General features: G+C 64.4%; 104 protein-coding genes, 6 tRNA genes and 1 other RNA gene. 72 read left to right on the plus strand and 39 right to left on the minus strand.

The annotated features are described in order from the left end of the window. Nucleotides 1–176: 176 nt before the first annotated feature. Nucleotides 177–842, plus strand: a complete 666-nt coding sequence (locus HMPREF0307_RS01470) for a type 1 glutamine amidotransferase (RefSeq protein ID WP_066485647.1) — start codon at nt 177–179, stop codon at nt 840–842. Here the strand turns inward: HMPREF0307_RS01470 and HMPREF0307_RS01475 are convergent. Further along, nucleotides 822–1193, minus strand: a complete 372-nt coding sequence (locus tag HMPREF0307_RS01475) for an NUDIX hydrolase (RefSeq protein ID WP_066485652.1) — start codon at nt 1191–1193, stop codon at nt 822–824. The two genes, HMPREF0307_RS01470 and HMPREF0307_RS01475, sit on opposite strands and share 21 nt — an antisense overlap. Nucleotides 1194–1212: 19 nt before the next feature. Here HMPREF0307_RS01475 and HMPREF0307_RS01480 point away from each other — a divergent pair, with 19 nt between their 5' ends. Continuing rightward, nucleotides 1213–1500, plus strand: a complete 288-nt coding sequence (locus HMPREF0307_RS01480; protein WP_066486035.1) for a CHY zinc finger protein — start codon at nt 1213–1215, stop codon at nt 1498–1500. On the opposite strand, the gene HMPREF0307_RS01485 is transcribed toward HMPREF0307_RS01480, so the two are convergent. Beyond that, on the minus strand, nt 1497–2060 hold the full coding sequence (locus tag HMPREF0307_RS01485; RefSeq protein WP_231724990.1) for a hypothetical protein: 564 nt from the start codon (nt 2058–2060) through the stop codon (nt 1497–1499). The genes HMPREF0307_RS01480 and HMPREF0307_RS01485 overlap by 4 nt on opposite strands. A gap of 101 nt (nt 2061–2161) precedes the next feature. Continuing rightward, a complete protein-coding gene (locus tag HMPREF0307_RS01490; RefSeq protein WP_066485656.1) occupies nt 2162–3460 on the minus strand; it encodes a M20/M25/M40 family metallo-hydrolase in 1299 nt (432 codons plus the stop codon). Nucleotides 3461–3555: 95 nt separating this feature from the next. Here HMPREF0307_RS01490 and bioB point away from each other — a divergent pair, with 95 nt between their 5' ends. The 3 genes from bioB to HMPREF0307_RS01505 are packed head-to-tail and all read left to right on the plus strand — an operon-like array spanning nt 3556 to nt 5730. Beyond that, a complete protein-coding gene (bioB, locus tag HMPREF0307_RS01495; protein WP_066485667.1) occupies nt 3556–4536 on the plus strand; it encodes a biotin synthase BioB in 981 nt (326 codons plus the stop codon). Next, nucleotides 4536–4793, plus strand: a complete 258-nt coding sequence (locus HMPREF0307_RS01500) for a biotin synthase auxiliary protein BsaP (protein WP_066485678.1) — start codon at nt 4536–4538, stop codon at nt 4791–4793. Before bioB ends, HMPREF0307_RS01500 begins: the two co-directional genes overlap by 1 nt. A gap of 10 nt (nt 4794–4803) precedes the next feature. Next, a complete protein-coding gene (locus HMPREF0307_RS01505) occupies nt 4804–5730 on the plus strand; it encodes a Sir2 family NAD-dependent protein deacetylase (protein WP_066485683.1) in 927 nt (308 codons plus the stop codon). 18 nt (nt 5731–5748) lie between these two features. Here the strand turns inward: HMPREF0307_RS01505 and HMPREF0307_RS01510 are convergent, their stop codons facing one another. Further along, the gene (locus HMPREF0307_RS01510) at nt 5749–6270 is read right to left on the minus strand and encodes a hypothetical protein (protein ID WP_066485693.1); all 522 of its coding nucleotides are present in this window, start codon (nt 6268–6270) and stop codon (nt 5749–5751) included. 125 nt (nt 6271–6395) lie between these two features. Between HMPREF0307_RS01510 and HMPREF0307_RS01515 the strand changes: the two genes are divergently transcribed. The 5 genes from HMPREF0307_RS01515 to HMPREF0307_RS01535 are packed head-to-tail and all read left to right on the plus strand — an operon-like array spanning nt 6396 to nt 12252. Continuing rightward, a complete protein-coding gene (locus HMPREF0307_RS01515; RefSeq protein ID WP_066485703.1) occupies nt 6396–8246 on the plus strand; it encodes an HtaA domain-containing protein in 1851 nt (616 codons plus the stop codon). A 43-nt stretch (nt 8247–8289) separates the two neighbouring features. Continuing rightward, nucleotides 8290–9348, plus strand: coding sequence for a heme/hemin ABC transporter substrate-binding protein (locus HMPREF0307_RS01520; RefSeq protein ID WP_066485711.1), 1059 nt, complete (start codon nt 8290–8292; stop codon nt 9346–9348). After that, nucleotides 9329–10384 (plus strand): FecCD family ABC transporter permease, encoded by a 1056-nt coding sequence (locus HMPREF0307_RS01525; RefSeq protein ID WP_066485713.1) that lies wholly within the window; start codon nt 9329–9331, stop codon nt 10382–10384. Before HMPREF0307_RS01520 ends, HMPREF0307_RS01525 begins: the two co-directional genes overlap by 20 nt. Next, nucleotides 10384–11190, plus strand: coding sequence for a heme ABC transporter ATP-binding protein (locus tag HMPREF0307_RS01530; protein ID WP_066485716.1), 807 nt, complete (start codon nt 10384–10386; stop codon nt 11188–11190). The genes HMPREF0307_RS01525 and HMPREF0307_RS01530 overlap by 1 nt, the downstream gene beginning before the upstream one ends. A gap of 3 nt (nt 11191–11193) precedes the next feature. After that, on the plus strand, nt 11194–12252 hold the full coding sequence (locus HMPREF0307_RS01535; RefSeq protein WP_066485724.1) for an HtaA domain-containing protein: 1059 nt from the start codon (nt 11194–11196) through the stop codon (nt 12250–12252). A gap of 15 nt (nt 12253–12267) precedes the next feature. Here HMPREF0307_RS01535 and HMPREF0307_RS01540 read toward each other — a convergent pair whose 3' ends face one another. Next, on the minus strand, nt 12268–13428 hold the full coding sequence (locus tag HMPREF0307_RS01540) for an esterase/lipase family protein (RefSeq protein WP_066485733.1): 1161 nt from the start codon (nt 13426–13428) through the stop codon (nt 12268–12270). A 272-nt stretch (nt 13429–13700) separates the two neighbouring features. After that, nucleotides 13701–14120, minus strand: a complete 420-nt coding sequence (locus HMPREF0307_RS01545; protein WP_066485737.1) for an organic hydroperoxide resistance protein — start codon at nt 14118–14120, stop codon at nt 13701–13703. 85 nt (nt 14121–14205) lie between these two features. Between HMPREF0307_RS01545 and HMPREF0307_RS01550 the strand changes: the two genes are divergently transcribed. The 9 genes from HMPREF0307_RS01550 (at nt 14206) to HMPREF0307_RS01590 (ending at nt 22023) form a co-directional block, all read left to right on the plus strand. After that, on the plus strand, nt 14206–14661 hold the full coding sequence (locus tag HMPREF0307_RS01550) for a MarR family winged helix-turn-helix transcriptional regulator (RefSeq protein ID WP_066485739.1): 456 nt from the start codon (nt 14206–14208) through the stop codon (nt 14659–14661). A gap of 14 nt (nt 14662–14675) precedes the next feature. Next, nucleotides 14676–16067 carry an AMP nucleosidase gene (gene amn / locus HMPREF0307_RS01555; RefSeq protein WP_066485745.1) on the plus strand — a complete coding sequence of 464 codons (1392 nt, stop codon included), beginning with the start codon at nt 14676–14678 and terminating at the stop codon, nt 16065–16067. 56 nt (nt 16068–16123) lie between these two features. Then, the gene (locus tag HMPREF0307_RS01560; protein WP_066485748.1) at nt 16124–16639 is read left to right on the plus strand and encodes a phosphoribosyltransferase; all 516 of its coding nucleotides are present in this window, start codon (nt 16124–16126) and stop codon (nt 16637–16639) included. Between the two features lie 354 nt (nt 16640–16993). Continuing rightward, the gene (locus tag HMPREF0307_RS01565; RefSeq protein WP_066486039.1) at nt 16994–18403 is read left to right on the plus strand and encodes a SulP family inorganic anion transporter; all 1410 of its coding nucleotides are present in this window, start codon (nt 16994–16996) and stop codon (nt 18401–18403) included. Nucleotides 18404–18581: 178 nt separating this feature from the next. Next, nucleotides 18582–19244, plus strand: coding sequence for a biliverdin-producing heme oxygenase (locus HMPREF0307_RS01570; RefSeq protein ID WP_181734637.1), 663 nt, complete (start codon nt 18582–18584; stop codon nt 19242–19244). Between the two features lie 75 nt (nt 19245–19319). After that, complete coding sequence (locus HMPREF0307_RS01575) at nt 19320–20153, plus strand: HtaA domain-containing protein (RefSeq protein WP_231724992.1); 834 nt, start codon at nt 19320–19322, stop codon at nt 20151–20153. A 228-nt stretch (nt 20154–20381) separates the two neighbouring features. Continuing rightward, entirely contained in the window at nt 20382–20870 is a 489-nt protein-coding gene (locus HMPREF0307_RS01580; RefSeq protein WP_066485753.1) for a ferritin, read from the plus strand. 135 nt (nt 20871–21005) lie between these two features. After that, nucleotides 21006–21374, plus strand: a complete 369-nt coding sequence (locus HMPREF0307_RS01585) for a hypothetical protein (RefSeq protein ID WP_141629254.1) — start codon at nt 21006–21008, stop codon at nt 21372–21374. A 49-nt stretch (nt 21375–21423) separates the two neighbouring features. Then, nucleotides 21424–22023 (plus strand): HAD family hydrolase, encoded by a 600-nt coding sequence (locus HMPREF0307_RS01590; protein WP_066485755.1) that lies wholly within the window; start codon nt 21424–21426, stop codon nt 22021–22023. Here the strand turns inward: HMPREF0307_RS01590 and HMPREF0307_RS01595 are convergent. Further along, entirely contained in the window at nt 22020–23099 is a 1080-nt protein-coding gene (locus HMPREF0307_RS01595) for an ROK family protein (RefSeq protein ID WP_066485756.1), read from the minus strand. The two genes, HMPREF0307_RS01590 and HMPREF0307_RS01595, sit on opposite strands and share 4 nt — an antisense overlap. A 78-nt stretch (nt 23100–23177) precedes the next feature. Continuing rightward, nucleotides 23178–23882, minus strand: a complete 705-nt coding sequence (locus HMPREF0307_RS01600) for an NAD-dependent deacylase (protein WP_066485757.1) — start codon at nt 23880–23882, stop codon at nt 23178–23180. Nucleotides 23883–23900: 18 nt separating this feature from the next. Here HMPREF0307_RS01600 and HMPREF0307_RS01605 point away from each other — a divergent pair, with 18 nt between their 5' ends. Both HMPREF0307_RS01605 and HMPREF0307_RS01610 read left to right on the plus strand, forming a co-directional pair. Then, nucleotides 23901–24470: an LOG family protein gene (locus HMPREF0307_RS01605; RefSeq protein WP_066486051.1), complete on the plus strand. Its 570-nt coding sequence runs from the start codon at nt 23901–23903 to the stop codon at nt 24468–24470. 58 nt (nt 24471–24528) lie between these two features. Next, nucleotides 24529–26175, plus strand: coding sequence for a DUF885 domain-containing protein (locus HMPREF0307_RS01610; protein ID WP_066485763.1), 1647 nt, complete (start codon nt 24529–24531; stop codon nt 26173–26175). 61 nt (nt 26176–26236) lie between these two features. On the opposite strand, the gene HMPREF0307_RS01615 is transcribed toward HMPREF0307_RS01610, so the two are convergent. Then, a complete protein-coding gene (locus HMPREF0307_RS01615) occupies nt 26237–26602 on the minus strand; it encodes a DUF1304 domain-containing protein (protein WP_066485766.1) in 366 nt (121 codons plus the stop codon). Nucleotides 26603–26639: 37 nt separating this feature from the next. Continuing rightward, entirely contained in the window at nt 26640–27695 is a 1056-nt protein-coding gene (locus HMPREF0307_RS01620) for an AbrB family transcriptional regulator (RefSeq protein WP_231724994.1), read from the minus strand. Nucleotides 27696–27717: 22 nt separating this feature from the next. Between HMPREF0307_RS01620 and HMPREF0307_RS01625 the strand changes: the two genes are divergently transcribed. Further along, nucleotides 27718–28488 (plus strand): TSUP family transporter, encoded by a 771-nt coding sequence (locus HMPREF0307_RS01625; protein WP_066486057.1) that lies wholly within the window; start codon nt 27718–27720, stop codon nt 28486–28488. Between the two features lie 141 nt (nt 28489–28629). Here the strand turns inward: HMPREF0307_RS01625 and HMPREF0307_RS01630 are convergent, their stop codons facing one another. Then, a complete protein-coding gene (locus tag HMPREF0307_RS01630; protein WP_066485772.1) occupies nt 28630–30933 on the minus strand; it encodes an ATP-dependent RNA helicase in 2304 nt (767 codons plus the stop codon). Continuing rightward, a complete protein-coding gene (locus HMPREF0307_RS01635) occupies nt 30933–31577 on the minus strand; it encodes a sugar O-acetyltransferase (protein ID WP_231724995.1) in 645 nt (214 codons plus the stop codon). The genes HMPREF0307_RS01630 and HMPREF0307_RS01635 overlap by 1 nt, the downstream gene beginning before the upstream one ends. Nucleotides 31578–32033: 456 nt before the next feature. Between HMPREF0307_RS01635 and HMPREF0307_RS01640 the strand changes: the two genes are divergently transcribed. The 8 genes from HMPREF0307_RS01640 to HMPREF0307_RS01675 all read left to right on the plus strand — a co-directional run bounded on the left by HMPREF0307_RS01640 (nt 32034) and on the right by HMPREF0307_RS01675 (nt 36588). Continuing rightward, nucleotides 32034–32726 (plus strand): alpha-ketoglutarate-dependent dioxygenase AlkB family protein, encoded by a 693-nt coding sequence (locus tag HMPREF0307_RS01640; protein WP_066485782.1) that lies wholly within the window; start codon nt 32034–32036, stop codon nt 32724–32726. A 78-nt stretch (nt 32727–32804) separates the two neighbouring features. Next, nucleotides 32805–33527 (plus strand): SDR family oxidoreductase, encoded by a 723-nt coding sequence (locus HMPREF0307_RS01645; protein ID WP_066485791.1) that lies wholly within the window; start codon nt 32805–32807, stop codon nt 33525–33527. Beyond that, on the plus strand, nt 33527–33742 hold the full coding sequence (locus tag HMPREF0307_RS01650; protein WP_066485799.1) for a hypothetical protein: 216 nt from the start codon (nt 33527–33529) through the stop codon (nt 33740–33742). Before HMPREF0307_RS01645 ends, HMPREF0307_RS01650 begins: the two co-directional genes overlap by 1 nt. Further along, complete coding sequence (locus tag HMPREF0307_RS01655) at nt 33739–34068, plus strand: YbjQ family protein (protein ID WP_066485805.1); 330 nt, start codon at nt 33739–33741, stop codon at nt 34066–34068. The genes HMPREF0307_RS01650 and HMPREF0307_RS01655 overlap by 4 nt, the downstream gene beginning before the upstream one ends. 122 nt (nt 34069–34190) lie before the next feature. After that, a complete protein-coding gene (locus HMPREF0307_RS01660) occupies nt 34191–34478 on the plus strand; it encodes an RNA-binding S4 domain-containing protein (protein WP_066485813.1) in 288 nt (95 codons plus the stop codon). Beyond that, nucleotides 34478–35308: a VOC family protein gene (locus HMPREF0307_RS01665; protein ID WP_066485816.1), complete on the plus strand. Its 831-nt coding sequence runs from the start codon at nt 34478–34480 to the stop codon at nt 35306–35308. Before HMPREF0307_RS01660 ends, HMPREF0307_RS01665 begins: the two co-directional genes overlap by 1 nt. 88 nt (nt 35309–35396) lie before the next feature. Further along, on the plus strand, nt 35397–35690 hold the full coding sequence (locus HMPREF0307_RS01670) for an MGMT family protein (protein ID WP_231732360.1): 294 nt from the start codon (nt 35397–35399) through the stop codon (nt 35688–35690). A 10-nt stretch (nt 35691–35700) separates the two neighbouring features. Continuing rightward, on the plus strand, nt 35701–36588 hold the full coding sequence (locus HMPREF0307_RS01675) for a hypothetical protein (RefSeq protein ID WP_066485822.1): 888 nt from the start codon (nt 35701–35703) through the stop codon (nt 36586–36588). Here HMPREF0307_RS01675 and HMPREF0307_RS01680 read toward each other — a convergent pair. Genes HMPREF0307_RS01680 through HMPREF0307_RS01700 form a run of 5 tightly spaced genes read right to left on the minus strand, consistent with a single transcriptional unit; the run spans nt 36585 to nt 39932 of the window. Continuing rightward, nucleotides 36585–36836 (minus strand): hypothetical protein, encoded by a 252-nt coding sequence (locus HMPREF0307_RS01680; RefSeq protein ID WP_066485831.1) that lies wholly within the window; start codon nt 36834–36836, stop codon nt 36585–36587. The two genes, HMPREF0307_RS01675 and HMPREF0307_RS01680, sit on opposite strands and share 4 nt — an antisense overlap. 15 nt (nt 36837–36851) lie before the next feature. Beyond that, the gene (locus HMPREF0307_RS01685; RefSeq protein ID WP_082723176.1) at nt 36852–37724 is read right to left on the minus strand and encodes a shikimate 5-dehydrogenase; all 873 of its coding nucleotides are present in this window, start codon (nt 37722–37724) and stop codon (nt 36852–36854) included. 42 nt (nt 37725–37766) lie between these two features. Continuing rightward, on the minus strand, nt 37767–38483 hold the full coding sequence (gene budA / locus HMPREF0307_RS01690; RefSeq protein WP_066485834.1) for an acetolactate decarboxylase: 717 nt from the start codon (nt 38481–38483) through the stop codon (nt 37767–37769). Nucleotides 38484–38493: 10 nt separating this feature from the next. After that, entirely contained in the window at nt 38494–39339 is an 846-nt protein-coding gene (locus HMPREF0307_RS01695; RefSeq protein ID WP_066485836.1) for a PrsW family intramembrane metalloprotease, read from the minus strand. Continuing rightward, complete coding sequence (locus tag HMPREF0307_RS01700; RefSeq protein WP_066485838.1) at nt 39336–39932, minus strand: hypothetical protein; 597 nt, start codon at nt 39930–39932, stop codon at nt 39336–39338. Before HMPREF0307_RS01700 ends, HMPREF0307_RS01695 begins: the two co-directional genes overlap by 4 nt. Before the next feature lie 32 nt (nt 39933–39964). Between HMPREF0307_RS01700 and HMPREF0307_RS01705 the strand changes: the two genes are divergently transcribed. Together HMPREF0307_RS01705 and HMPREF0307_RS01710 are read left to right on the plus strand one after the other, a co-directional pair. Beyond that, complete coding sequence (locus HMPREF0307_RS01705) at nt 39965–41896, plus strand: M13 family metallopeptidase (RefSeq protein WP_066485840.1); 1932 nt, start codon at nt 39965–39967, stop codon at nt 41894–41896. Nucleotides 41897–42433: 537 nt separating this feature from the next. After that, the gene (locus tag HMPREF0307_RS01710; RefSeq protein WP_066485849.1) at nt 42434–43981 is read left to right on the plus strand and encodes a CotH kinase family protein; all 1548 of its coding nucleotides are present in this window, start codon (nt 42434–42436) and stop codon (nt 43979–43981) included. Here the strand turns inward: HMPREF0307_RS01710 and HMPREF0307_RS01715 are convergent. Then, a complete protein-coding gene (locus tag HMPREF0307_RS01715) occupies nt 43978–44511 on the minus strand; it encodes a CG0192 family protein (RefSeq protein WP_066485852.1) in 534 nt (177 codons plus the stop codon). The genes HMPREF0307_RS01710 and HMPREF0307_RS01715 overlap by 4 nt on opposite strands. Before the next feature lie 39 nt (nt 44512–44550). Here HMPREF0307_RS01715 and HMPREF0307_RS01720 point away from each other — a divergent pair, with 39 nt between their 5' ends. Beyond that, complete coding sequence (locus HMPREF0307_RS01720) at nt 44551–45417, plus strand: alpha/beta hydrolase (protein WP_066485855.1); 867 nt, start codon at nt 44551–44553, stop codon at nt 45415–45417. Between the two features lie 128 nt (nt 45418–45545). Here the strand turns inward: HMPREF0307_RS01720 and HMPREF0307_RS01725 are convergent, their stop codons facing one another. Genes HMPREF0307_RS01725 through HMPREF0307_RS01740 form a run of 4 tightly spaced genes read right to left on the minus strand, consistent with a single transcriptional unit; the run spans nt 45546 to nt 47936 of the window. Beyond that, nucleotides 45546–46004, minus strand: coding sequence for a GtrA family protein (locus tag HMPREF0307_RS01725; RefSeq protein ID WP_066485857.1), 459 nt, complete (start codon nt 46002–46004; stop codon nt 45546–45548). 15 nt (nt 46005–46019) lie between these two features. After that, nucleotides 46020–46508 carry a GtrA family protein gene (locus tag HMPREF0307_RS01730; protein WP_369799413.1) on the minus strand — a complete coding sequence of 163 codons (489 nt, stop codon included), beginning with the start codon at nt 46506–46508 and terminating at the stop codon, nt 46020–46022. Nucleotides 46509–46543: 35 nt separating this feature from the next. Further along, entirely contained in the window at nt 46544–47419 is an 876-nt protein-coding gene (locus tag HMPREF0307_RS01735) for a plasmid pRiA4b ORF-3 family protein (RefSeq protein WP_066485859.1), read from the minus strand. Between the two features lie 52 nt (nt 47420–47471). After that, a complete protein-coding gene (locus HMPREF0307_RS01740; RefSeq protein ID WP_066485861.1) occupies nt 47472–47936 on the minus strand; it encodes a hypothetical protein in 465 nt (154 codons plus the stop codon). 19 nt (nt 47937–47955) lie between these two features. Between HMPREF0307_RS01740 and HMPREF0307_RS01745 the strand changes: the two genes are divergently transcribed. The 6 genes from HMPREF0307_RS01745 to HMPREF0307_RS01770 all read left to right on the plus strand — a co-directional run bounded on the left by HMPREF0307_RS01745 (nt 47956) and on the right by HMPREF0307_RS01770 (nt 56383). Beyond that, a complete protein-coding gene (locus tag HMPREF0307_RS01745) occupies nt 47956–48234 on the plus strand; it encodes a hypothetical protein (protein ID WP_066485863.1) in 279 nt (92 codons plus the stop codon). Between the two features lie 123 nt (nt 48235–48357). Beyond that, entirely contained in the window at nt 48358–49773 is a 1416-nt protein-coding gene (locus tag HMPREF0307_RS01750; RefSeq protein ID WP_066485871.1) for an FAD-binding oxidoreductase, read from the plus strand. Between the two features lie 29 nt (nt 49774–49802). Beyond that, entirely contained in the window at nt 49803–50564 is a 762-nt protein-coding gene (locus tag HMPREF0307_RS01755) for a decaprenylphospho-beta-D-erythro-pentofuranosid-2-ulose 2-reductase (RefSeq protein WP_066485875.1), read from the plus strand. 98 nt (nt 50565–50662) lie between these two features. Then, nucleotides 50663–52654, plus strand: a complete 1992-nt coding sequence (locus HMPREF0307_RS01760) for a galactan 5-O-arabinofuranosyltransferase (RefSeq protein ID WP_369799414.1) — start codon at nt 50663–50665, stop codon at nt 52652–52654. 9 nt (nt 52655–52663) lie between these two features. Next, nucleotides 52664–52888, plus strand: coding sequence for a hypothetical protein (locus tag HMPREF0307_RS01765; protein ID WP_066485878.1), 225 nt, complete (start codon nt 52664–52666; stop codon nt 52886–52888). An 87-nt stretch (nt 52889–52975) separates the two neighbouring features. Further along, nucleotides 52976–56383, plus strand: coding sequence for an arabinosyltransferase domain-containing protein (locus HMPREF0307_RS01770; RefSeq protein ID WP_066486073.1), 3408 nt, complete (start codon nt 52976–52978; stop codon nt 56381–56383). 64 nt (nt 56384–56447) lie between these two features. Here the strand turns inward: HMPREF0307_RS01770 and HMPREF0307_RS01775 are convergent, their stop codons facing one another. The 5 genes from HMPREF0307_RS01775 to HMPREF0307_RS01795 all read right to left on the minus strand — a co-directional run bounded on the left by HMPREF0307_RS01775 (nt 56448) and on the right by HMPREF0307_RS01795 (nt 60437). Continuing rightward, a complete protein-coding gene (locus tag HMPREF0307_RS01775) occupies nt 56448–57371 on the minus strand; it encodes a galactofuranosyltransferase GlfT1 (protein ID WP_181734619.1) in 924 nt (307 codons plus the stop codon). Nucleotides 57372–57517: 146 nt separating this feature from the next. Continuing rightward, nucleotides 57518–57967 (minus strand): hypothetical protein, encoded by a 450-nt coding sequence (locus HMPREF0307_RS01780; RefSeq protein WP_066485883.1) that lies wholly within the window; start codon nt 57965–57967, stop codon nt 57518–57520. Nucleotides 57968–58078: 111 nt separating this feature from the next. Further along, nucleotides 58079–58462, minus strand: a complete 384-nt coding sequence (locus tag HMPREF0307_RS01785) for a hypothetical protein (protein WP_066485886.1) — start codon at nt 58460–58462, stop codon at nt 58079–58081. Between the two features lie 301 nt (nt 58463–58763). After that, entirely contained in the window at nt 58764–59576 is an 813-nt protein-coding gene (locus tag HMPREF0307_RS01790; protein ID WP_066485888.1) for a galactan export ABC transporter ATP-binding subunit Wzt/RfbE, read from the minus strand. A 12-nt stretch (nt 59577–59588) separates the two neighbouring features. After that, entirely contained in the window at nt 59589–60437 is an 849-nt protein-coding gene (locus HMPREF0307_RS01795; protein WP_231724999.1) for a galactan export ABC transporter permease subunit Wzm/RfbD, read from the minus strand. 173 nt (nt 60438–60610) lie between these two features. Between HMPREF0307_RS01795 and HMPREF0307_RS01800 the strand changes: the two genes are divergently transcribed. Further along, a complete protein-coding gene (locus HMPREF0307_RS01800) occupies nt 60611–61858 on the plus strand; it encodes an aminotransferase class V-fold PLP-dependent enzyme (protein ID WP_066485898.1) in 1248 nt (415 codons plus the stop codon). Nucleotides 61859–61869: 11 nt separating this feature from the next. On the opposite strand, the gene HMPREF0307_RS01805 is transcribed toward HMPREF0307_RS01800, so the two are convergent. Continuing rightward, a complete protein-coding gene (locus HMPREF0307_RS01805; RefSeq protein WP_066485900.1) occupies nt 61870–62832 on the minus strand; it encodes an NAD(P)H-quinone oxidoreductase in 963 nt (320 codons plus the stop codon). Nucleotides 62833–63262: 430 nt separating this feature from the next. Here HMPREF0307_RS01805 and HMPREF0307_RS01815 point away from each other — a divergent pair. The 4 genes from HMPREF0307_RS01815 to HMPREF0307_RS01830 all read left to right on the plus strand — a co-directional run bounded on the left by HMPREF0307_RS01815 (nt 63263) and on the right by HMPREF0307_RS01830 (nt 65051). Then, nucleotides 63263–63347: transfer RNA gene (locus HMPREF0307_RS01815), tRNA-Ser, on the plus strand. Between the two features lie 156 nt (nt 63348–63503). Then, a tRNA-Cys gene (locus HMPREF0307_RS01820) sits at nt 63504–63577 on the plus strand. 140 nt (nt 63578–63717) lie between these two features. Beyond that, nucleotides 63718–64107, plus strand: a complete 390-nt coding sequence (locus HMPREF0307_RS01825; protein WP_066485914.1) for an ArsR/SmtB family transcription factor — start codon at nt 63718–63720, stop codon at nt 64105–64107. Nucleotides 64108–64109: 2 nt separating this feature from the next. Continuing rightward, a complete protein-coding gene (locus tag HMPREF0307_RS01830) occupies nt 64110–65051 on the plus strand; it encodes a cation diffusion facilitator family transporter (RefSeq protein ID WP_066485922.1) in 942 nt (313 codons plus the stop codon). A 49-nt stretch (nt 65052–65100) separates the two neighbouring features. Here HMPREF0307_RS01830 and HMPREF0307_RS12800 read toward each other — a convergent pair whose 3' ends face one another. Genes HMPREF0307_RS12800 through glp form a run of 5 tightly spaced genes read right to left on the minus strand, consistent with a single transcriptional unit; the run spans nt 65101 to nt 68373 of the window. Further along, a complete protein-coding gene (locus HMPREF0307_RS12800) occupies nt 65101–65238 on the minus strand; it encodes a hypothetical protein (RefSeq protein WP_156435893.1) in 138 nt (45 codons plus the stop codon). Nucleotides 65239–65293: 55 nt separating this feature from the next. Then, on the minus strand, nt 65294–66295 hold the full coding sequence (locus HMPREF0307_RS01835) for a ThiF family adenylyltransferase (protein ID WP_066485925.1): 1002 nt from the start codon (nt 66293–66295) through the stop codon (nt 65294–65296). Then, the gene (locus HMPREF0307_RS01840) at nt 66292–66750 is read right to left on the minus strand and encodes a molybdenum cofactor biosynthesis protein MoaE (RefSeq protein ID WP_066485928.1); all 459 of its coding nucleotides are present in this window, start codon (nt 66748–66750) and stop codon (nt 66292–66294) included. The genes HMPREF0307_RS01835 and HMPREF0307_RS01840 overlap by 4 nt, the downstream gene beginning before the upstream one ends. Beyond that, nucleotides 66740–67210: a MogA/MoaB family molybdenum cofactor biosynthesis protein gene (locus HMPREF0307_RS01845; protein WP_066485932.1), complete on the minus strand. Its 471-nt coding sequence runs from the start codon at nt 67208–67210 to the stop codon at nt 66740–66742. The genes HMPREF0307_RS01840 and HMPREF0307_RS01845 overlap by 11 nt, the downstream gene beginning before the upstream one ends. Next, nucleotides 67210–68373 (minus strand): molybdopterin molybdotransferase MoeA, encoded by a 1164-nt coding sequence (gene glp / locus HMPREF0307_RS01850; protein ID WP_066485935.1) that lies wholly within the window; start codon nt 68371–68373, stop codon nt 67210–67212. The genes HMPREF0307_RS01845 and glp overlap by 1 nt, the downstream gene beginning before the upstream one ends. A gap of 107 nt (nt 68374–68480) precedes the next feature. Here glp and HMPREF0307_RS01855 point away from each other — a divergent pair, with 107 nt between their 5' ends. Then, on the plus strand, nt 68481–68738 hold the full coding sequence (locus HMPREF0307_RS01855) for a MoaD/ThiS family protein (protein WP_066485938.1): 258 nt from the start codon (nt 68481–68483) through the stop codon (nt 68736–68738). Here the strand turns inward: HMPREF0307_RS01855 and HMPREF0307_RS01860 are convergent. Genes HMPREF0307_RS01860 through HMPREF0307_RS01870 form a run of 3 tightly spaced genes read right to left on the minus strand, consistent with a single transcriptional unit; the run spans nt 68735 to nt 71942 of the window. Continuing rightward, complete coding sequence (locus HMPREF0307_RS01860; RefSeq protein WP_066485946.1) at nt 68735–69172, minus strand: phage holin family protein; 438 nt, start codon at nt 69170–69172, stop codon at nt 68735–68737. The genes HMPREF0307_RS01855 and HMPREF0307_RS01860 overlap by 4 nt on opposite strands. Before the next feature lie 51 nt (nt 69173–69223). Then, on the minus strand, nt 69224–70240 hold the full coding sequence (gene hisC, locus HMPREF0307_RS01865) for a histidinol-phosphate transaminase (RefSeq protein WP_066485951.1): 1017 nt from the start codon (nt 70238–70240) through the stop codon (nt 69224–69226). A gap of 34 nt (nt 70241–70274) precedes the next feature. Further along, entirely contained in the window at nt 70275–71942 is a 1668-nt protein-coding gene (locus HMPREF0307_RS01870) for an alpha-keto acid decarboxylase family protein (RefSeq protein ID WP_066485960.1), read from the minus strand. Nucleotides 71943–72080: 138 nt separating this feature from the next. Here HMPREF0307_RS01870 and HMPREF0307_RS01875 point away from each other — a divergent pair. From HMPREF0307_RS01875 to mgtE, 10 genes are all read left to right on the plus strand, one after another. Continuing rightward, nucleotides 72081–72172 (plus strand) — tRNA-Ser (locus HMPREF0307_RS01875). 165 nt (nt 72173–72337) lie between these two features. Continuing rightward, nucleotides 72338–73639, plus strand: a complete 1302-nt coding sequence (locus tag HMPREF0307_RS01880) for a TrkH family potassium uptake protein (protein ID WP_181734620.1) — start codon at nt 72338–72340, stop codon at nt 73637–73639. After that, nucleotides 73632–74309 (plus strand): potassium channel family protein, encoded by a 678-nt coding sequence (locus HMPREF0307_RS01885; protein ID WP_066485975.1) that lies wholly within the window; start codon nt 73632–73634, stop codon nt 74307–74309. The genes HMPREF0307_RS01880 and HMPREF0307_RS01885 overlap by 8 nt, the downstream gene beginning before the upstream one ends. Nucleotides 74310–74427: 118 nt before the next feature. Next, nucleotides 74428–74796, plus strand: coding sequence for a YidH family protein (locus HMPREF0307_RS01890; RefSeq protein WP_066485977.1), 369 nt, complete (start codon nt 74428–74430; stop codon nt 74794–74796). Further along, nucleotides 74789–75091: a DUF202 domain-containing protein gene (locus HMPREF0307_RS01895; protein ID WP_066485979.1), complete on the plus strand. Its 303-nt coding sequence runs from the start codon at nt 74789–74791 to the stop codon at nt 75089–75091. The genes HMPREF0307_RS01890 and HMPREF0307_RS01895 overlap by 8 nt, the downstream gene beginning before the upstream one ends. A gap of 9 nt (nt 75092–75100) precedes the next feature. Continuing rightward, nucleotides 75101–76174: a tartrate dehydrogenase gene (locus tag HMPREF0307_RS01900; RefSeq protein WP_066485981.1), complete on the plus strand. Its 1074-nt coding sequence runs from the start codon at nt 75101–75103 to the stop codon at nt 76172–76174. A gap of 120 nt (nt 76175–76294) precedes the next feature. Beyond that, nucleotides 76295–77869, plus strand: coding sequence for an SLC13 family permease (locus tag HMPREF0307_RS01905; RefSeq protein WP_066485984.1), 1575 nt, complete (start codon nt 76295–76297; stop codon nt 77867–77869). Between the two features lie 173 nt (nt 77870–78042). Then, nucleotides 78043–78115: transfer RNA gene (locus HMPREF0307_RS01910), tRNA-Arg, on the plus strand. 260 nt (nt 78116–78375) lie between these two features. Next, complete coding sequence (locus HMPREF0307_RS01915) at nt 78376–78564, plus strand: hypothetical protein (protein WP_066485986.1); 189 nt, start codon at nt 78376–78378, stop codon at nt 78562–78564. Nucleotides 78565–78621: 57 nt separating this feature from the next. Further along, complete coding sequence (mgtE, locus tag HMPREF0307_RS01920; protein WP_066485989.1) at nt 78622–79992, plus strand: magnesium transporter; 1371 nt, start codon at nt 78622–78624, stop codon at nt 79990–79992. A 10-nt stretch (nt 79993–80002) separates the two neighbouring features. Here mgtE and HMPREF0307_RS01925 read toward each other — a convergent pair whose 3' ends face one another. Beyond that, entirely contained in the window at nt 80003–81019 is a 1017-nt protein-coding gene (locus tag HMPREF0307_RS01925; protein ID WP_066485998.1) for a prephenate dehydrogenase, read from the minus strand. Nucleotides 81020–81057: 38 nt separating this feature from the next. Here HMPREF0307_RS01925 and HMPREF0307_RS01930 point away from each other — a divergent pair, with 38 nt between their 5' ends. From HMPREF0307_RS01930 to tgt, 6 genes are all read left to right on the plus strand, one after another. Further along, on the plus strand, nt 81058–81546 hold the full coding sequence (locus tag HMPREF0307_RS01930) for a tRNA adenosine deaminase-associated protein (RefSeq protein ID WP_066486001.1): 489 nt from the start codon (nt 81058–81060) through the stop codon (nt 81544–81546). A 73-nt stretch (nt 81547–81619) separates the two neighbouring features. Then, nucleotides 81620–82081, plus strand: coding sequence for a nucleoside deaminase (locus tag HMPREF0307_RS01935; RefSeq protein ID WP_066486076.1), 462 nt, complete (start codon nt 81620–81622; stop codon nt 82079–82081). A 35-nt stretch (nt 82082–82116) separates the two neighbouring features. Next, a complete protein-coding gene (locus tag HMPREF0307_RS01940; RefSeq protein WP_066486004.1) occupies nt 82117–82326 on the plus strand; it encodes a CsbD family protein in 210 nt (69 codons plus the stop codon). Nucleotides 82327–82409: 83 nt separating this feature from the next. Next, a tRNA-Ser gene (locus tag HMPREF0307_RS01945) sits at nt 82410–82497 on the plus strand. Between the two features lie 88 nt (nt 82498–82585). Then, nucleotides 82586–84985, plus strand: coding sequence for an MMPL family transporter (locus HMPREF0307_RS01950; RefSeq protein ID WP_066486007.1), 2400 nt, complete (start codon nt 82586–82588; stop codon nt 84983–84985). A gap of 182 nt (nt 84986–85167) precedes the next feature. Then, nucleotides 85168–86433, plus strand: coding sequence for a tRNA guanosine(34) transglycosylase Tgt (gene tgt, locus HMPREF0307_RS01955; RefSeq protein WP_066486088.1), 1266 nt, complete (start codon nt 85168–85170; stop codon nt 86431–86433). A gap of 42 nt (nt 86434–86475) precedes the next feature. On the opposite strand, the gene HMPREF0307_RS01960 is transcribed toward tgt, so the two are convergent. Next, nucleotides 86476–87186: a queuosine precursor transporter gene (locus tag HMPREF0307_RS01960; RefSeq protein WP_066486096.1), complete on the minus strand. Its 711-nt coding sequence runs from the start codon at nt 87184–87186 to the stop codon at nt 86476–86478. 62 nt (nt 87187–87248) lie between these two features. Between HMPREF0307_RS01960 and gluQRS the strand changes: the two genes are divergently transcribed. The 5 genes from gluQRS to HMPREF0307_RS01985 all read left to right on the plus strand — a co-directional run bounded on the left by gluQRS (nt 87249) and on the right by HMPREF0307_RS01985 (nt 91314). Beyond that, nucleotides 87249–88139: a tRNA glutamyl-Q(34) synthetase GluQRS gene (gluQRS, locus tag HMPREF0307_RS01965; protein WP_066486013.1), complete on the plus strand. Its 891-nt coding sequence runs from the start codon at nt 87249–87251 to the stop codon at nt 88137–88139. Nucleotides 88140–88214: 75 nt separating this feature from the next. Further along, complete coding sequence (locus HMPREF0307_RS01970; protein ID WP_066486016.1) at nt 88215–89777, plus strand: cation:proton antiporter; 1563 nt, start codon at nt 88215–88217, stop codon at nt 89775–89777. Between the two features lie 10 nt (nt 89778–89787). Next, nucleotides 89788–90159, plus strand: coding sequence for a hypothetical protein (locus HMPREF0307_RS01975; protein WP_066486018.1), 372 nt, complete (start codon nt 89788–89790; stop codon nt 90157–90159). A 33-nt stretch (nt 90160–90192) separates the two neighbouring features. Beyond that, nucleotides 90193–90420 (plus strand): hypothetical protein, encoded by a 228-nt coding sequence (locus HMPREF0307_RS01980; RefSeq protein WP_141681470.1) that lies wholly within the window; start codon nt 90193–90195, stop codon nt 90418–90420. A 63-nt stretch (nt 90421–90483) separates the two neighbouring features. Then, nucleotides 90484–91314: a Cof-type HAD-IIB family hydrolase gene (locus HMPREF0307_RS01985; RefSeq protein WP_066486023.1), complete on the plus strand. Its 831-nt coding sequence runs from the start codon at nt 90484–90486 to the stop codon at nt 91312–91314. Between the two features lie 41 nt (nt 91315–91355). Here the strand turns inward: HMPREF0307_RS01985 and HMPREF0307_RS01990 are convergent. Further along, nucleotides 91356–91444 (minus strand) — tRNA-Ser (locus HMPREF0307_RS01990). Between the two features lie 152 nt (nt 91445–91596). Between HMPREF0307_RS01990 and ffs the strand changes: the two genes are divergently transcribed. The 6 genes from ffs (at nt 91597) to HMPREF0307_RS02020 (ending at nt 97596) form a co-directional block, all read left to right on the plus strand. Beyond that, nucleotides 91597–91691, plus strand: an RNA gene (gene ffs, locus HMPREF0307_RS01995) — signal recognition particle sRNA small type. 74 nt (nt 91692–91765) lie between these two features. Further along, nucleotides 91766–93037, plus strand: a complete 1272-nt coding sequence (locus HMPREF0307_RS02000; RefSeq protein ID WP_066486026.1) for an aspartate aminotransferase type Ic — start codon at nt 91766–91768, stop codon at nt 93035–93037. Next, nucleotides 93038–93547: a suppressor of fused domain protein gene (locus tag HMPREF0307_RS02005; protein WP_068801402.1), complete on the plus strand. Its 510-nt coding sequence runs from the start codon at nt 93038–93040 to the stop codon at nt 93545–93547. It begins immediately after the preceding gene. A gap of 76 nt (nt 93548–93623) precedes the next feature. Then, entirely contained in the window at nt 93624–96449 is a 2826-nt protein-coding gene (locus HMPREF0307_RS02010; protein ID WP_066486028.1) for a DNA polymerase III subunit gamma and tau, read from the plus strand. Between the two features lie 47 nt (nt 96450–96496). Further along, a complete protein-coding gene (locus tag HMPREF0307_RS02015) occupies nt 96497–96874 on the plus strand; it encodes a YbaB/EbfC family nucleoid-associated protein (protein WP_066486030.1) in 378 nt (125 codons plus the stop codon). Nucleotides 96875–96936: 62 nt separating this feature from the next. After that, complete coding sequence (locus HMPREF0307_RS02020) at nt 96937–97596, plus strand: recombination mediator RecR (RefSeq protein ID WP_066486032.1); 660 nt, start codon at nt 96937–96939, stop codon at nt 97594–97596. Nucleotides 97597–97645 lie beyond the last annotated feature (49 nt).

The raw sequence follows: 97645 nt of genomic DNA on the forward strand, positions 1-97645 counted from the left end.
TCTACTCAAACGGAACAAAACCTGGGGCACTTCAAACGAGTGTTTAATCGAAAGCGTATACGCAACCCCAACACCCGCCAGGGGTAGTTGGGAGGGTTGAGTGAAAAGGGTGCAAGAACGCGTATTGGTCGGATAAAACGCGTGAGATTTCCCAGTACATCATCTAAATTGAGCGCATGATTACTGTGATTCAACCGGACCCTAAGGTGACCGTCGACCGCTTTGGTCAGTGGCTTAAAGCGGGCTTTCGGATTGTTGAACTCTTCCGGAATCCGGTCCCGAGGATGGAGGAGTGTGCAGGGGGCATCGTAGTGCTGGGCGGCACAATGAACGCCGTCGAAGGGCCGGAGTGGCTGCCGGCTTTGCGGCAGTTGCTCGTGGATGCGGTGGATAAAGAGATTCCAGTTCTCGGGATCTGTCTCGGACACCAGGTTCTCGCCACAGCCTTCGGCGGCGAGGTCGCGGTGGGGACGGCGGACGCCAAGGAGGACGGGCCGTACGAGATCCGTGTGAACGACGCGGGTCAGGCGGATCCGGTCCTGCGCGTGCTCGGAGAGAGCGCCATCATGCCGGAGTCACACAATGATGCAGTGACGGTACTTCCGCCGAATGCGCAGCTCCTTGCATCGTCATCCCGGTGCGAGGTTCAGGCCATGCGGATCGGCTCGGCGGTATCTGTGCAGTTTCACCCGGAGGCCTCGCCTGCGACGATGGCGCGGTGGGCGGAGATGTCCGGCTTGGATGGAGCAGAGATGCAGCGTCGCATGGAGCTTGCCGATGCCCCCATCCGAGCCGCTGGCCAGGCTATCGCCGCCGCATTCTCAGCGGAATGCGGCGCTTAGAGGGGCGAGCGGCACGTGCGGGTTGGCGTGATCGACCCAGGCGAGCTCAACGATTTCGGCGGCCGGCTGGGCAATGATCGGCCGCGGGTACTCAAAGAGGTGCGCGAGGACGGTGTAGCCCGGCTCATTGGAGGCGGGCGCGGTGCGGGCGCCGAGGGGGACCAGGTCGCGCCTGTCGAGGTAGACGGTGAGTTTTTCGGCGACTTCGCGCACGGCGGCATCGGCAGGCTTTTCGTGGGCTTCGGGCTTGCCGCCGGGGAACTGGAAGGCGGTGGTGCCGCGCTTGCGGACCTGAAGGATGCGGCCGCGGGAGTCGCGGAAGATAACGGCGCTGACCTCGATGATGGGCATGGAGGCTAGTCTAGATCTCATGGAAATTGTGGAAGCTATCGACGCCGAAGGGCGCTGTGCTCATTGGCACAGCGCCCTTGATGTGGTGGCGAATAAGTGCGCCACCTGCGACACGTGGTTTGCCTGCGCGTGGTGTCACCCGGCGGACCATGCGTTTGGGCAGATGCCCTTAGACGAACCCGCCGTCATGTGTGGAGTCTGCGGGCATCAGATGACGTTCCACGAGTACGGGACGGAATGTCCCTCCTGTGGTGCCCCGTTTAATCCCGGGTGCACAACCCATGCGGAGATGTACTTCCAGGTTTAGAAGGAGGACAGGTTGGCGAAGTCGCCGGCCTGGACCTTGGCGATGGCCGCCTGGATGAGCTGCGGGACGTTGGGAACGCGGACGGTGACGTTCGCGGCCGGGACCGGCACGTCGATGGTCGGCTGGCCGGCCTGGACGAACAGCGGGATGATGCGGGTGTTGTTCTGCGCCGGAGCCTGGTTGTTGTTTGCCGGGGCCGGGGTGTTCGACTGGTTGTTCGCCGGGGCCGGGGTAGTGGTGTTGTTCGTGGTGGTGTTGTTGGACTGCGTTCCGCCATTCGCCAGGTTGCAGCGGGCGATGGCCTCGTCGGCGCGGGAGATGGCGTTGCGGATCTGCGGGCCGCGGGAGTCGAAGGTGGCGACGGCGAGCGCCTGGCGCTTCTTGTTGTTGTAGTCCGTCGGGTTTGTGTAGTACTTCGCCGCCTGCTCACAGGAAATCTGGCCGGAAGGAACCTTGGCCAAGTAGTTATCGATGGCGTCAGCAGATGCTGCCGGAGCAGCGAGAGTGGCGGTCAGGCCGGCGGTGGCGGCGAACAGGGCAGCTTTACGTGCGATAGTCATGCGGGCCATTGTGTCACGAATGTGACGCATGTGAAAGACCTGTGTGAGCCCGTACGCTGGCCCTATTCGGCTTCACCTGGGGTTTGTGCGAACTTAGGAATTTACTGCCAGTTCCATTCGAGGAACTTTTCGGTGACGCGGGCGTATGCCTGGACGGTGAGCTCGAGGTCTTCCAAGTGCAGGCACTCGTCGTGGCTATGGAGCTCCGCGTTGGCGGTCGCAAGGTCGCGTTCTGGCGCGTGGAGGGCAAAACCGTAGCCCACGCCGCCCAGGCGGCGTGCGACGCGGAGATCGGAACCGCCGGTCGCGAGCGTGGGGACGACGTCCTTGCCGGGGAAGAACTCACCGACGGTCTCGACGAGGGTGTCCCACAGCGGGCCCGTGGTCGGGGAGACCGTGGCGTCCTCGTTGATGAGGTGCTCGATCTCTACGTCGATATCGCCGATGGCGTCGCGGAGCATCTCGTCGACCTCGTTCTGAGTTTGTCCCGGTAGCGGACGGATATCCATTTCCAGGTACGCATGCGAGGGCAGCACATTGATGGCGCCACCAGCGCGCAGCACCGTCTGGGAGATGGTCGTGTGCGAAAACGCATGCGCGAACGCGGAGAGGTTGCCGAACGGGGAGAAGTCGCCTGAGTCGATGAGCTTCTCGGACTCGGGGTCGAACTTAAACGACTCGCGGAAGCCCTGCCAGATGGGATCGTTGGCGATGGGCAGATTCGCTTCCGCGATGCGACGGGCGACCTCGCCAATCTTTACGATTGCGAAGTCCTTGTTGTACGGGGTTGAGCCGTGTCCCGCATCGCCGTGGACGTGGATGCGGCGCTGTGCCGCGCCCTTCTCGCCGACAATGACGGCGACGCCGCCCGGCAGGTGGCTGCCACCGGTCTCGGACAGGCAGTTCTTCCAGTTGATGGCGCCGGGGTTCTCGCGCTCGAACCAGCGCGCGCCCAGGCCGCCACGAGCCTCTTCGTCAGCGAGGGCGGCAAAGGTGAGGGTGCCGCCCGGGTTGCCGCGGCGGGCGACCTCACGGGTGACAGCGGCCATCGTTGCCGTGATGAAGAGCATGTCCACGGCGCCGCGGCCGTAGAGCTTGCCGTCTTCGATAACCGCCGCGAACGGATCCTTCGTCCACTTATCGGCGTCCACCGGCACGACGTCCGTGTGGCCGAGGAAGGTGAGCGGTTCCTTGTCCGGATCGCCCGGCACGGTGAATATAATGCTTGTGCGGTGGGGGTGCGGCTCGAAGCGTTGCACCTCGACACCGGAGCCGACGAAGAACCTCTCCAGTGAGTCCGCATTGCGGACCTCGAAGCCAGAATCCGCGGTCAGGTCGTTGACGCAGGCGTTGCGGATCAGTTCTTGGAGAAGTTCCAGGGTGTCGTCGTAAAGAGTCATGGCTCAATTGTAGGTTTGTGCCTTTATCGGGGGAATTTTGCGGAAAACGATCAGAAAATTGAACACCGTTCAGGAAAATTGTTTAGGGTATCCGCATGACTATTCTTGACACCGCGCGCGCGAAGGCCCTCGAGCAGGGCATCGGCCTCAACGAAGAAGAACTCCTGGAAATCCTCCAGGTCCCGGACGAGCAGCTCGAGGAGCTCGCCGATATCGCCCACCAGACCCGTCTGAAGTGGTGCGGTCCCGACGTCTCTGTCGAGGGCATCATCTCCATCAAGACCGGCGGCTGCCCCGAGGACTGCCACTTCTGCTCGCAGTCGGGCCTGTTCGAGTCGCCGGTGCGTGCGGCTCGTTTGAATATTCCTGAGCTCGTCGAGGCCGCCCAGAAGACCGCGAAGACCGGCGCCACCGAGTTCTGCATCGTCGCAGCCGTGAAGTCTCCGGATGATTCGCTGCTCAACCAGGTCGGCGAGGCGATTGCCGCCATCAACGACGCGGTCGACATTGAGATCTCGTGCTCGCTCGGCACGCTTACCCGCGAGCAGGCTCAGCGCCTTAAGGACATGGGTGCCCAGCGCTACAACCACAACCTGGAGACCTCCCGCTCCTTCTTCCCTCACGTTGTCACCACCCACACCTGGGAAGAGCGCAAGGAGACCCTCGACCACGTCCGCGCGGTGGGCATGGAAGTCTGCTCCGGCGGCATCATCGGCATGGGCGAGTCGCTCGCGCAGCGCGCCGAGTTTGCTGCGCAGCTCGCTGAAATCGAGCCCTTCGAGGTTCCGATGAACTTCCTCGACCCGCGCCCAGGCACCCCGTTTGCGGACCGTCCGCTTGTTCCCCTCGGCGAGGCACTGCGTGCGGTTGCAGCATTCCGCTTGGCGATGCCCTCTGCGACCTTGCGCTTCGCCGGCGGCCGCGAGCTCTCGCTGGGCGATGACGGCACGGAGAAGGGCCTGCTTGGTGGCATCAACGCGATCATCGCGGGTAACTATCTCACGACGCTTGGCCAGCAGATCGAGAAGGACGTGGACATGCTCCACCGCATCGACCTGCCGATTAAGGCGCTGTAATGCCTGAACAGTCTGCTCTAGCGGCGGCGGTGCTTGCCGGGGAGACTCCGGTCTTCCATCCCAATACCGGTGAGCCCTTCGCTGAGGTGACGCACCTTCACCCGGCCGCCGCGGCCGGCCTGGACGTGCCGCGCTACTGCCAGCTGTGCGGGCGCCGCATGGTCGTGCAGGTGCGCCCGGATGGCTGGAGCGCGCGGTGCTCCCGCCACGGCGAGCTGGATTCTGACTGGCTCTACGAGGAACACTTGCCAGCGTAAACTCGGCCGCATGGCTTTTGAAGATCCCGGCATTGCGCTTGCCCACCGCTCCGCGCTGCGGTCTATCCAGCGCGTGGTGAGCGAGACAACTGAGCCGACCCCGAACGCGGCGGAGCGGGTCGCTGAGCAACTGCGCGCCGGCGGGGTCATGGTCCTCACGGGAGCAGGCGTGTCGACGGATTCCGGTGTGCCGGACTATCGGGGACCGCATGGGTCGCTTGCCCGCCATACGCCGATGACGTATCAGGAATTCCGCTATGATTCCGCCGCGAGCCACCGCTATTGGGCGCGCTCCTTCGTGGGCTGGCGCGTTATGGACGCGGCGCGGCCGAATCGTACGCACTTCGCGCTCGTGGAACTCGAGCGCGCTGGATTGGTATCCGGCATCGTTACTCAAAACGTCGATGGCCTCCACAAGGAAGCGGGGACCGAGACGCTCATTCCACTCCACGGCGATATGGAACATGTCGTGTGTCTGAACTGCGGGTACGCAGAAGACCGTGGGGCCTTCGATGCCCGCCTTGCGGCTGCGAATCCCGGCTATCTCGAGCGCTGGGTCGTCCGCGCGGACCAAGTGAATCCGGACGGCGACGTCGCGCTGTCGCAGCAGGCGGTCGATGAGTTCGTGATGGCACCGTGCGTCCGCTGTGGTTCGGAGCTGCTGAAGCCGGACGTCGTCTACTTCGGCGAGCCGGTTCCGGCGGAGCGGCGGGACGCGGCGCGTGCGCTGCTTGCGGACTCGCGCTCGCTGCTTGTCGCCGGTTCGTCGCTCGCCGTGATGAGTGGCTATCGCTTCATGCTCGATGCGCTCAAGCAAGGCAAAGAGGTCGCCGTGGTGAACGGCGGGCCAGGGCGCGGCGACCCCAAGGCCACGACGCTGTGGCGCACGCAGGTCGCGCCGGCTTTTGATGAGCTACTGGATCTGCTTGATGTCTAAGGCTGGGGTACGGCAGGCCTAAAGCTTCTCGAAGTACATGACTGCGGTGTCGGTGTTTTTCTCTGGTGCCGGGGGATCGGTCTGCTTGCCTCGCCACAAGGGGCTGATGCCTGGCATGAACCAGGCGAGCAGGGCAACGAAAACCGCGATGACGATGGCGGCGGGAGTTGCATATTTGGACGGCACGAACCAGTATCCGGCCGCGCACAAGGCGATGATGACACAGACCCACAAGGGGACCAGGATGCCGAGGTTGAGCCGCCGCGTGGCGCGGTATTCGGCCCAGTCTTCGCCGGGGAAGCGAGTGCGCGCCTCGGAGCGAATCCGACGCGCAGTCTTGTGCTGTTGCAGCACCGAGGCGATGAGGGTGAAGGCCACGCCGGCGCCTGCAACGAGCATGTCTGCGGTGACGGCTCCATAAGCTGCAATCGCGAGCGCGAGAGACAGCGCAAGGCGCTCGGAGACGCTGAGAGGTAGCCCACGCGTGGGGTCTACGTCGGGATACAGATTTTTGAAGGCGCTGGTAGACGAGGGTGTCATGGCCGAATGAGGGTGTCCTTTATTGGGGGTGGCTTACCTAATTTAGGTTAGTGTAACCTATACAAAACCGCTTAGGTATGTATAGCCTAAATTCTGATTCTTTTTGTTCATCGCATCAATACTTCATGAGGACTTTCTCCGTGATTCTCCGTCGAATATTGGGCACTCTTGCTGCCAGTACCCTCATCGCACTCCCTTCGGTCGCGCTCAACGCTCCCGTAGCCTCGGCTGCCGGCACCTGCTCCTGGAATTGGGGCATTAAGCAGTCCTACCGAAGCTATATCCAAGGCCAAGTCGCCAAAGGCCAGTGGGAAACGGACGGCATTGGTTTTACCGGTTCCGAAACCGGCGCAGACGGTGCTTTTACCTTCACTCCGGGCAAGGCCTCTGTACAAGGCGATACCGTCACTGTTCCCTTCGGCGGCGTCATCCACTTCACTGGACACAACTACGGCGGCGACGATCTGTTGGATATGACGCTGACGGACTGGCAGATTCAGGCCTCCGGCAACCGGGCGGCGATCGTGGTGGATTACGTCTCTTATGAATCTGACATGGTGGATAAGTCCGCACGCGGCCCGCAGATTACCGGCGATAACGTGGTCATCGCGAGGATCGATCTAGATCAACCCGTCGACGCGTCCGTGCACACGCTCGACCTTTCCGGCGACGTCACGCTCACCGACGAAGGACACAAACTCTTTATCGCCTATGAGGCGGGACAGTCGATGGACCCCTCGTCAGGGACCGTGGCCACGGACGGCAGCTGCGGCGGGTCCTCTGACGGTACAGGCAGCGGTTCGAAGTCCTTGGGGACAATCTCGGGCACGTTTACCGGGCGCAATGCAGAAGCCATGGCGATTTTGAAGGAAACGAACGACACCATGAATGGCCTGACCACCTTCATGGGCAACACGGAGTCTTTCCTAGACCAGCTAGAATCCTTCCGTTCTCGCACGGAAGCCGCCACGGGTACGACCACCAGCACTACCACTAGCACCACGAGTGGTTCAGGCGCGTCGGGAGCCAGCACTTCGAGCGCCGCGAGCCCTTCGAGTGCTTCGGGTAGTACTTCGGGTACTTCCGGCACTATTGGTGCTACTGGAACCACAAGAACCGCGCGGCCACAGGACCCCGGGTCCGCGGCTAGTGGTGGGCAGTCAGAAACCTGCGTAGCCACGGGCGTGCAGGCTGCGACCGCCGAGTGGGGTGTCAAGAAGTCCTTCCAGTCGTATATCACCGGTTCCATCGCCAAGGGCTCCTGGACGCTCGACGGCGTAGGGTACGACAACTCGCGTTTTCAGTTCACGGGCACCGGCGGAGATGTGGATACTGCGGCGCAGTCAGGTTCCATCCGCTACGGCGGCGCTATGCATTTTACCGGCCACAACGGGGTCCTCGATCTCAATATCGCGAACCTGGAAGTCCGGTTCAACGGTACGAGCGGTCAACTCATCGCCGACGTGCGTTCCTCCAACATGGAGGGCGAGCGCAAGGACTTTGGACGCACGGTGCTCGGAGACGTGTCGTTTAGCCTGCTCGACGTGAGTGACTCCGCCGTCGACGGCGAAGCCACCGTCACGCTGACCGCAGCGGGCAATGATGCGTTCGCGAATTTCTATGAGCCGGGTACGACCCTCGATCCGCTCTCGTTGCATGCACAACTTGGCGGATCCGGGGACTGCGCCGGGGCGAGCGGAACTACGGCACACACTGGTGCGGCGACGACCTCCGGCGGTCAGAGCGCTGCGGCGGCGAAGCGGGCGGCATCGGAAAGCTCTGCGGGAGACGGCCTGCAGGCCGCGGCTGGCACGAGCACGTCTGGTTATGAAGACGGCAGCGGCAACTTCCAGATCAAGAAGGCCGCGGCCGCGGGCTCCTCGCCGGAGGCGAGCACGTGGCTCTTGCTGCTTATCGCAGGCCTCGCCATCGCCGGCGGTTCCATGGGCTCCGTCGTCCTGCGCAACCCGGCGTAGCGCACCACTTTTTACCCAAGACCTGAGAAAGGATACGTTTCACATGAAACGACTTTTGGTGGCGTTGGCGTGTGTCCTTGCCCTCACGGGGTGCGGCGTCCAAGGCGCCTATGAATCCCAAGACGCGCAGCTGCGCGAAGCCCTCCCAGACGCGCAGTCGGCCAAAGACCCGCGCTCGTTCACGGGAGTGTCGAATGTGACGGATTTCGAGGATGTCGTCGCGGTGACGGAGTCTCCTACTCCCGCGCTGCCGGTGGAGCTCACGGATGCTGACGGCTACGACGTCTCCGTTACGGATGTGTCCCGAATCGTGGCATTGGATCTCTACGGTACGTATACGAAAACCCTCGAGGGCCTGGGGCTTACGGACAACATCGTGGGCCGCACGGTGTCGTCGACGGAAAACGCTATCGCCGATCGCCCCGTCGTGACTCAGGGCGGACACAACATCAATGTGGAAGCCGTGCTCGAACTCCGGCCCACGCTGGTCATCGTCGATCATTCGATCGGCCCGCGCGACGCCATCGACCAGATTCGCGCCGCAGGGGTGACCACCGTGGTCATGGAGCCGAAACGCACCATTGACTCGGTGGCCGAGGACATCACAAACCTGGCCGCGGTCGTGGGTCTGCCAGACGACGGCGAAACGCTGGCTAACCGCTCCGTCGAAGAAATCGAAGAAGATAAGGCGGCCATCGCAGACATCGTGCCGGAGGATCCCATGCGCATGGCGTTCCTTTACGCGCGCGGCAACGGCGGCATCTTCTTCATCATGGGAGAAGGCACGGGTGCCAAGGACCTCATTGAGGGTGTGGGCGGCGTAGACCTCGGCACCGAATACCACCTCTCTTACGCCGAACCTGCCAACGCCGAATCTTTGGCAAAGATTAACCCTGAGGTCATCATCATGATGACGGGCGGCCTGGAGTCGACCGGCGGCGTCGAAGGCCTCCTCGAGCGCCCCGGCATTGCACAAACCACTGCGGGCCAAAAACAGCGGATCGTGACTATCCCAGACGGGCAATCGCTCGCCTTCGGGCCCTTGACCGGACAGACCCTTCTCAAACTTGCGCAGGCAATCTATGACCCAGACAATGCTTAAACCGGCGGCCCCCACGGAGGTCTTTGCTCGGCGCTCCCGCCTGCGGCTTGGTGTATTCGTATCGCTCGGGGCGCTGCTTGGTGTCGCCTTCGTCCTGTCGCTTGCGCTGGGGCAGTACTACGTCGCGCTGGGTGACTTGGTGCAGATTATGGCCGCAGGCCCTGGCGGTGGCTTGACTGCCAACGTCGTGTGGCAGATCCGCCTGCCGCGCATTCTGCTCGGTTTCTTGGTCGGCGCGTGCTTGGGCGTGGCGGGCACGCTCATGCAGGCCGTGTTCGCCAACCCGCTGGCTGAGCCCTCCATCGTGGGCGTGACCTCCGGTGCCGGTGTAGGCGCGGCCGTGGTAATCGTCTTTAATATCTCGGTCCTGGGTACCTTCACGGTGCCGCTCGCGGCGTTTGCTACGGCGCTGTTGGTTACCGCGCTGATCTACCAGTTGGCGCGCTCACGAGGGCGTGTGGCGGTGGTCAATCTGATCCTGACCGGCATTGCTATCAACGCGGTGTGCAACGCCATCATCTCCTTCATGATGTACCTGGCGCCCACCTCGAACCGCGAGCAAATCATCTTTTGGCAAATGGGTTCGCTCAACGGCTCTCAGTGGAAACACGTGTGGGTGGTCCTCCCCATCGCCCTCGTCGGGATGGCCATCGCGCTGCGTCTTGGCCGTCAGTTAGATGTGCTCGCGCTGGGCGAGCGCGCCGCAGAACACACTGGCGTCGACGTCAAGAGACTGCGCATTATCGCCATCGCTGCCTCGGCGATCCTTACCGCCGGCGCAGTTGCTTTCGCCGGACTTATTGGGTTCGTCGGCCTTATCGTGCCGCATCTGCTGCGTACGATCATCGGCCCAGAAAACAGGGTCTTGCTGCCGGCCTCTGCGGTGGCGGGCGCCGTACTCATTGGCTTTGCCGACGTCGCTGCGCGCACGCTCATTCCTTTCGCCGACCTTCCCATCGGTATCTTTACCGCGCTCGTGGGTGGCCCCACCTTCTTCGTGCTGTTGCGCCGGATGATGAAGAAGGGAATGCATTGATGATTAACGTTGCGAATCTTTTCGTTTCGATCGGCGAGCGGAACCTGCTTTCCGATGTCTCCTTTGTCGCCCGCCCAGGGGAGGTCACCGGCCTCATCGGCCCGAATGGCGCGGGCAAGTCCACGCTGCTGGCGGCCATCGCCGGCGATATTGATTACACCGGTTCCGTTTCCCTCGTGGGGCAGGATCCGGCGGTTTCCTCCCCAGGGGCGTTGGCCCGTGCGCGTGCGGTGATGCTGCAGGACGTTACTGTGTCCTTCCAGTTTCTCGTGCGTGATGTAGTGGCCATGGGCCGGCGCCCTTGGGAGGGCACCGCCAGGCAGGCCGAGGACGACGCGATCATCGACGCAGCGCTTGCGGCGGTGGATGCGACGCACTTGGCCGGCCGCGATATTGCCACGCTCTCTGGCGGGGAGCGTGCGCGTGTGGCGTTGGCCCGTGTACTGGCGCAGCAGACCCCGGTGATTCTCCTCGATGAGCCGACTGCGGCGCTGGACATCCGCCATCAAGAACAAATCTTGGGATTGGTGCGCTCGATTGCGGCGCAGGCTGGAGTGGCGGTGCTGGTGGTACTCCACGATTTAGGCGCCGCTGCGGCCTATTGCGATCACATCGTGTGCCTAGCAGACGGGGCAGTTGCCGCCGCCGGCCCGGTGCGCGAGGTCTACACCGACGAGATTTTGTCGCAGGTCTATCGCTGGCCTATCCAGGTGAGCGAGGCGGACGGCCACATCTCAGTCCATCCCGCGCGACGTCAGGTCGCCGATCCCGAGCAGTCTTTTGTCGATCTACTTAAGGAGTCTTAACTCATGCGTATTGTCTCTTCTTCTCTCGCGCTGGCGCTGACCGCCTCGGCGCTGACCGTTCCGGCAGCCTTTGCTGCCGATGCCCCCACCTGCGCCCCTGGCCAGACCCTGGAGACCCGCATTGTCTCCGGCACTGTGAATTGGGGCATCAAGGAATCTTTCCGCAACTACATCACCGGCCCCATCGCGAGGGGTGGGTGGACCACGTCCGGCGCGGTGACGCAGGACGAGGGCAACAAAGGCGGAGCAGACTTCCAGTTCCACTTCGAGGTGGATCCTTCTGCGTCCTCGGTGAGCCTGGGCGAAGACGGAACCGTCACGAAAGCCGATATTCGAACCAAGGATTCGACGCTGGAGTTTGAGGGCCACCACGGCGCGCTGTACACCAAGATGCTCTCGCCTTATGTCCTCACGGAGGCAGGGCAGGCAAAGGCGGGCACGTCCTACGAGGGCTACTACGTGCCGGGTAAGGGCATGACGGAATACACCCCGGAGGACCGCACGGAAGAAAACAAGAAGTCGGGCACGGATACCTTCGCTGACGGCAATGCCGCATGGTCGAAGGACGGCGATACGCTCACGCTGAATGCGACCGACGTGACGTACAAGCCGAAGGCGGGTACCTACTACGATCGTGAGTCGAAGATCCAGCACATCGAGGGTATCGACGTGATCTTCATGGGCATGTACAACGAGAGCTACAAGCCGGAACTTGATGATGTACAGGTGACCTTGAAGACCGCGTCCGAGTGTGTGGGTCCTGCCGATGAGGGCACCGAGACCACCCCGGGGGAGCAGACCGAGTCGGGCCGCGGCGAGCAGGGCAAGGACCATACAGAAGACCAAGGAAAGACTCCTGGGAAGGATCCAGAGAAGAAGCCGGACAAGGAGCAGGATCAGAACCAAGGCGGCACGGATAACAAGGGCGAAGAGGGCTCTTCTTTTTCCAACGTGTGGAATATCGTGTTGGCGCTGACCGCTCTGGGTGGCATGTTTGCGGTCATCGGCGGCGCCATCGTGCAGTCCGGCGTCCTTAATCCCCTGCTGGCGCGCCTGCGTTAGCGAACCTGCGCGGGTTTAATCCGAGTCGGTGTGACCCGCGTTGGCAAGGGCGTGGCTTTGGGCGTCGTGAGGATTGTCCAGGGTGGGGGAGAGCTGTTTGAGCACCGTGCGCACGATGGCGCGCACGCGCTTGTCCATGGGCATATCCATGTGTAAGACGACGGCGCGTTTGTCGACGTCTTGCACATAGACATTGCGCACCGTTCCGTCGGGAGTGTCGCCGGGATCCAAGAAACAGGTTTCCGGCGGCACGACGATGGAGTCTTGCTTAGTGGCCACGCACGTGTAGCTCACACCGGGGGCCAGGTCACCGTTGTGGTTGAGCTCGTTCAGCGTCGCGCTGCCCACGATTTGTTCCATGCCGGCCGGGCCGAAGTAAGCGTCGATGATGGAGCGCATGACGTGTTCTTGACGTCGGTTGGAAATCAACGAGCTGACGATTCCGCCTTGGGTGGTGCCGTGGTTGGGCGCCGACAGGCAGATGATGTGACGCACGCGGTCCACCGCATCGTCGTTATGCATCCAGTAGCGGGCGACGATACCGCCTTGGGAGTGTCCGATGAGCACGACCTGCTCCGCGCCGGTGACGGCTTGGACCGCGTCGATATACGCGCCGACCTGATCGGCGGAGGCGGCGATGGGGCCGGTGGCGCGGGCGCCATAGTCCGGTGCGAACACGGCCCAGCCGTCCTCGCGCAGCTCGGAGCCGAGCAGCTGCCATACGCCCTTCGTATCCGTCGTCCCGTGGATGAGAATGATGGGCCATGGGTGGTCTTCATCCGGGCGTGCTGCCCAGTCGTCCTCGAAAACGCCGCGTGGCTTCAGGCGTGCGCCGAGCGGTAGCGATGCCAGGCGTGCCGCGGTCTCTGCCTCGTGGTCGTCGCCTGCGGACCCGCGTGGATGGCGAAAGTCGAGGTCGAAGAAGCTGCGGCGCTCGGCACGCAATAGCTCGGCGATTTCGTCGGCCACTTCCTCGCGCAAGGCATTAGCTGGCGCAGGGGTGGTAATGCCATGGCGCGGAGAGTCTGAAACTTGTTTCGCCGGTGTCGCCGGCAGGCTGTCGGCAGCGTCGTAGCTGACGGAAGGGGGAGTCGGGTCTGAACGCCAGAACCGCCCGAGTCCCTCGGAGATGAGGGCTTCGAGTTCTTTGAACGAGTCTGTTGCCATAACTTCCATCCTATTTCGTGCCGCGATACATTAATGTTTCGGAATTATTAGTGGTAACGGTGATATTTCGCGGGATCGCAAGAGAAAAATCTCGTTACCCCTTGACCATCCAACTAAAGGTTTATAAACTAAGCCTTGCCTAATCACGGGCGGTTGCTTACCAGGAAGGTCGCGCTCCACTTCCTTCTTACGGTAAGTGCCGAAAGATTAGTCATGGGGAGAAGGCCCGTCAGCGCGCAGCTGACGGGCCTTCGTTATGTCTCAATTCCTCGAGGTGGAAATTAATCCTCGATGACGGAGACCTTCACGTCGATGTTGCCGCGGGTGGCCTTGGAGTACGGGCAGACCTCGTGAGCCTTGTCCGCGAGCTTCTGGGCCTCATCGTGCGGCAGGTTCGGAATGGTGACCTCAAGCTCGACGGCGAGACCGAAGGAGGTCTCGTCCTTGCCGATGGACACGCGCGCGCCCACGGAAGAGTCGCCCAAGTCTGCGCCCTCGCTCTTAGCGACAAGCTGCAGTGCGCCGTGGAAGCACGCTGCGTAACCGGCGGCGAAGAGCTGCTCCGGGTTGACGCCGTCGCCGGAGCCGCCCATCTCCTTCGGTGCGGCCAGGTTGAAGTCCAGGTCGGAGTCCTTAACAACGGAGCGGCCGTTGCGGCCAGCGCCGGTTGCGAGTGCCTCGGTGGTGTACATCGGTTCCATGATGAAAGTCCTTTCGCAAGCTTCTGAGCTGTTTTCTTTGTACGCGATTTAATTGTACGCAACCCTTGTGCGTTATGCTAGGAGCATGTCTCGCGTGTCACTGGAACTGGACAAACAACTCTGCTTCGCCCTCTACCGGGCGAGCCATGCCGTCCAACGGTCCTACCTCGAGGAACTTACCCCGTTGGGTCTGACCTATCCGCAGTACGTCACCATGCTAGCGCTCTGGGGCCATGAGGATCCGGTGACGATGAAAGAGCTCTCCGCAGAAATCGCCTTGGATTCGGGGACTCTCACTCCGCTGCTCCGCCGCATGGAGAAGCAAGGCCTGCTCACGCGTGCCATCGATCCCGCGGACGAACGCCGCCGCATCGTGGCTCTCACTGATAAGGGTCGCGCCCTGCGCGAGCAAGCCGAGGGCATCCCGCGCCGACAGATGGAGCGTTTTGCAGCCTCCGGACTCGATATTCGCATGCTTAAGTCCGAGCTCGACCGCCTGTCCGGCTCCTTTACACCGGATGCCGACGCTGAAGATCGCTAATACACTCGGGGGCTATGACCCAACTGTCGCCTGTTCCTGACGCCGCCGCAGCGGTCGAGCGCCTCATCGACCTCTACGAATCCTCGTGTGAGTGCGCTCGCGTGTGCCTCGAGAAGGGCGAATATGCGGACTACGCGCACGTCGTCTATCCGCAGATCGTCGTCGACGTCAAGGAATGGCGCCCCATCGACCGCTCCGAGCCTTTCGGATACGTGGATGAGTCCGGCCGGTACGTCGCTGTGCTGTCTAAGCCGCACCTCCTGCGCGGCTACCTTGAGGAACAGCTCACTCGGCTCACCGAGAATTACCCGTGCGAGATCTTCGTCGGCCCCTCGGACGTGCGCATCCCACCTGAGTACATCAAGGGCGTCGAGATGGTCCCGCAGCAGCGTCCGGCGGAGGTTCCGCGCCCCACGCTTGACGAGGTGCACGACGCCATCGTGGACGGTCACTGGGATGTCTTCCACGGGGACGACAAGCCGCTGTTCCACTTCGGTCCGCAACGCTTCGACATCGCCTGCGCGCGCATTGAACACTACACCGGCATCGAGGTCGACTCGCTCCAGAAGTACATTCTCTTCACGAACTACGGCATGCACATGACGGAGTTCATGCGCTTTGGCCTGCGCGCGCTGGGTTCCCGCTATGACTCCCTCGTTCTACCAGATGGGCGCACGGTGCCTGCCGATGCCGCCGAGGGCGTCGAGGTCGCAGACCTCCAGACCCGAGTGCAGATGCCGCGCTACGATCTCACGACGCCGGACGGCGATGGCATCACGATGATCAATATCGGCGTGGGCCCTTCCAACGCGAAGACCATCACCGATTCCCTCGCGGTGCTGCGTCCGGAGGCATGGATCATGATTGGCCACTGCGCGGGCCTGGACGGCCGCATGCGCATCGGCGACCTTATCCTCGGCAACGCCTATCAGCGCGATGATCACATCCTGGATCGTGCCATTCCCGTCGACGTTCCGATCCCCGCCATCCCGGAGGTCCAGCGCATGCTCGAGGCCTCCGTCGAGGAGGTCTACGGCGCCGACAACGAACTCATGCGCACCGGTACCGTCCTGTCTACTGCGGACCGCAACTGGGAGTGGCGTACCCCGCGCGAGCTGTGGGAGTGGCTGCGTGGTTCCACCGCCGTGGCCATCGACATGGAGTCGTGCATGCTCGCGGCCAACGGGTATAGATACCGCGTCCCCTATGGCACGCTGCTGTCCGTGTCGGATCTTCCGTTGCACGCGGTGCCCAAGCTGCCCGCCGGCGCCCAGGCCTTCTACTCGAATTCGAAGGAGGCGCACGTCATGTGCGCCGTGCGCGCGATGGAGGCCCTAGCAGAGAATCCCGAGCGACTCCGCACTCGCAAGCTGCGTCGCACCATTGGGGAGGTTCCATTTCGTTGAGTGGGACATGCGACTAAGCTGGATCGAAAATTATCGTCTCCCAAGGAGTAGATTCCATGACTCAGCCCGAGTGGTACCACCCCGATCGCGAAAATCTGACGTGGGAGGTCTTCGGTGAAGCATCCCGGCACCTGTCTCAGGAGATTGTGGACTCTGGCTGGTTCCCTGAGCTCATCGTGGGTGTGGCGCGCGGCGGTCTTATTCCTGCTGGCGCCATCGGTTACGCCATCGGCGTGAAGGCCATGGGCGCCATCAACGTCGAGTTTTACACCGACATTGGCGAGACCCTGCCGGAGCCGCTCGTCCTGTCGCCACAGCTCGACATGGACTCGCTCGCAGGCAAGCGCGTGCTCGTCGTCGACGACGTCGCGGACTCCGGCAAGACGCTCGACCTCGTGGTTAACCTGCTCAAGGAAACCGCCGCCGAGGTGCGCTCCGCCGTCATCTACACCAAGCCCACCACCATCTTTGAGCCGGACTTCTCGTGGAAGAAGACGGACCAGTGGATCAACTTCGCGTGGTCCGCGCTTCCCGTCATCACCGCGGACGGCTCGTATCAGGAAGGCGCGTAATCTGCGCATTATCGCTTTCCTAGTGAACGGACAGGAACAGACAGGAAACGCGCAGGCGCATGCCATTGCCTCGGCAGGTCCATGCCCCATACTTAACTCATGCGTTTGAGAGAGGCGCATAAGAGAGATAGAGAGATACCCCAGCTACGCGGGGCGGACGGCGTGAGACACCGTTCGGGAGCGTATGCACCTTGAGAGAGATAGAGACACACGTCAGGCTCCGGGCAACCGGAGCCTGACGTGGTTTTTCGTGCCGTAGCTTTACACTGACTTGTCGTGACCCTTCAAACTTCTGCGCCTACCGGCGTGCTCGCGAGCTTTCGCTACGCCTTTTCTTCCCCCGCGCGCCTGCGCATGGAGGTCTTCGGCGGCCTTGCCGTTGCCCTCGCGCTTATCCCCGAGGTCTTAAGCTTTTCGATCCTGGCGGGGCTGGATCCACGCGTTGGACTCTTCGCGTCCGTCATCATGGCAATCTCCATCTCCTTTACTGGTGGTCGTCCTGCCATGATCTCCGCCGCGGCCGGCTCGGTCGCGTTGGTCATTGCTCCCTTGTCTGCCTCCCACGGTCTGCAGTACGTCCTCGCTACGGTGCTGCTAGCGGGAGTCCTGCAGATCGTTCTCGCTTTCCTCGGGGTCGCCAAGCTCATGCGTTTTATCCCGCGCTCCGTCATGACTGGCTTCGTCAACGCGTTGGGCATCATGATGTTTACCGCGCAGCTGCCGCACCTCATGCACGTGCCGTGGATCGTCTATCCGCTCGTGGCGCTCGGTGTGGCCATCATGCTTCTGTGGCCACGGCTCACGGAGGTTGTCCCGGCGCCGCTCATCACCATCCTCGTCATTACGGTCCTCGTTGTGGTCTTCCGCTGGGACATTCCCAACGTCGCGGACCAAGGCGAGCTACCCACGAGCCTGCCGGGCTTCGTCTTCCCTGACGTGCCGCTCACGCTCGACACCCTCACTCTCATCGGCCCGTACGCGGTAGGCGTGGCCCTCGTCGGCCTCATGGAGTCGCTGCTCACGGCCAAACTTGTCGACGACATTACGGACAGCCACTCGGACAAAACGCGCGAGTCCCTTGGTCAGGGTATTGGCAACGTCCTTGCAGCGAGCATCGGTGGCATGGGCGTGTGCGCGATGATTGGCCAGACGATGATTGGCGTCAAAGCTTCTGGTGCTCGCACGCGCCTGTCGAGCCTGCTCGCTGGCGTCTTCCTCCTCATTCTCATCCTGGTGTTGGGCGATACCGTGGGTGCGATTCCCATGGCTGCGCTTGTCGCCGTCATGATCCTTGTCGCCGTGGACACGGTGGATTGGCATTCGGTGAAGACGCTACGTCGCATGCCGCTCTCGGAAACGCTGGTCATGCTCGTGACGGTGGTGGGGACATTGGTTACCCATAACCTGGCCGTCGGCGTTATCGCCGGCGTGCTCACGGCGATGGTCGCCTTCGCCCGCCGAGTCGCGCACCTCACCGAGGTCGAGCTCATTGCTTCCGATGCCACCCGTGCCGCGTACCGTGTGAGCGGCCAGCTTTTCTTTGCCTCGTCTAACGACCTGGTCTATTCCTTCGACTACACGCTGGGCGTGTCAGAGGTCGACATCGATATGACCGGCGCGCAGGTCTGGGATGCCTCGACCGTGGCGACGCTGGATGCGGTGCGTGAGAAATACGCGCAGCGCGGCGCGACCGTGGATATTCGGGGTCTTGATCCGGTCAGTCAGCAGCGCCTCGACCGGCTCTCGGGCAACTTGGGGGACTAAAACCTGGGGGAGAGATGTCCGCTGGGCGTGGGGGTGCGGTGGGTAGTCATACTTTCGGTGGAATATGCGTCACTGTGGGCATGAAGTATGACATAAGCCTTGATATGTAAGGCTTGCCTTGTTTAGGCTATCCACATTAAGGTTAGGCAAGCTTTACTTACTTAGGAGGAATTTGGCCATGACTGTTGCCATGACCACGACGCCGCTTTCGCAGATGCTGCGTGAGGAAACCGCGCGAGCGCACGCCAGCGCAGAAGGCTCAGATTTTATGACCCGCTTGATGGCGGGTGAGCTCAGCGCAGAGGCACTCGCCACTTTTACTGGGCAGTTGTGGTTTATCTATGAGGCGCTTGAGCGTGCGGTCCGCTCGGTAGCGGATACTCGCATCGTCGGAGCGGTGGCTGACCCCCGGTTGGAACGCCGCGACGCGCTGGAACTCGACCTCGCGGAAATGTACGGCCCGCAGTGGCGCGACGAGGTACGTATCCTTCCCGCCACCGCACGCTACGTCGCGCGCCTGGAATCGCTCGATACGCCGGGGTCGGAGCCCCGGGTCGTTGCCCATCACTACGTGCGCTACCTCGGCGATATATCGGGCGGGCAGGTCATTGCCGCGCGCCTGGGGGCTCTCTACGGTATCGACCCGGATGCGCTCAATTTCTATAACTTCGCGGCGATTGGCAAGATTCCGCCCTACCGCAGCGCGTACCGCGAGGCGCTCGACGAGCTCGCGCTTTCTGATGCCCAGCGTGCTGCCCTCATCGCTGAGGCACAGGCCGCCTTCACGTGTAACTCGGCAGTCTTCGCCGAGCTAGCGAAGCTGTATCCGGGCGCAGCGTAGCGCCGGGTTCACTATTTCCCCTCTTCCCCCTTTTTATTTTCTCTGTATTTCTAAAGTGACCTGGAGGTCTGTCGCGTGAAGAAAATCTCTTCTGCTTCTCTCGCATCTGCTCTTATCGTCTCTGCAATGGCTGTTCCGGCTACTGCTGCAACGCAGGACCTGACGGCGGGTACATTCGCCTGGCCCATTAAGACCTCCTTCATGGAGCACCTCGCTGGCCCAATAGCGGCTGGCCGTTGGACGACCACGGATGGGGCGACGTATAAGGACAATCAGCTGCTCTTTCGGGTCAACGTCGCTGAGACGACGTTAGATGCGGACGGCAACGGCACCATCGTCCTTGACGGTTCGGCGCATATCGTGGCCTACACAGGCCTGGGCGCGGGCGGCTCGGCCGGCCTCGATCTCACCTACTCAGATCTCAAGCTGCAGGTGCAAGGCACGAAGGTCGAGCTCGTTGGAGACTACGTTTTGTCCGGGGATCCGGGCGACAAGGGCAAGCAGGTCGACAGGGATGGCGATGATGACGTGCTGGTTACGTTCACCCTCGATGCTCCCATCGCGGTTGGTGCCGATGTGAGCGCGCAGGATCGCCCGGCCACCGCGGGCGCGGGTCTGGAGGGCTCGCTGCTGCGCTATAAGGAAGGTCAGATACTTGAGGGCGGCGACGTTGACCTCGTGCTGGACTTTGCTGATGGCAAGGACGCCGGGGTGGTCGAGGGGCATAAGTCGACGGGACTCGCCCAGGCTTCCGCGCAGTTGGGAACGCTGAGTTCGGAGGATCCGTCGCGCGGGGGCATCGGCATCCTCGCGGGGCTGATCGCGGGCGTCGTGGCGCTCGTGGGTACCGCGGTGGCAGGGATGCCTTTGGTGCTTGATGCGCTCAAGCAGGCGGGCATCCGACTCTAGTCTGATTGCTTCCGTTTGTGTGGATTTGGGTGTTGATTAGGTCGCGGTAACTTAGGTTACCGTGACCAAAATTGCTTTTGGCCTGCATGTTTGGAAATCCTAACCTGGCTAGCGGAATTTTTGAATGTGGGTATTATGGTGGCCTATACCGCCGGAAACCCGTTGGATAGCCGTCGGAAATGACAGAAATTTACCTATTGAACAGGTATCGAAAGGCAAGGATATTCAATGAACGAGAAGCTGCAGAGCCTGCTGAACGCACAGGTTATTAACGAGCACGGCGCCGCCCTCATCTACACCCAGCTGGCCTACGAGATGGATGATCTTTCCTTCCCGGGCATGCGTGACTGGTTCTACGCTCAGGCTGCGGAGGAGCGCGAGCACGCTCAGAAGATTGCCAACCACCTCCTCGCACGCGGCTACCGCGTGGAGCTCACCGATGTCCCAGTTCCGTCCGTGAAGGCCGCGACCCCGCTCGACGCTTTCGAGGCTGCCTACGCACACGAGCAGAAGGTCTCCGAGCAGATCCGCGAGATCGCTTGTACCGCTGATGAGGTCAAGGACCTTGAGTCCCGCCAGATCGTGAACTGGTTCCTCGACGAGCAGATTGAGGAAGAGGACACCGTCACCGAGATCATCGACCAGATCAAGCTCGTGGGCAACGATGGCTCCGGCCTCCTGCGCATCGACGCCACTCTGGGCTCCCGCGCAAAGTAGGCACGCGCGGCCCTCAAGGCCTAGCTAATACAAAAAGGTCAAGGGACAGTGACCATGCGGTAACAAACCCATCAAGATTGCCCTAATATCTCCCACCAACCCCGTGGTTGGTGGGAGACTGCGTTTTATATGTCTATGAAGCAGAAAACCTGGACCGTGGTCGTGCTCCTCGCGCTCGCCGTCGCCTTGGGCGTCGGCACGGCGTTGAGCAGTACGCACGTCGCGCTCGGCACTTTTCTGCTTGGTGCGGCACTCATGCTGGGGCCTTTCGCGGGGGCGGGTCTCTTTCTTTTTGCTGCGCTCATCGCGGTGAGCCTGCCGCAGAAATCCATTGCGTCAGTCGGCGGAGCGCTCGTGCTTGCTGCTGTGGGCCTGGTGATCTTCACGCCGCTGGGTATCATTCCGGACGCCATCGTGCCGCTGTATGCGGGAGGCGCGGCGCTGGGTGCTGTGGCGGTGCTGCTCGTGCCCACGGGGCTGCCCGGACGCTTGTTCCGTTTCTAGAGCTCTGTCGTTTGGGACGAGTCTGCGCGGCTTTCCGTAGTCTGGATGTATGTCGACGTATCTTTTCGATTTCTACGGAGTCTTGCTCCGTCATCGCCCACCGGCGCCGAAGGAGGCGCTGCTACGTCTCGTCGGTGCCGAGGATCCGGTCGCTTTTTGGACGGCGTATAACGAATTGCGCCCGGCCTATGACGCGGGCGTGGTGAGCGACGAACGCTGGTGGCGCCAGATGCAGGTGCGCCTAGGCCTTCCGGACTTCGATATCTCTGAGGCCGTCGCTCAGGACTTCGAGCCGTGTACGGCGCCGGACCTCGACGTCGTGGGGGTCGCCCAGGAGTTGCTTGGCGCGGGCAATGCGGTCGGCGTGCTGTCCAACATTCCGGTGGGGCTCGGCCGCATGGTGCGTGAGCGCAATGAGAGCTGGCTTAAGGAATTCACCGCGGTGGTGCTCAGCGGTGAAATCGGCGTGGTCAAGCCCGACAAGCGGGCCTTCGATGTGGCGGTGGACGCGTTGGGGGCCAATGCCAAAGACACGCTCTTCATTGATGACACCCAAGGCAACGTCGACGCCGCGCGTGCGGCAGGGCTGCGTGGGTACCTCTACGACGGGAACCTCGCCGAGCTGCGCGCGGAGTGTGGCTTGAGCTAAGCGGCGCGCACCTTCGCGGTGTTCAGCTCAAGCGGCGTGCGCAGGAGGGGGTCGAGCGCGACGGCGCGGGCGATAGAGCGGACGATCTCCTTGTGATTGGGGATCATGCGCAGCTCCGTCGCGGAGGCGAGATCGGGGTCGAGCTCGCCGCGTGCGGCCGAGGCGAAGAGCTTCGGCGCCGTGGGGACGTCGTAGAACGCAGAGCCAGCGATGACTACGGTGTCCGGGCGGTGGGCATCGATAAGCTGGGCCGTAAGGCGGCCGAGGTCGGAGGCGCGCTGGGCGAGGACCGAGGAGGCATCGGCAGCCTCAGTGAGGCGGGGAGCCAGCGCGGCGTTGACGAGGGTGTCGCGCGGGTCGGCGCCGTCGAACTGTGGGAGATCGATGGGGGCGACGCCGTCTTCGTCGGAGAGCGCGGCGCCAATCGAGTCATCCGCGAAGAGGACGAGCGTGCGGGCCTCGTCGCCGAGGGGCGCTGCCTGCGTCTCCGAGGCGAGGATGGCGGGCACGGCCGGGGTGACAGTGACGGGGACGCCGAACTGGAAGTCGAGGCGTCCTGCGATATCCATGCCGTCCCAGCCGAGGTTGGCCGCGTGAACCTTGCCCTCTTCATCGACGGTGCCGGAGGTGGTGACACCAACGGAGACCAGCGTGCGGTCGACGCCGGTGGCGAGGCGATTCACGCCGGCGATGACGTGCTCGACGAAGTCATCGGGGCTGAGCTTAGAGACCGGGGTGGGAACGTTGTCTTCGCGGATAATGCGCCCGCGGGTGTCGTAGAGGCCGATGTATGTCGAGGAGGTGCCGACGGCGATGCCGGCGAGTAGCCAGCCGTTATCGGAGGCCTCGAGCGGAACCGTGGGACGACCGCGGCCTTGGGAGCGGGTGAGATCCGTGCGCTCCTGAATCAGACCGGCCTTAAGCAGGGCGGCGGTGGCACGGGTGATGGTGGGCTGGGACAGTCCGGTGGCCTCCACGAGCTCGCTGCGCGTGATGATGGGATTGAGGCGTACGAGGTGGAGACTCTTAGCCGCAGGGGTGCGGGGACGGGCGAAGACTGGTCCGGCTGTACTCATGGATATAAATAATATCCCTCCCTAGACCGCATAGTCTAAATCACCCCCGTCTTTTTTAGACTGAGTGGTTTACAGATATTACGTGAGGAGTGGGAGAACCTCTCCCGCACGGCCCGTGAACTGCACCGTTGCGAGCGGCGTGAGTGCGGTGGGCTGCGGCGTGATTTCGAGGACAGGTACCCCACGTGTTGCCGCGAGGCGGGGGAGTCCGGCCGCAGGCTGAACTACACCGGACGTGCCCACAATGATGAGCGCGTCGGTGGTGGACATCAGGTTTTCCGCGGCGTCCCACTCGCGGGGTGGGAGGGCCTCGCCGAACCACACGACGCCAGGCCGGATGAGGTTGCCGCACAACGGGCACTCGGGGATGTGCTGGGGTTTGGTGGCGCCTTTCCACGGTCGGCTACAGATGGTGCAGCGAAATTCGAAGAGACTGCCGTGGAGGTGGACGACGTCCGTGGAGCCGCCGCGCTCGTGGAGGTCGTCGATGTTTTGGGTGATGAGTTTTGCGCCTAGCTCCGCGAGCGCCCGATGCCCGGGATTGGGGTGGGCGTTCTCGGACAGGGACTTCCGGTGGAGGTACCAGCGCCACATGGGCTCTGGGTCGCGGGCCCACGCGTCGATGGAGGCCATGGCGTGGGGATCGACGTTTTCCCACACGCCGGTCTGTGCGTCGCGGTAGGTATCGAGGCCGGAGTCAGCGGACATGCCGGCGCCGGTGAAAGCGACGAGATTCTGCGCGTTCACAAGGATGTCGCGGGCGGCGGCAATCATGTCGGTCATGCCCCTATGCTAGTTCTTATGAATTCAGTAGCGGTGTATTGCGGATCGGCCACGGGGGATAATCCGGCGTTTGCGGAAGCGGCACGCCAGCTGGGGGCGGAGCTGGCGCGGAGGGGCATCCGGCTTGTCTATGGCGGCGGCAACGTGGGGCTCATGGGCATCGTCGCGGACGCCGCCCTGGCCGCTGGCGGCGAGGTCGCGGGTGTCATCCCGCACCAGCTCGCGAATCTGGAGATGGCGCACGCGGGGCTCACGGTGCTGGAACGCGTGGATACGATGGCGCAGCGTAAGACGCGCATGGAGGAGCTGGCGGACGGCTTCCTGGCGCTGCCTGGGGGCATCGGCACGCTGGAGGAGCTCACGGAGGTGCTCACCATGCAGCAGCTGGGGAATATTACCGGTCCAGTCGGCCTTATTAATGCGGAAGGATACTGGGGTCCTTTCGTTGCGTTGCTGGAGAATTTCGCGGACAACGGGTTCATTCAGCGGCGTTTCGTCGACGCGCTCATCGTGGAGCCGACTCCTGCGGCTGCGCTCGATGCTTTCGCTGGTTGGGTCCCGCTCGGGTCAAAATGGGATAACGCTTAAGGCACAGTGCGGGTCTCGGGTGGCACTTACCCCTAGGTAGTGGATAGACTTCCGCCTTATGTGTTCTCACCGCCAGCCCTCTTTGTTGGACGCCTCGTGCGATAACTTCGTCCACGATCTCGCCGCGCTCTCGCCCACGACAGCGACGTCTTTGGGCATTCCCGGATTTGACGGCGAACTCGAGGACTTCTCGCCCGAGTACCACGCCGCCGTCGCGGACCGTACGCGCGAGATGATGGCGGACCTGGACGCCTTGGATGACTGCACGGACGAGTCTGATGATGATGACGACTTCGACGACGTCGATTATGTGACCGCCGCCGTCCTGCGCGACCGCCTGTGCCTGGAACTCGACCTCCACCACAACGGCGAGGACCTGCGCGAGCTCAATAACATTGCGTCCCCGGTGCAGACCATCCGCGACACCCTCGTGCTCATGCCGCACGAGACAGCGGAGCAGGTCGATGCTATCCGCTCCCGCATGTCGAAGATCCCGCGCGCGCTCGACGGCTACAAGCGTTCGCTGCTTGAGGCGGCTTCGCATGGCGCGGTGGCGGCCTCCCGCCAAATCAATGAGGTCATTGGCCAGTGCAATGCGCTTGCCGATGGCTCCCTCTTGGAGGGCTTGGGAGTCAACCCTGAGGCCCCAGAGGTCGAGGGTGCCAAGCGCTCCTTCGAGGAGTTCTCCGCCTGGCTGTCTTCCGAGCTGCAGCCGCAAGCCCCGGCTCATGACGCGGTGGGCCGCGAGCGCTACGAGCGTTTCTCCAAGCTCTTTGTGGGCGACGCCGTGGATCTGGACGAGGCCTATGAGTGGGGCCTGGATCGCGTCGCGGAAATTGGCGCGGAGCAGGAAAAGATCGCGCACCAGTTGTACGGTGCCGAATGCTCCCCACGCACCGCGATGCGCAAGCTCAACGGTGAGGAGCGCTACACGCTGCACGGTCGCGAGGAGCTCGTCGCGTGGATGCAGGCGACGGCGGACCGCGTCATTGCGGAGTTGAATGGCACGGAGTTCGATATTCCGGAGCAAGCGCAGACCATTGAGTGCCTCATCGATCCGGCGGGTACCGGTGGCATCTTCTACACCGGTCCTTCGGAAGACTTCTCGCGTCCGGGCCGCATGTGGTGGTCCGTGCCAGCTGGCCAGGACACCTTCCACACGTGGCAGGAGCTCACTACCGTCCACCACGAGGGCGTGCCGGGCCATCACCTGCAGGTCTCCGCGTCGCTGCTGCAGGACGACCTCAATCTGTGGCGCCGCGCCGCCTGCTGGAACTCCGGCCACGGCGAGGGCTGGGCGCTCTACGCCGAGTCGCTTATGGCGGAGCTTGGCCACATGGATGATCCGGGATACCGCATGGGTCTGCTCGACGCGCAGAAGCTGCGCGCCGCCCGCGTCGTCGTCGACATCGGACTCCACTTGGGCAAGCAGATGCCGGACGGTTCTGGCATCTGGGACAAAGCGCATATGAAGACCTACCTGCGCGAGCACACCGCCATGGATGACGCGAACCTTGCGTTCGAGGTCAACCGCTACCTCGGCTGGCCGGGTCAGGCTCCGTCCTACGCGCTGGGCGAGCGTCTGTGGCACCAGACTCGCGCGGATGCGCTGGCGCAGGGCATGAGCCCCAAGGAATTCCATGCGCAGGCGCTGGCGCTGGGCTCGATTCCTATGTCGATTCTGCGCGAGACGATCCTTAATTAGATCTGCATCGTGAATCTAAGGGCCCAGCAGGCCAAGAATTGAGCCTTGAGGTTCACGATTCTTATGCGAAGGCGAGCGCGATGAGGGCGAGCAGGGGGAGGATCCCCTGCTTGACTGCAGCGCCGCGCTTGTCCGGGGAGGTTGCGAGCAGCCATACGGCGGCGGCGAGTATGCTGCCCAGCCCGGCGATGATGAGCGCCGGGCCGGTGGGCGAGCCCCAGAGGGCAAGGCCCACGGCCGTGATAATCGCGAGCATGAGGTTGTAGAAGCCCATGTTGAAGCCGAGCTCCTTGGTGTGCTCGGCTTCCTCTCGGGTGCCGCCGAAGACGCCCAGCGCCTTCGTGGTCCACGCGAAGGACTCCAGGTAGAAGATGAAGACATGGAGCAGGGTCGCGAGGATAGCGAGGACGAACATGATGATGGTCATGTCACCTAGCATGCGCCCAAATTAGATTGTGTACAATTTAACGCCGGAATTTGCCCAGGAGGCGCAGGATCTGTGGCAGGTAGCCGGCGATCACGAGCACGATGATGAGGCGCACGATCTGGACGGAAACTACCGCAGGACCTGCGCCGCCTTCAGCCGAGAGCGCGAGGACGGTTTCGAGCGCGCCGGGCGAGGTCGCGAGGTAGGCCTCGAAGTACGAGATATCGATCCACACGGTGAGTGGCCACGCCGTGAGTGCGCAGACTCCGATGACGACGACGATGAACAGGATGGTCGCGGGCAGCTGCTTGGCAAAGGACTTCAGTGCGGGCAGGGACAGGCCGCCGCCGCAGATCCAGCCGATGGACATAAACGCCATGATCTTGAAGATGTCGAGCGGCTCGAGCGTGTGGCCCTCCGGCAGGAACTGCGCGACGATGACGGTGAGGATGAGGGGGCCGAGCACCGCCGCGGCGGGCAGGTGCGCGAGTTTGCCCAGCTTCTCGCCGCCCACAGCGATGGCGATGGTGAGCAGGACGATCCACCACGTCGTCTCGCCAGCGACGGAGAGGTCGACGCCCTGGCCGGCGGGCGAGTCGAGGAACGCGACCACGAGCGGCAGTGACATGGACACGGCGAGCAGGCGCAGGTACTGCGTGAGTGCGACGTAGCGGTAGTCGGCGCCGAGCTCGCTGGCCAGCGCCGGCATGAGCGAGGCGCCGCCGGGGAGCATGGACAAGATGCCGGTTTCCCACGAGATATCTTTCGGTTGTGCGCGGTGGATGAGCATGCCGCCCACCATGCCCACGAGCACGCTCACCAGCGACATCGTCACGGCGGCGGGCAGGTAGCCCACGACTTGCCCGAAGGGCACGAGCGTGAGCGGGATGGCGGCCATCATGCCGATGAAGCCACGGGCGAGCGCGTAGAACTGCTTGTTGACGGGCAGCTCCTCGCCGGTGGTGAGCGCCATCGCGCCGGAGACCACAATCGCTGCAAGAATCCACGCCGCGGGCACGTGCAGGTACGTAAATATCGCACCCAAGGCAAGTGACCCAGGAACGATAATCGCCCAACGCGCGTGAACAGACATGGCGTCGAGTTTAATGGGTGCCATGGAGATTGCAGCAGGAGGTTGGGCGGTCCTCGTCGGCGGCGCGGCGGTCGCCGGATGGATCGATGCCGTCATCGGCGGCGGCGGGCTGGTCCTCATTCCGCTCATTCTGGCGGTGGCGCCGCAGCTGGCGCCCGCTGCGGCGCTCGCGACGAACAAGCTGGCGGCGGTGTCGGGGACGGCATCGGCAGCCTTCACGCTCGTGCGCAAGGTCCGCCCGCCGGCCCGTGAATTGATTCCCATGGGGATCATCGCCGCGCTGTCCTCCGGCCTGGGCGCGCTCCTCGTCTCCATGCTCGACAAGTCCGTCATGCGGCCGGTCATTATCGTGTTGATGGTTGTTGTGGGCCTCTTTGTCGCGTTCAAGCCGAGCTTCGGCTCCGGCGACTCCGACGGGATCCACGCCGGATGGCGCGTGGTCGCGGGGCTTGCCGCAGTTGCCGCGATCGCCTTCTACGACGGCATTTTCGGTCCCGGCACCGGCATGTTCCTCATCATGGCGTTCACCGCAATTTTCTCGCAAAACTTCCTACGCTCCGCTGCGATGGCCAAGGTCGTCAACACCTGCACCAACCTAGGCGCACTCGTCGCATTCATCGCCGGCGGCCACGTGCTCTGGGGGCTGGGCATCGTCCTCGCGCTCGCCAATATCGCCGGCGCACAGCTCGGCGCCCGCACCGTCCTAGGTGGCGGCACGAAGCTCATCCGCTACGCGCTTCTCACGCTTGTTATCGTCATGAGCCTCTATTTGTCCTGGCAGCAGTGGAGCTAACTGCCCCGCTCGTGGGCTACGCCTTTTCCTTGGGGTTTAAAAATAAAAGCCCTTAGTTCTTGTTGAGTGGATTTTCGGTATGTTCCCGCCTGCTGAAATTCTGCAGTACAGCGCCCGCGTCTCTGAGCGCGGGCGTCTTTCTTATTTCATGCGGTTCTTCGTCCGGGCTGTCGCCGGTGCCGTCCACGGATCCTCCGGCCACGGGTGCTTGGGGTAGCGCCCGCGCATCTCGGAGCGCACGCCCTGGTACGGCCCCGCCCAAAAACTTGCCAGGTCGTCCGTCACCGCGAGGGGCCGGCCCGCGGGGGAGAGCAGGTGGAACTGGACTCGATGGCCGCAGTATTCGGGGGACTCCGCCAGACCAAAGCACTCCTGCAGCTTGATGTGGACAATCGGGCGTTCGCCCGTCCAGTCGATGCGCGCGTCGCGGCCGCTGGGCACCGCGAGCCGCTCCGGCGCGAGCTCGTCCAGGTGCGTCGCTTCCGGCCACGGCAGCAGGCGTTGCAGCGCAGGGTACATGTCGACCTGGGCAATCGGCGTGCCGTCGGCAATCTTTCGCAATTCCGGCGCGAGCCACACCGCGAGATTCTGTGCCTCGAGGTCGGGCCAGGGCTCGCCGTAGAAATCGTGCAGGTGGCGCAGACGGTCGCGCAGGAGCTGGGCCTTCTCGGAGAAGTGGAAATCATCCAAGTTGATACCGGCAGCGAGCGCGTCGGCCGCCGCCTGTCCCGTGACCTTGACCGGAGTGGAGGAGAGCTCAATGGCTCCGGCACGCTTGACCTTCCGGCCGCGGACTTTCCCTCCGTTGAGCTGTGCGACGACCTCCTCTGTGATGCCGATCGCGTCCAGGGCTTCGGCCTCCTCGATACGTGCGGCCGCGCGGACGATGGCGTTGCCAGCGTGCGACAGGGAGACCTCCGCGATGGCGAGCCACGCGGAGCCGAGGAGCGACGAGTCGCGGACTTTCGCGCGTGTGCCGCTGGCGAGGAGATACTCGTCGTCCTTCATGCGCTTGGCGACCTGCTCGGGGAAGGCCGCGGCGACGACGGCGCCCGGCGTGGTCGGTCCCTTGTCCTCGACGAGCCGCTCGAGGCGCTGCGTTTCTCGCTTGGGTGCGCTCAGCTTTCCGATGTCCCCTCGCGCGTCGTTGCTTACGATCGCCACCGTCGGCGCCGCGCGGCGTCCCAACTTGAGCAGCGCCGCGCCCAGCCGCGGGTCTGTGGGCAGGATGGCGAGCTTCTCGCCGAGCGGGGTCACGGCACCTGCGGACCTCGCACCGAGTGCTTCGAGGGCGCGGTGGGCATCGGCAAGCGCGGCCTTCGGTGGCGGATCGAGGAGCGGGAAGTCGGGGCCCGCGCCCCACGCGTCCATGAAGAGCGCGGCCTGTGTGAGATCGGCGCTCAAGATTTCCGGCGTGATGTGAGGGCTGAAGTGTTGGTAGTCCTCTGCGGAATAGCAGCGAACGACGTGGCCAGGAGCCTCGCGGCCCGCACGGCCGGCGCGCTGATCGGCGCTCGACTTCGACGTGGAGACCGTCACCAATCCGGACATGCCGCGCTGCGCGTCGCGCCGGGGCACGCGCGAGAGGCCTGCGTCGACGACGGTGCGCACGCCCGGCACCGTGAGCGAGGACTCCGCGATGGAGGTCGCGACGACGATGCGCTCTCCGTCGGTGTAGAGCGCCGCGTCCTGTTCTGCCGTGGTCTGCTGGCCGTGGAGGGGATACACGTTGGTCTCGTGATGCGCCAGCAGCACGTCTGCGACCTGATTGACTTCCCGCAGGCCGGGGACGAAGACGAGGGTGGAGCCGGGGTTCTTCTGGTGCGCTGCTTTCGCGGTGCGCGCGACCTCCTGGTAGAACTCTCGGGTGCCTGCAGCTCGGCCATTGAGCGGTGCGTAGCTGGTCTCCACCGGGTACGTCACGGCCTCAGTGGTGTGGATCGGTGCAGTGCCGAGAAGACGCGCGAAGCGCTCCGCGTCGACGGTCGCAGACATGGCGACCACACGGAAATCTTCTCTTAGTGTCGCAAGTTCGACGCACATGGCGAGGACAAGATCCGTGTCGAGCTGACGCTCGTGGACCTCATCGAGCGCGACCGCGGACACGCCTTCAAGCTCCGGATCCTTGAGCAGTCGACGCAGCAGTACGCCCGGCGTCACGAACTCGACGCGGGAGCCCTTCGTGGACTCGCCTCGGATGGCGTAGCCGACCTGCTCGGGTGTGCCGGAGAGCGCCGCGAGGCGATTCGCGGCGGCGCGGACCGCCACGCGCCGGGGCGCAGTGACGATGACCTTGCCGTCTACTTGATTAGACAGCGCCGGCGGGACGAGCGTGGTCTTACCCGTGCCGGGCGGTGCTTGGACCACGACGTGGCCGGTGCTGGGCAGGCTGCCGATGGTCTTGGCAACAGGCAGACCCGCGCCGATGGATTGAAGATCAAACATTAGAAAGGAGATTCGCCCGCCCCAAAGCCCTCGACGGGGCCGTCAAGATCGACGCGCTCGAGGTTCTCACCCTCGAGCTTGCGCACCACGCGGCCAGGCGCGCCGAGAACCAACGAATTATCTGGGATGTCTCGCGTGACGAGCGCGCCCGCGCCCACCACGCAATTTTCGCCAATCGTCACGCCCGGCATGACGGTGACGTTCGCGCCGAACCATGTGTTGCGGCCGACCGTGATCGGCTTCGCGATTTCCCAGCCGCCCTCGCGCATCTCATGGTCGTTTACCGGGTGGCCGACGGTGATGAGCGAGCAGTTTGGGCCGATCATGACTCGCTCGCCGAGCGTCACCGTTGCCTGCGCCAGGATGGTCGCGCCGAAGTTGATGAACACCCCCTTGCCGCATACGAGGTTGCGGCCGTACTCCAGATTGAGCGGCGCATGCATGCCGGGGACCTCAGATTCCTCCGGGAGGATTTCGTGCAGGATTTCCTTTGCGCGCTCGTGGTCCACATTTCCCAGCTCGTTGAACTGCTTGACGAGCGTGAAAGTGCGCGCGTGTTCCGCGCTCGCTTCCGGGTCCGTGCCCGGCAGATGCCACTGGCCGCTGGTCTGACGTTCCCACGTTCCGAATTGCTGCAAGTCCATGGGGCACATTCTACGGGTGCGGTCGTGAGTGCTACTACGCCCAGCGATGCGTGCTGCTTTCCTCTAGGATTCTTTGACAAGCCATGGTTTCTGGGGACATGACTCGGGTTTGGCAGCCTACGGGGCATTTCACTTGATCAGTCGGGACTGGCCTGAATGGTGTCCTCGCCATAAAGCCGACCACGGGGCCGTTGATGCCTATAGGGCGCTTGAGGCGTTGTGATGGTCTGGCTGCGAAAAGGGAATCGTCTTTCTGGATGAATGAATTGCAAGAGCTCCTGCGGTTCGTTATGAACTGCAGGAGCTCCGCGGGGCAAGACTCCCGACCCAGCAACGTGGCTGGAAGGACCCTTGCAATACTGGTAATTCTACGCGATAAATTCCCACGATCAATCGTCGCGTCGTGGTGGTGCGTAACGGGAAACGTCAAATCCCAAAAAGTGATTGGATGGATCCATGCTTTTTGATTCGCTCCCGCGCCCTGCGGTGAAGGTCGCGCCGGGCGTGGCGCACCTGCCGGGGTGGCTGGATATCGACCAGCAGCGCGCGCTCGTGGAGGAGTTTCGCGAGACGGCGCGGGCTTACGCAGGCACGCCGATGGGCATGTACAAGCCGCAGCTCAAGTCCGGGCAGATGAGCGTGTTTCAGCTGCATGTGGGGCGTTTCTGGCACTACGCGAGCTACCGCTATGTCAACAATATTGAGGGCACGCAGGTGCCGCCCATGCCCGAGTCGCTGGCGGGGCTGGCTCCTGCGGCGTTGCGGGCGGCGGCATCGGTAAGCGCGGAGCTCGAACCCTGGGTCGAGGGCTACGTCCCGCAGATGGCGCTTATCAATTACTACCCGCCGGGCTCGGCGATGGGCATGCACGTCGACGACTTCGAGGAGTCCGAAGCACCCGTGATTTCACTGTCCATCGGCGACGAGGCGCTGTTTCGGATGGGAAACACGGACAACCGTAACAAGCCGTGGGATGACATCATGGCGTGCTCGGGCGACCTCATCGTCTTTGGTGGGCCGAAACGCTTTGCGTACCACGGCATCGTGCGCGTGGACGACGGGACGCTGCCGGAAGGCTGTGGCCTGCGCGAAGGGCGGATCAACATCACCATTCGGCAGGTGGATGCGGCGCCGCGGACTCCCGAATAATTCATCGGTCTGGCTACGGATAACCGCGTACCATGTGGGAAAAGATCTCATGTACACGCAGCGAAAGGACCCTGAACCATGGCAATCCCGGCAGATAAGAAGGTAGCGGTCGTCACGGGGGCGTCCTCCGGTATCGGTGAAGCTTCGGCTCGCGCGCTGGCCAGCGATGGCTGGCACGTGGTCGTCGCGGCGCGTCGCATGGATCGCCTAGAGAAGCTCGCCGAGGACATCGGTGGCACGGCGGTGCAGCTCGACGTGACGGATCAGAAGTCCGTGGACGCGCTGGCCGAGGTGCTCCCGCGTGTCGATCTGCTGGTCAATAACGCCGGCGGTGCGAAGGGGCTTGAGCCGCTCGCGGAGACGAAGATTGAGGACTGGCAGTGGATGTTCGACACGAATGTCCTGGGCACCGTGCGCGTGACGCAGGCGCTGCTGTCCAAGCTCGAGGCGGCCCCGGAGAACTCCGGTCTCATTATCAACATGGGCTCCGTTGCGGGCTGGAATGTCTACGAGGGCGGCTCCGCGTACAACAACGCGAAGCACGGCGTGCGCGTCATTTCGCGCGCGCTGCGCATCGAGAACCACAACGTCCGCGTCACAGAGCTGGATCCGGGCCGCGTGGCCACGGAGGAGTTCTCGCTCAACCGCTTCCGCGGTGACGCGGGCAAAGCCGCCGCGGTCTACGACGGCGAGGTCAACCTCACCGCTGAGGACATCGCGGAGGCTGTGCGCTGGGTGGCCTCGCTGCCCGCGCACTTCAACATCGACGTCATGACGCTCAAGCCGCGCACGCAGAGCTAGTGCCGCTGTCTACGCTGGCCGCCCGCTTGGGAGTGTGGGTGGCCGTCCTCGTCGTGCCCGGGCCCGACATCGTGCAGGTCATGCGCGTCGCCCCGCGGTCCATGATGCGGTGGATCGCGCGGTGGAGCGCCCACATCGACGTCGTGGCGGGTGTGATCTTTGTCGTGCTCGGAGCCGTCATGGTGGGGGAGGGATTCGGTAGTCTGAGGGCATGATTTTTACGACCACGAATAACGTTGAAGGCCACGAAATCACTTCATACATTCGGGTGATTGCGGGCGAGACCGTCACCGGCATCAATTTCCTCAAGGACCTGGGCGCGTCCCTGCGCTCCTTTACCGGCGGACGCTCCGCGGGTTACGAGGACGAGGCTGTCAAGGCCCGTGAGTCCGCGCTCAACGAGCTGTGGAACCGCGGCGCGGAGCTCGGTGCCGATGCCGTCGTGGGCATCGCTTTCGACTACTCGCCCATGGGCGCCAACAACGACATGCTTATGGTCACGGCCACCGGCACGGCCGTGAAGCTGCGCCCGCTGAACTAAGCATGCGCCGCCCACAGCGGGTTGAGGCACGCTGGTTGCCGAAAACCCTGTCGTGGCAGGCGTGAGAAGAAGATTTTTGGCAGCCGCGGGGGTGTGCGGCGCGGGCCGCTAGACTGGCACGCATGCTAGAAGTCTCAATCAAAGGCGAGTCCATCAAACTCGGCCAGTTCATTAAGCTGGCCAGCCTCGTGGCCACGGGCGGCGAGGCCAAAGAACTCATCGCCGAAGGTGCGGTGACCGTCAACGGCGAGCCGCAGACCGCACGTGGCCATGCGGTGCACGTGGGCGACGAGGTGTGCATCGGCGACGCGTGCGCGCGCGTCATCGCGCAGGACGACGAGGACGATGACTACTTCGACGAGGCCACGGCCGATGACGATTTTGATCCCGAAAAGTGGAGGAACATGTAATGCCCGCATTCGAAGCTGAAGTGGGCATGCCCTACTGGATTGACCTCACCACGGCGGATACGCGCAAGTCGGCGCGTTTCTACGAAGAAGTCTTGGGGTGGGAGGTTTCCCTCGCAGGCTCGGGAAACCTCGACGCACGCGGATATCGAATGGCCCGCATTCAGGGCCTGCCCATCGCCGGCATGATTCCGCAGCCCGAGGAAGGCAGCATGCCGGATACGTGGGTGACGTACTTCTTGTCGCGGAATATCGATGAGGATTTGGCGAAGGTGGAAAAGCTGGGCGGGCGCGTGCTCGTTCCGGCGCAGCCGGTAGAGCTGGGTCATATGGCGCTCGCCGTCGACACAGCTGGCGGCATGTTTGGGCTCATCCAGCCGGGCGGTGCGGACCAGTTCGTCGCGGGCGGCGAGCCGGGTACCCCGGTGTGGCATGAGCTCACGGCCACGGCGAACTTCCAGCAGGCGTTGGACTTCTACGGCGAGCTCTTCGACTGGGAGATTCGCACGCAGACCGGCCCGGAGATGGACGGCATCGTCTACGCCACCGCCGAGGAAGACGGCGCGCCATTCGCGGGCTTCTGGAACGCGCAGGGCCAGTTCCCGCCGCAGGTCCCGAGCTTCTGGCAGACGTATCTGGGCGTGCGCGATGTGGAGGCCGCCGCGAAGAAGGCCGTGGAGCTTGGCGGCGAGATTATCCGCGAGCCGTGGGATTCGCCGTTTGGCCGCATGGTGCTGCTCGCGGACTCGACGGGTGCGACCGTAACGCTCACCGAGGTTGAGGATGCGCCGGAGGAAGACCCGCGCGAGTCGGACGATCTGCTTGACCTCTAAAAAGACCTCTAAAAGGACCTCTCAGAAGGGGGCCTGGGTGGAAGGCGTGCCGCCGCGCTCGGAGAAGGCGAAAGCCAACGTCGAGCGCGTGCAGGCGCTTGTGCAAAGCATTCCCCCGGGCAACGTTACAACCTACGGGGAGATCGGCAAGGCCACGGGCGTCGGTGCGCGTTACGTCGGCTGGGTCATGCGCGTGCACGGCGCGGATCTTCCCTGGTGGCGCGTGCTGCGTGCGGACGGTTCTCCGCACGACCCGGAGCGGGTCTGGCCGCGCTGGGAGGACGAGGGCATCGGAAGGCTAGCGTCCGGAAAGGCGGACATGCGGGCGCATGGGCTGGACGCGCGGGACCTGCGCGCGCTGGTTGGCAGGAAAGAGGACTAAGGTTTCCGGCATGCTCAAACGCGCTCTTCCTGTTCTCGTTGCCTCCCTCGTGCTGGGCTCCGCCCCGGCCGTCGCCGCCACTACCCTCGATCCCGCCGCCGTTGCCGCGCGCACGCAGGTCACGCTGCGCTACAACAATGGTGTGGTGGTCTCTACCGCGAACTCGCACGAGTCGCGCCCGGCGCTCTCGCTGGTCAAGCTCTATCTGGGCTACTGGGTGCTGCACCACGGAGCGCCTGAGGATAAGGCCCGCGTGGAGAACATGATCCGCTACAGCGAAGACGCCACCGCGTCCGACCTGGACCGCAAGTACCCGCAGGCGATTCCGGAGGTCATTCGCCAGTTCGGCCTGAACGAGACCCATTACCGGGGGCACTGGGGCAACACCACGACCTCTACGGAGGATCTCGCGCGCTTTACCTCGATTATGGTCGGCGACCCGGTGGCGCAGCCCATCGTCACCGGCATGCGCACCGCCGCGCCCGTCGCTGCGGATGGCTACAAACAGGACTACGGCACGTCCCGAATTCCGGGGATTATCGGCACGAAGTTCGGCTGGTCCGACGCACGTGACGTCAATGCGACCGTCTCGCTGGGCAACGGCTTTGTCATCGCGGCGAATACCTATGGCTCGGCCGCGGACCTCACCTTCGACGTCCTGCGCGCCGTGCGTGTGACGCCGGACGGTGCTCCGGCTCCCGCACCGCTTCCCGATGCCCCCGCCACCCGCCAGCCCTCGCAGCTCGAGGCCTCCATCCTGCCGGGCATCCCCGTGCAGTTCCGTGCCCAGGCGCGCCAGTTCATCCGCAACGCGGAGGACCAGGTCGCCGCGACCCAGGCGCAGGCCTGTGCGGCGCTGGCCCAGGCTGGGTCCTCAGGCTCTTCGCAGGTCTGCTAGCTCACGGAGTCGATGGCGCGCTTGCCGGTAAGCAGGTCTGCGCCGGTGCGTTCGCGGTAGGCCTTGATGGCCTTGATGGGTTCGCCCTGCGCGACGAGCGTACGCTCGGCGTCGCTCACGCCGTAGGCGTTGACGTCTTCTGCGGTGAGGCCGAGACGCTGCGTGAGATCCTCGATGACGGCGGCTTGGCGCTGCACTTCGGCGCGCAAGCGCTTTACTTCGGCTGCGTTATTGAACCAGGCGAGCATGATGTTCTCCTTGACTTAGACGGCACGGCTAAACGCGGTGGCGCGCGCGACGAGTTCGGGCTCGGGGCGAATGCCAGTGTAGAGCACAAACTGCTCGAGGGCCTGCAGGCTCATGACCTCGGCGCCGGTGATGATGATTTTCTCGAGTTCCTGCGCGCGGGCGAGCAGCGGCGTGATGGTGGGGCGGGGTACGACGTCGAAGACGACCTCGGCCGCCTGGACTGCGGCGTCGGGCACGGGCAGGTCGGCCGCTTCCGGACCGCCCTCCATGCCGATGGGCGTGCAGTTGATGATGAGCTGTGGTGTGAGCGAACCAAGCTGGGGCGCGTACCCGAAGCCGTACTTGTCCGCGAGCGCAGGGCCCGTGGTGGTGTTACGGGCGACGACGGTGACGTGGGTGAAGCCCTCGTCGCGCAGGGCAGCGACGGTGGCCTTGGCCATACCGCCGGAGCCGAGGACGACGGTCTCGAGCGCTGGGTCGAGCTGGTTGGAACGCAGCAAGGAGACGATGGCGAGGTAGTCCGTGTTGTAGGCCTTCAGATGGCCGTCCGTGTTGACGATGGTGTTGACGGACTCGATGACCTCGGCGGACGGATCCATCTCGTCGACGAGGGCGATGACGTCTTCCTTCCACGGCATGGAAATCGCGGCACCCCGGATCTGCAGGCCACGCACGCCGGCGATTGCCTGCTGGATGTCGTCCGTCGTGAACGCTTTGTAAACGTAGTTGAGCTCGAGCGCGTCGTACAAGTAATTGTGGAAGCGCGTGCCCGTGTTGCCAGGGCGGCCGGACAGCGACAGGCACAGCTGCGTGTCCTTCGTGATGCCGCCGGCGACGAGACGCGGCGAGTCTGTGTTGAGTGATGCTACGGCCGGGATTTCAGTCATGACGCCCAGTGTAACCAGACTTCCCACGGCGCCTCGCGGAGCTTAGTGGTGCTCGACCTGCTTGATTTCTTCGGACATGTCGCGGCCCAGATCGGCGGCGCTGAATTCGTCCGTGAGCGGCAGGCGCAGCTGCAGATCCGTGCACAGGCACAGCTCGACGGTGCCTTCCTCGAGGACGAAGTCCACGAGGTGGCCGCCCCAGGTGCGCTCGTCGTTGATGACGTGGGCGTGGCAGCCGGCCACGGAGATGGCGGCCTCGTAGAGCGGCGTGCGGAACCCGGCGATGGTGCCCGTGAAATTGTCGAGCCGCACGACCTCCTCGCCGTCCGTGGCCTCGACCATGGGGCGGTAGGGCTGCTCCTGGCGTTCCACGGTGCGCGCGCTGGCCCAGCTAAAACGGCCGGTAACGCGCAGGGCGTACATGTAGTTGGAGCTGGGAATGAATCCGTCTACGACCTTGGAGAATTCCTCACGCGTGAGCGGGCCGGTGAGTTCCTCGCGGATAGAGGGCACGAAGTTGGTGACCACGGCATAGGGCGTGCGCTCGTCGAGCGGGGGTTCGGTGACGGAGCCATCGGAGCGCAGGCGGTAGCAGCGCCCATCGAGGATGACCATCTCGCCGTCGAGGCCGTTGAAGGTGCCAATGCCAAAGGAGCCGTGACCGAGGAGCTCGGACAACATCATCTCGTCCTCGTAGACGCCCTGGGCGAGAGAGGTGATGAGGCTGGTTTGGAAGATGGCGTGGCGCGTGTGGTGCATGCGTTCCAGCTTAGACGCGGGTCCGCAACTCCTTCACGGCCACGTAGCCCGGATCCGCCGCTGCGAGACGCCGCGCGCGGTGCACGAGCAGGAAAACTGTGGGATAAGTAAGAAGTGCGGAACACACCATGGGGGCGTAGACCCACCACGCGTCCGTGTCGAGCGTGATGTTCCACAGGAAGTGGCCCGCGAAGGCGAAGGCGAGGAAACCCGCGGCAACGCCCACGCGGCGCAGGCGCGACCACTCGGCGGCGTAGAGCGCCCAGCCCACACCCCAGCCGGCGATGGCCGTGAAGACGACGTGGAGGCAGGGCCCAGCGATAACGCGCAGGCCCCACATGGCCCAGAAGCCGCCCCAGTCCGAGACCGGATCCATGAGCGCTCCCATAAACGAGTACAGGAGATTCTCGGTGGTCTCGAAGCCCAGGCCCACGACGGCGCCGGCAAGGAACCCATGCCACGGGCGGCGCAGCTCACGGAAGGACAGGAGCAGAAGGAACACGCCCAGGGCCTTCGCCGGTTCTTCCGGGTAGGCGCCGCCGAAGGAGGCGATGAGGGGATCCCAGCGCCAGTGGTCGATGATGTCGAACCACCCCAGCCCTGCAGCGGAGACGACGCCGAAGGACGTTCCCGAGCCCCAGAGCAGCGCGGCGACGACCCACGCGCGCCCGCCCGGCCACGCCGGCCGGGTGAGGTGGAGCAGCCACAGGACTATCGCGGTGTAGAGGGCGGCGAGGGCCGAGCCCGCCAGCGCGAGCCCCGGCAGCACAAAGAAAACAGGAAACACGAAGAGGGCCAAGACCACAATGCCCAGGCCCAGACCAGCCCAGAGGACCCCGCGGGCGGCGCGACTCATACGTTCACCGCCTGCGGAAGCGCCGGCTCAAAGCCGTCGTGGGAGTCGATGTGCGCGAGCTCGTCCGTGATCGTCGCCGGCAACGCCTCGCCGGTCGCTGCCTGCCACGTGGGAGCCAGGACAGAGGCCGCGTCCGCGCCCTCAAAGGTGACGACGAAGGCCGTGTTCTCTTCTGGGGCCTCGTTTGGGGCGGGGAGGATGAGGGCTGCGGCGCCGGTGGGGGCATCGGCAAGCACGAGGGTCGAGCCGGAGACTGCGACGGGGCCAGCAGGGTCCGTGCCGAACGCGATATTGCGCAGGGCGCGCCGGGCGGCGAGCTCTGCGTCCGCGACGCCGGGAGTCTCCGTGACCGTGACGGTCGTATCCCCGCAATACCAGCCCTCAGAAGGCAGCAATCCGGCCGTGGGCGTGCACTCCATGGGCACGGCGACGTCTCCAATGACCAGTGGCTCCGCCGGGCGGAGTTGGTCTGGAAGCGTGAGCCAATAGACCGTGGGCGCAAAGAGCAGGACCGCGGCGCTCAGCAGCACCGCAGTGAGCCCTGCCCCCATGCGCGGGGGCTGGAGACGATAGGAGAAAGCGGGAGCGGACATGGCGTCCACCTTAGCTATTAAGCTTGGGCGGCATGAATGACCTTTACCAGTTTCTGAATGGGCCCTGGCTGGCCACGCACGAGATCCCCGCGGACCGCGCGGTGGACGGTACGTTCCATAAGCTGCGCGATGACGCGGAGGAGATGGAGCACGAGATTGTGAAGAACGATACCGGCCGCGCCGGGAAGTTCTACGCCGCGTTTATGGATGTCGACGCGCTCAACGCCGCGGGCGTGGCTCCGCTCGACGCGGACCTCGACCGCCTCGCCGTGGCGGATACACAGGAGCTCGCGCGCGTGTTGGGTGAGCTGGACCGACTCGGGATTGGTAGCCCAGTGGCTGCCTACATTGAGAAGGACCCGGGCGGCACTGATGCGATTGCGACGCTTATCCAGTCGGGCCTCGGCCTGCCGGATGAGGCCTACTACCGCGAGGAGGCCCACGCGGAGACCCTCAAGGCCTACCGCGCGCACGTGGAGCGCATGCTTGGCTTCCTCGATTCCGGCCGCATCTTTGGTTTGCCTGCCGATGCCGCCGCCACCCGCATCGTCGCACTTGAGACCTCCATCGCGGCTGGTCATTGGGACGTCGTCGCCTCCCGCGACGCTGTGAAGACCTATAACCCGACCGAGTTCACTGATCTGCCCGAGCACGTGCAAGAGATCCTGCGCGGCGCCCGGTTCCCTGAGTCCCGCGTCGTTGTCGCACAGCCGTCCTTCCTCACGCACCTGGATTCGCTGTTTACCGCAGACCGCATTGCGGACTGGCAGCTGTGGGCAACATGGCACATCCTGCGCGGCCGCGCGGCCCTGCTCACCGAGGAGATTTCTAAGGCCAACTTCGCTTTCTACGGCACGACGCTCACCGGTGCCACCGAGCAGCGCGATCGCTGGAAGCGTGCCCTTGGTCAGGCCGGCTACGTGGGCCAGGAGATTGGCAAGGCTTACGTGGACAAGCACTTCCCGGCCTCGTACAAGGAAGAGATGCTTGAGCTGGTCTCTTACCTGCTCGACGCCTACCGTTCCCGTATTTCCGAGCTGCCGTGGATGACCGCCGAGACCCGCGAGCGCGCCCTGGAGAAGCTGGGCAAGTTCAACGCGAAGATCGGTTACCCGGATAAGTGGCGCTCGTACGAGGGCCTGGAGCCCACGGACGACGCCGTCGAAAACGACCGCCGCGGCTCCGCCTTCTCGCACGACTATGAGCTGGCCAAGATGGGCAAGCCGGCCGACCGCACGGAGTGGTTCGCCACCCCGCAGACCGTCAACGCCTTCTACAACCCGGTGGCCAACGACATCACGTTCCCCGCTGGCATCCTGCGCCCGCCGTTCTTCACCGCGTCCGCTGAGGGCGGTGACGTCGCGGAGAACTTTGGCGCCATCGGTGCCGTCATCGGCCACGAGATCGGCCACGGCTTCGACGACCAGGGCTCCCAGTACGACGGCGACGGCAACCTCACCTCCTGGTGGACTGACGAGGACCGTGCCGCGTTTGAGAAGCTCACCGCCAAGCTCGTGGATCAGTATCAGGGCCAGGTGCCCACCGTGCTCAAGGAAGCCGGTATCGAGTCTTCCGGCGTGAACGGCGCCTTCACCCTGGGCGAGAACATTGGCGACCTCGGCGGCCTGGGTATTGCCGTCGTGGCGTACAAGAAGTACTGCGTCGATCACGATCTAGACCCGCTCGGTCAGGTCCGGCCCTTCACCGCTGAAGGCGCCGAGCCCGCTCTCGCCGAGCAGGAGTGGAACGGCCTCCAGCGCCTCTTCTTCGCCTGGGCCCGTGTGTGGCGCACTGCCATCCGCCCGGAGATGGCCGCCCAGTACCTCGCCATCGACCCGCACTCGCCGGCCGAGTTCCGCTGCAACCTCATTGTCGCCAATGTCGCGGAGTACTACGAGGCCTTCGACGTGCCTTCCGATGCCCCCACCTACGTCGCGCCCGAGGACCGCGTCACCATCTGGTAGCTCGCTTCGGCGTCCGATAGCCACAACGCCCGAATAAGGTCGAGAATTTTCAATTTTTCGCTTCTTATTCGGGCGTTGTGGCTATTTCTTCTTGTTGCTTGATGTCGTGCTGCTTGATTTCGAGCTGCGCGCCGATGCTAGCGCGTAGACGAACGCGACCGTCGTCACGCCGATGCGCACCCAGTCATTGGGAAACGCGAGGGTGAGGTGTCAGGATTCTTTTTGACACCCCACCCACAACGCCGTGCGGATCTCGGGCAGCGGGCGGGGCGTGGAGGTAGGCCGCCAGGTACTTCTCTCTAGGAGATTTCAAATCCTCGGGGTGAATGCAATGCTCCTTCCAGTCGCATTGCATTCACCACCTGAACCGGCCCCCATTGAAACGAGGAATTTTCGGCAGGAACAGGAACTGCTCAGCTGGCTTCCAGGAAACCAGGCTCGAACTCTCACGACCCTGCCCAGAAATCCGCGCGGTGCGTGCAGGTGGGTGTCCTTAAATAAGTCTCATACCCGAACATCACGTATAAGAGGACTCCCATGCAGCGCTTGACCTTGCGCACAAAGATCATCGCCGGCATCGTCGCCGGTGCTACCGCCATTTCCCTGGCCGCGTGCAGCGCGAACGACACGACCAGCACCGCATCCGCCACGTCCGTGCAGACCACGCAGCTCGCCGATCTCCTTGAGGACACCACCGACGTCGGCGCGGACAACCCCGACCTTTTTGATCTGTCGCAGTCCCACGAGGTTTCCCTCGATATTGACCAGGACGCCATCGACACCATGCTTGAGGACTACCAAAGCGGCGACGAAAAGACCTGGGTGAAGGCCAACATCACGATTGACGGCACGACCATCGAGAATGTCGGTGTGCGTCTCAAGGGCAACTCCTCCCTGCGCACTCTCGGCGGCAACTCCGGTATGCCGGGCGGCGGACAAGCGCCTGGTGAGAATGCCGACGGTCAGGCTCCCGCAGGAATGCAGATGCCCACGGACGGCGAGAAGCCCACCCCGCCCGACAGTGGTCAGGGTGGCCCTGGCGGGGCCCCGCAAGGCGGCGGCATGTCCGGCTCCAGCATCGACGAAAGCGACGTGACCACCTGGCCGTTGCTCATCAGCTTCGACAAGTATGAGGACGGCCGCGTCTACCAAGGCATGTCCCAGTTCTCGCTGCGCTCGGGCATTCCGTCGCTCAACGAGGCGACGGCGCTCTCGGCCACCGCCGAAACCGGTCAGGCCTCGCAGCGCTACACGTACCTCACGTATTCGGTCAATGGCGGCGAGACGCTTACTCGCATCGCACTGGAGAACCCGGACGAATACTACGCGGCCCGCCTTGGTGACGGCATCCTCTACAAGGCGGACTCCGAAAGCTCCTTTACCTACCAGGGCGATGACCCGGAAACCTACGAGGATCAGTTCAAGATCGAGTCCAAGGATGACGACGTGGAGAAGGAACAGCCCATCGTGGATCTGCTCAAGTGGATGGACTCCGCCGACGACACCGAATTCGACGCGCACCTCGAGGATTACGTCGACGTCGACTCCTTCGCGAAGTACCTCGCCACCCAGAACCTGCTCGTCAACAGTGATGACATGGCCGGCCCCGGCAAGAATTACTACCTCTGGTACGACAATGAGACGAAGAAGGTCTCCGTCGTGTCGTGGGACCTCGACATGTCGATGCAGAATAATGCGGAGCAGTCCCCGGACGAGTCCGCATCCATGGGTGGCGGCCGCCGCCAGCAGGCCCAGCCTTCCGATGCCGCCACCTCCACCACCGCAGACGCCGCAGCCACCCAGACCGCAGACATTCAGGAGCAGCAGGGCGGCATGATGAGCGGCAACGAGCTCAAGACGCGCTTCCTGGCGTCCGAGAAGTTCAAGGCCGTCTATGACCAGGCGTACTGGGACCTCTACGAGCAGATCTATGGCTCGGGATTCGCTGAAAAGACGCTGGAGAACCTGCGCTCGCAGGTTCCGGCGACGGACGGGACGCCACAGTCAGACATCGACTCGGCCGCAGACAAGCTGCAGGAATTCATCACGCAGCGCAAGGACTATCTGGCCACTCAGAAGGCCTAGGCCTTGCGTCGCGAGGCGCGCGGAACGACGGCACCAGCGAGGTAGTCGGCGCCGGTTTCGTGATCAATGACGCGTAATTGGCCGGGGGCCTTTGGCTCGTCGATGAGGGTGGAATAGCAAAAGAACTCGCCCTCGCCGCCGGTGCCATAGGCGGTAAAACGCTGGGGGATGTCGTTGTCCTCGCGGTCGACGAAGCCCGCGGATACGTCCGATTCTTCGACGATCCTCTTGAACTCAGCCTTTGCCACGCGGTCATCGGCGCCGAAGGCGACGGAGCGCTCGCCGAGCACGGAGTGATCCATGCGTGCGATTTCCTTCTTGGTGGCGTTATCCGCGGCGCGATAGGAGAGGAAGAGCTGGCCCAGCTCGCCGGAGAAGGTGCGGCCGATGATGACCTCGATGCCCACCTCGCCGTCCGGATCCACCGCGCGATACGAACCGAGACGCTCGGTGATGGTGGAAAACTCGGCGCACAGCTCGTCCTTGGTGGGCGAGAGGGTGGCTTCGGGGTGCACGGTCGCTTCAGTCATGCCGGCCAGCTTAGCGCGCCGGGGAGGTAGTCTGGGCCCATGACTGACAAGCAACCGCAGGAAGTACCGCACGCCGAACTGGCCGAAGGCCAGTCTTGGGAGATTGGCGGCCAGGACCGCCAGCTCAGCGAGAATGAACAGCTCGAGCAGCTGGGATCGTACATCGATGCGCACTATGAGCTGCCGGACTTCCGTCCGCCGTGGGCCGGTGGCGGCTCGCCGGAGGCGGATAATTACTGTGCGAAGCTGCCGGATCGCATTGTCCAGGCCTCCATGATGGTGTTGGGGACGGCGGTGGACCACTCCATGCCGGGCACGGCGTTTACGGACGGCGTGACCGTGAGCGATAACGAGCACGGCCGCGTCTTTACCCCGAGCGATCCGAACGGCACGTACGCTGTGTCGCTGCATTCGGGCGGCTGGTGGCGCGGCGACGGTCAGGCGCTCGAGATGCAGTGGCGCCCCGAGGTCGCGGCGGCCGCGCAGCTGTCCGGAACGACCATCGTGGACATTGATTACCCGCTGGCGCCGGAACACACCGTGGATGACATGGTGAAGGTCGTGCAGGCGGCCATCGATGCGCTGCCCGGACACGTGACCGTGTGGGGTTATTCCTCCGGCGGCGCGCTCGCGGCGCTGGTCAAGGCCGACGCGTACCTGCTCACGTTCCCCGACTTCGCAGCACTCGGCAACCTGCCGGATGAGCTGCGTGCGGGTTATGAGCTTCCCGATGCCCTCCCCAACACGCTCATCCAGACCGCGACGGAAGATGAAATCGCCGGGCGCGTGGAGCTGCCGGGCGCGCAGACCGCAGACTACGTGGCGCGGCACCGTATTTCTACGCCGGCCGTGGCGCGTCAGCGCATTAAGGACACGGCGGAGTTCCTCAAGAAAGTCGCAGAGTAACGCAGGCAAGCGCGACACGGCGCGTGAAGCCACGCTGATCTCCGCGCTTGTCGATCCGATTATGGGCGCTTGCTGCCTACGATGGAAAGATTCATCGGCGCGCGGCGGCCCGGGAGCGACCCTTAGTCTTAATCGACGACGAAGTTCTTCCGCGTCGAGCGGAAGATGACCCAGCGCTGCACGCAAAAGTTGATGAGCGTCGCGGTGCCTTGGGCGATGACATAGGCGACCACGAGGGCCCAGGAGCTGGGCCAGGCAAGATCGTTGTCGAGGAACTCGAAGCACCACTTGTATAGCGCGATGTTGACTGCGTAGGTGAGTGCGTACGTTGCGGCAACGGCGAGGAAGCGGCGGGTGGAGGCCTTCGCGTTGAAGGTCCAGCGGCGGTTGAGCAGGTACGCGGTGAGCGTGCCCACGATAAAACCGACGGTGCGGGCCGCGGTGTCGCCGAGGAGGTCGAGGCCGATCTGGAGCAGCCAGGTGATCCCGACGTCGATGACGCCGGAGATGCCGCCGGTGATGGCGAACTTCGTGCCCTGTGCCTGCAGGGAGTTGGAGCGCGAAAGGCGATCGGCGGCGGAATCCATGGCGGTGGTCCCGTCTTACTTGCCCTTGAAGATGAAGACGCGCTGGATGACGAAGTTTGTGATCGTCGCGACGGACTGGGCGATGACAAACGAGATGGTGTCCTTGACGGCGCCCTCGAAGCCCATCGCGATGAGCGGGGCGTTCGTGGCCCAGTAGAGGAAGTTCTGCACCGCGAAGGTCGAGGCGTAGAGCAGGCCGACTGCGGTGGCAGTGCGGCCGGAGACCTGCGCCCCGAAGGTCCAGCGGGCGTTGGCGAGGTAGGCCGCGATGGTGCCGAAGACCCAGCCGATGGCCTTCGCCGCGGAGCGGTGGAGGCCCAAGTGCGTGAGGATGAGGGTGAGGCCAAAGTCGAGAATGGCCGTAAACACGCCCACGGACACGAAGCGGACGAGCTGGGTGCGCAGCGAATTATTGGGCGTCGCGTTGACGACGTCGTCCGTGCTCAGGGTGGCATCGTGCGCGTCGGGCTGCTGCGGGTTGGGGGTCTGCGCGGTATTTTCCACGCTGATAGCCTACCTGCCGCGGGCCTGCGGAATGGTTAACGACGAAGAAGCGCGCGGAAGAGGTCGAGTCGGTCGACTGGGGCGAGGGCCTCGGGACCGGTGGCGCGGACCTGCGTGAGGACGGCGAGGGAATCGGCGCAGAGGTTAAGGGCGGCATCGGCAAGCAAGGGCGCGCCGGAGTCGTCGACCCAGCCGAGGGCCTCGAGCGTGGTGGTGAGGACGGACTCCGTGAGTTGCTTGTCGCCCATGCAGGTAAGCGCCAGGGCGGTGGACCAGAAAGCGTCGCGGCCCTCGAGCGTGACCTCGCGGGGCAGGCTCGCCAGCGCGTGCAGCGTGGCGGCGGGAAGGCTCACCTCGCGGGTGAGATCGAGCGCCTGGAGGAGCGGCACGAAGTCGAAGAGCCGGGAACGCACGACGGCGTCGCGGACCTCGGGGCGGACTTGCTCGAGGACGGCGTTGATGGTTTTATCGCCGGTGAGCTGAGCATTAATCGCCGTGATATCGAAGGGGACATCGAAAGAACCGGAACCGCCGACGCACAGCGCGCGCGGGGTGTCAGCGTCGCGCAGGTAGACCTCCGCGACGGTGATGGTGAAGTCCCACAGGCCCCAGACGTAGTCGATGTGTTGGCCCGGGCGGCGCAGGAAGTCGCGCACGCGGTGGGTGGGATCGATACGCGCGCCGCGGGCGGCGTCGTGCTCAAAGAAATGCCAGGGCGCGTCTTCGTTGGGGAGCGCGAAGCACGTGGCGAGAACCTCGTGGAACTCCTCGAACGTGAGCGCGTCGTTGATGCCAATCTGGCGGTGGACCTCCGCGTCCGTGCGCACGTGGGCGACCTGGACGATGATGGTCGACTCGGCAGGCTGGCGTCGCGCGCGGGCCTGCTCGAGATCGATGATGGGGGAGGACATGGGCCCCAGCCTAACCACTTTGACGGTCCCGCGCCGTGGGCGCCGAGCTGAGTTAGCGGGACGTGTCGTTGAACGACTGCTTGTCGAGGCCGCGGGCCTCCGCCTCCGAGACGGCGAAGGTGAGTGCTGCGAGCAGCGCGCCGGTGAGGCTCCAGGGCTTGGTGGCGCCGCGCTTGCGCAAGAAGCTGACGATGCCGCGGGCGATCTTCACGTTGAGGAACGCGCCGACGGCGAGTAGAGCGAGGAGGACAAGGAATGCGCCGTACGTCTTGAGTGGGGATGCCGGCTCGACCGTAAGCGGTGCGTCATCGCGCTCGTCCTCGTTCTGGGCGTTAGCGAAGGCGACGAGGCTGCCGAAGGCGGTGAACCCGGTGAGGTAGCCGACCGTGAGACCGACCTTGGACTTGAGGTAGTCCGGCAGCGCGGTGAGAATTCCCACAGCGGCGGCCTGCGCGATGCGGCCGGCAAGCGTGTCGTCGAGGGCATAATTATCGGGCTTATTTTGCGGAGCGGTCATGCGGGATAGTCTAGACGGCATGTATTCCGATAAGCATGAGCATATGACGCCGGCGCAGCAGGCGGCCCAGGACGAGCGCACGGAGGACGACCGTCGCAATGGCTCCTACCAGGCAACACAGAATACGACGGCGCCGCTCAGCGACTTTATGACGCGACTCATGGCGCAGGAACTGCCCATCATGGACTCGACCTCGCGCCAGCGCGTGTACGACATTCTGCGGGAGTATGACGGCCCCGTGATTGAGACGCAGGAGGAACTGCCCAAGGAAATCCGTGACCTCATGGATTTGTATTAAAGGTTTTTGATCGGGCATGAGAATGCCCGGTTTGTTCCGTATATCACTTGGGTCCTGCGTGTCATGCGGGCTCACACGTGGGTAGGCTGGATGGAGCATTATCCGTCGAGCAAAGAGTAAGAGATGGAACTACACACCACCGAACAGTCCCTGCATGGTTGGGGACGTACTGCCCGCACCTCCGCTCACGTCCTGTCCACCGCAGACGTTGAGGTCATCCAGGCGGCCGTCGCCCAGGTGGCGGACGACAACTCCGACAAGCCCGAGCACCTCAAGCGCGGCGTCATCGCCCGCGGCATGGGTCGTTCCTACGGCGACCCGGCACAAAACGCCGGCGGCCTCGTGATCGACATGCAGCCGCTCAACAAGATTCACTCCATTGACCCTGAATCCGCCATCGTCGACGTCGACGGCGGCGTCACCCTGGACCAGCTCATGAAGGCTGCCCTGCCGTACGGCCTGTGGGTTCCGGTTCTGCCGGGCACCCGCCAGGTCACCATCGGCGGCGCCATTGGCCCCGATATTCACGGCAAGAACCACCACTCCGCCGGCTCCTTCGGCAACCACGTTGTCTCCATGGAGCTGCTCGTGGCCGACGGCCGCGTCCTCCACCTGGAGCCGGAAGGCTCTGCAGATGATCCGGACGGCACGCTGTTCTGGGCCACCGTGGGTGGCATGGGCCTTACCGGTATCATCCTGCGCGCCCGCATTCGCATGACGAAGACGGAGACCGCCTACTTCATCGCGGATACGGACCGCACGAACAACCTGGATGAGACCGTGGCCTTCCACTCGGACGGCTCTGAGGTGAACTACACCTACTCGTCCGCATGGTTCGACGTCATCTCCCCGGAGCCGAAGCTGGGCCGCTCGACCATCTCCCGTGGTTCGCTCGCCACGCTGGCACAGCTTGAGGAGCTCGCGCCGAAGCTGGCCAAGGACCCGCTCAAGTTCAACGCGCCGCAGCTGATGACGGTGCCGGATATCTTCCCGAACTTTACGATGAACAAGCTGTCGCTCATGGCGATTGGCGAGGCCTACTACATGATGGGTGCTCCGGCCCGGAACAAGGTGAAGAACCTCACGCAGTTCTACCAGCCGCTCGACCTCATCGGTGAGTGGAACCGTGGCTACGGTTCCAATGGTTTCCTGCAGTACCAGTTCGTCGTGCCCACCGAGGCCGTCGAGCCGTTCAAGGACATCATTCGCGACATGCAGCGTTCGGGCCACTACTCGGCGCTCAACGTGTTCAAGCTCTTCGGCCCGGGGAACAAGGCTCCGCTGTCCTACCCCATGCCGGGCTGGAACGTCTGCGTGGACTTCCCCATCAAGCCGGGCCTGGGTGCCTTCCTCGACGACCTTGACCGTCGCGTCATGGAGTTCGGTGGCCGCCTGTACCTGGCCAAGGAGTCGCGTACCTCCGCCGAGAACTTCCACAAGATGTACCCGGGCATGGAGGGCTGGCTGAAGACCCGCAACGAGATCGACCCGACCGGCGTCTTCGCATCTGACATGTCCCGCCGTCTCGAGCTGCACTAGAAACCACCCCGAAAGGACCTGAAAAGAACATGCTGAATGCAGTAGGCCAGGCACAAAACATCCTGCTTCTGGGCGGTACCTCCGAGATCGGTCTGGGCATCGTCTCCGAGTTCCTCTCCCACGGCGGCACCCCGCACGTCACGCTTGCCGCGCGCAAGGATTCCCCGCGTATCGACGCGGCCCGCGCACAGCTCGAGGCCCAGGGCGCACAGGTCGAGGTTGTCGATTTCGACGCCACGGACTTCGACTCCCATCCGGCCGTCATCGACGCCGCGTTTGCGCACGGCGACGTGGATGTTGCGATCATCGCCTTCGGCACCCTGGGCGACCAGGAAGCGCTGTGGCAGGACCAGGCGCAGGCTGTTGCCTCCGCACAGACCAACTTCACGGCGCCCGTGTCCGTGGGCGTGCTGTTGGGACAGAAGCTGAAGAAGCAGGGCCACGGCACCATCGTCGCCCTGTCCTCCGTTGCAGGCCAGCGCGTGCGTCGCTCCAACTTCGTCTACGGCGCGTCCAAGGCGGGCGTCGACGGCTTCTTCGTCAACCTCGGCGAGGCGCTGCGCGAGTCCGGTGCCAAGGTGCTCGTCGTGCGCCCGGGCCAGGTGCGCACCAAGATGTCTGCCGCCGCAGGCGAGGCACCGCTCACCGTCAACGTCGCGGACGTTGCCAAGGCCACGTACGACGCAGTCGTGCACAACAAGGAGTCCATCTTCGTGCACCCGCTGTTCGAGTACGTCTCCCTGGCGTTTAAGTTCATCCCGCAGCCCATCTTCCGCAAGCTGCCGTTCTAGAACGACCCGCAACCCCCGCGCCCGCTCGTCGACTGTGACGTGGTCGCGGGGGTTTCGCGATCCCGGATCCCGGTGGGGAATGTGGTTCACTGGAAGCCATGACTACTGCCGCCGCTCAGCCGCGCCGCCGGGGTACCATTCTGCGTCCCCAGATGTGCACCGAAAACTATGCGTCCGATCTGCTCTCCCTGCGCTCCACGCTCTTAGGGCTCTCGAGCGCCGGTGTGGGCGCCTTTGCGGTGACGCTCGTGGCGTGGATGGTGTTCAAGCGCACGCACCTGCCGGCGTTTAGTACCTCCATGGTCACGCGCGCGCTCGCGACGGCGGGTATGGTGCTCACCCTTGTCATTGTGGCGGGGCTGCTCGCATGGTGGATTTCGGATGAGTACTACGGTAAACGCCGCCGGCCGCAGTGGCGCGTGGCGCTCACGTATTTCTTCTCCTACATGGCACCGGCGTTCATCGTCATCGCTGCGGTAGGAATTCCGCTTTCGGCCACCAAGCTGTGGCTCGACGGCATTCAGGTCGATCAGGTCTTCCGCACACAGTTCCTCACGCGCACGACGGAGCAGGGCGGCTACGCCGACATGAACTACCTGGACATGCCCACGTTCTATCCCATGGGCTGGTTCTGGCTGGGCGGCCGGCTCGCGGCCGTGTTGGGCTTACCGGGCTGGGAGGTTTTCCAGCCGTGGGCACTCATCTCGCTCGCGGTGGCAGGCTCCATCCTCGTGCCGATCTGGCAGCACCTCGTGGGCTCGCTGCCTGTGGCGACGGCCATTGCTGTGATGACCACGGCGGTCACGCTCACGCTCGGCGCGGAAGAGCCGTACTCCGCGGTCATTGCGATGGGCGCGCCGGCGGCGGCGTTGCTCGCGCAGCGTGCCTTCCATGGCTCGTGGTCCGCGACGGCGGGCCTTGCCCTCTTCCTGGGCATCTCGGCGACCTTCTACACGTTGTTCACCGGTGCCATTGCGCTCACGGTGGTTTCCCTGCTCGCCATTATCACCGCGGTTTATGAACGCCGGTGGCTGCCGATTGTCCGGCTCGTCATCATCGGCGTGGCCTCGTTGGCCATCGCCGCCGTCGCGTGGGGTCCCTACGTCATGTCGGCGTTGCGCAGCGGCGTCCCGCTCGAGTCTGCCGCGCAGCATTACCTGCCCAGCGAGGGCACGCAGCTGCCCGTGCCGTTCCTCTCGCCCAGCGTCATCGGTGCGCTGTGCCTCATCGGTGTCATTTTCCTGGCGCTCCGGCTTGCCGATGCCGAGGTGCGGGCGCTTGCTTTCGCGCTCGGCGGAATCTACGCATGGATCGTCGCCTCGATGGTGGTGACGCTCGCCGGTACGACGCTGCTCAGCTTCCGCCTGGAAATCATCGTCGTGCTCTTCATGGCCACCGCCGGCATCCTGGGTCTGGCGGAGGTACGGCTGGTGGGCATTCACTCCCTGTATCCGGCGCGCTTTGACGTGCCGACAAACCGCGCGATTACCACGGCCTTCGTGGTGGTCATGCTGCTGTCAGGTATCTACTACGTGCAGCAGATTCCGCGCCTCAACGAAGACGCCATTGACCACGCGTACGCGGATACGGACGGCAATGGCGAGCGCGCGGACCAATTCACCCCGGACTCGGCCTCGAAGTACGGGGAGATCAATGACTTCATCGTGGACCACGGCTATACGCCGAACGGCACGGTCATCATGACTGACGAGAAGCTGTTTATGGCGTACTACCCGTACCACGGCTTCAACGCCTTTACCGCGCACTACGCCAACCCGCTGGGACAGTTCCGCGAGCGCAGCGCACAGATGGAAACGTGGGCGCGCGAGTCCTGGGATCAGACCCCCGAGCAATTCCGCGAGGCGCTCGATAGCGCCAAGTGGCAGGGTCCGTCCGCCATCATCTTCCGCGGCGAGGTCGCCGAGGACGGTGCGGAGACGGACGGCTATAAGATCCACCTCGCGGAGGATATCTACCCGAACCAGCCCAACGTGCGCTACCGCGCGATCTTCTACAACCCGGAGGTCTTCGCCGAGGGCTGGGACGTCAAGCAGGTCGGCCCGTTCGTCGTCGCCGTGCGCACCCAGTAGTAGACAGTCGTGACAGACCCGCTGGAACACGCCATCGCGGGCGCGTGGACGGCGTGGCTGCCGGACTTCCGGCTGACCTTCCGCATCGACCGCGCGGCGGGCCTACTCACGGCGGAGGCCTGCTTCGACCGCGCTCCCGCGAACACGCAGATGGAGGCGGAACTGCGGGCGGCAGAGGAGGAGCTGGCCCACGCAGCTCGGGTGCTGGGGCCGGGATCACCTGCGCAGAGATAAGGCGAACCGTGCGAGGTGGTTTAGACTATCTGGGTGACTTTATCGACCGAAAGCCCAGCATCGAGCGTTGCTTCGCAGCCCGTGCGCATGGAGACCGCGCCGGCATGGTTGAAGTGGACTGCTCTCGTCTCCGGCATTCTTGGCTTCCTGGCCTTTGTGGCCCTGCCGTTGTTGCCGGTCAACCAGGTGCAGTCCAGCGTGCACTGGCCGCAAAATGACTCGCTCAATTCGATCAACTCGCCGCTCATCTCGGTGGCGCCGGAGAAGATTGATGCGGAAATCCCCATCGCAGCGACGCAGTACCTGCGTGAGGGACAGTCGCTGCTCTACGGCACGGTGCCGCCCGAGTCGGAGAAGGCGACCAACCGCGGTATGTTCGTCCGCTACGACGAGGAGCGGGGCCTCACGGTCGCCTCCCTCGACACGGTCATCCTCTCCCTCGACAAGAGCGAGGTCGCGGCTCTGCCTGACGATGCCGTGCTGCATATCGCGGCGGATGGCGACTCCGTGCGCGTTGACGTGGGCAAGCACGAAGAAGAGACCGAAGACGACGAGCGTCCGCAGGTCACCGGTACCTACACCGAGATTGATAACACGCCGGAGGCTCGCGCAGCGCTCAGCGACATGCGCGTCGACGTGGAGGTCAACTCCCGCTTTACTTCCTCGCCGTCCACGGTGAAGACCATTGCCATGTGGTTCGGCCTGCTCATGGTCCTCATCTCCTTGTTCTGCCTGTGGCGTATTGACCGCCTCGACGGCAAGCGCTTCGGCTTTATGCCGGAGACGTGGAAGCAGGTCCGTCCGCTCGATGGCGTGGTCGCCGCCATCCTCGCGTTCTGGCACATCTTCGGTTCGAATACCTCGGACGACGGCTTCATCCTCACCATGGCGCGCGTGAGCGGTCACGCGGACTACATGGCGAACTACTACCGCTGGTACGGCGTGCCTGAGGCCCCCTTCGGTTCCCCGTACTACGACCTACTCGCCGCGCTCACGCACGTGTCGACCTCCTCGGTCTTCATGCGCCTGCCATCGCTCGTCGCCGCGCTCATAATCTGGTTCGTGCTGTCGCGCGAAATCCTCCCGCGCTTTGGCGAGCTCGTTAACGGCCGCCGCGTCGCCCACTGGACCGCGGCGTTTATGTTCCTGGCTTTCTGGTTGCCGTATAACAACGGCATCCGTCCGGAGCCTATGGTCGCCTTGGGCGTCATGCTGACGTGGGCGTCCTTCGAGCGCTCCATCGCTACGCGCCGCCTCCTGCCAGCGGCTATCGGCACCATCATCGCGACGATCACGCTGGCCGTCGGCCCCACGGGTCTGTTCGCCGTGGGCATCTTCCTGGTCTGCCTGCCGCAGCTCTTTGCCTTCCTCGGTGAGCGCGCCAAGGCCACTGGGCTGGGCTGGGTCCCGCTCGTCTCCACGTTCCTCGCCTCCGGCACCGCGATTATGGTGGCGGTCTTCCACGACCAAACGCTCGCGACCGTCCTTGAGTCCACCTCCGTGCGCTCCCAGGTCGGCCCCGCGCTGCCGTGGTACTCCGAGTACGTTCGCTACACCACGCTCTTCCAGGAGTCCGTGGACGGCTCGCTCACGCGCCGCTTCGCGATGTTCACCATGCTCTTCTGCCTGGCGCTGATCGTCTACGCGTTCATTAAGAACCGCCGCGTCGTGGGCGCTGAGGCTGGCCCCACCGCGCGCCTGTTGCTCATCATCGCGCTGAGCATGTTCTTCCTCATGTTCACGCCGACGAAGTGGACGCACCACTTCGGCATCTACGCCGGTGTCGCCGGCGTCGTCGCCGCCCTGGGCGCGGTCGTGCTCTCCCAGATCGCCCTGCGCTCCTCCCGCGCACGCACCTTCGCCCTGGCCGCCGTGACCTTCCTCCTTGCCATCTCCCTGGCTGGCTGGAACGCCTGGTGGTACGTCTCCTCCTTCGGCATTCCGTGGTGGGACCGCACCGTCCAACTCAAGGCCATTGAGGCGAACACGGTGGTGCTCGCCATCGGCTTGGTCATCCTCGCTATCGGCATCATTCAGTCCTTCCGTCGCGAGTCGCGCCGCACCAAGGCGATTGCCGCGGGCACGAGCGACGAGGACTTCCGCGCCGCCGAGTCTGACCGCGTGACCCGCTGGGCCGGCGTCATGTCTGCTCCCATTGCCATCGCGTGTATTGGCGTCGTGGCCTTCTCCATGGCCTCCTTCGCTAAGGCCTACGTCTCCCAGGGCGACGCCTACTCCGTGGGCAAGGGCAATCTTGCCTCGCTTGCGGGTAACACGTGCTCGCTCGCCGATGCCACTTTGGTGGAGACCAATACGAACGACTCCTTCCTCGAGCCGATTGCCGGCACTCTGGGCGAGTCCCTCAACGACCCGAACTCCACGGGCTTTGCCCCGGATAACGTGCCGTCCTCCATCGAACCTGAGTATCAGAACTCCGCCTCCGTGGGTGCTATCGGCGGCTTGTCCACGTCGCAGAGCACGGATACGACCAACGCGTCCTCCGGCGCCGACCGCTCCCTGGGCGGCGCGGTTGACGAGAACGAGCAGAACGGCGAGACGGACGGTACGGCCTCCACGAAGACGGAGAGCGAGTCCGCCCACCGCAGCGAGCAGGAGAAGCAGGCTACCTCCGGCGAGCGTGATCAGGCGGGCGTCAACGGCTCCCACATCGCGCTGCCCTTCGACCTGGACTACACCAAGGTCCCCATCACCGGCTCGTACTCTGAGGACCAGGAAGGCACCGCCAGCCTCAAGTCCCAGTGGTTTAAGCTGCCTGAAGCAACCGACGCCGCCCCGCTCCTCGTCGTTTCCGCCGCCGGCAACATCTACCACCACGATGTCAATGGCATTGAGCAGGACGGCATGGAGCTCACGCTCCAGTACGGCACGCAGGACGGCGGCTCCATCAAGGACATCGGCGAGGCCGAACTGTCCGATGTCGGCGCCACCCCGAAGTGGCGTAACCTCCGCATGGCACTCGACCAGCTCCCCGCCGAGGCGAACGTCGTGCGCCTCGTCGCTACGGATGACTCCCTCGATGAGGAAGACTGGCTGGCCATCACGCCGCCGCGCGTACCCACCCTGGACACCCTCAATAATGTCATCGGCTCCGATACCCCGGGCCTTCTCGACTGGTCCACGGCCCTGCAGTTCCCCTGCCAGCGCACCTTCGACCACTACGCCGGCGTGACCGAGATCCCCGAGTACCGCATCCTTCCGGACGCGGCGGCGCAGACCTCGCTCACGGACTTCCAGTCCTTCTCTGGCGGCGGCGCCATGGCTACCGCGGAGGCCGTGAACTACGACTACGAGATCCCGGCCTACCTCAACCACGACTGGGCCCGCGACTGGGGCTCCATCAAGAAGTACGAGCTGCGCACCAACTCCGCCGGCGAGGCCCCCGACCTCGCCTCCATCGACCACGAGATCATCACACGCTCGGGTCTGTGGAAGGAATCTGAGATGAAGATTCGTCCGGAGGGCTCTGAAAAGTAGCCCTTCAATGCCGAAAGCCGCCGGACATCCGGCGGCTTTCGTTGTTTTCAATGAACCCGGGCGGCTACTGCCCCGGCCTACGGAAGTCTTCCTTGCGCCCCCGGTTATGCAGCGCGAGCCACTCCATAAAGCCCTTCGGGTCGTGCTGCTGGACGAGGAAGAACCAACCAAAGCGTGCGAATTCCTGCGGCAGGAGCTTGCGCATGCCACGCTGCCACAACAGGTAGCCGCGGTTGCGGTAGGTAAAGAAGCGCTTGAACTCACCCTCTGGGTACTGCGTGTGCATCTTGCCGCCCAGAATCGGCTTGAACTCGTCCGAGCCGTCCGGGTGCAAGTACGCGCACGTGAGCGCCGTGCCAAACTCGAGTCCCGAGTTGACCAGGCGGCGGTGGTACTCGACCTCGTCGCCGCGAATGAATAGGCGGTAATCCGGCACGCCGATGATCGTCATGGCCTCCGCCGAGATGAGCGCGCCATTAAACAGCGACGCGATCCCCGGCAGGAAGTCCCCCTCCAGCTCATCCATCCGGCGCCGCCACACGAGGCCCTGGCGCAGCGGGAACGCGAGGCGCTCCGGCTCGTTGATATTGCACACGGCCGGGGAGACCTCGTGCAAGGAGTTCGCCTCCGCCACGCGGTAGAGCTCCTCCAGCACGCCGAAGTCCGCCGGACGGCCATCGTCATCCGCGCACCAGATGGCATCCGCACCCAGCGCCAGCGCCTTCAAGAAGCCCAGCGCGAAGCCGCCCGCGCCGCCCAGGTTCGTCTTCGACCCGATGTATACCGCGCGTTCGCCCGCCATGGACTCCACGAGTTCACGCACCGCAGCCTCATTGCCATTGTCGACGACGATGACCCATTCCACCGGGTGAGTTTGCCCTACGACCTGCTCTAACGACGCGCGCAGCAGCTCCACGCGCTGGTGAGTGACGATGACAGCGGCAGTTGTTCCCGCCGCGGAAAGGGTCTTAACAGTCATGGCTTCCATTCTGCCACCAGCTTTCCGATGCCCCCTCTAGACACCCCGCGCCAGCCAGCGTCGCGCTCACAACGTGAATGAGTCGTGCCGATTTTTCAATTTTTTGGCCAACTCATTCACGCTAGGATGTGTGCCGGTGTGATGTGTGCCGGTGCTTAGAGCCCCGGGATGTCGATGATGCCCGCGGCATCCGCGCCCACCGCCGCGCCGCCGACCAGAAGTGTGGAGATAGCCGCAATCGTCACGCCGAGGATGATGTCGAGCGTCTGCCCAATCTTCCAGTCGTTCGCCACGTCCGACTTGATGGTCGACACGAGGAACTCGTCTGATGAGCCACGGTCAGCCGCATTCTTGAGATTCTCGATATCGGAGCTGCCGATCTCGCCCTTCTCCGCCTTGGAAGAGATAACGTCTGCAGCTACATCGATAGAAGACCCAAACCCGTCGCCGCCGAAAGCCTCCTTAGCTACGGCCTTGGTGATGGCGACTCCTACCTCACCATCAGTGACCTCCGACGAGGTCTTGCCGTCGGCCGCTCCCGCGACGCCGGTGGACAGGGGCAGGGCAGCGGCCACAGCCACAACGCCCGCAGTGAAACGCTTCATGGTCGTCAATCCTTGAAAGAGAAGATATGTTGAAAAGCAAAAAGCCCTGCTTGGCATGGTAACCAAGCAAGGCTTCGAAATCCGGAAACTAATCCTCGAAATTATCGAGAATTAGAACGGAAGGGAAACGCCCGGGATAACACCGGCATTGACGGCAGCGGCGCCAGCAGCCAGGACAGCAGCGGCGATGCCGACGCCCCAGAGGATGTCAGCGGTGGTGCCTGCCGGGTAGTCGTTGTTGAGGTCATTCTTGTAGGAGGAACCGTAGAAATTCACGAATGCCTTTGCAGAGCCCTCGTTGTCTTTGTGGGCATCAGAGCTTGCGTCGGCAGAACCCTCGTGCGGGGCGGAGACGCCATTCTTGATGCCAGCACCGATAAGGGCACCAAGGTTTTCAGCAGTGTCGGTGTCAATCGGGGTAGCGGCGGAGGCAACACCGGTGGACAGGGACAGAGCAGTAGCGACGGCAACTGCGCCAGCAGCGAAACGCTTCATGGGGAAATCTCCTTGGAAGGGGGATGGAAAGATAGACACGCTCGTAGGGACACCTCCCTGCGGAACTGGTCTAAGCTTAGACCATTCCTGTGGGATTCGTAAGTCTTTTTCCGGAGAAAGTAAAATCCCAGGTGGATGAGGTATGAATTAACTTAATCCGGGGGTAAAAGATGGCCGTGGCACAAATGGCGAAAAGGCAAGGTCACGCTAAGTATGTTCACGCTGTTACCTGCAAAAAGAAGGCCCCGCAGACTTCCTTAAAACGGAGCTGCGGGGCGAAGAAGGGGTAAGCGGAAAGCTCTTAGTCCTTATCTTTTTCTTCATCTTCTTCTTCGTTAAAGCGCTTAAGGAGGTCGCGCACATAGTCGCCGGCGCCGGGGCCCTCGTAGGCTTCGACAACGTCGGCCACTTCGCCGACTTCCTTGATCTCGCCGTGATCGACCCACAGGGCGGTATTGCATAGCTGGGCGAGGAAGTCATTGGAGTGCGACGCGAAGACGAGGATGCCGGACTTCTTCACCATTTCCTGGAGCTTGACGCGGGCCTTGGCCATAAACGCGGCATCGACAGCACCAATGCCCTCGTCGAGCAGGAGGATTTCCGGCTCGATGGAGGTGACGACGCCGAGCGCTAGGCGCACGCGCATGCCGTTGGAGTAGGTGCGCAGCGGCATCGCCAGATAGTCGCCGAGCTCAGAGAACTCCGCGATCTCGTCCATCTTGGACTTCATCTGCTTGATGGTCTGGCCCAGGAAGAGACCGCGGATGATGATGTTGTCGTAGCCGGAGACCTCCGGGTCCATGCCCACGCCCAGGTCGAAGACCGGCGCGATGCGCCCGCGCACGTCCGCGGTGCCGCGGGTGGGCTCATAGATGCCGGAGAGCAGACGCAGCAGCGTGGACTTGCCGGCGCCATTATGGCCGACAAGCCCCACGCGGTCGCCCTCACGCAGGTGCAGGTTGATGTCCTTGAGGGCCTCGACCACGACGGTGTTGGAGGCATTCTTACCAATCGCGCCACCGGCGGTGGAGAGCATGGCCTTCTTTAAGGAGCGGGACTTCGCGTCGAAGATGGGGAAGTCGACGCAGGCGTTATACGTATCGATGGAAACCATGGTGAGAAGTCCTTATACCCAGTAGGAGACGCGGAATCGCCATTGGCGCATGGCGAGGGCAGCGAGTAGAACGCCGCCGATGGTGCAGGCGATCACGATCCACCAGTGGTAGGCCGCGACAGGCTGGCCAATCATGGGGGCGCGGACGATCTCCATGTAGTGGTACAGCGGGTTCAGCTCCGCCAGACGCGCGCGCGAGGATACGGAGGCGTTGTCCTTGAGTGTCGAGGTCATCCACACAATCGGCGTGACGTAGAAGAGCAGCTGCGTGAGCGAGTCGAGCAGCGGCGCGACGTCGCGGAAGCGCGTGGCCACGATGCCAAAGAACATGGACACCCACACGCCGTTGACCAGCAACAAGGCGAGAGCTGGAAGGAACAGCCAGAACTCCCAGCCCAGGTGGCGCGGGAAGATGGCGAGGAGGATGAGCCAAATAATGAGGTTGTGGCCCAAGAAGAGGGTCTGGCGCCACACGAGGCGGTAGACGTGGACCGAGAGCGGCGCGGGGAGCTGTTTAATAAGGCCCTCGTTGTCGATGAAGACGGTGGCGCCTTCCTTGATGGCGCCCGAGATGAAGTTCCACATGATAAGGCCCACGGTGACGTGGGGCAGGAACGTACTCAGCGGGATCTTGAACAGCAAGGAGTAGAGCAGGCCCAGCGCGGCGGCCATGACGCCGGTGGCGATGGTGATCCAGAAAGGTCCCAGGACGGAGCGGCGGTAGCGCTGCTTGATGTCTTGGACGCCGAGCTTGAACCAGAGCTCGCGTTGGCGCGCACCCTCAATGAGATCGGCGAAGGCTGCCTTGAAGGTCATCGACTGCGAAGGAGGAATCTCTCCTTGGTCGGTGACGGCAGTCATGCGGGCGATATCGGCGCGCAGTTGGTTATTGTCATGCACGTGGCATACCCTATCGTCTCCGAGGTCCCCAGTGGGAGTGGCCCGCCGTGAAAAGGCGATGAGCTGCAAGAAACACATTCTGGTGCGAACGGTATAGAGTGGGGAAGTTGTCAGCGCGGAAGGGAAGAGTTGCCATGGTTGCCTATGACGCGGCGAGTGTTCGTGGTTTATATACGGGACTCGCTGACGGCTGGACGTACCTCAACGCGCACGCCGCGCCGCAGATTGCGGAGAAGGTTGCCTCCGGCGTCGCCCGAGCCTTCCGCACCGCGAATGCCGTCTTGCCTGCAGATGCCCCCGTGGGCGCCCATTCCGCAGCCCCTGTCGCCGGCATGCTTGAGGGCGAGAAGCACCTTCAGGCCGCCCGCATGGCCGTCGCCGATCTCGTGGGCGCGCGTGCCGATGCCGTCGTGCTCGGCCCCTCCCTGCCCGTGCTCTACCAGTCGCTCGCCCGCGCCCTCGGCCCGCTCCTGCGCCGCCAGTCCTCGGTGGTGCTCTCCAAGCTTGACCCGCCGGCGCTCTACGCCGCCTTCGCCCACGGTCCGCATGGCTCGACCGTGCGCTGGGCCCAGCCGGATCTCGGCACCGGCGAGCTGCCCGCCTTCCAGTACGCGGAGCTTGTCGATGGCTCCACGCGCCTCGTGTCCCTTTCCGCCGCGCATGAGTTGCTTGGCACCGTGGCACCCGTCCATGACATCATCGAGACCGTCCGCTCCCGCTCCCGCGCCTGGACGCTTCTCGACGTCACCGCGCTCGCCCCGTACCGTCCCATCGACATGGATGACCTCGGCGCGGACATCCTTGCCATTGACCTGGCGCAGCTCGGTGGCCCGCAGATCGCCGCGCTCGTCTTCCGTGACACCGCGATGTTCCGCCGCCTCGACGCTCTCAGCCCCGGCCAGACAGCGCACACCGCCGCGAAGCTCGAGACCCCCGTCTCCGCGGGCCTCGCTGGCGGCGTCGGTCCGCTCGTCGACCATATGGCGACCCTCGCCGGCGGCGACCGTGGCTCCCGCCGCGTGCGCCTGCGCGGCTCGATGGAGTCCCTCGAGGCCTACCTCGACGATCTCCGCGCAGACCTCTATATCTATCTCGGCACGCTGAGCCAGGTCCACATCCTCGGCGCTACCGGTGAGGCCGCCGCCGAGGCTTCCGATGACCGCCTCCCGCGCCTATCCTTCGCCGTGCGCGGCGTGCCGGCCGAGACCGTCCACCGTCGTCTCTTCGACAACCGGCTTGTCACGACGCTCGCCCCGGCCACGCCCCTGCTGCGCGACATGGGCATCGACGAACTCGGCGGCGCCGTCACCGTAGCGCTCGGTCCGTTTAACACGCACAACGACATCGAGCAGCTCACCCGCGTCGTCGCCTCGCTGGCGTAAGTCTCACCGGCCTAGTCGGCGTTCGTGATCACCAGCGTGCCGGTGACCTCGCCGGAGTCGAGGGCCTCGTGGGCGCGGGCGGCACGAGCAAGCGGGAACGTCGCGTGGAGTGCATGCTTGACGCGGCCATCCTCGAGCATGGGCCAGACGTTTTTCACCGTCTCGGCAACGATGGCGGCCTTGTCCGCGTGGTTGCGGCCACGCACCGTCGTGCCCTGAATGGTGAGCCGCTTGTTGAGGACGACGCCGAGGTTAATCTCGCCTTTCGTGCCGCCCTGCATACCGATGATGACCATGTGGCCGTCCACGGCGAGCGCCTTGAGGTTCTGCTTCAGGTACTTCGCGCCAATGATGTCGAGGACGACGTCGCACTGGTTCTTGAGCTCTTCAGCGAAGTCCTGCTCCTTGTAATTGATGAGGATATCCGCGCCGAGCTCGCGGCAGCGCTCGAGCTTTTCCGCCGAGCCTGCGGTAACAGCCACCGTCGCGCCGAGAGCCTTGGCGACCTGGATAGCGAAGGTGCCGATGCCGCCGCCACCGCCGTGGATGAGAATCGTCTGGCCTTCCTTGAGGCCCGCGGCCATGACGATATTCGACCATACGGTGCAGGCGACCTCGATGACGGCGGCGGTCTCTTCCAGTGTGAAGCCCTTGGGGATAGGCAGCAGCTGGCCTTCCGGCACGGCGACGAACTCGGCATAACCGCCGCCGGCGAGCAGCGCGCCGACTTCCTCGCCGACCTGGCGGTCGGTATCGCCTGCGTCAACGATGACGCCAGCGGCCTCGAGACCGATAATCTCCGACTCGCCCTTAGGCGGCGGGTACGCCCCGCGCGCCTGGAGGAGGTCCGCGCGGTTGACGCCGGCGGCCTTGACCTCGACGAGTACCTCCCCGGGCTTGAGCTCTGGCGTATCCACTTCGCCCAGTTCGAGCGAGCGGGGGTCTTCTAAGTCCTTCTGAATGATTGCGTGCATGCACCCCAAACTAGCGTTTTCTTCCCGCCGCGCGCCGGGCTTTCGGGGCGCTGATTTTGACTGGGGATTCTTTTAGACCGTGGGTACGTACACATTCACGCAGCTAGCGAGAAAGGAGTCAACGATGGTGACTCCGCACTTGGTGATGTGGGCGACCGCGGAGCCTGTCGTGTTCGATGCAGACGATGATGCCTCGTGTCTGCGCGTGTACCGCGAGACTGTGGGCGTCGCCTCTTACGAGGAGCTCACGCGCATCGTGAACAAAAGACATTCTGATACGCCTCTGGCCCAGGTCACTGGCGCCCGACTCGTGCGGGCCACGTGGGAGGACCGATTTTCGGAATTGCGAGGCGAGTGTGAATCGCGGCCCACGGTTTAGTAGGCTAAAGCAGTTACGTTCTGTGGTCGCTTGCGACTGCAGTTGTGACGAGGAGACGTGGCAGAGCGGCCGAATGCACTGGTCTTGAAAACCAGCGTGGGGAAACTCACCGAGGGTTCAAATCCCTCCGTCTCCGCCGGTCCTATTTCCCCTGGTGGCTATCCACCGGGGGTTTTGCTTTGTCTAGGCTGGTCAACGGCATAATCCATTTTGTCATTTAGGGACAGGTATAGCCACAAAATGACGTAATGAAGGGAAAGTTAAGGGAATTTTCTTCCCGTTCCGGCGACTTGGTGCCTTGGCCGAGAGGATAGGCAGCGGTCTGCAAAACCTTTGACACGGGTTCGAGTCCCGTAGGCACCTCCACTTTCCGCTGAGTCCAATAGGGCACGCGTCGCAGGCGGCTGGCAGTCCACCCTCAGGCACGCCGAGACCTCTGAGCTTCATTTCGCATCGAGCGACAGATCACACTTGATAATATCGTCATCGGGCGATATAATCGCCATATGACTATGAAGCAACAGGACGGGGCAACCCTCGACGAGGTGGCGACGGCAGCATACGCCCACCTATTCCAAGCATTTGCAGAACCGACGAGGTTGGCGATCGTGCAGCACCTCGCCTCGGGTGAGCACCGGGTCCGCGATCTGGTCGAGCACATGGGCCTGGCCCAGTCTACGGTGAGCAAACATGTCGGCTTTCTCGTTGAGTGCGGCCTGGTGACGATGCGCCCGGAAGGGCGCTCCACCTGGTACTCGCTGACACAGCCCGAGCTCCTGCGTACCCTCATCGCCGCTGCTGAATGCCTCCTCGATGCCACCGGCACGCAGGCCCTGCACTGCACGCACCTGCGACTCCCACATATCCACCACGCGACAGATACGGAGAAGAAGTAGATATGGGGGCAGGACACAATCACGGCCCCGCCGCCAGCGAGAACGGGCACCCTGGAGATTTCCGCAAGAAACTCTGGATCGCATTCTCGATCACCGCGATGATCGTCGTTGCCCAGGCCATCGGCTCGGTCATCACCGGCAGCCTCGCACTGCTGACCGACACCGCCCATGCCATCACCGATGCCTTCGGCCTGCTGGTTGCACTGATTGCCGGGACGCTGATGCTCAAACCCGCTAACGCCAAGCGCACCTGGGGGTTCCGGCGTATCGAGGTGATCGCAGCCCTCGGGCAGTCGGCACTGCTGCTGGTGCTGGGCACGTACGCCGCCATCGAAGGCATCCGGCGACTGTTCGAGCCGCCGGAGGTGCCCGCAAGCGAACTGCTGATCTTCGGCATTATCGGCCTGGTCGCGAACACCATCGCCATCACCGTCCTCGCCTCCAGCCGCGGTTCGAACTTCAACATGCGTGCCGCGTTCCTCGAAGTCCTCAACGACGCCCTCGGCTCACTCGGAGTGATCATCGCGGCGATCGTGATCGCCACGACCGGGTTCACGCAGGCCGACGCCATCGCCGGACTGTTCATCGCCAGCCTGATCGTGCCTCGCGCGTTCAAGCTGATGCGTGAGACTATCGGCGTCCTCATGGAGTTCACTCCTAAGGGCCTCGACCTCGACAAAGTCCGCTCACACATCCTCGAACTCGACCACGTTCAGGATGTCCATGATCTGCACGCCTCCACTGTGGCGACCGGCTTACCGACCCTGACCGCCCACGTCGTCGTCGACGACGAGTGCTTTACCGACGGTCATGCCGCCCAGATGCTCCAAGAGATCAAAGACTGCGTTGCAGGACACTTCGAGGTCTCCGTTCATCACTCGACCTTCCAGATCGAGACCGAGCACATTGCCGAACATGAACCGGAAGTCAGCAAGCACAACTGAACGCAGCGCCCCCTCCCGGGCTCGTACCGGGCGGGGCGCCTAGTGCTGCCTAGTGCGTATGTGGGGATCGATATTCAGCGTTCTCGAGGCGGAGGGTGCTCGTGGCGTTGTCCTCATCGATAATGAGGTCCCCACCGCCGTACCACGTGCGGGCGGTTACGACGAGCGGTGCTGCGGAGGTGGTCATCGCGGTATTCCTTTCGCGCGCTAGCGACGCTACCGGTAGATAACGGTGTTGGCCACTACGAATTCTGCTCTAGCCAGGCGTTGATTCCGCCGCGCAGCGAGACGACGTTGGTGAAGCCGCGCTCGCGCAGGAGGGCCACGGCCTGGGCGGAGCGGATGCCGGAGGCGCAGTGGATGACCGCGTATTCGTCGGGGTCGAGGTCGGGGTTCTCGCCGTCGACGATGCGGTCGAGCAGGAAGTGCTCCGCGCCGGGGATGACGGAGTGCTCGCGTTCCTCGGCGGTGCGCACGTCGATCAGACGGGTGCCGAGGGGAACGGCGCGGACTTCGGGGGCATCGTCAGGCTGGGTGGGTACGGTGCCCGAGGTGACCAACGGGATGTACTCCCACGTGCCGGACAGGGCGTCGAAGTAGCCGAGCTTGCCCACGAGGGGCTCGCCGACGCCGGTGATGATTTTGAGGGCCTCGAGGGCCATGGCGGAGCCGACGATGCCCACGACGGGGCCGAGCACGCCCGCCTGCGAGCACGACGGCACGGAGCCGGGCGCGGGGGCCTCGGGGAAGACGTCTTCGTAGACGGGGCCGTGGCCAGACCAGAAGACGGACAGCTGCGCGTCGAAGCCCAGGATGGAGGCCCAGATATGGGGAATGCCCAGCTCGTGGGCGGCCCAGGAGGACAGGTAGCGCGCCTCAAAGTTATCGGTGCCATCGAGGATGACGTCCGCGCCACGCAGCTGTTCGAGCGCGGTAGCGGACTCGAGGCGGCCGAAGGTCTCGACTGTGACGGCGGGGTTGAGCGCGGCGATTTTTTCGGCTGCGGATGAGGTCTTCGGGCGTCCCACGTCCGGCGTGGCATGGATGACCTGGCGCTGCAGGTTGGACAGGGAGACCTCGTCATCGTCGAAGAGAAGGACGCGGCCTACGCCGGCGCCGACGAGGTAGAGCAGCGCGGGGGAGCCGAGCCCCCCGGCGCCGATGACCGCGACGGTGGCACGGGCAAGCTTGGCCTGGCCCTCCTCGCCCCAGAGAGCCTCTTGCCGGGCATAGCGGACGCTCATTCGAGACCCACCCAATTCACGGAGCCGTCAGTGTGGCGTTGCTCTTTCCAGATGGGCACCTCGGCTTTGACGCGGTTGGCGCAGTCCTCGGCGGCATGGAATGCGTCAGCACGGTGCGCGGCGGCGGCGACAACCACAAAGGCTGAGTCCCCGACGTGCAAATCGCCCGTGCGGTGCGCGCACCACAGGCGGGCGTGGGGATGGGAGCTGATGACCTCAGCGGCGACGCGTTTGATTTCCGCGTCCGCGCTGGGGTGCGCAGTGTAGGTGAGCAGTTCGACGCCGCCGCGCCCGCCGTCATGGTTGCGCACGATGCCGTCGAAAGTGACGGTCGCGCCCATGGCAGGCGTTACGGTCGCGGCGACTGCCGCGGCCGTGTCGATGGTCTCGTTCGTCATAAAAGCGTCGATGACCAGGCCGGTGTGCTCTGCTACGTACTGTGGATCAGTGCTCATGCTTCCCTTCGAGCTGTTCAATGATGTGTCCCAGGATAGGCTCCAGCACCTTGACGCCGTCCTTGACCCCACCCGTCGAGCCGGGCAGTGCCATGGCGAAGGTCGTCCCGCGCGTGCCCGCGACGGTGCGCGAGAGTGGGGCGGTGGGCACGCTTGCCGATGCCGCGTAGAACGCGTGGGCAATTCCCGGCAAGGTTCGCTCGAGGTGGGCTTCGAGGGCCTCGACCGTCTGGTCATCGGGGCTGAGCCCCGTGCCACCCGAGGTGAGGATCACCGCGGGCTTCTCGGCGAAAGCCTGGTCGACAGCGGCGCGAATGTCTGCGTCGGGAACCACGGAGGCATCGGCGCACTCCAGGCCCTGCGCGCGCAGGAACTCGACGGCGATGGGGCCGGAGCGGTCCTCATACGTGCCCGCGGCGGCGCGGGTGGAGGCGACGATAACGATTCCGGTGCGTGCCATTAGATGGGGAAGACCTCAACTGGATCGCCGGCCTTGAGGTGCGCGCCAGCGGGGATGCGGATAAGGGCGGTGGCGGACATAGCCTGGGAAATGAGGTGGGAACCTGCACCCGGGAGAAGCTCGGCCTGGCCCATGCCCTCCGGCGAGTGGGAGAGCACACCGCGGCGGAACTGGTCGCGGGACTCGAGGCCGTCCACGTCCTGCATGATGCGCGAGATATACGGCGGGCGCGAGTGGCCGAGGACCGGACCGACGTAGAGACGGAAGCTCACAAGCGTGGAGACCGGGTTACCGGGCAGGCAGATGACCGGAACATCGCCCAAGTGGGCGAGGCCCTGCGGGCCGCCGGGCTGCTGAGCGACGTGGCCGAACCAGCCGTTGTCCTCGAAGACCTGGCGCACGACCTCGAATTTGCCGTGGGAGACGCCTCCGGAGGTGACGATGGCGTCCGGCTGGTAGAGACGCACGACGCCTTCCAGATCGGAGCGCAGGATGCCCGGGTCATCGTTGGTGCGTACGTAGGCGACGACCTCGATGCCGTACTCCTTGCACAGCGCGGCGATCATCGGGCCGTTGGAGTCCGGAATCTGGCCGGCGGACAGGTTGGCGGTGCCGATCTCGGCGCCGCCGGTGACGACGACGATGCGGGCGGGGGCGTACACCTCGACCTCGGTGTAGCCCTGGCCAGCGAGCGCGGAGATAGCGGCCGGGAGCAGGCGCGTGCCGCCGGGGATGAGCAGCTTGCCTTCCTCGACGTCGGAGCCGGCCTTACGGATGTACTGGCCTTCCTTGACGGCCGGGATGGTGACGGTGCCGCCTTGTTCGACGAAGGTGGACGGCTCGCAGAATTCCACCGGCACGATGGCCTTGGTGCCCTCCGGCACCTTGGCGCCGGTCATGATTGGGGTGGCGATGCCCTCCTTGAGCGGTGTCGCAGCCGTGTCACCTGCGGCGACCGTGGCGCCCACAGTGAGCGTGCCGCCAGCTGGGTCCGTGATGGCGTAGCCATCCATCTGGGAGTTATCGAAGCGCGGGGAGTTGTAGGTCGCGTTGATGGACTTGGCCAGGACCATGCCATCGGCCTCCAGCAGGGAACGCGTGACGACGTTCGGTGCGGTGACGACGGCGCGGACGGCGCTCAAGTGTTCTTCGTACGTGCGCATGGCAACTCCTTGTACAAGGGGGATCCGTGGGTGAAACCCCGGTGGGGACACATCGTCTACAAGTCTAGGCTTTTTCTCGCGTGTTCTCGGCTGGCATAGTGGGGTGCATGCTTGAGATTCATTACTTTGCCGCGGCCCGCGCCGCCGCCGGTACCGCCCAGGAGTCTGCGGAGCCCGCAGCCTCCCTGGGCGAGCTTCTCGATGCCCTCGCGGCCGCGCATACCGGCACCACCGAGGCGGGCATGACGCTTGCGCAGGTCCTCGAGCGGTGCACCTTCCTCATCGACGGCAAAAACGCCGAACGCGACGCCGTCCTCGACGGCGCCGCGCGCGTGGATATCCTCCCGCCCTTCGCCGGCGGCTAGCGCGCCCGCAGCGGGCTTGTGAAGAAATTCACCACGCCTGAGACGAGCCCGAGCACGATCGCGCCGAGGATGGCGGGCAGCCAGCCGTCGATGTCGAGGTGACCCAGCGAGGTATCGAGGGAGTTAAATGCCCACTCCGTGATGAGCAGCGCCGCGCCATTGATGACGAGCGCGAACAATCCGAGTGTGGCGCAGGTGAGGGGTGCGCCGAGGAACCGCAGCACCGGCGTGATGACGGCGTTGACGAGAACGAAGACGGCCGCGACGGCGAGGAACGTCGACGAGGAGCCCGCCTCATTGGTCGACCCGATGCCTGGCTCGCCCGGAGTGAGCGCGGGCGGCACGATGTCGATGCCGGGGACGAAAGAGACAACGACCCATAAGGCGAGGGCGACGGCTATGACGTTGAGTGCGAAGTTCCACAGGGCTTTCATGGGTGTGACACTACCGGCCGTCCCTGCGGACCGCCTGAGAAAACGCGCAGACTAGCCGCGGACGGCCTTCCACGCGGCGAGGAGCTGATCGGTCTCCTCCGGGGTCGTCACCGTGATGCGGATGCCTTCGGGGAAGGAACGCACGAGCACGCCCTGCTCGGCGAGCGCGGCGGCGAGTTCTGGGGTCTCGCCCGGCAGCCACACGAAGTTGGCCTCGGAGGGGTACGCGCCGGTGGCCTCGATGACGCGCTGGCGCTCGACGACGGCGGTATCGGTGCGCTGCTTCAGCTCATCCTGCGCGGCGAGGGAGGCGAGAGCGCCAGCCTGGGCCACGGAGTTCACGGAGAACGGGATCGCCACCTTGTTGAGGGCCTCGATCATCTCCGGCTGGCCGAAGGCGTAGCCGATGCGCAGGCCGGCCAGGCCGTAGGCCTTGGAGAAGGTGCGCAGACCCACGAGGTTGGGGTACTTCGCGATTTCCTCGGTGGCCAGCGGGGTGTCCTCGGCGCGCAGGTACTCGGTGTACGCCTCGTCGAGGGCGACGGTGATCTCGGCCGGGACCTTGGCCATGAACTCAGCGAACTCGGCGCGGGTCACGATGGAGCCGGACGGGTTATTCGGGTTGCAGATGAAGATCAGGCGTGTGCGGTCGGTGATCGCGGCGGCCATGGCCTCCAGATCCACGCCCTCGTCCTTGAGCGGGATGGCGACCGGGGTGGCGCCGTGGACCTGGGCGAAAATGGGGTAGGCCTCGAAGGAACGCCACGGAAAGACGACCTCGTCGCCGTCGGTGCAGGTGACCTGGACGAGCTGCTGGCACAGCGCGGAGGAGCCGGTGCCCACGGCAACCTGCTCGAAGGCGACGCCGAGGTGCTCGGCGAGGGCCTCGCGGATGGCAACGGCACCCATGTCCGGGTAGCGGTTCGCGCCGGCGGCAGCTGCGGCCATGGCGTCGACGGCGGCGGGCAGCGGCGGCTGCGTGGCCTCGTTGGAGGAGAGCTTGAGGGCGTCTTCCTGGCGCTTGCCGGGGACGTAGGCGGGGAGGGAGGAAAGGTCAGGGCGAATCATTTCTATCACTCTAGTGGTTAGGTGCGGTTACGGCTTACGGGTTACGGGGTCCGCGCGGGCCGTAGTCGAATTCGGCGGTGAGCGGGCCGAAGGCCTTGAGGCCGGCGGGGGCATCGGCAGGCGGAAGGTGCAGCTCGAGGAACGCGCCGGCATCCGAGGACTCGATGGCGGCGAGCGCCTCCTCGAGTTCCTCGAAGGTCTGCGCGGAGTAGGACTTCATCGTCGTATCCGGCTTGAAGACCTGCGGCAGCGCGCCGTACGACCAGTTCTGGATGTCGTTGTACTCGTCCTCCATGCCCAGGATGTAGCGCTCGATGGTGTAGCCGCGGTTATTCATGAGTACGATGATGGGATTGAGTTCCTCGCGCAGGATGGTGGACAGCTCCTGGGCGGTGAGCTGGAAGGAACCGTCGCCGATGAAGAGGACGTGGCGGCGGCCCGGCTCAGCAAGCTGAGAGCCGAGCGTCGCGGGCAGGGTAAAGCCGATGGAGCCCCAGATGGGCGAGTTGATGTACTTGACGTTCGCGGGCAGCTGCTGGGCGCTCAGGCCGATATGCGAGGTGCCGGCCTCGGCGATGACCACGTCGTCCGCGCGGAGGAAACGTGCCATGCGCGGCCACAGCTCGGCCTGCGTGAGCGGACCGGTAGGCGCGGCGGCGCTCGTGGTCGGGGCGGTCTCGCGCGGGGTGGCGGGACGCTCGGGGGCGCGGTCGATGAGGGCATCGATAAGTTCGCGGGTGGTGAGCCCCACGAAGTACTCGCCGTCAACGCTGGCGTGCTGGTCACCGAGGTTAACCACGAGCGCGTGGTCAAGCTCGTGCGTGAACGAACCGGAGTTGACCTCGATGAAGCGCGGGTTCGTGGTCACCAGGAAGTCCGAGTGCTCGACGCGGTCCTTGACGCCGGGCGCCGAGGCCGCGCCGTTGTAGGTGCCGATGAAGAGCGGATGATTCTCGGGCAGGAGGGCCTTGCCGGAGGACATCTGGGCGAAAGGAATCTGTGCCTTCTCCGCCAGGCGCAGGAGGGGCTCGGTAAAACCGTGGCGGTCCGCGTCCTGGTCAATAAGGAGGAGTGGGTGCTCGGCGCGGGCGAGGACCTCGAGGATGCGTGCGGCCGCGGCCTCGAGGCGCTCGGGGTCGGAGGCGGGCAGGGAGGTGTCGAGCGGGGCATCGGGAGCCTCGATGGTGAGATGCGTGATGTCCGAGGGGAGCTGGATGTGGACGGGGCGCTTCTCACGCAGACAGGTGCGCAGCGCGCGATCGATTTCCTCAACGGCGTTCATGGGGGAGACGCGCACGGCGACCTCCGTGAACGGCGCGATGGCCTCGAGCATATTCGCGAAGTCGCCATCCGCGAGGGAGTGGTGGAGGTTCCAGCGGAACTCCGTGGCGTACTGCGGTGGGGCGCCGCCGATGGAGACGACCGGGATGTGCTCCGCGCGCGAGCCCGCAATGCCGTTGAGAGCGGAGAGCTCACCCACGCCGTACGTGGTAAGAAGCGCGCCGACGCCGCGCGAGCGAGCATAGCCATCCGCCGCATACGCCGCGTTGAGCTCGTTGCAGGCGCCCACGAAACGGATGCCTTCTGCGTCGCGCAGCTGTTCCAAAAAGCTCAGGTTAAAATCGCCAGGCACGCCGATGACTTCGGTAATGCCAATGTCTTTGAGACGGCGGAGGAGGAATTCGCCCACGGTTGTCTGCATGCAGTGCTCCTTTCGAGACGGTGAGTGCTGCCGTCTATTATGACGCGTTGACATAAAGGGGGCGGTCTTTTGTGTGCGCTCTTTTGTGTGCAGGGGCGGCCCTCAGGTAAAGTCTCCGTGTGATACTTTCGAGTATCTGGAGACGTGCCAGAGCGGCCGAATGGGGCTCCCTGCTAAGGAGTTGACTTACTTGCGTAGGTCCGGAGGTTCAAATCCTCTCGTCTCCGCCACTCAACCCCCGGTTCTCGCCGGGGGTTGTCGCATGTGTGGGGCAAGGCGCCACGCGCGTCGAGGAAACTGCGTCACATAACTAGGCGGCGGGAACGCGCTGGGGTTAGGATCGGCTGGTGAAAATCTCGTGGCTTGGACCCGCGCGGCTCACCGCGGTCGGGTTTATGGCTCTCATCTTGACGGGCACGCTGTTGCTCATGTTGCCCATCTCGGCGCATGTGCCGCACTGGACGCCGTTTCTTCCGGCATTTTTTACGGCGACCTCGGCAGTGTCGCTCACCGGGCTCATCGTTGAGGACACCGGTTCGTACTGGACACATTTCGGCCAGTGCGTCATCCTGGCGCTCATCCAGCTGGGCGGTTTGGGCATCATGTCGCTCGCGTCGCTGTCGGGCATGCTGCTTACCGGGCGGGTGAGCCTCAAGGCGCGTGCCGCGGGCGCGGCGGAGGGACGCCCCATCGTCGAAGGCGGCATTCGGCGCACGCTCACGTTTACCTTTCTCTTCACTTTCGCGGCGGAGGCGGCCGTGGCGCTCGTCGTGGGTGTGCGCGGCATGGCGCACTACGGCTGGACCGGGCCGCAGGCGGTGTGGGAAGGCACGTTTCACGCGGTCTCCGCATTCAATAACGCGGGCTTTTCCACGTACTCGGATAACCTCGTGGGTTTTGCCGCGGACCCGTGGATTCTGCTGCCGCTGGCGGCGGCGATCATCGGCGGCGGTCTCGGCTATCCGGTTCACGCGGAGTTCCTGCGCCGCGTCCGCGCGCGGCTTACGGTGCGCGCACGCGTCCACCATGCATCGGTGACCGCGCGCATGACCTTGTGGGCATCTGCGGTGCTGGTCGTGGGGGGGACGGCGTTCATGTGGGCATCGGAAAGCCGGGGCGTCCTGGCGGGGATGCCGGCGGGGCAGCGGCTGCTCAATGCTTTCTTCATGGCGGTCTCGCCGCGCACGGCGGGCTTCAATGCGATTGATTATGGCCAGGCGCACCCGGTGACGCTCATGGGGACGGATGTCCTTATGTACATCGGCGGCGGCTCGGCGGGTACGGCCGGCGGCATCAAGGTCACGACGGCGTGTGTGCTCCTTGCGGCGATGGTGGCGGAATTTCGCGGCCGTGATGACGTCGCCATCGGACACCGGCGCATCCCCACTGCGGCGGTGCGCCAAGCGCTGGTGCTGGCATTCTTCGGAATCGCCGTCATTGCGGTGGGCGTGGGCCTGTTGCGCGCCTTCGACCCGCAGTTCACCGCGGACCAGGTCATGCTGGAGGTGACCTCCGCGTTTGCGACGGTGGGCTTGTCCACCGGCATTACCGCGTCGCTGAGTGCGCCGTCCCAAATTATCCTGTGTTTCATTATGTATCTGGGCCGCGTCGGCCCCACCACACTCATCGCGGCGCTCGCCGCGCGCGCGGTCACGCAGCGCTTTAGCTACCCCGAGGAAAGGCCCTTCATTGGTTAATATTTTTGGTTCCCGGAAGACCATCGACATCGCACCCGTCGTGGTCGTGGGCCTCGGCCGCTTCGGCCACGCGTTGGCCCGCGAGCTCATGGACCATGGCGTGGAGGTGCTCGGCATCGACGCTTCGGACAAGTTGGTGCGCGAGATGGCGCCCGAGCTCACGCAGACCGTCCAGGCAGATACTTCCGATGCCGCCGTGCTCACGCAGCTCGGCATCGACGAGGTCGAGCGGGCCGTTGTCGCCATCGGCTCGGACGTGGAGGCCTCTATCTTGACGGCCTCGAATTTGGTGGAGCTGGGCGTGCGCGACGTGTGGGCGAAGGCAGACTCGGAGGCGCACGCGCGCATCCTGCTCAAAATCGGTGTCCATCACGTCATCCGCCCAGAACGCGATACCGGTCGGCGCATCGCGCACCTCCTGTCCGGCCGCTTCGAGGATTTTGCGGAGATCGCGCAGGACTACGGCGTGACCAAGCTCGTGCCGCCCGCGTGCGTGCAGGGCAAGCCGCTCGACCTGGCCAAGGTGCTGCGCGAGTACAAGGTGCAGCTGGTCTCCGTGCGCACGCTGGGGCGGTGGCTGCCGCTTACTGATGGCCGCGAGCTCACGGCGAACGACCTCATCGTGGCGGCGGGCTCGCCGGCGGCGTTGGAGAAGTTCACGGAAGGATAAGCTGCGGCGCCGGCTACAACTCGACCGGCCAGTGGTGGGGATACCGCTTCCTGTGCGCCCTGCGGTCGATCGATGGCCTGCGGGGCGCACGCCTGTCTGCCGCGTTAGACTGCGGGGCATGAGCAACCCTGACAAGCGTTTCCCGCGCGCCGTCTACGGGCGTGGCGAGGAGCCGGACCCGCGCTTTAGCCTGGCCAATGAACGGACGTTCCTCGCGTGGACGCGCACGGCGCTCGCGTTCATTGCTGGCGGCGTGGCGTTGCGCGCCTTCGAGCTCGACTTGCCGGACCGCGTGACCGGCGCGGTGAGCGTCGTCATGCTCATCGCGGCGCTCGTGCTGCCGGTAGCCGCGTGGTTGCACTGGGCGCGTTGCGAGCGTGCCATGCGTGAGGGAACACCGCTGCCGGGCAGCTTCGCGCTACCGGTGTTGATCCTCGCCGTCCTCGTCATCGCGGGCATCCTGCTGTACGGAGAAACCCGTGCCTAGCGCGCTCTTTGATGCTGGCCTGCAACCGGAGCGCACCCGCCTGTCGTGGCAGCGCACGGCGCTCGCGGCGGTCGGCGCGCTGCTGCTTACGCTGCGCGCGGCGGGGTTCGCGGTCTCGTGGGCGCTCGTCCTCGTCGCCATTGCCGCGGGCGGCCTGTATCTCGCTGCGCGGGCGCGCGCCGGTGCCGTGGACCGCCGACTCGCGGCGGGTGAGGGTCTGCCGGGGGCGGGAACCTTGGCGGGGCTCGCGGGGTTGACGGTGGGGTTGGCACTGCTTGGCCTGGTCTCGCTGTAAGCGGGCACAATGGGGCGCATGTACACGATTGCTGTTATCGCCGGTGATGGAATCGGCACCGAAGTTATGCCCGAAGGCCTGCGCGTCCTGCGCGCGGCGGCTGAAAAATTCGACCTGGAGATCGAGTTCACCGAGTTCGATTGGTCCTCGGCGGAGTACTACCAGCGCACCGGAAAGATGTTGCCGGACGATTGGAAGGCGCAGCTGGGTGGTTGTGACGCCATCTACTTCGGTGCCGTAGGCTGGCCGGATGTCGTCCCTGATCATGTGAGCCTCTGGGGTTCGCTCCTCCAGTTCCGCCGCGAGTTCGATCAGTACATCAATCTGCGTCCGGTGAAGCTACTCGCCGGCGTGCCCTCGCCGCTCGCAGGCCGTGAGCCCGGCGATATCGATTTCTGGGTCGTGCGCGAGAACACCGAAGGCGAATACTCCTCCGTGGGCGGCACGATGTTCCCGGACACGGATCGCGAGACCGTCATCCAGGAAACTGTCATGACCCGCACTGGCGTCGACCGCGTCTTGAAATACGCCTTCGATCTCGCGCAGCGTCGCGACGCCAAGCATCTCACGTCCGCGACGAAATCGAATGGCATTGCCATCACCATGCCGTATTGGGATTCCCGCGTTGAAGCCATGGCGGAGAATTACCCGGAAATAAGCGTGGATAAATATCACATCGACATCCTCACGGCCCAGTTCGTCATGCACCCGGACCGCTTCGACGTGGTGGTCGCCTCCAACCTCTTCGGTGACATTTTGTCCGATCTCGGCCCGGCCTGCACCGGCACCATTGGCATCGCGCCGTCAGGCAATATCAATCCCACGGGCGAGTTCCCCTCCCTCTTCGAGCCCGTCCACGGATCGGCCCCAGACATCGCTGGCCAGGGGATTGCCAATCCCATCGGCCAGATTTGGGCCGGCGCGATGATGCTCGATCACCTCGGCGAGCGCGAGGCTGCCGATGCCGTCATCGCGGCCTTCGAGTCCGTCCTCGCCGAGGGCCAGGGTTTGACGCCCGATATGGGCGGCACCGCGACTACCTCCGAATTGGGGGCCGCAATCGCGGCTCGGCTGGCGGACTAACGGCCCGCCGTGGGGTTGACGTGGGGGTGGCACGATGTGGCCCCGACCCTAGTGCGTGGTTTATGGTAATGCGTGTCTCTCGCGGTGAACGCCGCCGTGTATCTCATTTCCAGGAGCATCATGACCACCCCACAAACGCACCCATCGACCGCCCATGCCGAGGGCGAAGACGACAAGCCCCTCGGCACTTTCGAATGGCGCCGTGAATTCACCGGCCTCATTGTCGGTCTTGTTCTTGCCGCACTCATTTGGTTCTTTTTCCCGTCCAACGCCGTGGAGACTGTGATGCAGTCTTCCGGAGCTGACCCGGAGGAGACCTACACGCTTGAAGGCCTGCGCGCCGTCGCCGCCGTTACCGTCCTCATGGGCGCATGGTGGATGACCGAGGCCATTCCGTTGGCCGCCACCGCCCTTATCCCGCTCGTCGTCTTCCCGCTGGCTGGCGTGGGCACGATTAAGGAAGTCGGCTCGCCGTACGCGTCCTCGACCATCTTCCTGTTCATGGGTGGCTTCCTTATCGCGCTGGCCCTCCAGCGTTGGAATGTCCACCGCCGCATGGCGCTTGCCGTTGTCAAGGTCGTTGGTACGTCGCCGAAGCGCCTCGTGCTCGGCTTCATGCTTGCCACGGGCTTCCTGTCCATGTGGGTGTCCAACACCGCGACCGCCGTGGTCATGCTGCCTATTGGCATGTCCGTCCTGACGCTTACCGCTGACACGGTCGGCGGCATGGCTAACCAGAAGAAGTTCGCGACCGCGCTCATGCTCGGCATCGCCTACGCTGCGTCCATCGGCTCCCTGGGCACGCTCATCGGTACTCCGCCGAACGCCCTGCTCGCTGGCTACATGCGTGAGTCGCATGACATCGACCTGAGCTTCGGCAAGTGGATGATCGTCGGCATGCCGATTGCCATCGTCTTCCTCTTCATCGCCTGGTTCCTGCTCGTGACCATCTTCAAGCCGGAGATGGATCGTATCCCGGGCGGCAAGGAGCTCATCAACGACGAAATCAAGGCCATGGGTCCGTGGACCGGCCCGCAGATCGCCACCGCCATCATCTTCCTGTGCGCCGCTGTCGCATGGGTTGCTCTCCCGTTCTTCCTTGATAAGGAGTCCGGCTACGACGATGCCATCGTAGGTATCGCCGCTGGCCTCATCCTCTTCATCCTGCCGGCCAACTTCAAGTCCGGCGTGCGCCTGCTTGACTGGAAGACGGCCAATGACATGCCGTGGGACGTCCTCCTCCTCTTCGGCGGCGGCCTGTCTCTGTCCGCGATGTTCAATAACTCCGGCCTGTCCCTGTGGATTGGTGAGCTGGCCAAGGGCCTGGGCTCCCTGCCCGTCATCCTGCTCATCGCCGCGATTGCCTTCTTGGTCCTCTTCCTGACGGAAATCACCTCAAATACCGCAACCGCCGCGACCTTCCTGCCGATTATGGGCGGCGTCGCCGTGGGTATTGGCCTCACGGCGAACGGCGACATCAATGTCCTCGTGCTCTGCATCCCGGTCGCACTCGCCGCCACCTGTGCGTTCATGCTCCCCGTCGCCACCCCGCCGAACGCCATTGCGTACGGCTCTGGCCACGTGAAGATTGGCGACATGATCAAGGGCGGTATTTGGCTCAACATCATCGGTACCGTGCTCATCACACTCACCGTCTACTTCATCGCCATCCCGGTCTTTGGCCTCACTGCTTAATCACTTTCTCTTTCTGCGAATGCCCCGCCTCGTGCGGGGCATTGCGTATGGTCTGACCCGGGTAAACAGCAGGTAAAAACATTGACTGGCCTGGCGATTTGTCACAATTCAAAGCCGTGGGTATAGTTATTCCTCGTTGCACAGAGAGCACCAACCGCTCGAGGCAATGGTTAGCGCCCGTAGCTCAACGGATAGAGCATCTGACTACGGATCAGAAGGTTGGGGGTTCGAATCCCTCCGGGCGCACAGCACAAACCCGCTGGCCGCAAGGCTAGCGGGTTTCTTCGTGTTCCATCCGCCCGTGCTGCAGCGTGGGGGTAGGGGCGCTTATATTTCGGGCGCGTTATCAGGAGTGTGACGCTGAAAATGAGGCTAGTGCGCCCGATAGTGCCCGCCGTGTTCAATAATGACGGGTCTTATGCTGGTGGCCCAGCGCCGTCGGGTAAAAGCATGGGGCATTAGGATAAAGCCAACAGGCGTGCCCGGCGGGCAGAAGGAGACGAGCAATGAACAAGTGGACCCCGGGCCTCATCGGTGGCGCCGTGCTGGGCGGCATTATGTGGATTGCCACGGGAACGTTCTGGTGGCTGCTTGCAGGCATAGTCGTGGGGCTGGCTGTCGTGCCGCTCGTAGGACGCGAGGACCGGCAGAAGAATTACGCGCGCAAGAAGCGTGATGATAACTTTCGTGACTAACTACTAACGCGGGGTAAGGTGAAGGCGATTAGTTCGCGGTGATAAACGGTGGTGCGCATGAATAACGAACAGCAGGTTCTCGACAACGTAGACAAGCTCGAGGTTATGCTGCGCAGCGAGGATGAACTCGACCCCGGTCAGGCACAGGAGCTCAAGACCTTGGCCACGGGTCTGCCCATTCGGGATGTCATCGCCATTGTGGAGCGTTGCAATGCGGTGCGCGCGGCGCTGGTACTGCGCCTGCTGCCGCGGCGCAAAGCCATCGAGGTATTCGACGCCATGGACTTCGCCCAGCAGGCGGACGTTATCGATGAGTTGGGCAACGCCGAGGTCTTCGAGTACTTCGATGCACTTGAGCCCGAGGACCGCGTGGCGCTGCTCGATGAGCTGCCCGTGGAAATTGCGGACCGCCTGTTGCGCTCGCTTAATAAACCGGACCGTGACATTACGGGCGTGGTGTTGGGCTATGAGAAGGGCTCAGTGGGCCGCCGCATGTCGCCGGAGGTGCCCACGCTGCATCCGGAGATGACTGCGGCTGCAGCGCTGGCGCAACTTAAAGAGACCGCGCAGGACTTGGAGACGATCTACACGCTGCCCATCGTGGAGGCGGACCGCCGGCTGGTGGGCGTGGTGAGTTTCCGTGAAGTATTCCAGGCGCCGGATACAACCCCGCTAGGTGAGCTCATGCGGGAGGCAGTGTTTGCGACGGCCACGGATGATGCGGAGGAGGTCGCGCGTTGGTTCCTGCCGCTGGACTTCCTGGCGCTGCCCATCGTGGATGCCTCGGGGCGCCTGGTGGGACTGCTCGCCTGGGATGACGCTATGGATATCCAGGAAGAAGCAGATAACGAGGACACCGCGCGTGCGGGTGGTACGAATCCACTGCATCAACCGTATCTGTCTACGCCGCTCATGAAGCTGGTGAAGTCGCGCATTGTCTGGCTGCTGGTGTTGGCGGTCTCCGCGCTGCTCACCGTGCAGGTGCTGGCCATGTTTGAGGAAGCACTTGCAGCCGCGGTGGTGCTGTCCTTGTTTATTCCGCTGCTCACCGGCACCGGCGGCAATACGGGCAATCAGGCTGCCACCACGGTGACGCGAGCTCTCGCGATGGGCGATGTGCGCGACCGTGACTTGTGGGGCGTGTTGTGGCGCGAGTTGCGTATTGGCATGGTGCTTGGCGCCGTGCTGGGCACTGTGGGCTTTATCCTTGCGACCCTGGTCTATGACGTGAAGATCGGCACGGTCATCGGAACCACGCTGTTCTTGGTGTGCACGATGTCTGCCTCCGTGGGCGGACTCATGCCGCTGGTCGCGAAGAAGGTGGGAGCGGACCCAGCAGTCTTCTCCAACCCGTTTATCTCGACTTTCTGCGACGCGACCGGCCTTATTATTTACTTCCTCATTGCCAAGTCCGTGTTGGGAATCTAACGCCAGGGAGCTAGAAGACCTCGATACGTCCACCCATGGACTCGGCCTGACGCAGCTGGGAGACCCAGCCGTGGGAGCCGGGGGACAGGCGCAGGACGGGGCGGGAAGAAATCTTCACGGGGGAGACGGACTCCTTGCGGGCGCCGGTGCGCGCTTCGAGGCGGGTGCGGGCGGCATAGCCAGCCTCCGCGAGGTCCGCGATGGTGGGGTTGTCCGAGGCCAGCGCGTCGCGCGCGGCGGTGACGTAGTTCAGGAACTCGTCGAGCGCCTTGACCACGGCCGCGGAGTTGGTCTCACACATCTGCTGCACGAGCTCCGGTCGGGTGCCCGCCACGCGGGTGGCGTCCTTGAAGGAGCCGGCAGCCAGCGACTGGGAGAGGATTCCGCCGTGGTCGCCGACGACGGCGAGGGACTCGGCGATGACGTGCGGCAAGTGGCTCACGCGCGCGACGGCTTCGTCATGCGGGGCGACCCGCACCGGCATGGCCTCGGCCTTGGCCATGGCGGCGAGGCGCACGACGTCGGCGAAGAGGTCGATCCAGGACTGAGGCAGCTTCTCCACCTCCAGGGCGTAGTCATAGGTCACGGCCCACGCCGCACCGGCGAAGAGACCGCGCTGCGAGTTATCCCAGCCGGACTGGGAGGTGCCGGCCATGGGGTGGCCGCCCACGTAACGGGACTCGAGGCCGCGTTCCTTGACCAGATCGTAGACCTGGGTCTTCACGGACACGACGTCCGTGATGCCGCACGTAGGGGCGTGCTCCACGATGGCGTCGAGGACGGAGGCGACGGCCTCGAAAGGCACGGCGAGGACGATGAGTGCGCCTTTTTTCTCTGCGCGGGCGAGAACGCCGGGCAGGTCATTGGTGACGTCAAAGCCCTGCTTAGCGGCGCGGCGGGCGCCGGAGGTGGAGTGGTTATAGCCGAATACGGCATGTTCGCGTGCGGTCAGATCGCGCAGCAGCGAGCCGCCGATGAGGCCGAGGCCAATAATGCAGACAGGGCGGGAGACGGTATAAGGATTCACATGACAATCATGGCACAACCCGACTAACCTGACGAGGTATGAGTCAGGATGAATTGCTCTCCTTCGCCGTGACGGTCGCGCGCAGCGAGGGTGCCTGGGTTGTCCGTTCCTTCGCGGATGATTTTGAAGACCCCCAGACGTCCATCGCCGCAGTGCGTGCGCTGCGCAGCGAGGGCGCAGCGTTTGCGCTGCTGTGCGTCGACGATGACTACTTCGTCATCGTCCGCCCGGTTCCGGGCGATGTGCGCATGTTGCTTTCCGATGCCACCATGGCCGTCGATGATGATTTCGCGGCAGGTTTCCTGGAGTTGCGCGACCTTGAGATCCCCGATATTGCCCCGGAAGACCTCGATGACGCGGACCCCTTCGGCGACGGCGACTTCGACATCCTGGCCGACCTCGGCATGGACGAGTATCAAATCGAGGCCATCATCGACAATGACGAGGACTATCCCTCGGACATGCTGCTGCGCATCGCGGGCGAGCTGGGCTTCGGCGACGAGCTGGAAGATGCCCTCGATCTCTAGCACCCCCGCCGCGCCCGACCAGCCCGAGCGCGTCCTGCCCCGCGAATCCGGTCTCGCCCGCGCCGAGGAACGCATGCGCCGTGCCCTCGCGGTCGCGCGCACTACTCCCGCCGGTGACGTGCCCGTCGGCGCGGTTATCTACGGCCCCGACGGCCGCGAGCTTGCCACCGGCGTTAACCGCCGCGAGCAGCGCCAGGACCCCACCGCCCACGCGGAGGTCGAAGCCATCCGCGCTGCCACGGCTGGCGCTGCGGCGAAAAGCAATGATGGATGGCGGCTCACCGATTGCGAGCTCGTCGTCACCCTCGAGCCCTGCGCCATGTGCGCTGGCGCCCTCGTCGGTGCGCGCGTCGGCTCCATTGTCTTCGGCGCGTGGGAACCACGCACCGGCGCCTGCGGCTCCCTCCTCGAGGTTCCTCGCGCCCCGGGTGCCCTACACGTCCCACAGGTCCGCGGCGGCGTCCTCGAGGACGAATGCGCCGAGCTGCTGCGCGGCTTCTTCGGCGACCTGCGCTCAATCGTTACGTCGTTGTAACCCACACAGCTGTGTCACGCCGTTAGGGTGGGGATATGAGCGATTTTGAGAACAAGAAAGACGAAGTACTCGGTTCTGCCAAGGAGAAGTTTGGTCAGGCCACGGATAATGAATCCCTCGAGAACGAGGGTAAGGCGGACCAGGCCAAGGCAGGCGTCAAGCAGAAGTTTGAGGACGCCAAGGACGCCGTAAAGGAAAAGGTCGATGACTCCATCGCCGCTGTGAAGGACGCTACGGAAGACTAAACCGCAACCACACCGCAGTGACGGACGCGCCCGCGGGGCTAGTGATTTTGTTCGGGCCCTAGGTCTGCTTTAAGCTGTTTCGCGGTGGCGTGTCCGAGCGGCCGAAGGTGCTCGCCTCGAAAGCGAGTGTTGGGTAATCCCCAACCGCGGGTTCAAATCCCGCCGCCACCGCACTGAGCCCCAACCTGTTTATGCAGGTTGGGGCTTTATCTTTTGTGTCGGCTACACTTGGGTGAGTTTTCAACCGAGAGAGGACGACATGGCTAAGTTCCTGTACCGCGTGGGACGCTGGTCTTTCCTGAACAAGTGGAAGGTCATTATCGCGTGGCTCATCCTGGTCGCTGCTGCGGCCGGCGCGATGGCCACACTCATGAAGCCGATGACGAGCGAGTATTCCATTTCGAATACCCCGGCCATCGACGCCACCCACCGCGCGTCTGAACTCTTCCCCGAAGCGGGCAACCTCGCCAACGCGCCGAGCGTCAACCTTGTGTTCCAGGCGCCCGAGGGCGAGAAGCTTTCGGATCCGGAAAATATGGCTGCGATCCAAGACGTCGTCGACTACATCAAGGACAACCTCGGCGTCGAGGGCCAGCGCTTCGGCAACCCGCTTGAGGTCTCGCCACAACTTCAGCAGAGCGTTATTGACCAGTTCACGTCCATGGGCCTGCCCGAGGAGACCGCGCGCGCGGACGCGGATAACCTCGCGATGGTCAACGAGGACGAGACCATCGCGTACACGACCTTCGACTTCGACGCGGACTCCGCGAACTCCGTGAAGCAGGAGGATAAGGACGTCGTTACCGCTGCGATGGAACTCGGCCGCGAGCAGGGGCTCACCGTCGAGGGCGGCGGCGCTGGCTTCGGCGACGCCATCGCCGTCGAAGAAATGTCCGAGATCATCGGTCTCGCCGTCGCGTTCATCGTTCTGGTCTTCACCTTCGGCTCGCTCGTCGCTGCGGGCATGCCGCTCATCACCGCCGTCGTGGGCGTGGGCCTGGGCGCTATGGGTGTCATGATTGCCACCCACTGGGTCACCCTCAACTCCATTACCCCGGTCCTCGCCCTCATGATCGGCCTGGCCGTGGGCGTGGACTACTCGCTGTTTATTATCTCCCGCTACCGGCAGGAGCGCGCCCGCATGGAGCCTGCCGATGCCGCCGGTATGGCCGTCGGCACTGCCGGCTCCTCCGTGGTCTTCGCTGGCGCCACAGTGTTCACTGCGCTCTTCGCGCTGCTCGTTGCCAACATCGGCTTCCTCACCGCCATGGGCCTGTCGGCTGCGGGCACCGTGGCCGTCGCGGTGCTCGTCTCGCTCACGCTTGTCCCGGCGCTACTCGGCCTGTTCGGGAAGAAGGCCTTCGCCGGTCGCATCCCGGGCATCGCCGGTAACCCCACGCGTCGCGGCAGGGTCCGCCACGGCGAGACCATGGGCAGCCGTTGGGTGCGCTTCGTCCAGCGCATGCCGGGCCTCGTCATGGCCGTCGTGGTCCTCGGCCTCGGCGCGCTCACCACGCCGGTGCTCCACATGCAGCTCGCGCTGCCCACCGACACGACCTCGGACCCAGACACGACGCAGCGCAAGGCGGCCGACCTTATGGCCGAAGGCTTCGGCCCCGGCATCAACGGCCCCTTCCTCGTCATCGTTAACGGTCAGGACGCCAACCCGGATTCCGCGGCGCTCGCCCCGTACATGGCGGCGCAGGCCGAAGGCACGGATCAGGACAAGGCGACGCTGAGCTCCTTCCTCTACACCGCCTCGCAGCTCAACCAGGTGGGCGGCGTGAAGCACGCGCAGCTCGTGGGCCTCAACGGCGAAGGCACCGCCGCGCAGGTCATGGTCACGCCCGAGACCTCGCCGTCTGACGCGCGTACCGAAGGCACGGCCCAGGCCCTGCGCACCGCCACCGAGGAAATCGCGGACTCCACTGGCGCCGACATCGGCATGACCGGCCTTACCGCCGTCCAGCTCGACATCACCGAGCGCCTCCAAGCCGCCATGCTGCCGTACCTGACCATCGTCGTCGGCCTCGCCATTCTCCTGCTGCTCGTGGTCTTCCGTTCGCTACTCGTTCCGCTCGTCGCCGGCCTGGGCTTCCTGCTCTCCGTCGGCGCGGCCTTCGGCGTCACGGTCCTCGTCTGGCAGGACGGGCTCACCGGCCTCGTCCCTGCGCCGGGCCCGCTCATCTCGTTTATGCCGATCTTCCTCATCGGCGTGACCTTCGGCTTGGCGATGGACTATCAGGTCTTCATCGTCACCCGCATGCGCGAGCACTTCATCCGCAATCCCCGCGGCTCGCAGGCCTTCCACGGGAAATACAACGCCGTTGAGGAATCGACCATCGTGGGCTTCGCCCAGGGCGCCCGCGTCGTCACCGCCGCTGCCATCATCATGATCGCCGTCTTCGTGGCGTTCATTGGCCAGCCGCTGCCGTTCATCAAAATCTTCGGCTTCGCGCTCGCCGCCGGCGTCCTCTTCGACGCGTTCTGCATTCGCATGGCGCTCGTGCCCGCAACGATGTTCCTCACCGGCCGCGCCACGTGGTGGATCCCGCGCTGGCTCGACAAGATCCTGCCCACCCTCGACATCGAGGGCACCAAGCTCGAGGAAGAGTGGGAAGCCCGCCACGCCGCAGAGCCTGTAGACACGAGCCACTAGTGCGAGGTGGTGCATTCAAGGGAAACCTGTCTTAGTATGGACCTTGTATTCCTCCTCGCATTGAGGTCTTCCGTTCAGCGGAAAGGCCGCGAGGGGGTCTTTTGTTTGCTAAGAAGCCCTGGAGCCCAGTGTTGTTGTACCGCGGGCAGCTCCTCGCGCGGGCGACCGGTACGCTGGTTCTCATGACAAAACCACTTCTGGATACCGACTTAAGCTTCGACGTGCACACGCGCCTGCCCGAAGGCACCGGCAAGCACGGCCGCACCGGCGTGATTCATACCCCGCACGGCGATATCCAGACCCCGGCGTTTATCCCGGTGGCGACGAAAGCGACGGTCAAGACGCTGACCCCGGAGCAGATCCGTCAGACGGGCGCGCAGGCCATCCTCTCCAACGCGTATCACCTCTACCTGCAGCCGGGCCACGACATCGTGGACGAGGCAGGTGGCGTCGCGGAGTTCGAGAACTGGCACGGCCCCACGTACACGGACTCGGGCGGATTCCAGGTCATGTCGCTGGGCGTCGGCTTTAAGAAGGTCCTCGCCATGGACGTCGCGAACCTTACTGAGGGCGATATCCGCGCGGCGAAGAAGGAGCGCATGGCGCAGGTCGACGAGGACGGCGTGGACTTCAAGTCCATCATTGACGGCTCGAAGCACCGCTTCACGCCGGAGGTCTCCATGCAGATTCAGCACTCCCTGGGCGCGGACATCATGTTTGCCTTTGATGAGCTCACCACGCTCGTCGACACTCGTCAGTACCAGGAGGAATCCGTCGCGCGCACGCACCGCTGGGCCAAACGCTGCCTCGACGAGCATGACCGACTCACCAACGCGCGCGCCGGAAAGCCCCGCCAGTCCCTGTGGGGCGTGGTCCAGGGCGCGCAGTACGAGGACCTTCGCCGCCAGGCCACCCGTGGCCTCGTGCAGCTTTCCGATGCCGCCGTCGCCGCCGGCATGCGCGGATTCGGCGGGTTCGGCATCGGCGGAGCGTTGGAGAAGGAAAACCTGGGCACCATCGTGGGCTGGGTCTGCGACGAGCTGCCGGAGGACAAGCCGCGCCACCTGCTCGGCATCTCTGAGCCGGACGATCTTTTCACCGCCATCGAGGCCGGCGCCGATACCTTCGACTGTGTTGCGCCCACGCGCTTGGGCCGCCGCGGCGGCGTGTACACGCTCGACGGCCGCCTCAACCTCATGGGCGCCAAGTTTAAGCGCGACTTTAAGGGAATCGACGAGGAGTTCGGCGGCTACGTCTCGGAGAACTACTCGCGCGCATACATCCACCACTTGCTTAAGGCTCACGAGTTCCTCGCGGGCACGCTGTGCACCATGCACAACCTGGAGTTCATGATTCGCCTCGTCGACAATATCCGGGCCTCCATCGACGGCGGCTACTACGAGGCCTTCCGCGACGAGTTCATGGGCCGTTACTACGCGAAAAAGTAGTAAAGCCCCTGGCGGGAAGCCAGGAGCAAGGGACGCGGGAGATTAGGCGGCACGGTCAAGCGGCACGTAATCCTCGCGCTTCTTCACCCACTTGATGACCTGCGTCGTGATGGGCAGCATGACCACCTCGCAGGCGGTCTTCCACAGGAAGCCCACGATGACGTAGTTGAGGAACCCGCCAACGGTAGCGACGCCGATGACGGGCGCGGCGATGGCGCAGAAGATGACCGTGTCGCCCAGCTCGCCCACGACGGTGGACGCGATAAGGCGGCTAATGAGGCCCTTCTCGCCGGAGCGGGCCTTCATGCGCACGAGCGTGAACGAGTTGAGCAGCTGGCCCACGACGTAGCCGGCAAGCGAGGCGCCGAGGATCTGCGGCATGAGTCCGAGCGTGGCGGCGAAGGCCTCCTGGCCCTCATAGAAATCTGCGGCCGGCAGCCAGATCGCGATGTAGAAGGCGATGGCTGCGAGGATCGCCATCGCGAAGCCGATGGCCACGGCGCGCCGGGTGGACTTGAAGCCGTAGCACTCGGAGAGCACGTCGCCCACGATGTAGGCGAGCGGGAAGAGGAAGAACGCGCCGTCCGTGATGAGCGGGCCGAGCTGTACGCCCTTCGTGGCGTTGATATTCGAGATGAGGAATGTGACGACGAAGAGCGTGACCAGCCACGGATACAGCGTGGACTGTACCGGGATGAATCGGATGCTCTCGCCACGTGAATCCGTGGTTGCGGTTGCCGATTGAGTTGTCATGAGCATCAACTATGCCGCATGCGCGCGGTCTGCGCGAAACGCGCGCGATAGACTGGGCAGCTATGACACCAGCCGGACGTTATGCCCCTAGCCCCAGCGGCGACCTGCACTTTGGCAACCTGCGCACCGCGCTCATCGCGTGGCTCGCGGCGCGGGGCTCGGGGCGGCGCTTCGTGCTGCGCGTCGAGGACGTGGACACGCAGCGCTCTTCGGCGGAGTCCGCGCAGCGCCAGCTCGAGGATCTCGCGACGCTGGGCTTGGACTGGGATGAGGTGCTCTACCAGCACGATCGGGACGCGGCCTACGAGGCGGCGCTCGAGACGCTGCCGTACTACGAGTGCTACTGTTCGCGCAAGGATATCCAGGAGGCCTCCCGCGCGCCGCATGCCATCCCGGGCCAGTACCCGGGGACATGCCGTGAGCTTTCGCGTGCCGCCCGTGCCTCCAAGCGCGCCGAGCTCGCCGCCCAAGGCCGGGTCCCGGCGTTGCGCCTGCGCGCGGAGGTCTCCGAGTTCACCGTGCACGACGCGCTGCACGGCGACTACACCGGCGAGGTGGATGACTTCATCCTGCGGCGCGGGGGCCAGGCGCCGGACTGGGCGTACAACCTGGCCGTCGTTGTCGATGACGGATTCCAGGGCGTGGACCAGGTTGTGCGCGGCGACGACCTACTTACTTCGGCGCCGCGGCAGGCGTACCTCGCGACGCTCCTGGGATTACACGTGCCCGAGTACATCCACGTGCCGCTCGTGCTCAACGCGGAGGGCAAGCGCCTGGCTAAGCGCGACGGGGCAGTGACGCTGCGCGAGCTGCTCGAGACCCGCAGCGTGGGCGACGTCGTGGAAGCGATGGCCGCAGGCCTGGGCTACGAGGGCGTGCGCTCCGCAGATGAGTTCCTCGAGGTCTTCGAACTCGGGCGGTTGGGCACGGAACCCAGCGTTTTCGAAGGATAATCTCGACCGCATGACAGTAGGGCGGCCTACACTGGTTTGAGTTGTTTCTTGAACTTGAAAACTGGGGAGTGTCGCGTGGAAGTCCTGTTGATCTTGGTCGCCTTGATGCTGCTGACGGTGGTTGTCGCCGCTGTCGGCGACAAGATCGGACTGCCCTGGCCGGTGCTGCTCACCATCCTCGCGACCGTCGCCGCGCTTGTGCCGAGCATACCCACCGATCTGGAGATCCCCGCCGAGCTCATCCTGCCCATCTTCCTGCCGCCGCTGCTGTGGTCGCTCGCGCGCCGCACGTCCTGGGGTGTCATCCGCGAGCAGTGGATGACCATCGCGTTGCTGTCCGTCGCGCTTGTGGTCGTCACCACCTTCACGGTGGGCTTTACCGCATACGCGCTGCTGCCGGGAATTGGCATCGCCGGCGCCATCCTCATCGGCGCGGCCATCGCCCCGCCTGACCCCGTGGCCGTCGACGCCGTCGCCGAGCCCGTCGGCATCCCGCGTCGTATTATCTCCGCCCTGCAGACCGAGGGCCTGTTCAACGACGCCGCGTCCATCGTCGCCTTCCACCTCGCGCTCGCCGCGGTCACGGCGCAGGGCGAGCTTTCTTTCGCAGAGGGCCTGGGGAACTTTGCCTACTCGGCGGTGGTGGCGACGGCGCTGGGATGGGGCATCGGCAGGCTTGCAGCCTGGTTTATTCGCGGCGTCCACGACTCGACAACCCGCAACGCACTGACCTGGGTTATTCCTTTCGCGACCTATATCGCAGCGGAGGAACTCGGCGCCTCCGGCGTCATCGCCGTGGTCATCGCGGCCATCGAGCTGCACTCGCGCGCGCCGATTCATGCGGAGGACCGCCTCTCCGGCCAGGGCTTCTGGGAGACGGTGGAGATGCTCTTTACCGGCGTCGCCTTCGGCCTCATCGGCCTGTCAGCCAATAACGCCATCAGCGCGGTGGGTGCGGATATCCTCCATTCCATCCTCGTGGGCGTCATCCTCTCCCTCGTGGCGTTTGCCGTGCGCGGGGTGTGGATGTACCTGTTTTACCTCATTAATCGCCGCTCGGGCCGCCCGCACCTGGCACCCCTGCGCCTCCAGGAGGTCCTGCTCATGACGTGGTCCGGCATGCGCGGACTCGTCACCCTGGCGCTGGTCCTCTCCGTGCCCTCCGGCGCATTCCCGTTCCACCACGAGCTCGCCGTCATCGCGCTCACCGTCCTCCTCGTGACCATGGTGATTCCCGGCCTGCTCCTGCCGTGGCTCATGCGCCAGCTGGATCTCACGACCACGGCCGAGGCCGCACACGACAAGATGCGCACCGCGATTACCGAGCGCGCCCGCAAGGCCGCCCTCTCCGCCTTGCGCCGCCACTACGCGGACGCCGACCCCGAGATCGCCGCCACCATCGACGACTGGTTCACCGACCGCCTGGGCGATGAGCTCGACGACGAGCAGAACCCCGACACCCGAGCCTGGAAGATCGAGAAGGCCCGCGAGAAGGCCACCGAGGCCCAACGCGTCGCCTACACCGCTGCCCAACAGGCCCTCGTGCGTATGCGCGGCGAGCGCGGCCTCAACCCACACATCGTGGACGAGGTCTTGGTCGAGGTCGACCGTATGGTTCTCGTGGCGGAGCACCGCTAGGCTGGCTTTCATGGATGCGCCTTCCGATGCCGCCGCTGCCGCCTTCGAGTACGCCGGGGCCGACGCCGCGATGGACTACCTTTACGACTTCTTTGACGCGGACCTCGCCGATCGCGTGCGCGCGGACCGCGCGCTCGTGCCCGAGGGCATGGAAGACCTGCTTGCCGCGCACTCGCTGGAAGACTACGTGTGGCTGTGGCTTAAGGACACCGGCCCCAATAGCTTCTGGCAGTTCCTCCTCGACGGCGCCGCGGACGAGGACTATCAGATTGAGGATGCCCGCTGGGCGCTGGGCATGAGGCTGAAAGAATGGGCGATGGATTCGCCGCCGCACATCGCGTGGTTCAAGGAAGACGGTTCTGAGCTCCCCGTGATCGCCTAGCCGCCGGGCTGGCGCTTATCCGACACGCAGATCATGGATGTTGAAAAGCGCACCATGGGCGCAAGCATGAGCACCGGCACGTACGTCGAGCCCGACTGTACCTTCGACGTCACCCTCCACCGCTCCAATCCCAACACCACGCGTGTCTGGGCTGAGGGCGCACCCGTGTACGGCGACGACGGGCGGATTGTGGGCATCATTGTCGGCCCGGCTGATAATGGCGGGGATAGTGCGGTGACGCCGTTGGGTCGGTTGGGATAGCCCGGTCCTGTTTCCTTCCTGAAACAGGACCGGACTTTCCGCGTTTTCCGTAGCCTCGGAACCATGATTATCTTCCTCGACGTCGATGGAACCTTGGTCAACTACTCCAACGAAATTCCCCCGTCGGCCGCGGCGGCCGTGCGTGCCGCCCGTGCGAATGGGCACGCCGTGCTGCTCAACACGGGTCGCTCACGCGCGGAGATTCCGCAGTTCCTGTGGGACTTGGGCGTGGACGGCCTCGTGGGCGCGAATGGTGGCTACGTGGAGCTCAACGGGACGGAAATCTACCGGCATTCACTCAGCGCGCAGCAGACCGCAGAAATTGTGGATTGGCTCACCGCGCGTGGCTGCGAGTTCTACCTCGAGTGCAACGCGGGGCTCTTTGCCAGCCCGGGCTTCGAGGAGGCCGCACAGGGGCCCATGGCCGCGTATCAGGCAGCCAAAGGGCGTGAGCCGGTGCCCGTCACCGTTGCCTTCCACGGCATGGTCTTCGGCGAGCAGCTCGCGCGTCTTCAGGCGCGCGACGACGTCAATAAGATCAGCTACATCCTGGGCAGCTACGCGGACTTCGAGGAGACCGCGCAGCGCTTCCCTGAGCTGGAGAATCACACGTGGGGCGGCGCCGGCGCCACCGCTCTTTTTGGCGACCTCGCGCCGGCGGGCGTGAGCAAGCAATCTGCCGTCGCCGCCGTGCTGGACCATCTGCATGCTCAGCCTTCCGATGCCGCCGCCTTCGGCGACGCCGCCATCGACCTCACCATGTTCGCCGCGTGCGGCACCTCCGTCGCCATGGGCAACGCCCCAGCAGACGTCCAGGCTGCCGCCACGATGGTCACCGACGACGTCGACGAGGATGGCTTGGCTCACGCCTTCGAGAAGCTCGGGCTGGTTTAAGATCCAAAAAATCCCGACTCTAAAAGAGCCGGGATTTCCTTTGGCGGAGGATAGGGGATTTGAACCCCTGAGGGATGTGACTCCCGCACGCGTTCCAGGCGTGTGACATAGGCCGCTAGTCGAATCCTCCGCTGAGAAACATTATCAGGCCGTAGCAATCACGCAAAATCGCCAGCTCAGGCGAAGCTTTGGGGAGGGGAGGCTGCGGTGGGGTGGAGGGGGCATCGGAAGGTTGGGGCAACCTAGTTTGGAACGGACGCGGGGCAGCGGTTAAAGTAGGCAGCAGGATTCCGCGTGGCGTTTATCCTCTGAACTCCCCCAGGGCAGGAATGCAGCAAGGGTCAGGAGGCTCTGGCGGGTGCGCGGGGTCCGTTAATCGTTTTTCGGGGCGGGGAGTCGGCTACACTGTGTGCGGCATAGCAATTTGTTCATCACGTTAGGGAAGGCCACCATGTCGCTGCTATCACTCGATGCTGATCAGCTCAAGGAACTCGCTGAGCGCATCCGCAAGGACTACGCGGAGCTCAAGGCCAAGGGCCTGCAGCTCAACCTCACGCGCGGCAAGCCCTCCAAGGCACAGTCGGACCTGGCTAATGACCTGCTGTCCCTGCCGGGTGAGGACAACTACACCGACGCGGCGGGCAACGACCTGCGCAACTACGGCAACCTCGACGGCATCCGCGAGGTTCGCGAGCTGTGGGGCAAGCTGCTGGGCATCCCGGCGGAGAACCTCGTCGCGGCGGATAGCTCCTCGCTCAACATCATGTTCGACCTCATCTCGTTCGCGCACACGTGGGGCACGAACGACTCCGAGCGCCCGTGGGGCCAGGAGGACAAGGTTAAGTGGATTTGCCCGGTGCCGGGCTACGACCGCCACTTCGCGATCACCGAGAAGTTCGGCTACGAGCTCATCACCGTGCCTATGCTTGAGGACGGCCCGGACATGGGCGCTATCCGCGAGCTCGTCCAGGACCCACAGGTTAAGGGCATGTGGACGGTGCCGATGTTCTCCAATCCGACGGGCGTGACCATCTCGGAAGAGATCGCTCGCGAGCTCGCTTCTCTGGAGACCGCCGCCCCGGACTTCCGCGTCGTGTGGGACAACGCGTACGCGGTCCACACGCTCACCGAGGATTTCCCGCAGATTCTGCCCATCCTCGACTACGCGCGCGAGGCTGGCAACCCGAACCGTTTCTGGGTGATGTCCTCGACGTCGAAGATCACCTTCGCCGGCGCGGGCGTCGCGTTCTTCGCGTCCTCGCTGGAGAACCTCGAGTGGTACCGCTCGTTTGCGGGCATCCGCGGCATTGGCCCGAACAAGATTAACCAGCTCGCGCACTACGAGTTCTTCGGCTCGGCTGAGGGCGTGCGTTCGGTCATGCGCCGTCACGCAGCGCTCCTCGCGCCTAAGTTCGACGCGGTCCTGCGCATCCTCTCCGAGCGTCTCGGCGAGTACGAGGTCGCGCGCTGGACCGAGCCGAAGGGCGGCTACTTCATCTCGCTGGACGTCATCGACGGCACGGCGACGCGCGTGTGGGAGCTCGCCAAGGATGCCGGCATCGTGCTCACCAAGGCCGGCTCCGCGTACCCGCACGGCGAGGACCCCAACGACCGCAACATCCGCTTGGCGCCGTCCCTGCCGCCGCTGGCCGAGGTCGAGACGGCCATGGATGGCGTGGCCACCTGCGTCCTGCTCGCGGCGCTGGAGAAGCTCGGGGCGTAAATGAACGCCGCGGAGACCCAAGCCTGGTTGGCTAATATCATTCCGGCGCAGTTGCGCTTTGAGAATGACTTGGCCTACGCGTCGCTGGACAATGACGAGAACCTCGTCGCCACGACCCGCTTCGCGGAGGTCTCCACGGGGCTTTCCGCGGAGGGCATGGACGTGCGCGCGGAGATTCTCACCGTCGCCCGCGCCCCCTTGTCCTCCCTCGCCGCTCTTATCACGGAAGCCACTGAGCTTCTCGATGCCGCCCGCGTCATCCCCGCCCAGCCGGGCACCCTCCTGCCCAAGCTGGGCCCGGGTCGCCACGGCGTCCTCGTTGCTCCTTGGCTCTGGGGCGGGCCCACGCCACAGGTCAAGCTGGATGGCCGCTGGACGCTCATGCTTCAGCTCGTGGCGCTCACGGATTCCGAGTACGCCTATGCCGTCGAGGAAGGCGTGCCAGCGCTCCAGGACGCCGTCGCTGAGTCTGAGATCGACCTCCTCGACTGGTCGCGTTTCGAGTCTTAACCCCGCGTCTTTCCTGGCGCCTTTCTGGTCGCCGCCCGGCTTTGCCCGCGCGCGCTAGACGGTAGACTGTGCAATCGTGGCTCTTTACCGGAAATATCGTCCAGCAACCTTCGCCGAGGTGGTAGGCCAAGAGCAGGTCACCCGGCCCTTGTCCACCGCGCTCGACGCGGGGCGTATTAATCACGCCTACCTGTTTTCCGGCCCGCGCGGCTGTGGCAAGACCTCCTCCGCGCGCATCATGGCCCGCTCGCTCAACTGCGAGCAAGGCCCCACCTCGACGCCCTGCGGCGTGTGCGATTCCTGCGTCTCGCTCGCCCCCGGCGGCCCCGGCAATCTGGACGTCACGGAGCTCGACGCCGCTTCGCATAACGGCGTGGACGACATGCGCGATCTGCGCGACCGCGCCTACTTCGCGCCTGCCGAGTCGCGCTACCGCATCTTCATCATCGACGAGGCCCACATGATTTCGAATGCGGGCTTCAACGCGCTGCTCAAGGTCGTCGAGGAGCCGCCGGAGCACGTCATCTTCATCTTCGCCACCACCGAGCTGGAGAAGATGCTGCCCACCATCCGTTCGCGCACGCACAACTACCCGTTCCGCCTGCTCACCCCGTCCGCGATGAAGGGCCTGCTCCAGCGCACTGTCGCCGCTGAGGGTGTCACGGTCGAAGATTCCGTCTACCCCATGGTCATCTCCGCGGGCGGCGGTTCCCCGCGCGATACCCTGTCCATCCTCGACCAGCTCCTCGCCGGTGCTGGCCCCGATGGCCTCACCTACGATCTCGCGCGCCCGCTCCTCGGCATCACGGACATTTCGGTCATCGACGACGCCGTCGCCGCCCTCGCCGCCGGTGACAAGGCCGCGTTCTTCCAGCTTATCGATGCCGTCGTCGAAAGCGGCGAGGAACCCCGCCGCTTCGCTACCGACCTGCTCGACCGCCTCCGCGACTTGCTTGTGCTCCAAGCCGTGCCCGATGCCGTCGCCGCCGGTCTCGTCGCCGTGCCCGAGGATCGCGCCGAGGCCATGACCAACGAGGCCGCCGCCTTCTCCAACGCGCAGCTGGCCCACCTCGCCTCCGCGCTCAACGAGGAGCTGCCCAAGCTCCGTGGCGCCAGCTCCCCGCGCCTGCTCCTGGAAATCATGGGCGCGCGCTTGCTGTCCGCCCCGGCCCCCGCCGCTGCCCCCGGCCCTTCCGGCGCCACGGCTGGCGTTCCCGCGGCATCCGCCGCCGCCTCGGCCGCTGGCCCCGGCGCCCCCGCGGCCTCCGTGCCGTCTGCCACCGCCGGCGCGCAGACCGGCGCCCAGGCCGGTGCCGCGCTCCTCGCCGCTCGCCGCGCCGCCTCGGCCGCGGCCGCCACTCCGCCGGCCCAGCCCGCGCCCCAACAGCCTGCCCAACAACAGCCCGCGCAGCGACAGGAACAACAGCAACCCACGCAGCCGCAACAGCCCGCCCCGCGCCAGGAGCAGCAGCCAGAGCAATCCCAGCAGCCTACGCAGCAGCGACAGGAGCAGCCTCAGCCAGCTCAGCTTGCCGCGCCGCAGCCGGAGCAGCCCGAGCAGACCCAGCCCGCGGCCGAGACTCCGCAGCAGCAGACCGCCCCGGGCCCCGAGCTTCTCGAGCAGATTCGCGCCTCGTGGGCCGAGCTGCGTGCCGCGATTGGCCAGCGCAACAAGGTCGCCGAGATCATGCTCACCGAGGCGCGTGTCCTCGGCCTGCGCGATGAGACGCTCATCCTTGGCCACACGACCGGGGCGCTTGCGCACCGCATCAACGATGAGGCGAAGAACAAAGACATCGCCGCCGTCCTCGCGGAGAAGACGGGCACGACGCTGAAGGTCGAGTGCATCGTCGGCACCTCGCCCGAGGCCGCCGGCCTCCCGCCGCTCGCGCAGCCGCGCCAGGCGTGGAACCCCAATCAGCCCGCCCGTGAGACGGACGACAAGGAGGCAGAGAGTCCTAACGAGCCCCAGCCTTCCGATGCCCCCTCCACCCCCGCGCCGACGTCGGCATCGGGCTGGGGCGCCCCACGCCCCATCGGCGAGGAAGCTGAGTCGGCTGAGCCGGCCCAGGAGTCTGCGCCCCAGGAGTCGGCTGAGTCATCCCCGCAGCCGACCGCCCGTGAGGGCTGGGGCTCGCCGCGACCGATCGGCGAGGAAGCACAGCCTGCCCAGCAGGAGACGCACCATCACCTGCCGCCGCGTCCCGACCCGACGCCGCACCTGCGCCGTGAGGAGGCCGCCGAGGCACATCCTCAGCAGCCAATGCCGTCATCAGCGCCCGCGTCGCAGCAACAGCCGCAGGACGACAAGCCCGATTGGCGCAGTCGCATCGCGCAGGCCGCGGAGTCCAAGCGCCAGGCCTACGAGGAGTGGAACAAGCACACGCCGTCGTTTAGCGACGGCGTGCCGCTGCCGCCGGACCCGGGCCCGGAGGAAGACTTCGCACCGCCGGAGTTCCTGCCGCCAGACCCCGAGGCCGGCCAGGCGCCTCCGCGTCCCGACATGCAGCAGCTGCAGCAGTCGGCGCCGCAGAACGCCGCCCCTGCGCAGCAGCAGGCCCAGCCAGCTCAACCGGCCCAGACTTCCCAGCCTGCACAGAACACGCAGCCTGCTCGGCCTGCCCCACAGCAGCCGCAGCGCATGCTGCAACGACCGGCTGCAACGCAGCCGGAGTCCGCGGCGAGCGCGGCGCAGGCGCGCATGGCGGCGGCGAGGGCTCAGGCGACTGGAGGCGTGGGGGCATCGGCAAGCGAGGCAGCGCCTGGGGCGCCGGTGGACCGCGACGAGGAAGAACGCATGATGGCCGAAGAAGCCCGTACCGCGGGCCAGCATGACCACCGCACCGCGATGGAAGTCGCCGTCGAGTTGCTCGAGCAAGAGCTCGGCGCGCGGCGGGCCTGACGGGTACACTGGTTCGAAGTAAAATTCACCCTACGAAAGGCACTACGATGACCACCCCGGATCCGCAGCAGCAGGGCTTCGACATGCAGGAACTCATTAACCAGGCGTCCCGCGTGCAGGCCGAGCTGGCGAAGGCGCAGGAGGAGATCCTGGCCACCAACGTCACCGGTACCGCCGGCAACGGCCTCGTCTCCATCACCATGACTGGCGGCGCGGAGCTCGTCGACCTGCAGATTGACAAGTCCATCGTGGACCCAGAGGACGTCGACACGCTCAAGGACCTCATCATCGGTGCTTACAAGGAAGCACACGCGGCAGCCGGTAGGCTGGCACAGGAGAAGATTGGCCCGCTGTCGCAGGGCATGGGCCAGTCGCAGCAGAACTATGACGGTCCGAACTTCGGTGACGTCTTCGGCCAGCAGTAAACTTGGCCCCTGAAAGCCGCGGTTCTGCCGCGGCTTTTGTGCGTTTTATATAAGGAGTTTGCGTGTTCGAAGGACCGCTGCAGGACCTCATCGATGAGTTTTCGCGTCTGCCGGGAGTGGGGCCGAAGTCGGCGCAGCGTATCGCGTTCCACGTGCTGCACATGGAACCGGAGGACATCACGCGTTTGCAGGACGCGCTGGGGGCGGTGCGCGACGGTGTGACGTTCTGCCGTATTTGCTGCAATATCTCGCGCGAGGACCTGTGCCGGATTTGTATCAACTCGCAGCGTGACGCGTCGACGATTTGCGTGGTGGAGGAACCCAAGGACATCCAGGTCATCGAGCGCACGGGTGAGTACAACGGGCGTTATCACGTGCTGGGCGGGGCGCTTGACCCGCTGGCGAATATCGGGCCGAAGAACTTGAACATCGCGCAGCTGCTCCAGCGAATTGGCGGGGTGCTCGAGGACCGCGAGCTCGCGGATTCCACGCCGGAGCACCCGCTTTACGATGCCGCCCCCGACATCAAGGAGGTCATCCTCGCCACCGATCCCAATACGGAGGGCGAGGCGACGGCGTCCTACCTCGTGCGGTTGCTGCGGGACTTCCCGGATTTGAAGATCACGCGACTAGCGTCGGGTATGCCGTTGGGCGGGGACTTGGAGTTTGTGGATGAGTTGACGTTGTCGCGTGCGCTGTCGGGGCGTCTGGCTGTGCGTTAGTTTTGGGGGCCTGTCCGCGTGCGCGCGACAGAGTACCGGATTCCTGGGT

It is taken from the genome of Corynebacterium sp. DNF00584 (assembly GCF_001552965.1).
Classification (GTDB): Bacteria; Actinomycetota; Actinomycetes; order Mycobacteriales; family Mycobacteriaceae; genus Corynebacterium; species Corynebacterium phoceense.

What these genes read in the sequence shown, in the direction of transcription:
- HMPREF0307_RS01470 (WP_066485647.1), top strand. Translation starts at nt 177, where the DNA reads ATGATTACTGTGATTCAACCGGACCCTAAGGTGACCGTCGACCGCTTT.
- HMPREF0307_RS01475 (WP_066485652.1), bottom strand. Translation starts at nt 1,193, where the DNA reads ATGCCCATCATCGAGGTCAGCGCCGTTATCTTCCGCGACTCCCGCGGC.
- HMPREF0307_RS01480 (WP_066486035.1), top strand. Translation starts at nt 1,213, where the DNA reads ATGGAAATTGTGGAAGCTATCGACGCCGAAGGGCGCTGTGCTCATTGG.
- HMPREF0307_RS01485 (WP_231724990.1), bottom strand. Translation starts at nt 2,060, where the DNA reads ATGACTATCGCACGTAAAGCTGCCCTGTTCGCCGCCACCGCCGGCCTG.
- HMPREF0307_RS01490 (WP_066485656.1), bottom strand. Translation starts at nt 3,460, where the DNA reads ATGACTCTTTACGACGACACCCTGGAACTTCTCCAAGAACTGATCCGC.
- bioB (WP_066485667.1), top strand. Translation starts at nt 3,556, where the DNA reads ATGACTATTCTTGACACCGCGCGCGCGAAGGCCCTCGAGCAGGGCATC.
- HMPREF0307_RS01500 (WP_066485678.1), top strand. Translation starts at nt 4,536, where the DNA reads ATGCCTGAACAGTCTGCTCTAGCGGCGGCGGTGCTTGCCGGGGAGACT.
- HMPREF0307_RS01505 (WP_066485683.1), top strand. Translation starts at nt 4,804, where the DNA reads ATGGCTTTTGAAGATCCCGGCATTGCGCTTGCCCACCGCTCCGCGCTG.
- HMPREF0307_RS01510 (WP_066485693.1), bottom strand. Translation starts at nt 6,270, where the DNA reads ATGACACCCTCGTCTACCAGCGCCTTCAAAAATCTGTATCCCGACGTA.
- HMPREF0307_RS01515 (WP_066485703.1), top strand. Translation starts at nt 6,396, where the DNA reads ATGAGGACTTTCTCCGTGATTCTCCGTCGAATATTGGGCACTCTTGCT.
- HMPREF0307_RS01520 (WP_066485711.1), top strand. Translation starts at nt 8,290, where the DNA reads ATGAAACGACTTTTGGTGGCGTTGGCGTGTGTCCTTGCCCTCACGGGG.
- HMPREF0307_RS01525 (WP_066485713.1), top strand. Translation starts at nt 9,329, where the DNA reads ATGACCCAGACAATGCTTAAACCGGCGGCCCCCACGGAGGTCTTTGCT.
- HMPREF0307_RS01530 (WP_066485716.1), top strand. Translation starts at nt 10,384, where the DNA reads ATGATTAACGTTGCGAATCTTTTCGTTTCGATCGGCGAGCGGAACCTG.
- HMPREF0307_RS01535 (WP_066485724.1), top strand. Translation starts at nt 11,194, where the DNA reads ATGCGTATTGTCTCTTCTTCTCTCGCGCTGGCGCTGACCGCCTCGGCG.
- HMPREF0307_RS01540 (WP_066485733.1), bottom strand. Translation starts at nt 13,428, where the DNA reads ATGGAAGTTATGGCAACAGACTCGTTCAAAGAACTCGAAGCCCTCATC.
- HMPREF0307_RS01545 (WP_066485737.1), bottom strand. Translation starts at nt 14,120, where the DNA reads ATGGAACCGATGTACACCACCGAGGCACTCGCAACCGGCGCTGGCCGC.
- HMPREF0307_RS01550 (WP_066485739.1), top strand. Translation starts at nt 14,206, where the DNA reads ATGTCTCGCGTGTCACTGGAACTGGACAAACAACTCTGCTTCGCCCTC.
- amn (WP_066485745.1), top strand. Translation starts at nt 14,676, where the DNA reads ATGACCCAACTGTCGCCTGTTCCTGACGCCGCCGCAGCGGTCGAGCGC.
- HMPREF0307_RS01560 (WP_066485748.1), top strand. Translation starts at nt 16,124, where the DNA reads ATGACTCAGCCCGAGTGGTACCACCCCGATCGCGAAAATCTGACGTGG.
- HMPREF0307_RS01565 (WP_066486039.1), top strand. Translation starts at nt 16,994, where the DNA reads ATGGAGGTCTTCGGCGGCCTTGCCGTTGCCCTCGCGCTTATCCCCGAG.
- HMPREF0307_RS01570 (WP_181734637.1), top strand. Translation starts at nt 18,582, where the DNA reads ATGACTGTTGCCATGACCACGACGCCGCTTTCGCAGATGCTGCGTGAG.
- HMPREF0307_RS01580 (WP_066485753.1), top strand. Translation starts at nt 20,382, where the DNA reads ATGAACGAGAAGCTGCAGAGCCTGCTGAACGCACAGGTTATTAACGAG.
- HMPREF0307_RS01585 (WP_141629254.1), top strand. Translation starts at nt 21,006, where the DNA reads ATGAAGCAGAAAACCTGGACCGTGGTCGTGCTCCTCGCGCTCGCCGTC.
- HMPREF0307_RS01590 (WP_066485755.1), top strand. Translation starts at nt 21,424, where the DNA reads ATGTCGACGTATCTTTTCGATTTCTACGGAGTCTTGCTCCGTCATCGC.
- HMPREF0307_RS01595 (WP_066485756.1), bottom strand. Translation starts at nt 23,099, where the DNA reads ATGAGTACAGCCGGACCAGTCTTCGCCCGTCCCCGCACCCCTGCGGCT.
- HMPREF0307_RS01600 (WP_066485757.1), bottom strand. Translation starts at nt 23,882, where the DNA reads ATGACCGACATGATTGCCGCCGCCCGCGACATCCTTGTGAACGCGCAG.
- HMPREF0307_RS01605 (WP_066486051.1), top strand. Translation starts at nt 23,901, where the DNA reads ATGAATTCAGTAGCGGTGTATTGCGGATCGGCCACGGGGGATAATCCG.
- HMPREF0307_RS01610 (WP_066485763.1), top strand. Translation starts at nt 24,529, where the DNA reads ATGTGTTCTCACCGCCAGCCCTCTTTGTTGGACGCCTCGTGCGATAAC.
- HMPREF0307_RS01615 (WP_066485766.1), bottom strand. Translation starts at nt 26,602, where the DNA reads ATGACCATCATCATGTTCGTCCTCGCTATCCTCGCGACCCTGCTCCAT.
- HMPREF0307_RS01620 (WP_231724994.1), bottom strand. Translation starts at nt 27,695, where the DNA reads ATGTCTGTTCACGCGCGTTGGGCGATTATCGTTCCTGGGTCACTTGCC.
- HMPREF0307_RS01625 (WP_066486057.1), top strand. Translation starts at nt 27,718, where the DNA reads ATGGAGATTGCAGCAGGAGGTTGGGCGGTCCTCGTCGGCGGCGCGGCG.
- HMPREF0307_RS01630 (WP_066485772.1), bottom strand. Translation starts at nt 30,933, where the DNA reads ATGTTTGATCTTCAATCCATCGGCGCGGGTCTGCCTGTTGCCAAGACC.
- HMPREF0307_RS01635 (WP_231724995.1), bottom strand. Translation starts at nt 31,577, where the DNA reads ATGGACTTGCAGCAATTCGGAACGTGGGAACGTCAGACCAGCGGCCAG.
- HMPREF0307_RS01640 (WP_066485782.1), top strand. Translation starts at nt 32,034, where the DNA reads ATGCTTTTTGATTCGCTCCCGCGCCCTGCGGTGAAGGTCGCGCCGGGC.
- HMPREF0307_RS01645 (WP_066485791.1), top strand. Translation starts at nt 32,805, where the DNA reads ATGGCAATCCCGGCAGATAAGAAGGTAGCGGTCGTCACGGGGGCGTCC.
- HMPREF0307_RS01655 (WP_066485805.1), top strand. Translation starts at nt 33,739, where the DNA reads ATGATTTTTACGACCACGAATAACGTTGAAGGCCACGAAATCACTTCA.
- HMPREF0307_RS01660 (WP_066485813.1), top strand. Translation starts at nt 34,191, where the DNA reads ATGCTAGAAGTCTCAATCAAAGGCGAGTCCATCAAACTCGGCCAGTTC.
- HMPREF0307_RS01665 (WP_066485816.1), top strand. Translation starts at nt 34,478, where the DNA reads ATGCCCGCATTCGAAGCTGAAGTGGGCATGCCCTACTGGATTGACCTC.
- HMPREF0307_RS01675 (WP_066485822.1), top strand. Translation starts at nt 35,701, where the DNA reads ATGCTCAAACGCGCTCTTCCTGTTCTCGTTGCCTCCCTCGTGCTGGGC.
- HMPREF0307_RS01680 (WP_066485831.1), bottom strand. Translation starts at nt 36,836, where the DNA reads ATGCTCGCCTGGTTCAATAACGCAGCCGAAGTAAAGCGCTTGCGCGCC.
- HMPREF0307_RS01685 (WP_082723176.1), bottom strand. Translation starts at nt 37,724, where the DNA reads ATGACTGAAATCCCGGCCGTAGCATCACTCAACACAGACTCGCCGCGT.
- budA (WP_066485834.1), bottom strand. Translation starts at nt 38,483, where the DNA reads ATGCACCACACGCGCCACGCCATCTTCCAAACCAGCCTCATCACCTCT.
- HMPREF0307_RS01695 (WP_066485836.1), bottom strand. Translation starts at nt 39,339, where the DNA reads ATGAGTCGCGCCGCCCGCGGGGTCCTCTGGGCTGGTCTGGGCCTGGGC.
- HMPREF0307_RS01700 (WP_066485838.1), bottom strand. Translation starts at nt 39,932, where the DNA reads ATGTCCGCTCCCGCTTTCTCCTATCGTCTCCAGCCCCCGCGCATGGGG.
- HMPREF0307_RS01705 (WP_066485840.1), top strand. Translation starts at nt 39,965, where the DNA reads ATGAATGACCTTTACCAGTTTCTGAATGGGCCCTGGCTGGCCACGCAC.
- HMPREF0307_RS01710 (WP_066485849.1), top strand. Translation starts at nt 42,434, where the DNA reads ATGCAGCGCTTGACCTTGCGCACAAAGATCATCGCCGGCATCGTCGCC.
- HMPREF0307_RS01715 (WP_066485852.1), bottom strand. Translation starts at nt 44,511, where the DNA reads ATGACTGAAGCGACCGTGCACCCCGAAGCCACCCTCTCGCCCACCAAG.
- HMPREF0307_RS01720 (WP_066485855.1), top strand. Translation starts at nt 44,551, where the DNA reads ATGACTGACAAGCAACCGCAGGAAGTACCGCACGCCGAACTGGCCGAA.
- HMPREF0307_RS01725 (WP_066485857.1), bottom strand. Translation starts at nt 46,004, where the DNA reads ATGGATTCCGCCGCCGATCGCCTTTCGCGCTCCAACTCCCTGCAGGCA.
- HMPREF0307_RS01735 (WP_066485859.1), bottom strand. Translation starts at nt 47,419, where the DNA reads ATGTCCTCCCCCATCATCGATCTCGAGCAGGCCCGCGCGCGACGCCAG.
- HMPREF0307_RS01740 (WP_066485861.1), bottom strand. Translation starts at nt 47,936, where the DNA reads ATGACCGCTCCGCAAAATAAGCCCGATAATTATGCCCTCGACGACACG.
- HMPREF0307_RS01745 (WP_066485863.1), top strand. Translation starts at nt 47,956, where the DNA reads ATGTATTCCGATAAGCATGAGCATATGACGCCGGCGCAGCAGGCGGCC.
- HMPREF0307_RS01750 (WP_066485871.1), top strand. Translation starts at nt 48,358, where the DNA reads ATGGAACTACACACCACCGAACAGTCCCTGCATGGTTGGGGACGTACT.
- HMPREF0307_RS01755 (WP_066485875.1), top strand. Translation starts at nt 49,803, where the DNA reads ATGCTGAATGCAGTAGGCCAGGCACAAAACATCCTGCTTCTGGGCGGT.
- HMPREF0307_RS01760 (WP_369799414.1), top strand. Translation starts at nt 50,663, where the DNA reads ATGACTACTGCCGCCGCTCAGCCGCGCCGCCGGGGTACCATTCTGCGT.
- HMPREF0307_RS01770 (WP_066486073.1), top strand. Translation starts at nt 52,976, where the DNA reads ATGGAGACCGCGCCGGCATGGTTGAAGTGGACTGCTCTCGTCTCCGGC.
- HMPREF0307_RS01775 (WP_181734619.1), bottom strand. Translation starts at nt 57,371, where the DNA reads ATGGAAGCCATGACTGTTAAGACCCTTTCCGCGGCGGGAACAACTGCC.
- HMPREF0307_RS01780 (WP_066485883.1), bottom strand. Translation starts at nt 57,967, where the DNA reads ATGAAGCGTTTCACTGCGGGCGTTGTGGCTGTGGCCGCTGCCCTGCCC.
- HMPREF0307_RS01785 (WP_066485886.1), bottom strand. Translation starts at nt 58,462, where the DNA reads ATGAAGCGTTTCGCTGCTGGCGCAGTTGCCGTCGCTACTGCTCTGTCC.
- HMPREF0307_RS01790 (WP_066485888.1), bottom strand. Translation starts at nt 59,576, where the DNA reads ATGGTTTCCATCGATACGTATAACGCCTGCGTCGACTTCCCCATCTTC.
- HMPREF0307_RS01795 (WP_231724999.1), bottom strand. Translation starts at nt 60,437, where the DNA reads ATGACTGCCGTCACCGACCAAGGAGAGATTCCTCCTTCGCAGTCGATG.
- HMPREF0307_RS01800 (WP_066485898.1), top strand. Translation starts at nt 60,611, where the DNA reads ATGGTTGCCTATGACGCGGCGAGTGTTCGTGGTTTATATACGGGACTC.
- HMPREF0307_RS01805 (WP_066485900.1), bottom strand. Translation starts at nt 62,832, where the DNA reads ATGCACGCAATCATTCAGAAGGACTTAGAAGACCCCCGCTCGCTCGAA.
- HMPREF0307_RS01825 (WP_066485914.1), top strand. Translation starts at nt 63,718, where the DNA reads ATGACTATGAAGCAACAGGACGGGGCAACCCTCGACGAGGTGGCGACG.
- HMPREF0307_RS01830 (WP_066485922.1), top strand. Translation starts at nt 64,110, where the DNA reads ATGGGGGCAGGACACAATCACGGCCCCGCCGCCAGCGAGAACGGGCAC.
- HMPREF0307_RS12800 (WP_156435893.1), bottom strand. Translation starts at nt 65,238, where the DNA reads ATGACCACCTCCGCAGCACCGCTCGTCGTAACCGCCCGCACGTGGTAC.
- HMPREF0307_RS01835 (WP_066485925.1), bottom strand. Translation starts at nt 66,295, where the DNA reads ATGAGCGTCCGCTATGCCCGGCAAGAGGCTCTCTGGGGCGAGGAGGGC.
- HMPREF0307_RS01840 (WP_066485928.1), bottom strand. Translation starts at nt 66,750, where the DNA reads ATGAGCACTGATCCACAGTACGTAGCAGAGCACACCGGCCTGGTCATC.
- HMPREF0307_RS01845 (WP_066485932.1), bottom strand. Translation starts at nt 67,210, where the DNA reads ATGGCACGCACCGGAATCGTTATCGTCGCCTCCACCCGCGCCGCCGCG.
- glp (WP_066485935.1), bottom strand. Translation starts at nt 68,373, where the DNA reads ATGCGCACGTACGAAGAACACTTGAGCGCCGTCCGCGCCGTCGTCACC.
- HMPREF0307_RS01855 (WP_066485938.1), top strand. Translation starts at nt 68,481, where the DNA reads ATGCTTGAGATTCATTACTTTGCCGCGGCCCGCGCCGCCGCCGGTACC.
- HMPREF0307_RS01860 (WP_066485946.1), bottom strand. Translation starts at nt 69,172, where the DNA reads ATGAAAGCCCTGTGGAACTTCGCACTCAACGTCATAGCCGTCGCCCTC.
- hisC (WP_066485951.1), bottom strand. Translation starts at nt 70,240, where the DNA reads ATGATTCGCCCTGACCTTTCCTCCCTCCCCGCCTACGTCCCCGGCAAG.
- HMPREF0307_RS01870 (WP_066485960.1), bottom strand. Translation starts at nt 71,942, where the DNA reads ATGCAGACAACCGTGGGCGAATTCCTCCTCCGCCGTCTCAAAGACATT.
- HMPREF0307_RS01880 (WP_181734620.1), top strand. Translation starts at nt 72,338, where the DNA reads ATGGCTCTCATCTTGACGGGCACGCTGTTGCTCATGTTGCCCATCTCG.
- HMPREF0307_RS01890 (WP_066485977.1), top strand. Translation starts at nt 74,428, where the DNA reads ATGAGCAACCCTGACAAGCGTTTCCCGCGCGCCGTCTACGGGCGTGGC.
- HMPREF0307_RS01900 (WP_066485981.1), top strand. Translation starts at nt 75,101, where the DNA reads ATGGGGCGCATGTACACGATTGCTGTTATCGCCGGTGATGGAATCGGC.
- HMPREF0307_RS01905 (WP_066485984.1), top strand. Translation starts at nt 76,295, where the DNA reads ATGACCACCCCACAAACGCACCCATCGACCGCCCATGCCGAGGGCGAA.
- HMPREF0307_RS01915 (WP_066485986.1), top strand. Translation starts at nt 78,376, where the DNA reads ATGAACAAGTGGACCCCGGGCCTCATCGGTGGCGCCGTGCTGGGCGGC.
- mgtE (WP_066485989.1), top strand. Translation starts at nt 78,622, where the DNA reads ATGAATAACGAACAGCAGGTTCTCGACAACGTAGACAAGCTCGAGGTT.
- HMPREF0307_RS01930 (WP_066486001.1), top strand. Translation starts at nt 81,058, where the DNA reads ATGAGTCAGGATGAATTGCTCTCCTTCGCCGTGACGGTCGCGCGCAGC.
- HMPREF0307_RS01935 (WP_066486076.1), top strand. Translation starts at nt 81,620, where the DNA reads ATGCGCCGTGCCCTCGCGGTCGCGCGCACTACTCCCGCCGGTGACGTG.
- HMPREF0307_RS01940 (WP_066486004.1), top strand. Translation starts at nt 82,117, where the DNA reads ATGAGCGATTTTGAGAACAAGAAAGACGAAGTACTCGGTTCTGCCAAG.
- HMPREF0307_RS01950 (WP_066486007.1), top strand. Translation starts at nt 82,586, where the DNA reads ATGGCTAAGTTCCTGTACCGCGTGGGACGCTGGTCTTTCCTGAACAAG.
- tgt (WP_066486088.1), top strand. Translation starts at nt 85,168, where the DNA reads ATGACAAAACCACTTCTGGATACCGACTTAAGCTTCGACGTGCACACG.
- HMPREF0307_RS01960 (WP_066486096.1), bottom strand. Translation starts at nt 87,186, where the DNA reads ATGACAACTCAATCGGCAACCGCAACCACGGATTCACGTGGCGAGAGC.
- gluQRS (WP_066486013.1), top strand. Translation starts at nt 87,249, where the DNA reads ATGACACCAGCCGGACGTTATGCCCCTAGCCCCAGCGGCGACCTGCAC.
- HMPREF0307_RS01975 (WP_066486018.1), top strand. Translation starts at nt 89,788, where the DNA reads ATGGATGCGCCTTCCGATGCCGCCGCTGCCGCCTTCGAGTACGCCGGG.
- HMPREF0307_RS01980 (WP_141681470.1), top strand. Translation starts at nt 90,193, where the DNA reads ATGGATGTTGAAAAGCGCACCATGGGCGCAAGCATGAGCACCGGCACG.
- HMPREF0307_RS01985 (WP_066486023.1), top strand. Translation starts at nt 90,484, where the DNA reads ATGATTATCTTCCTCGACGTCGATGGAACCTTGGTCAACTACTCCAAC.
- HMPREF0307_RS02000 (WP_066486026.1), top strand. Translation starts at nt 91,766, where the DNA reads ATGTCGCTGCTATCACTCGATGCTGATCAGCTCAAGGAACTCGCTGAG.
- HMPREF0307_RS02005 (WP_068801402.1), top strand. Translation starts at nt 93,038, where the DNA reads ATGAACGCCGCGGAGACCCAAGCCTGGTTGGCTAATATCATTCCGGCG.
- HMPREF0307_RS02015 (WP_066486030.1), top strand. Translation starts at nt 96,497, where the DNA reads ATGACCACCCCGGATCCGCAGCAGCAGGGCTTCGACATGCAGGAACTC.